Annotated in this window: 119 protein-coding genes and 3 pseudogenes; 56 read left to right on the top strand and 66 right to left on the bottom strand. The window is 57.6% G+C overall.

Annotated features, from left to right (window positions below; translation table 11 throughout):
- Position 1 precedes the first annotated feature (1 nt).
- The 7 genes from KGB18_RS13665 to KGB18_RS13635 all read right to left on the bottom strand — a co-directional run bounded on the left by KGB18_RS13665 (position 2) and on the right by KGB18_RS13635 (position 7,871).
- Positions 2–427, bottom strand: coding sequence for a GNAT family N-acetyltransferase (locus KGB18_RS13665; RefSeq protein WP_007905044.1), 426 nt, complete (start codon positions 425–427; stop codon positions 2–4).
- Positions 420–1,589: a cupin domain-containing protein gene (locus KGB18_RS13660; protein ID WP_201060926.1), complete on the bottom strand. Its 1,170-nt coding sequence runs from the start codon at positions 1,587–1,589 to the stop codon at positions 420–422. The genes KGB18_RS13665 and KGB18_RS13660 overlap by 8 nt, the downstream gene beginning before the upstream one ends.
- 86 nt (positions 1,590–1,675) lie before the next feature.
- Positions 1,676–3,046: an adenylosuccinate lyase gene (gene purB, locus KGB18_RS13655; protein ID WP_123358343.1), complete on the bottom strand. Its 1,371-nt coding sequence runs from the start codon at positions 3,044–3,046 to the stop codon at positions 1,676–1,678.
- Between the two features lie 127 nt (positions 3,047–3,173).
- On the bottom strand, positions 3,174–3,797 hold the full coding sequence (gene hflD, locus KGB18_RS13650) for a high frequency lysogenization protein HflD (protein ID WP_223570108.1): 624 nt from the start codon (positions 3,795–3,797) through the stop codon (positions 3,174–3,176).
- On the bottom strand, positions 3,794–4,927 hold the full coding sequence (gene mnmA / locus KGB18_RS13645) for a tRNA 2-thiouridine(34) synthase MnmA (RefSeq protein ID WP_201060924.1): 1,134 nt from the start codon (positions 4,925–4,927) through the stop codon (positions 3,794–3,796). The genes hflD and mnmA overlap by 4 nt, the downstream gene beginning before the upstream one ends.
- Positions 4,928–4,986: 59 nt before the next feature.
- Positions 4,987–5,433 (bottom strand): NUDIX hydrolase, encoded by a 447-nt coding sequence (locus tag KGB18_RS13640; RefSeq protein ID WP_223570107.1) that lies wholly within the window; start codon positions 5,431–5,433, stop codon positions 4,987–4,989.
- A 212-nt stretch (positions 5,434–5,645) separates the two neighbouring features.
- Positions 5,646–7,871 carry an NADP-dependent isocitrate dehydrogenase gene (locus tag KGB18_RS13635; protein ID WP_223570106.1) on the bottom strand — a complete coding sequence of 742 codons (2,226 nt, stop codon included), beginning with the start codon at positions 7,869–7,871 and terminating at the stop codon, positions 5,646–5,648.
- Positions 7,872–8,364: 493 nt separating this feature from the next.
- On the opposite strand from KGB18_RS13635, the gene icd reads away from it, so the two are divergent.
- On the top strand, positions 8,365–9,621 hold the full coding sequence (gene icd / locus KGB18_RS13630; protein WP_007905029.1) for an NADP-dependent isocitrate dehydrogenase: 1,257 nt from the start codon (positions 8,365–8,367) through the stop codon (positions 9,619–9,621).
- 59 nt (positions 9,622–9,680) lie between these two features.
- Here icd and KGB18_RS13625 read toward each other — a convergent pair whose 3' ends face one another.
- Positions 9,681–9,962, bottom strand: a complete 282-nt coding sequence (locus KGB18_RS13625) for a cold shock domain-containing protein (protein ID WP_123358425.1) — start codon at positions 9,960–9,962, stop codon at positions 9,681–9,683.
- Positions 9,963–10,186: 224 nt separating this feature from the next.
- Here KGB18_RS13625 and clpS point away from each other — a divergent pair, with 224 nt between their 5' ends.
- Both clpS and clpA read left to right on the top strand, forming a co-directional pair.
- Positions 10,187–10,549 carry an ATP-dependent Clp protease adapter ClpS gene (gene clpS, locus KGB18_RS13620; protein WP_015094394.1) on the top strand — a complete coding sequence of 121 codons (363 nt, stop codon included), beginning with the start codon at positions 10,187–10,189 and terminating at the stop codon, positions 10,547–10,549.
- Positions 10,550–10,579: 30 nt separating this feature from the next.
- Positions 10,580–12,850, top strand: a complete 2,271-nt coding sequence (gene clpA, locus KGB18_RS13615) for an ATP-dependent Clp protease ATP-binding subunit ClpA (protein WP_052967012.1) — start codon at positions 10,580–10,582, stop codon at positions 12,848–12,850.
- A 259-nt stretch (positions 12,851–13,109) separates the two neighbouring features.
- On the opposite strand, the gene infA is transcribed toward clpA, so the two are convergent.
- The 4 genes from infA to trxB all read right to left on the bottom strand — a co-directional run bounded on the left by infA (position 13,110) and on the right by trxB (position 15,933).
- On the bottom strand, positions 13,110–13,328 hold the full coding sequence (infA, locus tag KGB18_RS13610; protein WP_002553999.1) for a translation initiation factor IF-1: 219 nt from the start codon (positions 13,326–13,328) through the stop codon (positions 13,110–13,112).
- A 100-nt stretch (positions 13,329–13,428) separates the two neighbouring features.
- Complete coding sequence (locus KGB18_RS13605) at positions 13,429–14,136, bottom strand: arginyltransferase (protein ID WP_008068329.1); 708 nt, start codon at positions 14,134–14,136, stop codon at positions 13,429–13,431.
- An 88-nt stretch (positions 14,137–14,224) separates the two neighbouring features.
- Entirely contained in the window at positions 14,225–14,905 is a 681-nt protein-coding gene (gene aat / locus KGB18_RS13600) for a leucyl/phenylalanyl-tRNA--protein transferase (protein ID WP_048396933.1), read from the bottom strand.
- Between the two features lie 68 nt (positions 14,906–14,973).
- Complete coding sequence (gene trxB / locus KGB18_RS13595) at positions 14,974–15,933, bottom strand: thioredoxin-disulfide reductase (protein ID WP_123722030.1); 960 nt, start codon at positions 15,931–15,933, stop codon at positions 14,974–14,976.
- A 306-nt stretch (positions 15,934–16,239) separates the two neighbouring features.
- On the opposite strand from trxB, the gene KGB18_RS13590 reads away from it, so the two are divergent.
- From KGB18_RS13590 to cysG, 6 genes are all read left to right on the top strand, one after another.
- Positions 16,240–18,645 carry a DNA translocase FtsK gene (locus tag KGB18_RS13590; protein WP_223570105.1) on the top strand — a complete coding sequence of 802 codons (2,406 nt, stop codon included), beginning with the start codon at positions 16,240–16,242 and terminating at the stop codon, positions 18,643–18,645.
- 68 nt (positions 18,646–18,713) lie between these two features.
- Positions 18,714–19,337: an outer membrane lipoprotein chaperone LolA gene (gene lolA, locus KGB18_RS13585; RefSeq protein WP_007904916.1), complete on the top strand. Its 624-nt coding sequence runs from the start codon at positions 18,714–18,716 to the stop codon at positions 19,335–19,337.
- Positions 19,338–19,550: 213 nt separating this feature from the next.
- Entirely contained in the window at positions 19,551–20,873 is a 1,323-nt protein-coding gene (locus tag KGB18_RS13580; RefSeq protein WP_223570104.1) for a replication-associated recombination protein A, read from the top strand.
- The gene (crcB, locus tag KGB18_RS13575) at positions 20,873–21,247 is read left to right on the top strand and encodes a fluoride efflux transporter CrcB (protein WP_052967900.1); all 375 of its coding nucleotides are present in this window, start codon (positions 20,873–20,875) and stop codon (positions 21,245–21,247) included. The genes KGB18_RS13580 and crcB overlap by 1 nt, the downstream gene beginning before the upstream one ends.
- A gap of 15 nt (positions 21,248–21,262) precedes the next feature.
- Complete coding sequence (gene serS / locus KGB18_RS13570; protein ID WP_050682726.1) at positions 21,263–22,543, top strand: serine--tRNA ligase; 1,281 nt, start codon at positions 21,263–21,265, stop codon at positions 22,541–22,543.
- The gene (gene cysG, locus KGB18_RS13565; RefSeq protein ID WP_223570103.1) at positions 22,544–23,938 is read left to right on the top strand and encodes a siroheme synthase CysG; all 1,395 of its coding nucleotides are present in this window, start codon (positions 22,544–22,546) and stop codon (positions 23,936–23,938) included.
- 125 nt (positions 23,939–24,063) lie between these two features.
- On the opposite strand, the gene KGB18_RS13560 is transcribed toward cysG, so the two are convergent.
- The 9 genes from KGB18_RS13560 to KGB18_RS13520 form a co-directional block, all read right to left on the bottom strand.
- A complete protein-coding gene (locus tag KGB18_RS13560) occupies positions 24,064–25,071 on the bottom strand; it encodes a glutathione S-transferase family protein (protein WP_201060919.1) in 1,008 nt (335 codons plus the stop codon).
- 90 nt (positions 25,072–25,161) lie between these two features.
- Positions 25,162–26,163: a glycosyl transferase family protein gene (locus KGB18_RS13555; RefSeq protein WP_123722035.1), complete on the bottom strand. Its 1,002-nt coding sequence runs from the start codon at positions 26,161–26,163 to the stop codon at positions 25,162–25,164.
- The gene (locus KGB18_RS13550; protein ID WP_048396941.1) at positions 26,160–26,495 is read right to left on the bottom strand and encodes a TusE/DsrC/DsvC family sulfur relay protein; all 336 of its coding nucleotides are present in this window, start codon (positions 26,493–26,495) and stop codon (positions 26,160–26,162) included. The genes KGB18_RS13555 and KGB18_RS13550 overlap by 4 nt, the downstream gene beginning before the upstream one ends.
- Positions 26,492–26,785: a sulfurtransferase complex subunit TusB gene (tusB, locus tag KGB18_RS13545; RefSeq protein ID WP_123722036.1), complete on the bottom strand. Its 294-nt coding sequence runs from the start codon at positions 26,783–26,785 to the stop codon at positions 26,492–26,494. Before tusB ends, KGB18_RS13550 begins: the two co-directional genes overlap by 4 nt.
- Complete coding sequence (gene tusC, locus KGB18_RS13540) at positions 26,785–27,147, bottom strand: sulfurtransferase complex subunit TusC (RefSeq protein WP_123722037.1); 363 nt, start codon at positions 27,145–27,147, stop codon at positions 26,785–26,787. The genes tusB and tusC overlap by 1 nt, the downstream gene beginning before the upstream one ends.
- A 1-nt stretch (position 27,148) precedes the next feature.
- The gene (tusD, locus tag KGB18_RS13535; protein ID WP_048396957.1) at positions 27,149–27,541 is read right to left on the bottom strand and encodes a sulfurtransferase complex subunit TusD; all 393 of its coding nucleotides are present in this window, start codon (positions 27,539–27,541) and stop codon (positions 27,149–27,151) included.
- 196 nt (positions 27,542–27,737) lie between these two features.
- Positions 27,738–28,442 (bottom strand): YoaK family protein, encoded by a 705-nt coding sequence (locus KGB18_RS13530; protein WP_123722038.1) that lies wholly within the window; start codon positions 28,440–28,442, stop codon positions 27,738–27,740.
- 28 nt (positions 28,443–28,470) lie between these two features.
- Positions 28,471–28,800: a DUF6388 family protein gene (locus KGB18_RS13525; RefSeq protein WP_123722039.1), complete on the bottom strand. Its 330-nt coding sequence runs from the start codon at positions 28,798–28,800 to the stop codon at positions 28,471–28,473.
- A gap of 2 nt (positions 28,801–28,802) precedes the next feature.
- Positions 28,803–29,057, bottom strand: coding sequence for a hypothetical protein (locus tag KGB18_RS13520; RefSeq protein WP_008008546.1), 255 nt, complete (start codon positions 29,055–29,057; stop codon positions 28,803–28,805).
- 162 nt (positions 29,058–29,219) lie between these two features.
- On the opposite strand from KGB18_RS13520, the gene KGB18_RS13515 reads away from it, so the two are divergent.
- Entirely contained in the window at positions 29,220–29,570 is a 351-nt protein-coding gene (locus KGB18_RS13515; protein WP_007904889.1) for a hypothetical protein, read from the top strand.
- A 147-nt stretch (positions 29,571–29,717) separates the two neighbouring features.
- Here the strand turns inward: KGB18_RS13515 and KGB18_RS13510 are convergent, their stop codons facing one another.
- Complete coding sequence (locus KGB18_RS13510; RefSeq protein ID WP_123722040.1) at positions 29,718–30,140, bottom strand: GNAT family N-acetyltransferase; 423 nt, start codon at positions 30,138–30,140, stop codon at positions 29,718–29,720.
- A 148-nt stretch (positions 30,141–30,288) separates the two neighbouring features.
- On the opposite strand from KGB18_RS13510, the gene KGB18_RS13505 reads away from it, so the two are divergent.
- The 6 genes from KGB18_RS13505 (at position 30,289) to KGB18_RS13480 (ending at position 33,978) form a co-directional block, all read left to right on the top strand.
- Entirely contained in the window at positions 30,289–30,726 is a 438-nt protein-coding gene (locus KGB18_RS13505; RefSeq protein ID WP_123722041.1) for a hemerythrin domain-containing protein, read from the top strand.
- Positions 30,727–30,884: 158 nt separating this feature from the next.
- On the top strand, positions 30,885–31,385 hold the full coding sequence (locus KGB18_RS13500; protein ID WP_123722042.1) for a hypothetical protein: 501 nt from the start codon (positions 30,885–30,887) through the stop codon (positions 31,383–31,385).
- Between the two features lie 12 nt (positions 31,386–31,397).
- A complete protein-coding gene (locus KGB18_RS13495) occupies positions 31,398–31,640 on the top strand; it encodes a hypothetical protein (protein ID WP_019580101.1) in 243 nt (80 codons plus the stop codon).
- Between the two features lie 241 nt (positions 31,641–31,881).
- Complete coding sequence (locus KGB18_RS13490) at positions 31,882–32,475, top strand: NUDIX domain-containing protein (protein WP_123722043.1); 594 nt, start codon at positions 31,882–31,884, stop codon at positions 32,473–32,475.
- Positions 32,476–32,614: 139 nt separating this feature from the next.
- On the top strand, positions 32,615–33,154 hold the full coding sequence (locus tag KGB18_RS13485) for a kinase inhibitor (protein ID WP_123722044.1): 540 nt from the start codon (positions 32,615–32,617) through the stop codon (positions 33,152–33,154).
- A 5-nt stretch (positions 33,155–33,159) separates the two neighbouring features.
- The gene (locus KGB18_RS13480; protein WP_123722045.1) at positions 33,160–33,978 is read left to right on the top strand and encodes a helix-turn-helix transcriptional regulator; all 819 of its coding nucleotides are present in this window, start codon (positions 33,160–33,162) and stop codon (positions 33,976–33,978) included.
- A gap of 18 nt (positions 33,979–33,996) precedes the next feature.
- On the opposite strand, the gene KGB18_RS13475 is transcribed toward KGB18_RS13480, so the two are convergent.
- Positions 33,997–34,515, bottom strand: coding sequence for a methylated-DNA--[protein]-cysteine S-methyltransferase (locus KGB18_RS13475; protein ID WP_123722446.1), 519 nt, complete (start codon positions 34,513–34,515; stop codon positions 33,997–33,999).
- Positions 34,516–34,667: 152 nt separating this feature from the next.
- On the opposite strand from KGB18_RS13475, the gene ggt reads away from it, so the two are divergent.
- The 3 genes from ggt to KGB18_RS13460 all read left to right on the top strand — a co-directional run bounded on the left by ggt (position 34,668) and on the right by KGB18_RS13460 (position 38,303).
- Entirely contained in the window at positions 34,668–36,395 is a 1,728-nt protein-coding gene (ggt, locus tag KGB18_RS13470) for a gamma-glutamyltransferase (protein WP_123722046.1), read from the top strand.
- A gap of 245 nt (positions 36,396–36,640) precedes the next feature.
- On the top strand, positions 36,641–37,174 hold the full coding sequence (locus KGB18_RS13465; RefSeq protein ID WP_123722047.1) for a cysteine hydrolase family protein: 534 nt from the start codon (positions 36,641–36,643) through the stop codon (positions 37,172–37,174).
- Between the two features lie 106 nt (positions 37,175–37,280).
- Positions 37,281–38,303 carry a helix-turn-helix transcriptional regulator gene (locus KGB18_RS13460; protein WP_223570159.1) on the top strand — a complete coding sequence of 341 codons (1,023 nt, stop codon included), beginning with the start codon at positions 37,281–37,283 and terminating at the stop codon, positions 38,301–38,303.
- 172 nt (positions 38,304–38,475) lie between these two features.
- Here KGB18_RS13460 and KGB18_RS13455 read toward each other — a convergent pair whose 3' ends face one another.
- The gene (locus tag KGB18_RS13455; RefSeq protein ID WP_223570102.1) at positions 38,476–38,829 is read right to left on the bottom strand and encodes a DUF6124 family protein; all 354 of its coding nucleotides are present in this window, start codon (positions 38,827–38,829) and stop codon (positions 38,476–38,478) included.
- Between the two features lie 562 nt (positions 38,830–39,391).
- On the opposite strand from KGB18_RS13455, the gene KGB18_RS13450 reads away from it, so the two are divergent.
- The 5 genes from KGB18_RS13450 to KGB18_RS13430 all read left to right on the top strand — a co-directional run bounded on the left by KGB18_RS13450 (position 39,392) and on the right by KGB18_RS13430 (position 46,159).
- Complete coding sequence (locus KGB18_RS13450) at positions 39,392–41,260, top strand: amidohydrolase (RefSeq protein ID WP_223570101.1); 1,869 nt, start codon at positions 39,392–39,394, stop codon at positions 41,258–41,260.
- A gap of 18 nt (positions 41,261–41,278) precedes the next feature.
- Entirely contained in the window at positions 41,279–43,021 is a 1,743-nt protein-coding gene (locus KGB18_RS13445) for an amidohydrolase (RefSeq protein ID WP_223570100.1), read from the top strand.
- A 111-nt stretch (positions 43,022–43,132) separates the two neighbouring features.
- Complete coding sequence (locus tag KGB18_RS13440) at positions 43,133–43,873, top strand: TorF family putative porin (protein ID WP_223570099.1); 741 nt, start codon at positions 43,133–43,135, stop codon at positions 43,871–43,873.
- Positions 43,874–43,930: 57 nt separating this feature from the next.
- On the top strand, positions 43,931–45,343 hold the full coding sequence (locus KGB18_RS13435; protein ID WP_201060910.1) for a purine-cytosine permease family protein: 1,413 nt from the start codon (positions 43,931–43,933) through the stop codon (positions 45,341–45,343).
- 162 nt (positions 45,344–45,505) lie between these two features.
- Positions 45,506–46,159, top strand: a complete 654-nt coding sequence (locus KGB18_RS13430; RefSeq protein ID WP_038982589.1) for a peroxiredoxin — start codon at positions 45,506–45,508, stop codon at positions 46,157–46,159.
- Positions 46,160–46,233: 74 nt separating this feature from the next.
- On the opposite strand, the gene KGB18_RS13425 is transcribed toward KGB18_RS13430, so the two are convergent.
- Both KGB18_RS13425 and KGB18_RS13420 read right to left on the bottom strand, forming a co-directional pair.
- Complete coding sequence (locus KGB18_RS13425; protein ID WP_223570098.1) at positions 46,234–46,731, bottom strand: heme-degrading domain-containing protein; 498 nt, start codon at positions 46,729–46,731, stop codon at positions 46,234–46,236.
- A 10-nt stretch (positions 46,732–46,741) separates the two neighbouring features.
- Positions 46,742–47,743 (bottom strand): LacI family DNA-binding transcriptional regulator, encoded by a 1,002-nt coding sequence (locus tag KGB18_RS13420; protein ID WP_123722056.1) that lies wholly within the window; start codon positions 47,741–47,743, stop codon positions 46,742–46,744.
- Positions 47,744–47,943: 200 nt separating this feature from the next.
- Here KGB18_RS13420 and KGB18_RS13415 point away from each other — a divergent pair, with 200 nt between their 5' ends.
- The 3 genes from KGB18_RS13415 to KGB18_RS13405 are packed head-to-tail and all read left to right on the top strand — an operon-like array spanning position 47,944 to position 51,498.
- Complete coding sequence (locus KGB18_RS13415) at positions 47,944–49,110, top strand: Gfo/Idh/MocA family protein (protein WP_411736819.1); 1,167 nt, start codon at positions 47,944–47,946, stop codon at positions 49,108–49,110.
- Complete coding sequence (locus KGB18_RS13410; RefSeq protein WP_223570097.1) at positions 49,107–50,210, top strand: sugar phosphate isomerase/epimerase family protein; 1,104 nt, start codon at positions 49,107–49,109, stop codon at positions 50,208–50,210. Before KGB18_RS13415 ends, KGB18_RS13410 begins: the two co-directional genes overlap by 4 nt.
- A gap of 55 nt (positions 50,211–50,265) precedes the next feature.
- Positions 50,266–51,498 carry a nucleoside permease gene (locus tag KGB18_RS13405; protein ID WP_123722059.1) on the top strand — a complete coding sequence of 411 codons (1,233 nt, stop codon included), beginning with the start codon at positions 50,266–50,268 and terminating at the stop codon, positions 51,496–51,498.
- Positions 51,499–51,796: 298 nt separating this feature from the next.
- On the opposite strand, the gene KGB18_RS13400 is transcribed toward KGB18_RS13405, so the two are convergent.
- Positions 51,797–52,657: a CAP domain-containing protein gene (locus KGB18_RS13400; protein WP_223570096.1), complete on the bottom strand. Its 861-nt coding sequence runs from the start codon at positions 52,655–52,657 to the stop codon at positions 51,797–51,799.
- Positions 52,658–52,909: 252 nt separating this feature from the next.
- Between KGB18_RS13400 and KGB18_RS13395 the strand changes: the two genes are divergently transcribed.
- The 3 genes from KGB18_RS13395 to KGB18_RS13385 all read left to right on the top strand — a co-directional run bounded on the left by KGB18_RS13395 (position 52,910) and on the right by KGB18_RS13385 (position 55,281).
- Positions 52,910–53,722, top strand: a complete 813-nt coding sequence (locus KGB18_RS13395) for an AraC family transcriptional regulator (RefSeq protein ID WP_201060904.1) — start codon at positions 52,910–52,912, stop codon at positions 53,720–53,722.
- A gap of 90 nt (positions 53,723–53,812) precedes the next feature.
- Entirely contained in the window at positions 53,813–54,199 is a 387-nt protein-coding gene (locus tag KGB18_RS13390; RefSeq protein ID WP_123722063.1) for a cupin domain-containing protein, read from the top strand.
- A gap of 260 nt (positions 54,200–54,459) precedes the next feature.
- A complete protein-coding gene (locus KGB18_RS13385) occupies positions 54,460–55,281 on the top strand; it encodes a MinD/ParA family protein (RefSeq protein ID WP_123722064.1) in 822 nt (273 codons plus the stop codon).
- A gap of 48 nt (positions 55,282–55,329) precedes the next feature.
- Here KGB18_RS13385 and KGB18_RS13380 read toward each other — a convergent pair whose 3' ends face one another.
- Genes KGB18_RS13380 through KGB18_RS13370 form a run of 3 tightly spaced genes read right to left on the bottom strand, consistent with a single transcriptional unit; the run spans position 55,330 to position 56,997 of the window.
- Complete coding sequence (locus KGB18_RS13380) at positions 55,330–55,815, bottom strand: adenosine-specific kinase (protein WP_123722065.1); 486 nt, start codon at positions 55,813–55,815, stop codon at positions 55,330–55,332.
- 48 nt (positions 55,816–55,863) lie between these two features.
- The gene (locus KGB18_RS13375) at positions 55,864–56,367 is read right to left on the bottom strand and encodes an SLATT domain-containing protein (protein WP_123722066.1); all 504 of its coding nucleotides are present in this window, start codon (positions 56,365–56,367) and stop codon (positions 55,864–55,866) included.
- 57 nt (positions 56,368–56,424) lie between these two features.
- Positions 56,425–56,997: a thioesterase family protein gene (locus tag KGB18_RS13370; protein ID WP_223570095.1), complete on the bottom strand. Its 573-nt coding sequence runs from the start codon at positions 56,995–56,997 to the stop codon at positions 56,425–56,427.
- A gap of 111 nt (positions 56,998–57,108) precedes the next feature.
- On the opposite strand from KGB18_RS13370, the gene KGB18_RS13365 reads away from it, so the two are divergent.
- Both KGB18_RS13365 and yfcF read left to right on the top strand, forming a co-directional pair.
- Positions 57,109–58,074, top strand: coding sequence for a GlxA family transcriptional regulator (locus KGB18_RS13365; RefSeq protein WP_201060902.1), 966 nt, complete (start codon positions 57,109–57,111; stop codon positions 58,072–58,074).
- A 111-nt stretch (positions 58,075–58,185) separates the two neighbouring features.
- Positions 58,186–58,818, top strand: coding sequence for a glutathione transferase (yfcF, locus tag KGB18_RS13360; RefSeq protein ID WP_123722069.1), 633 nt, complete (start codon positions 58,186–58,188; stop codon positions 58,816–58,818).
- A 15-nt stretch (positions 58,819–58,833) separates the two neighbouring features.
- On the opposite strand, the gene KGB18_RS13355 is transcribed toward yfcF, so the two are convergent.
- Positions 58,834–59,631, bottom strand: coding sequence for an alpha/beta fold hydrolase (locus KGB18_RS13355; RefSeq protein WP_223570094.1), 798 nt, complete (start codon positions 59,629–59,631; stop codon positions 58,834–58,836).
- Between the two features lie 133 nt (positions 59,632–59,764).
- Here KGB18_RS13355 and KGB18_RS13350 point away from each other — a divergent pair, with 133 nt between their 5' ends.
- Both KGB18_RS13350 and KGB18_RS13345 read left to right on the top strand, forming a co-directional pair.
- Positions 59,765–60,154, top strand: coding sequence for a c-type cytochrome (locus KGB18_RS13350; protein ID WP_123722071.1), 390 nt, complete (start codon positions 59,765–59,767; stop codon positions 60,152–60,154).
- Positions 60,155–60,278: 124 nt separating this feature from the next.
- Entirely contained in the window at positions 60,279–60,614 is a 336-nt protein-coding gene (locus KGB18_RS13345) for a hypothetical protein (protein ID WP_123722072.1), read from the top strand.
- Between the two features lie 151 nt (positions 60,615–60,765).
- Here the strand turns inward: KGB18_RS13345 and KGB18_RS13340 are convergent, their stop codons facing one another.
- Positions 60,766–61,071: a hypothetical protein gene (locus KGB18_RS13340; protein WP_038982729.1), complete on the bottom strand. Its 306-nt coding sequence runs from the start codon at positions 61,069–61,071 to the stop codon at positions 60,766–60,768.
- A 305-nt stretch (positions 61,072–61,376) separates the two neighbouring features.
- Positions 61,377–61,769 carry a VOC family protein gene (locus KGB18_RS13335; RefSeq protein WP_123722073.1) on the bottom strand — a complete coding sequence of 131 codons (393 nt, stop codon included), beginning with the start codon at positions 61,767–61,769 and terminating at the stop codon, positions 61,377–61,379.
- Positions 61,770–61,968: 199 nt separating this feature from the next.
- Here KGB18_RS13335 and KGB18_RS13330 point away from each other — a divergent pair, with 199 nt between their 5' ends.
- Positions 61,969–62,904 (top strand): Ppx/GppA family phosphatase, encoded by a 936-nt coding sequence (locus KGB18_RS13330; protein ID WP_223570093.1) that lies wholly within the window; start codon positions 61,969–61,971, stop codon positions 62,902–62,904.
- A gap of 19 nt (positions 62,905–62,923) precedes the next feature.
- On the opposite strand, the gene KGB18_RS13325 is transcribed toward KGB18_RS13330, so the two are convergent.
- The 5 genes from KGB18_RS13325 to KGB18_RS13305 all read right to left on the bottom strand — a co-directional run bounded on the left by KGB18_RS13325 (position 62,924) and on the right by KGB18_RS13305 (position 66,090).
- On the bottom strand, positions 62,924–63,097 hold the full coding sequence (locus KGB18_RS13325; protein WP_187326467.1) for a hypothetical protein: 174 nt from the start codon (positions 63,095–63,097) through the stop codon (positions 62,924–62,926).
- Complete coding sequence (locus tag KGB18_RS13320) at positions 63,094–63,534, bottom strand: phage infection protein (protein WP_223570092.1); 441 nt, start codon at positions 63,532–63,534, stop codon at positions 63,094–63,096. The genes KGB18_RS13325 and KGB18_RS13320 overlap by 4 nt, the downstream gene beginning before the upstream one ends.
- A 209-nt stretch (positions 63,535–63,743) precedes the next feature.
- On the bottom strand, positions 63,744–64,223 hold the full coding sequence (locus KGB18_RS13315) for a YbaK/prolyl-tRNA synthetase associated domain-containing protein (RefSeq protein WP_123722076.1): 480 nt from the start codon (positions 64,221–64,223) through the stop codon (positions 63,744–63,746).
- Positions 64,224–64,241: 18 nt separating this feature from the next.
- The gene (locus KGB18_RS13310) at positions 64,242–65,000 is read right to left on the bottom strand and encodes a sulfite exporter TauE/SafE family protein (protein ID WP_123722077.1); all 759 of its coding nucleotides are present in this window, start codon (positions 64,998–65,000) and stop codon (positions 64,242–64,244) included.
- Between the two features lie 4 nt (positions 65,001–65,004).
- Positions 65,005–66,090, bottom strand: a complete 1,086-nt coding sequence (locus KGB18_RS13305) for a TauD/TfdA family dioxygenase (protein ID WP_223570091.1) — start codon at positions 66,088–66,090, stop codon at positions 65,005–65,007.
- Positions 66,091–66,199: 109 nt separating this feature from the next.
- Between KGB18_RS13305 and KGB18_RS13300 the strand changes: the two genes are divergently transcribed.
- Positions 66,200–67,129 (top strand): LysR family transcriptional regulator, encoded by a 930-nt coding sequence (locus KGB18_RS13300; RefSeq protein ID WP_223570090.1) that lies wholly within the window; start codon positions 66,200–66,202, stop codon positions 67,127–67,129.
- 113 nt (positions 67,130–67,242) lie between these two features.
- Here KGB18_RS13300 and KGB18_RS13295 read toward each other — a convergent pair whose 3' ends face one another.
- Positions 67,243–67,911 carry a TetR/AcrR family transcriptional regulator gene (locus KGB18_RS13295; RefSeq protein ID WP_223570089.1) on the bottom strand — a complete coding sequence of 223 codons (669 nt, stop codon included), beginning with the start codon at positions 67,909–67,911 and terminating at the stop codon, positions 67,243–67,245.
- A 129-nt stretch (positions 67,912–68,040) separates the two neighbouring features.
- Between KGB18_RS13295 and KGB18_RS13290 the strand changes: the two genes are divergently transcribed.
- On the top strand, positions 68,041–69,258 hold the full coding sequence (locus KGB18_RS13290; RefSeq protein ID WP_123722081.1) for an MFS transporter: 1,218 nt from the start codon (positions 68,041–68,043) through the stop codon (positions 69,256–69,258).
- Between the two features lie 68 nt (positions 69,259–69,326).
- Here KGB18_RS13290 and KGB18_RS13285 read toward each other — a convergent pair whose 3' ends face one another.
- Complete coding sequence (locus KGB18_RS13285; RefSeq protein ID WP_223570088.1) at positions 69,327–69,779, bottom strand: thiol-disulfide oxidoreductase DCC family protein; 453 nt, start codon at positions 69,777–69,779, stop codon at positions 69,327–69,329.
- 114 nt (positions 69,780–69,893) lie between these two features.
- Here KGB18_RS13285 and KGB18_RS13280 point away from each other — a divergent pair, with 114 nt between their 5' ends.
- Positions 69,894–70,121: a hypothetical protein gene (locus KGB18_RS13280; protein WP_123722083.1), complete on the top strand. Its 228-nt coding sequence runs from the start codon at positions 69,894–69,896 to the stop codon at positions 70,119–70,121.
- Positions 70,122–70,236: 115 nt separating this feature from the next.
- Here the strand turns inward: KGB18_RS13280 and KGB18_RS13275 are convergent, their stop codons facing one another.
- From KGB18_RS13275 to KGB18_RS13265, 3 genes are all read right to left on the bottom strand, one after another.
- A complete protein-coding gene (locus KGB18_RS13275; protein WP_123722084.1) occupies positions 70,237–70,851 on the bottom strand; it encodes a LysE family translocator in 615 nt (204 codons plus the stop codon).
- Between the two features lie 228 nt (positions 70,852–71,079).
- Positions 71,080–71,562 (bottom strand): GNAT family N-acetyltransferase, encoded by a 483-nt coding sequence (locus KGB18_RS13270; RefSeq protein WP_123722447.1) that lies wholly within the window; start codon positions 71,560–71,562, stop codon positions 71,080–71,082.
- A gap of 202 nt (positions 71,563–71,764) precedes the next feature.
- On the bottom strand, positions 71,765–72,154 hold the full coding sequence (locus KGB18_RS13265) for a MerR family transcriptional regulator (protein WP_056725146.1): 390 nt from the start codon (positions 72,152–72,154) through the stop codon (positions 71,765–71,767).
- Between the two features lie 74 nt (positions 72,155–72,228).
- Here KGB18_RS13265 and KGB18_RS13260 point away from each other — a divergent pair, with 74 nt between their 5' ends.
- The 3 genes and pseudogenes from KGB18_RS13260 to KGB18_RS13250 form a co-directional block, all read left to right on the top strand.
- Entirely contained in the window at positions 72,229–73,299 is a 1,071-nt protein-coding gene (locus KGB18_RS13260; protein ID WP_201060893.1) for an SDR family oxidoreductase, read from the top strand.
- 176 nt (positions 73,300–73,475) lie between these two features.
- Positions 73,476–74,375, top strand: coding sequence for a DMT family transporter (locus KGB18_RS13255; RefSeq protein WP_008075485.1), 900 nt, complete (start codon positions 73,476–73,478; stop codon positions 74,373–74,375).
- Between the two features lie 156 nt (positions 74,376–74,531).
- Positions 74,532–74,885, top strand: a pseudogene (locus KGB18_RS13250) (transposase); the annotation flags it as partial.
- 107 nt (positions 74,886–74,992) lie between these two features.
- On the opposite strand, the gene KGB18_RS13245 reads toward KGB18_RS13250, so the two are convergent.
- Complete coding sequence (locus tag KGB18_RS13245) at positions 74,993–76,045, bottom strand: alpha/beta hydrolase family protein (RefSeq protein WP_223570087.1); 1,053 nt, start codon at positions 76,043–76,045, stop codon at positions 74,993–74,995.
- Between the two features lie 293 nt (positions 76,046–76,338).
- Here KGB18_RS13245 and KGB18_RS13240 point away from each other — a divergent pair, with 293 nt between their 5' ends.
- Positions 76,339–77,712 (top strand): transposase, encoded by a 1,374-nt coding sequence (locus tag KGB18_RS13240; protein WP_223570086.1) that lies wholly within the window; start codon positions 76,339–76,341, stop codon positions 77,710–77,712.
- 298 nt (positions 77,713–78,010) lie between these two features.
- On the opposite strand, the gene KGB18_RS13235 is transcribed toward KGB18_RS13240, so the two are convergent.
- Entirely contained in the window at positions 78,011–78,454 is a 444-nt protein-coding gene (locus tag KGB18_RS13235; RefSeq protein ID WP_223570085.1) for a hypothetical protein, read from the bottom strand.
- 341 nt (positions 78,455–78,795) lie between these two features.
- On the opposite strand from KGB18_RS13235, the gene KGB18_RS13230 reads away from it, so the two are divergent.
- Entirely contained in the window at positions 78,796–79,392 is a 597-nt protein-coding gene (locus KGB18_RS13230) for a DUF4157 domain-containing protein (RefSeq protein ID WP_223570084.1), read from the top strand.
- 27 nt (positions 79,393–79,419) lie between these two features.
- On the opposite strand, the gene KGB18_RS13225 is transcribed toward KGB18_RS13230, so the two are convergent.
- Positions 79,420–80,322 carry a LysR family transcriptional regulator gene (locus KGB18_RS13225; RefSeq protein WP_123722088.1) on the bottom strand — a complete coding sequence of 301 codons (903 nt, stop codon included), beginning with the start codon at positions 80,320–80,322 and terminating at the stop codon, positions 79,420–79,422.
- A gap of 92 nt (positions 80,323–80,414) precedes the next feature.
- Between KGB18_RS13225 and KGB18_RS13220 the strand changes: the two genes are divergently transcribed.
- A complete protein-coding gene (locus tag KGB18_RS13220; RefSeq protein WP_223570083.1) occupies positions 80,415–81,422 on the top strand; it encodes an aldo/keto reductase in 1,008 nt (335 codons plus the stop codon).
- Between the two features lie 56 nt (positions 81,423–81,478).
- Here KGB18_RS13220 and KGB18_RS13215 read toward each other — a convergent pair whose 3' ends face one another.
- The 4 genes from KGB18_RS13215 to xylA all read right to left on the bottom strand — a co-directional run bounded on the left by KGB18_RS13215 (position 81,479) and on the right by xylA (position 86,772).
- Entirely contained in the window at positions 81,479–82,627 is a 1,149-nt protein-coding gene (locus KGB18_RS13215) for a sugar ABC transporter permease (RefSeq protein ID WP_201060888.1), read from the bottom strand.
- Positions 82,628–84,184: a D-xylose ABC transporter ATP-binding protein gene (xylG, locus tag KGB18_RS13210; protein WP_223570082.1), complete on the bottom strand. Its 1,557-nt coding sequence runs from the start codon at positions 84,182–84,184 to the stop codon at positions 82,628–82,630.
- Between the two features lie 125 nt (positions 84,185–84,309).
- Positions 84,310–85,311 (bottom strand): D-xylose ABC transporter substrate-binding protein, encoded by a 1,002-nt coding sequence (gene xylF, locus KGB18_RS13205; RefSeq protein ID WP_123722092.1) that lies wholly within the window; start codon positions 85,309–85,311, stop codon positions 84,310–84,312.
- A gap of 144 nt (positions 85,312–85,455) precedes the next feature.
- On the bottom strand, positions 85,456–86,772 hold the full coding sequence (gene xylA, locus KGB18_RS13200) for a xylose isomerase (protein WP_123722093.1): 1,317 nt from the start codon (positions 86,770–86,772) through the stop codon (positions 85,456–85,458).
- 169 nt (positions 86,773–86,941) lie between these two features.
- Here xylA and KGB18_RS13195 point away from each other — a divergent pair, with 169 nt between their 5' ends.
- The 3 genes from KGB18_RS13195 to KGB18_RS13185 all read left to right on the top strand — a co-directional run bounded on the left by KGB18_RS13195 (position 86,942) and on the right by KGB18_RS13185 (position 89,691).
- The gene (locus KGB18_RS13195) at positions 86,942–88,129 is read left to right on the top strand and encodes a XylR family transcriptional regulator (protein WP_223570081.1); all 1,188 of its coding nucleotides are present in this window, start codon (positions 86,942–86,944) and stop codon (positions 88,127–88,129) included.
- Positions 88,130–88,247: 118 nt separating this feature from the next.
- A complete protein-coding gene (locus tag KGB18_RS13190) occupies positions 88,248–88,943 on the top strand; it encodes a tRNA (adenine(22)-N(1))-methyltransferase (RefSeq protein WP_315972427.1) in 696 nt (231 codons plus the stop codon).
- Positions 88,944–89,184: 241 nt separating this feature from the next.
- A complete protein-coding gene (locus KGB18_RS13185) occupies positions 89,185–89,691 on the top strand; it encodes a hypothetical protein (RefSeq protein WP_123722096.1) in 507 nt (168 codons plus the stop codon).
- 97 nt (positions 89,692–89,788) lie between these two features.
- Here the strand turns inward: KGB18_RS13185 and KGB18_RS13180 are convergent, their stop codons facing one another.
- Both KGB18_RS13180 and KGB18_RS13175 read right to left on the bottom strand, forming a co-directional pair.
- Positions 89,789–90,214 (bottom strand): GNAT family N-acetyltransferase, encoded by a 426-nt coding sequence (locus KGB18_RS13180; RefSeq protein ID WP_223570080.1) that lies wholly within the window; start codon positions 90,212–90,214, stop codon positions 89,789–89,791.
- A 58-nt stretch (positions 90,215–90,272) separates the two neighbouring features.
- Positions 90,273–90,935: an SMI1/KNR4 family protein gene (locus KGB18_RS13175; RefSeq protein ID WP_223570079.1), complete on the bottom strand. Its 663-nt coding sequence runs from the start codon at positions 90,933–90,935 to the stop codon at positions 90,273–90,275.
- Between the two features lie 359 nt (positions 90,936–91,294).
- Between KGB18_RS13175 and KGB18_RS13170 the strand changes: the two are divergent.
- Both KGB18_RS13170 and fabV read left to right on the top strand, forming a co-directional pair.
- A pseudogene (locus tag KGB18_RS13170) lies at positions 91,295–91,474 on the top strand (integrase); the annotation flags it as partial.
- 212 nt (positions 91,475–91,686) lie between these two features.
- A complete protein-coding gene (gene fabV / locus KGB18_RS13165; RefSeq protein WP_223570078.1) occupies positions 91,687–92,883 on the top strand; it encodes an enoyl-ACP reductase FabV in 1,197 nt (398 codons plus the stop codon).
- Between the two features lie 130 nt (positions 92,884–93,013).
- Here fabV and KGB18_RS13160 read toward each other — a convergent pair whose 3' ends face one another.
- The 3 genes from KGB18_RS13160 to KGB18_RS13150 form a co-directional block, all read right to left on the bottom strand.
- Entirely contained in the window at positions 93,014–93,247 is a 234-nt protein-coding gene (locus KGB18_RS13160) for a hypothetical protein (RefSeq protein WP_080370383.1), read from the bottom strand.
- 12 nt (positions 93,248–93,259) lie between these two features.
- Positions 93,260–93,739: a hypothetical protein gene (locus KGB18_RS13155; protein ID WP_052963067.1), complete on the bottom strand. Its 480-nt coding sequence runs from the start codon at positions 93,737–93,739 to the stop codon at positions 93,260–93,262.
- A 437-nt stretch (positions 93,740–94,176) separates the two neighbouring features.
- Positions 94,177–94,473, bottom strand: a complete 297-nt coding sequence (locus tag KGB18_RS13150; protein ID WP_123722101.1) for a hypothetical protein — start codon at positions 94,471–94,473, stop codon at positions 94,177–94,179.
- A 325-nt stretch (positions 94,474–94,798) separates the two neighbouring features.
- Here KGB18_RS13150 and KGB18_RS13145 point away from each other — a divergent pair, with 325 nt between their 5' ends.
- The 3 genes from KGB18_RS13145 (at position 94,799) to KGB18_RS13135 (ending at position 96,834) form a co-directional block, all read left to right on the top strand.
- Positions 94,799–95,275 carry a VOC family protein gene (locus KGB18_RS13145; RefSeq protein WP_063343148.1) on the top strand — a complete coding sequence of 159 codons (477 nt, stop codon included), beginning with the start codon at positions 94,799–94,801 and terminating at the stop codon, positions 95,273–95,275.
- 74 nt (positions 95,276–95,349) lie between these two features.
- Positions 95,350–96,186 carry an AraC family transcriptional regulator gene (locus tag KGB18_RS13140; protein WP_201060882.1) on the top strand — a complete coding sequence of 279 codons (837 nt, stop codon included), beginning with the start codon at positions 95,350–95,352 and terminating at the stop codon, positions 96,184–96,186.
- A gap of 51 nt (positions 96,187–96,237) precedes the next feature.
- Positions 96,238–96,834: a LysE family translocator gene (locus KGB18_RS13135; protein ID WP_217857095.1), complete on the top strand. Its 597-nt coding sequence runs from the start codon at positions 96,238–96,240 to the stop codon at positions 96,832–96,834.
- A 52-nt stretch (positions 96,835–96,886) separates the two neighbouring features.
- Here KGB18_RS13135 and KGB18_RS13130 read toward each other — a convergent pair whose 3' ends face one another.
- From KGB18_RS13130 to KGB18_RS13110, 5 genes are all read right to left on the bottom strand, one after another.
- On the bottom strand, positions 96,887–97,399 hold the full coding sequence (locus KGB18_RS13130; RefSeq protein WP_223570077.1) for a GNAT family N-acetyltransferase: 513 nt from the start codon (positions 97,397–97,399) through the stop codon (positions 96,887–96,889).
- Positions 97,400–97,525: 126 nt separating this feature from the next.
- Complete coding sequence (locus KGB18_RS13125) at positions 97,526–97,846, bottom strand: isochorismate lyase (RefSeq protein ID WP_123722105.1); 321 nt, start codon at positions 97,844–97,846, stop codon at positions 97,526–97,528.
- 41 nt (positions 97,847–97,887) lie between these two features.
- On the bottom strand, positions 97,888–98,430 hold the full coding sequence (locus KGB18_RS13120; protein WP_123722106.1) for a histidine phosphatase family protein: 543 nt from the start codon (positions 98,428–98,430) through the stop codon (positions 97,888–97,890).
- Between the two features lie 147 nt (positions 98,431–98,577).
- A complete protein-coding gene (locus KGB18_RS13115; protein ID WP_123722107.1) occupies positions 98,578–99,588 on the bottom strand; it encodes an SDR family oxidoreductase in 1,011 nt (336 codons plus the stop codon).
- 10 nt (positions 99,589–99,598) lie between these two features.
- Entirely contained in the window at positions 99,599–100,015 is a 417-nt protein-coding gene (locus tag KGB18_RS13110) for an ester cyclase (RefSeq protein ID WP_123722108.1), read from the bottom strand.
- A 121-nt stretch (positions 100,016–100,136) separates the two neighbouring features.
- Here KGB18_RS13110 and KGB18_RS13105 point away from each other — a divergent pair, with 121 nt between their 5' ends.
- The gene (locus tag KGB18_RS13105; RefSeq protein ID WP_201060876.1) at positions 100,137–101,048 is read left to right on the top strand and encodes a LysR family transcriptional regulator; all 912 of its coding nucleotides are present in this window, start codon (positions 100,137–100,139) and stop codon (positions 101,046–101,048) included.
- Between the two features lie 80 nt (positions 101,049–101,128).
- Positions 101,129–101,788 (top strand): LysE family translocator, encoded by a 660-nt coding sequence (locus tag KGB18_RS13100; RefSeq protein ID WP_223570157.1) that lies wholly within the window; start codon positions 101,129–101,131, stop codon positions 101,786–101,788.
- Between the two features lie 635 nt (positions 101,789–102,423).
- Here the strand turns inward: KGB18_RS13100 and KGB18_RS13090 are convergent.
- From KGB18_RS13090 to KGB18_RS13080, 3 genes are all read right to left on the bottom strand, one after another.
- Complete coding sequence (locus KGB18_RS13090; protein WP_223570076.1) at positions 102,424–102,930, bottom strand: AAA family ATPase; 507 nt, start codon at positions 102,928–102,930, stop codon at positions 102,424–102,426.
- Positions 102,931–103,247: 317 nt separating this feature from the next.
- Positions 103,248–103,670 (bottom strand): MAPEG family protein, encoded by a 423-nt coding sequence (locus KGB18_RS13085; RefSeq protein ID WP_123722112.1) that lies wholly within the window; start codon positions 103,668–103,670, stop codon positions 103,248–103,250.
- A gap of 79 nt (positions 103,671–103,749) precedes the next feature.
- A complete protein-coding gene (locus tag KGB18_RS13080; RefSeq protein ID WP_223570075.1) occupies positions 103,750–104,703 on the bottom strand; it encodes a diiron oxygenase in 954 nt (317 codons plus the stop codon).
- A 199-nt stretch (positions 104,704–104,902) separates the two neighbouring features.
- On the opposite strand from KGB18_RS13080, the gene KGB18_RS13075 reads away from it, so the two are divergent.
- Both KGB18_RS13075 and yiaY read left to right on the top strand, forming a co-directional pair.
- Positions 104,903–105,859: an AraC family transcriptional regulator gene (locus KGB18_RS13075; RefSeq protein WP_223570074.1), complete on the top strand. Its 957-nt coding sequence runs from the start codon at positions 104,903–104,905 to the stop codon at positions 105,857–105,859.
- A 375-nt stretch (positions 105,860–106,234) separates the two neighbouring features.
- A complete protein-coding gene (gene yiaY, locus KGB18_RS13070; protein ID WP_123722115.1) occupies positions 106,235–107,383 on the top strand; it encodes an L-threonine dehydrogenase in 1,149 nt (382 codons plus the stop codon).
- Positions 107,384–107,479: 96 nt separating this feature from the next.
- Here yiaY and KGB18_RS13065 read toward each other — a convergent pair.
- The 3 genes and pseudogenes from KGB18_RS13065 to KGB18_RS13055 form a co-directional block, all read right to left on the bottom strand.
- Positions 107,480–107,566: pseudogene (locus KGB18_RS13065) on the bottom strand (isochorismate-pyruvate lyase); the annotation flags it as partial.
- Between the two features lie 985 nt (positions 107,567–108,551).
- A complete protein-coding gene (locus KGB18_RS13060; RefSeq protein WP_223570073.1) occupies positions 108,552–109,007 on the bottom strand; it encodes an SMI1/KNR4 family protein in 456 nt (151 codons plus the stop codon).
- A 24-nt stretch (positions 109,008–109,031) separates the two neighbouring features.
- Positions 109,032–109,261: hypothetical protein (locus KGB18_RS13055; protein WP_223570072.1), on the bottom strand; the 230-nt coding region annotated here is incomplete at its 5' end.

Here is a 109,261-nt window from a genome sequence, read left to right as displayed (position 1 = left end):
CTCAGGCGGAGTGCCGCACCATGTCCACATGCGGAATCCCGGCTTCCAGGAATTCCTCACTGACCATGCTGAAACCCAAGCGCTCATAGAACGCCGTGGCCTGCACTTGCGCGCTCAGCATCTGCTGCTTCAACCCGCGTTCCTCGGCTTCACCGATCACCGCTTGCATCAGCGCATCGCCGACTTTCAAGCCGCGCCAGTCCTTCAGTACCGACACCCGGCCGATGTGACCATCGGGCAGCAGTCGAGCGGTGCCGATCGGGAAGTCGCCTTCAAAGGCCAGAAAGTGGACTGCCGTTGCGTCATCAGCATCCCATTCCAGCTCAGGCGGAACGGATTGCTCGGCGATGAACACCGTCTCACGAATGCGCCGGATCTCAGCGTTGTCCTTTTGCCAGTCTGCGACACGTACGTGAATTTTATTCATCAGCAAACCCCAGGCTGCCTTGCTTGACCAGCTCGCACAGCAGACCGCGACCGTCTTCGTCGTTCAGCCACTCACCAAGGTTGTCGGTATGCAGGGCGTCGGCGGCGCAGATCATTTTCAGCAGCTCGCGCAGTTTGCCCGGCAGGTAACGGCTCTGGCCGCTGGCGAACAGCAGAAGATCGTCATCGACTTCAGACCAGGCCATGCGCGCGCTCGGGTTGCGGATCAGGATCGCGCCTTGCTCGAGGCTGGCGAGCAGGTCTTCTTCTTCGATCTCTTCCGGGCCAGCCACCAGCTCCGGGTAGCGCGGCTCGGTCATGAACTGGCCGAACCAGGTCAGCAGCAGGCGCTCGTCGCTCATGTGCTCAGCCAGCAAAGCTTTCAGGCGATCAAGGGCGTCGTGCTGAATCTGGTGTGGATCGACTGCCGGCAGAGCGTCGGCGTCGGTGTAGCGCTCTTCGTCAGTCAGGAACTGGCTGAGGAAGTCGGTGAAGTGAGTCAGCACTTCAGAGGCGCTCGGGGCGCGGAAACCAACCGAATAGGTCATGCAGTCATCGACAGCCACGCCGCAATGGGCCAGGCGCGGCGGCAGGTAGAGCATGTCGCCCGGTTCCAGAACCCACTCTTCGGTGGCTTCGAAGTCGGCGAGGATGCGCAGGTCTGCGTGGGGCAGCAGCTTGCTCTCGGAATCGCACATCTGGCCGATTTTCCAGTTGCGCTTGCCGTGACCTTGCAGCAGGAACACATCGTAGTTATCGAAGTGCGGGCCGACGCTGCCACCCGGAGCAGCGAAGCTGATCATCACGTCGTCGACGCGCCAGCTCGGCAGGAAGCGGAAGTTCTCCAGCAGTTCGCCGACTTCTGGCACGAACTGGTCGACTGCTTGAACCAGCAGGGTCCACTCGGTCTCCGGCAGTTTGCTGAACTCGTCTTCAGCGAACGGGCCGCGGCGCAATTCCCATGGGCGCTCGCCGTGCTCGATCACCAGGCGCGATTCAACTTCTTCTTCCAGCGCCAGTCCGGCCAGTTCGTCGGGATCGATCGGGCTTTCGAAATCAGGGATCGCCTGACGGATCAGCAGGGGTTTTTTCTGCCAGTAGTCACGCAGGAATTCGCGCGCCGTGATGCCGCCCAGAAGTTGAAGAGGAATGTCAGGATTCATGTGTAACCTATTGAAAAAAAGCACTTTTCAGACGGGAATAAAAACGCCCGGCGCTGCCGGGCGTCTCAAACGGGTAAAGCGGTCGATCAGATGCGTTTGGCTTGCTCTACAGCGTTACCGATATAGTTCGCCGGGGTGAGCAATTTCAGCTCGGCCTTGGCGGCGGCTGGCATGTCCAGGCCGTCGATGAAAGTTTGCAGTGCTTCAGGGCTGATGCCCTTGCCACGGGTCAACTCTTTCAGTTTTTCGTACGGGTTTTCGATGTTGTAGCGACGCATCACTGTCTGGATTGGCTCGGCCAATACTTCCCAGCACGCGTCCAGGTCAGCAGCGATTTTCTGAGCGTTGAGCTCCAGTTTGCTGATGCCTTTGAGGCTGGCTTCGTACGCGATCACGCTGTGGGCGAAGCCGACACCGAGGTTGCGCAGTACGGTTGAGTCGGTCAGGTCACGCTGCCAGCGGGAGATCGGCAGCTTGCTCGCCAGGTGCTGGAACAGTGCGTTGGCGATACCCAGGTTGCCTTCGGAGTTTTCGAAGTCGATCGGGTTGACCTTGTGCGGCATGGTCGACGAACCGATTTCGCCGGCGATGGTGCGCTGTTTGAAATAACCCAGGGAGATGTAGCCCCAGATGTCGCGGTCGAAGTCGATCAGGATGGTGTTGAAGCGCGCGATCGCGTCGAACAGCTCGGCGATGTAGTCGTGCGGTTCGATCTGCGTGGTGTACGGGTTGAAGCCCAGGCCCAGCTCGTCTTCGATGAAGGCGCGGGCGTTGGCTTCCCAGTCGATCTCAGGGTAGGCCGACAGGTGAGCGTTGTAGTTGCCGACAGCGCCGTTGATTTTGCCCAGCAGCGGAACGGCGGCGACTTGAGCGATCTGACGCTCCAGACGGTAAACCACGTTCGCCAGCTCTTTGCCCAGGGTGGTCGGCGAGGCCGGTTGACCGTGGGTACGCGACAGCATCGGCACGTCAGCGAAACGGATGGCCAGCTCGCGGATGGCGTCGCTAGTCTGGCGCATCAGCGGCAGCATCACATCATCACGGCCTTCGCGCAGCATCAAGGCGTGGGACAGGTTGTTGATGTCCTCGCTGGTGCAGGCAAAGTGGATGAATTCGCTGACGGCAGCCAGTTCTGGCAGCTTGGCCGCTTGCTCTTTGAGCAGGTACTCAATGGCTTTGACGTCGTGGTTGGTGGTGCGCTCGATCTCTTTGACACGCTCGGCGTGCTCCAGAGAGAAGTTTTCCGCCAGGGTGTTCAACACAGCGTTGGCTTCGGCGGAGAACGCCGGCACTTCGCTAATGGCAGGGTGAGCGGCCAGGCGCTGGAGCCAACGCACTTCAACCAGAACGCGAGCACGGATCAGACCGTATTCGCTGAAAATTGGGCGCAGGGCCTGGGTTTTGCCGGCGTAGCGGCCGTCAACAGGGGAAACCGCAGTGAGCGAAGAGAGCTGCATGGGGTGTTCTCGGACAGTCGGGCAACGAAATGGGGCGCGTATCATACATGAAAAAATCCGCCGGTCCGTTGCCAACTGACCGGCGTATTACGCGTTACTGACTACAAAGCGGTATTGCAGGCGCGGTTCAGCTGCTGCGCATCAGCGGGTAAAGCTCTTTAAGCAACTTGCGCCGGCTGATCACCAACTGCCAGCGATGACCGCCCAACTGCCGCCACAGGCGTGCTGAACGGATCCCGGCCAGCAGCAGCGCGCGAATTTTCGAAGCATTGCTCGGTTGTTGCAGGTTGCGCATGTCGCCATGCACCTGAATCCGTTGGCGCAGGGTGCTCAGGGTGTCCTGATACAGCGCACCGCAGGCGGCGATTACGTTTTCATGAGCCGGGCCGAAGTGTTCGACCTGCGACTGGATCTGTGGCAAACGCTTGCCGATCACTTCCAGCATGTCTTCGCGCTTGGCCAATTGACGCTCCAGCCCCAGCATTGACAGGGCATAGCGCAGCGGTTCGCGCTGAAGGGTGCTGGGGTCGCGCTCCAGGGCACCGATTAACGCGCGGTAGCCTTCACGCAAGTTGATGTCGTCACCGCCATAGACTTCCAGCGTGTCCTTGGGGTCGCGAATCAGCAGGCTGCCGAGCATGCAGGTCAGGCCGGCTTCGTTGGTCTGGCCGCTCTTGGCGATCTTGTCGACCAGTACGGCGGCGAGAAACACGCCGCCCAGGGCCGTCAGTTGCTCCTGAGTCGGGTTCATGAGCGCTGACCCTTGCTGGTCCAGGGTTCGGCCACTTCGATCACGCCGCCGCCGAGGCAGATTTCACCGTCGTAGAACACCACGGATTGGCCTGGGGTGACCGCGCGTTGCGGGTCATCGAAGGTCGCGCGGTAGCCGGTGGCGGTCTTTTCCAGCGTGCAAGGTTGGTCGCTTTGGCGATAACGCACTTTGGCGGTCAGCTTGCGCGGCTCGGTCAAATCGATCGGGTTGACCCAATAGATGTCCGAGGCGAGCAGGGCGCGGGAGAACAGATAAGGGTGATCATTGCCCTGGCCAACGATCAGCTCGTTGTGTTCCAGGTCCTTGATCAGCACGTACCACGGCTCGTCACCGGCGTCTTTCAAGCCGCCGATGCCCAGGCCCTGACGCTGGCCAATGGTGTGATACATCAAGCCGTGGTGACGGCCGATGACTTCGCCTTCGGTGGTCTTGATCTCGCCTGGCTGGGCCGGCAGGTACTGCTTGAGGAAGTCGCTGAAGCGGCGTTCGCCGATAAAGCAGATTCCTGTGGAATCCTTTTTCTTTGCGGTGGCCAGGTCGTGTTTCTCGGCAATCGCGCGCACTTCGGGTTTTTCCAGCTCGCCGACCGGGAACAGAGTCTTGGCGATCTGTTCACCGCCGACGGCGTGCAGGAAGTAGCTCTGGTCCTTGTTCGGGTCCAGGCCCTTGAGCAGTTCGGTGCGGCCATCGATGTCGCGGCGGCGCACGTAGTGGCCGGTGGCGATCAGGTCGGCGCCGAGCATCATGGCGTAGTCGAGGAACGCCTTGAACTTGATTTCGCGGTTGCAGAGGATGTCCGGGTTCGGCGTGCGACCGGCCTTGTATTCGGCCAGGAAGTGTTCGAACACGTTGTCCCAGTACTCGGCGGCGAAGTTGGCGGTGTGCAGCTTGATGCCAATCTTGTCGCACACGGCCTGAGCATCCGCCAGGTCATCCATGGCGGTGCAGTATTCCGTTCCATCGTCTTCTTCCCAGTTCTTCATGAACAGGCCTTCCACCTCATAGCCCTGCTCGATCAGCAGGAGAGCGGAAACGGAAGAGTCCACGCCGCCGGACATACCGACAATGACGCGCTTCTTTTGTGTGTCAGAAGGGGCTGGATCACGCATAGGGATTCAATGAGTGTCTTGAAAAAGGACGCGATTCTAGCAGGCTGGAGCCCGCAAGGCTAAAGAGAAGGGCGGATCAGCTCGAGGCTGAAGTGTTTGCCGTCCAGATAATCATCGATACAGCGGATGATCAGCTCACTGCGCCAGTTTGCGCGCAGTTGCAGCAGTTCGTCACGCGTCAGCCATTTTGCGCCGACGATACCGTCATCCAGCTGATAATCCGGGTGGTGTTTGAGCGGTTTTGCGGTGAAGCAGACCCGCTGGTAAGTCACGCCGTTGCTCGGGGCGGTGTAGAGATAAATGCCCACCACGCCCGTCGGCTCGACGTCCCAGCCGGTTTCCTCGAGGGTTTCGCGCACGGCGGCGTCGATCAGGGTTTCGTCCGGGTCCAGATGGCCGGCCGGTTGGTTGAGCACCGTTTTTCCGTGCTTGAGTTCTTCGACCATCAGAAAGCGACCATTGTCTTCGACGATGGTGGCGACGGTGATGTGGGGTAGCCAATCCATGAAGCTTCCTCGTTTTGAATGTTGAAGTCCGATCCTGTGGGAGCTGGCTTGCCTGCGATGGCGGTGGGTCAGTCGAAAGCAATGTTGAATGATAAACCGCCATCGCAGGCAAGCCAGCTCCCACAGGGTTTTGTTTCGGCAGATAGATATGTGTGAACGCCAGAAACAGAAACCCCGGCACTGGGCCGGGGCTTCTTTGCATCCTTACAACCTTAAACCAGCGCAGCGATCGCGGCGTTGAAGGTGTTGCTCGGGCGCATGGCCTTGCTGATCAGCTCGGCATTGGCGTGGTAGTAACCGCCGATGTCCACTGGCTTGCCCTGAACGGCGTTGAGCTCGGCAACGATGGTCGCTTCGTTCTCGGTCAGGGTTTTGGCCAGTTCGCCGAACTGCGCTTGCAGTGCAGCGTCTTCGGTCTGGGCGGCCAGGGCTTGAGCCCAGTACAGCGCCAGGTAGAAGTGGCTGCCGCGGTTGTCGATGTTGCCGACTTTGCGCGATGGCGACTTGTTGTTGTCCAGGAACTGGCCAGTGGCCTGATCCAGGGTCTTGGCCAGCACCAGTGCTTTAGGGTTGTTGTAGGTAACACCCAAGTGCTCAAGGGAAGCGGCCAGGGCCAGGAACTCGCCCAGGGAATCCCAGCGCAGGAAGTTCTCTTCCAGCAGTTGCTGAACGTGCTTCGGTGCCGAACCACCAGCGCCGGTTTCGAACAGGCCACCGCCGTTCATCAGCGGAACGATCGACAGCATCTTGGCGCTGGTGCCCAGCTCCATGATCGGGAACAGGTCGGTCAGGTAGTCGCGCAATACGTTGCCGGTCACCGAAATGGTGTCCTTGCCTTCGCGGGTGCGCTCCAGGGTGAACTTCATCGCGTCGACAGGCGACATGATGCGGATGTCCAGGCCGGAAGTATCGTGATCCTTCAGGTATGCCTGAACTTTCTCGATCACTACGCCATCGTGGGCGCGCATTGGGTCCAGCCAGAAAATGGCTGGAGTTGCGCTTGCACGGGCACGGTTGACGGCCAGTTTGACCCAGTCCTGGATCGGCGCGTCTTTGGTCTGGCACATGCGGAAGATGTCGCCGGCTTCAACCGACTGTTCCAGCAGAGTGCGGCCAGCGCCGTCGGAAACCCGAACCACGCCGTTTGCCTTGATCTGGAAGGTCTTGTCGTGCGAGCCGTACTCTTCGGCTTTCTTCGCCATCAGGCCAACGTTTGGCACGCTGCCCATGGTGGTTGGATCGAAAGCGCCGTGCAGCTTGCAGTCTTCGATCACCGCCTGGTAGATGGTGGCGTAGCAGCGATCCGGGATCACAGCCTTGGTGTCGTGCAGCTGGCCGTCAGTGCCCCACATTTTGCCGGAGTCACGGATCATCGCCGGCATCGAGGCGTCGACGATGACGTCGCTCGGCACGTGCAGGTTGGTGATGCCTTTGTCGGAGTTGACCATGGCCAACGATGGACGAACGGCGTAGACCGCCTGGATGTCCGCTTCGATCTGCGCTTGTTGCTCAGCCGGTAGGGCTTTGATGCGAGCGTACAGGTCGCCGATGCCGTTGTTCAGGTTGAAGCCGATCTGTGCCAGCACGTCAGCGTGCTTGGCCAGTGCGTCTTTATAGAACTCGGCAACGATCTGGCCGAACATGATCGGGTCGGAGACCTTCATCATGGTGGCTTTCAGGTGAACCGACAGCAGCACGCCTTTGGCTTTGGCGTCTTCGATCTCGGCCGCGATGAAGCTGCGCAGCGCTTTTTTGCTCAGAACGGCGCAATCGAGGATCTCACCGGCTTGCACGGTGGTTTTTTCTTTCAGGACGGTGGTGGTGCCGTCTTGAGCGATCAGTTCGATTTTGACGGCGTCAGCGGCGTCGATCAGGGCGGCTTTTTCGCTGCCGTAGAAATCGCCGGTGCTCATGTGAGCGACGTGGGACTTGGAGTCTTTGGCCCATGCGCCCATTTTGTGCGGGTGCTTGCGCGCGTAGTTCTTGACCGACAGCGGTGCGCGACGATCAGAGTTACCTTCGCGCAGAACCGGGTTCACGGCGCTGCCCTTGATCTTGTCGTAACGCGACTTGGCGAGCTTGTCGGCATCGCTGGTCACGGTTTCCGGGTAGTCCGGCAGTGCGAAGCCTTGGGCTTGCAGCTCTTTGATCGCGGCCTGCAGTTGTGGAACCGAAGCGCTGATGTTCGGCAGCTTGATGATGTTGGCTTCAGGCGTAACGGCCAGGTCGCCCAGTTCGGCGAGGTGGTCGGCTACGGCTTTGTCACCCAATTGCTCGGGGAAGCTGGCCAGAATGCGCCCTGCAAGAGAGATATCGCGGGTTTCAACGGCGATATCAGCCGAGGCGGTGAAAGCCTCTACGATAGGCAACAGTGAATAGGTGGCGAGGGCTGGGGCTTCGTCGGTGAAGGTATAGATGATCTTCGAGCGGGTGGGCATATTCGGATTAACTCTCTCTTCTTTGCTAAAGCGTGCGCAGAAACTCGAGGGGCGCCGGGTAAGCGCGTTCGTTCAAAGTCATCCATGAGCCGAATGTCGAGGTTTCTTCGCGGTGATGTTGGGTGCATCAGTCGAGCGTCAAGCGGGTGGACTGCGGTAGCAATCCGGCTTATTCGGGCCCAACGTCTTGTGATAGAGCGGTCGGCCGTCGTGACTCTGTGGTCAGCGGCGGCATTATACATAGGTAGCTGGCAATCTGCCGATGGTTCATATGCAACGTTTTTCGTCCATTGGTCTAAAGGTCGCAGGCCGGTGTGGGGCGTAGAGTCGTTCGCCGTGCTTGAGTTTGGCGCTTTTCCCTTTGCTTTCAGGCTTGTACGTCGCGAACTGCGCAGCTTTGCGGCAGATGGTCAGAACATAGGGTTTGCGCGCCGATTTAACTGGGGTACGCTCGAACGCAGCCAGATGTTCAATCCAAACAATGGAGTACAGCATGGGATACAAGAAGATTCAGGTTCCAGCCGTCGGCGACAAAATCACCGTCAACGCGGACCATTCTCTCAATGTTCCTAACAACCCGATCATCCCCTTCATTGAAGGCGATGGTATTGGCGTTGATATCAGCCCGGTCATGATCAAGGTTGTCGATGCTGCTGTTAAGAAGGCTTACGGCGGCGAGCGCAAAATTTCCTGGATGGAAGTCTACGCCGGGGAGAAAGCGACTCAGGTTTACGATCAGGACACCTGGCTGCCTCAGGAAACCCTGGACGCGGTCAAGGATTACGTGGTTTCCATCAAGGGCCCTCTGACCACGCCGGTCGGCGGCGGCATCCGTTCGCTGAACGTGGCCCTGCGTCAGCAACTCGACCTGTATGTCTGCCTGCGCCCGGTGCGCTGGTTCGAAGGCGTACCTAGCCCGGTCAAGAAGCCAGGCGATGTCGACATGACCATCTTCCGTGAAAACTCGGAAGACATTTATGCCGGTATCGAATGGAAAGCCGGTTCGCCGGAAGCGACCAAGGTCATCAAGTTCCTTAAAGAAGAAATGGGCGTCACCAAGATCCGTTTCGACGAAAACTGCGGTATCGGCGTCAAGCCGGTTTCCCTGGAAGGCACCAAGCGTCTGGCGCGCAAGGCTCTGCAGTATGTGGTCGACAACGACCGCGACTCGCTGACCATCGTGCACAAAGGCAACATCATGAAGTTCACCGAAGGTGCCTTCAAGGAATGGGCCTACGAAGTGGCCGCTGAAGAATTCGGCGCGACCCTGCTCGACGGCGGTCCGTGGATGCAGTTCAAGAACCCGAAAACCGGCAAGAACGTCATCGTCAAGGACGCCATCGCCGACGCCATGCTCCAGCAGATCCTGCTGCGCCCGGCCGAGTACGATGTAATTGCGACCCTGAACCTCAATGGCGACTACCTCTCCGATGCCCTGGCGGCCGAAGTGGGTGGTATCGGTATCGCGCCGGGTGCCAACCTGTCCGACACCGTGGCCATGTTCGAAGCGACCCACGGGACTGCGCCGAAATACGCCGGCAAGGACCAGGTCAACCCGGGTTCGTTGATCCTGTCCGCCGAAATGATGCTGCGTCACATGGGCTGGACCGAAGCGGCCGACCTGATCATCAAAGGCACCAACGGCGCGATCTCCGCGAAAACCGTGACCTATGACTTCGAACGTCTGATGGAGGGCGCGAAACTGCTGTCCTCTTCCGCGTTTGGTGATGCGCTGATCTCGCACATGTAAACCAGCTGATAAAAAAACCGCCTTCGGGCGGTTTTTTTATGACTGGATGACGAGCTGCGTCAGCTCGACACTGTTTCTTGCCGGGTGGCAGTGGCGCTCTGTTCGTTCGGGGAGGTGGCAGATGCGATCTTTACTGCATGCAGCCCTTTGGGGCCCTGGATGATCTCAAAGCTAACAATTTGCCCAGCCTTGAGGGTTTTGTATCCATCCATTTCAATAGCCGAATAGTGGGCAAAGAAATCGATATCCTTGCCATCCTCGTCACGACCTTCTCTGGCGTCGGTGTTAATGAAACCGAACCCCTTGGCATTGTTGAACCATTTCACCTTACCGACAGCCATACCCATATCCCTCTGCAACAGACTCCATCACTGGAGTATCATCCAGTTAATCCGCAGTCTAATCTGCAAATAAGATTGACTCCGCGGACCTTTTTTACCCACTGTGGGCTCTATTGGTTGTAACACCGATTTTCCGATAGTCAAGGTGACCGGGCAGTCGGAGTTGAAAACGTTCATAACCGCCCCCACCACTGTATTTGCACAACTGACGAACCTTTCTTTCCATGCATGCAATCAGCCAGATTCGACTAACATTCAATCAGGATCGCCCTGATTTACACGACGACGATTCCGCAGGCATTGCTGTTCAGGAGGCTAAGCCTGCTTTACAGGCGCCACCGATGTACAAGGTGGTTTTGTTCAACGATGACTACACACCGATGGATTTCGTCGTCGAAGTGCTCGAGGTGTTTTTTAACCTGAATCGCGAGCTGGCGACCAAGGTCATGCTGGCCGTCCACACAGAAGGACGGGCAGTATGTGGAGTGTTTACCCGCGACATCGCCGAGACCAAGGCCATGCAGGTCAACCAGTACGCCAGGGAAAGCCAGCATCCGCTACTCTGTGAAATCGAGAAGGACGGTTAATCGCCGACCACTTGGGTATGAGGTGAAGCTATGTTAAACCGCGAGCTCGAAGTCACCCTCAATCTTGCCTTCAAGGAGGCTCGTTCGAAGCGTCATGAATTCATGACCGTCGAGCACCTTCTGCTGGCCCTATTGGATAATGAGGCTGCCGCCACCGTTTTGCGTGCCTGCGGCGCAAACCTCGACAAACTCAAGCATGACCTGCAGGAGTTCATCGACTCCACCACGCCATTGATCCCTCTTCATGACGAGGATCGTGAAACCCAGCCAACCCTGGGCTTCCAGCGTGTACTGCAACGTGCTGTCTTTCACGTACAGAGCTCGGGCAAACGCGAAGTGACTGGCGCTAACGTGCTGGTCGCAATCTTCAGTGAGCAAGAGAGTCAGGCAGTGTTTCTGCTGAAACAGCAGAGCGTTGCGCGCATCGATGTCGTCAACTACATCGCCCATGGCATTTCCAAAGTGCCGGGGCATGGCGATCACTCTGAAGGTGAACAAGATATGCAGGACGACGAGGGCGGTGAGTCTTCCTCTTCAGGCAATCCTCTGGATGCTTATGCCAGCAACCTCAACGAACTCGCGCGCCAGGGTCGTATCGATCCGTTGGTAGGCCGTGAGCTGGAAGTCGAGCGCGTCGCGCAGATCCTCGCGCGTCGTCGCAAAAACAATCCGCTGCTGGTGGGCGAGGCGGGAGTGGGTAAAACCGCGATTGCCGAAGGCCTGGCCAAGCGCATTGTCGACAACCAGGTGCCGGATCTGCTGGCCAACAGCGTGGTGTATTCCCTCGATCTGGGGGCTTTGCTGGCCGGGACCAAATACCGCGGCGATTTCGAGAAGCGCTTCAAGGCGCTGCTCAATGAGCTGAAAAAACGTCCGCAGGCGATCCTGTTCATCGACGAAATCCACACCATCATTGGTGCGGGCGCTGCGTCCGGTGGCGTCATGGATGCTTCGAACCTGCTCAAGCCATTGCTGTCTTCGGGCGACATTCGCTGCATCGGTTCGACCACGTTCCAGGAATTCCGCGGGATCTTCGAGAAGGACCGTGCTCTGGCTCGGCGCTTCCAGAAGGTCGATGTGTCGGAACCTTCGGTGGAAGACACCATTGGCATCCTGCGTGGCCTGAAAGGGCGTTTCGAAGCGCACCACAACATCGAATACAGCGATGAAGCCCTGCGCGCCGCTGCTGAACTGGCCTCGCGTTACATCAATGACCGGCACATGCCGGACAAGGCCATCGACGTTATCGACGAGGCGGGCGCCTATCAGCGTCTGCAACCGATCGAGAAACGCGTGAAGCGCATCGAAGTGGCTCAGGTCGAGGACATCGTCGCGAAAATCGCGCGAATTCCGCCTAAGCACGTCACCAGTTCCGACAAAGAGCTGCTGCGTAACCTTGAGCGTGACCTGAAACTCACGGTATTTGGCCAGGATGCGGCGATCGACTCGCTGTCGACCGCGATCAAACTGTCCCGTGCCGGCCTCAAGTCGCCTGACAAGCCCGTCGGTTCGTTCCTGTTCGCAGGGCCGACCGGTGTTGGTAAAACCGAGGCCGCGCGGCAACTGGCCAAGGCGTTGGGGGTCGAGCTGGTTCGCTTCGACATGTCCGAGTACATGGAGCGCCACACCGTATCGCGTCTGATCGGTGCGCCTCCAGGCTATGTCGGGTTCGATCAGGGCGGTCTGCTGACCGAAGCCATCACCAAGCAGCCTCATTGCGTGCTGCTGCTCGATGAAATCGAGAAGGCGCATCCCGAAGTCTTCAACCTGCTGTTGCAGGTTATGGACCACGGTACGCTGACCGATAACAACGGGCGCAAGGCGGACTTCCGTAACGTGATCGTCATCATGACGACTAACGCCGGTGCCGAGACTGCAGCGCGGGCTTCGATCGGTTTCACCTATCAGGACCACTCGTCCGATGCGATGGAAGTGATCAAGAAGAGCTTCACGCCGGAATTCCGCAACCGTCTGGACACCATTATCCAGTTTGGTCGCCTCAGTCATGAGGTCATCAAAAGCGTGGTGGACAAGTTCCTCACCGAACTTCAGGCGCAGCTGGAAGACAAGCGTGTGCTGCTGGAAGTCACCGACGCTGCTCGCAGCTGGCTGGCGGCCGGTGGTTACGACTCGGCAATGGGCGCTCGTCCAATGGCGCGTTTGATCCAGGACAAGATCAAGCGTCCACTGGCCGAAGAGATCCTCTTTGGCGAACTGGCCGAACATGGCGGTGTGGTACACATCGACATCAAGGACGGCGAGCTGACCTTCGAGTTCGAGACCACGGCTGAAATGGCCTGACGTTAAACCGCAACAAAGTAAAAAGGCGCCGATTGGCGCCTTTTTGCTGTCTGGTCGATTTCAAGCGATAAACACAAAACCCTGTGGGAGCGGGCTTGCCCGCGAAGGCGGCGGCACATTCAGCATCCAGGCAAGCAGACCCACCGCTATCGCGGGCAAGCCCGCTCCCACAGGATCTGTGCAACGGTTCGAAATGTGGCAGCTAATTTCCACACAAACAAAAACGCCCGGCATAGCCGGGCGTTTTGTATTGACTTGATTAGCGAGCGCGGTAGGTGATGCGCCCTTTGCTCAAGTCATAGGGCGTCAGCTCGACGCGCACTTTGTCGCCGGTAAGAATACGGATGTAGTTCTTGCGCATCTTGCCGGAGATATGCGCGGTTACGACGTGCCCATTTTCCAACTCCACACGAAACATGGTGTTGGGCAGGGTGTCGACGACAGTGCCTTCCATTTCGAAGCTGTCTTCTTTCGACATGCAGTAAAGCCCTCGGTGTCCAATGAATGGCCCGGTGCAACTGCGCCAGGCAAAAGCGGCGTGCATTGTGCCCGAAAAATGGGGTTTAAGCCAAGGGGTTCTAGCTCAGGATGACCCAACGCTGATTAATCAGCAGTTCGATAGGGCGATATTGGGTCTTGTAGCTCATTTTTTTGCAGTTTTTGATCCAGTAGCCGAGATAGACCGCTTCCAGCCCCAGGCGCCGGGCTTCGCCGATCTGCCAGAGAATCGCGTAACGCCCCAGGCTGCGACGCTCCTCGCCGGGCTCGTAGAAGGTGTAGACAGCCGACAGACCGTTGGGCAGCAAGTCAGTGACGGCCACTGCCAGCAGTCGGCCTTCGAGACGGAATTCGTAGAAGCGGGAGAACGGCAGGTCACGCACCAGGAAGGTCGAAAACTGGTCGCGGCTCGGCGGATACATATCGCCATCGGCGTGACGTTGTTCGATGTAGCGCTGATAGAGGTCGAAATACTCTTCGCTGAACTTTGGTCTGGCCGGACGCACCTGCAAGTCGGCATTGCGTTTGACAATGCGTTTCTGCTGACGGTTGGGGGTAAATTGCGCCACAGGAATGCGCGCCGGTACGCACGCATTGCAATGCTGGCAATGGGGCCGGTAGAGATGATCGCCACTGCGACGAAAACCCATTTCCGACAGATCTGCATAGACATGCACATCCATGGGCTGGCTAGGGTCGAGGAACAGCGTGGTGGCCTGCTCCTCGGGCAGATAACTGCAAGAGTGGGGCTGAGTGGCATAGAACTTCAAACGCGCCAACTCGGTCATGATCAACCCTCGGGATAAGCTTTTGATTAGGGGGGCGCTCTCAATTCGTTTCCCCGCATTAAGTGTAAGCCACGCGCGCAAAAGTCGCTCAGCAAACCCAGTTGGAGCAGCCCGGTTGATCCAGGTGCCGCGCAAGGTAGCCGGCAAATTCGCGGCGGGGAATCGCTCGGGCGCCCAAACTGTGCAGATGATCGGTAGGCATCTGGCAGTCGATCAGCACAAAACCTGAGTCTTTCAGGTGTCGCACCAGTGTGGCGAAGCCATATTTGGAGGCGTTGTCGGCGCGGCTGAACATCGACTCGCCAAAAAACAACTGCCCCATAGCCAGGCCGTAGAGCCCGCCGACCAGCACGCCATCGTCCCAGACCTCCACCGAGTGGGCGTAACCACGCCTGTGCAGTTCGACATAGGCGTCCTGCATCGCTTGGGTGATCCAGGTGCCGTCAGCGTACTCGCGCGGTGCGGCGCAGGCGCGGATGACCGCGGCAAAATCCCGATCGAAGGTCACTTGATAGCGCTGTTGGCGCAGCAGTTTGTTCAAGCTGCGGGAGACATGCAGTTCGTCGGGAAACAGTACCGTGCGCGGATCCGGCGACCACCAGAGAATCGGCTGGCCCTCCGAAAACCACGGAAAGCAGCCGTGACGATAGGCCTGGATCAGACGATCGGCGGACAAATCGCCACCCGCGGCCAGCAGCCCGTTGGGGTCGCGCATGGCTTTTTCCAGCGGCGGGAAGGTCAGGGTGTTGCGTTGTAACCAAGTCAGCATGGCATCCGGGCTTGCAGAAGGGGAGGGCGGTAGCGGGCCGTTGAGCCCGCCTTGTAGGAGGTTAACCGTCAAACGGTGGGGATGTCATCGAGATACTTCTCGGCATCCAGCGCGGCCATGCAGCCGGCCCCGGCGGACGTCACCGCCTGGCGGTAAATATGATCGGCCACATCACCGGCGGCGAACACGCCTTCGATGTCGGTGGCGGTGGCGTCACCTTCGCTGCCGCCCTTGACCAACAGGTAGCCGTCACGCATTTTCAGCTGGCCCTGAAACAGATCGGTGTTGGGTTTGTGGCCGATGGCGATGAATACGCCGGCCAGCGGCAATTCATTGGTTTCGCCCGTATGGCTGTGCCGCAGGCGGGCACCGGTCACGCCGCTGGCATCGCCCAGTACTTCGTCCAGATTCTGGTTCCAGTGCAGGCGGATATTGCCGTTGGCGGCTTTTTCGAAGAGTTTGTCCTGGAGGATCTTCTCCGAGCGCAGTTTGTCGCGACGGTGAATCAGGTGGACTTCCTTGGCGATGTTCGACAGGTACAGTGCTTCTTCAACGGCCGTGTTACCTCCGCCGACCACCGCGACCACCTGGTTGCGGTAAAAGAAGCCATCGCAAGTGGCACAGGCCGAAACCCCTTTGCCGGCGAAGGCTTCTTCCGATGGCAGCCCCAGGTATTGGGCCGAAGCGCCGGTGGCGATAATCAGCGCATCGCAGGTGTAGGTGCCGCTGTCGCCGATGAGCTCGAACGGGTGCTGTTGCAACTTGGCCGTATGGATGTGGTCGTAAACGATCTCTGTGTCGAAGCGTTCGGCGTGTTTTTGCATGCGTTCCATCAGTACCGGGCCGGTCAGGCCTTCGACGTCGCCGGGCCAGTTGTCGACTTCGACGGTGGTGGTCAGCTGGCCACCTGCCTGTATGCCGGTGATGACCACGGGTTTGAGGTTGGCGCGAGCGGCATAAACGGCTGCGCTGTAACCGGCAGGGCCGGAACCCAGAATGATCAGGCGGGAATGCTTCGCTTCAGTCATAAAAACACCTCATAAGCCTTTGTCACAAAAGAGAATGCATGCTCAAATTGGACCGCGCGTACTGTGCTGTTGGCTATGCTGCACCCAAGGGTCTCAAGCATGGCATCGGGTGAACAAACCCGTACAATGCTCGCTTGTAACAGTGTTTGTATCAAAAAAGCGGTGCGTGCCGTATTTCGAAAAACCGGGGCGCAGTGTTAAAAGTAGTCCCAGTTGCGCCTGTTAACTTTTTTACCTGCCTGGATTGGGCAGTTTTTATAGTCATTCAACAGATGGACGCGCCATGGGCGCAGGAAAAGAAGCGTTTTGAAGAAATCCACCGCAGCACCTAAAACAGTCGTCCCGCTCTGGCGCCAGCAATTGCACTACCGGCTCAAGGAAGGTGCATTGATCGCCATCGGCGCCTTGTGCCTGTTCCTGATGATGGCTTTGTTGACCTACGGCAAAGACGATCCTGGCTGGAGCCATAACAGCAAGATCGACGATGTGCAGAACTTCGGCGGGCCTGCCGGCTCTTACAGCGCCGACATCCTGTTCATGGTCCTGGGTTACTTCGCCTACATTTTCCCGTTGCTGCTGGCGATCAAGGCGTATCAGATCTTCCGCCAGCGCCACGAGCCGTGGCAGTGGAGCGGCTGGTTGTTCTCCTGGCGCCTGATCGGCCTGGTATTTCTGGTCCTGTCGGGTGCAGCGCTGGCCCACATCCATTTCCATGCGGCGACCGGTCTGCCGGCTGGCGCGGGCGGCGCTTTGGGCGAAAGCCTCGGCGATCTGGCCCGGAACGCGCTGAACATCCAGGGCAGCACGTTGTTGTTCATCGCGCTGTTCCTGTTCGGCCTGACAGTGTTCACCGACCTGTCGTGGTTCAAGGTGATGGACGTCACCGGCAAGATCACCCTTGATCTGTTCGAACTGTTCCAGGGCGCGGCCAATCGCTGGTGGGTGGCCCGTATGGAGCGCAAGCAACTGGTCGCCCAACTGCGTGAAGTCGACGATCGCGTGCATGACGTGGTCGCGCCGACCGTCACCGACAAGCGCGAGCAGGCCAAGGTCAAGGAGCGCCTGATCGAGCGCGAGCAGGCCCTGAGCAAGCACATGTCCGAGCGCGAGAAACAGGTACCGCCGGTGATTGCCCCGGCTCCGCCCAAACCTGCCGCGCCCAGCAAGCGTGTGGAAAAAGAGAAACAGGCGCCGTTGTTCGTCGACAGCGCCGTGGAAGGCACCTTGCCGCCGATCTCGATTCTCGACCCTGCGGAAAAGAAACAACTCAATTATTCGCCTGAATCCCTGGCGGCCGTCGGCCACTTGCTGGAAATCAAGCTTAAGGAATTCGGCGTCGAAGTCTCGGTGGATTCGATTCACCCGGGCCCGGTAATTACCCGTTACGAAATCCAGCCTGCAGCCGGCGTCAAAGTCAGCCGCATCTCCAACCTGGCGAAAGACCTGGCCCGTTCCCTGGCCGTGACCAGTGTGCGTGTCGTGGAAGTGATTCCGGGCAAGACCACGGTCGGTATCGAGATCCCTAACGAAGACCGGCAGATCGTGCGGTTCTCCGAGGTCTTGTCGACCCCCGAGTACGATAACTTCAAGTCCCCGGTCACCTTGGCCCTGGGTCATGATATCGGCGGCAAGCCGGTCATCACCGACCTGGCGAAAATGCCGCACTTGCTGGTGGCCGGTACGACCGGTTCCGGTAAGTCGGTGGGTGTGAACGCGATGATCCTGTCGATTCTGTTCAAGTCTGGCCCGGAAGACGCCAAACTGATCATGATCGACCCGAAAATGCTTGAACTGTCGATCTACGAAGGCATTCCGCACCTGCTGTGCCCGGTGGTCACTGACATGAAGGACGCCGCCAACGCCTTGCGCTGGAGCGTCGCCGAGATGGAACGGCGCTACAAGCTGATGGCGAAGATGGGCGTGCGTAACCTGTCGGGCTTTAACGCCAAGGTCAAGGAAGCCCAGGACGCCGGCGAGCCGTTGAGCGATCCGCTGTACAAGCGCGAAAGCATCCACGACGAAGCGCCACTGCTGCAAAAACTGCCGACCATTGTCGTGGTCGTCGACGAATTCGCCGACATGATGATGATCGTCGGCAAGAAGGTTGAAGAGCTGATCGCCCGTATCGCCCAGAAGGCCCGTGCGGCCGGTATCCACTTGATCCTCGCGACCCAGCGTCCGTCGGTGGACGTGATCACCGGTCTGATCAAGGCGAACATTCCGACCCGTATGGCGTTCCAGGTATCGAGCAAGATCGATTCGCGGACCATCATCGACCAGGGCGGCGCCGAACAACTGCTGGGCCACGGTGATATGTTGTACATGCCACCGGGCACCAGTCTGCCGATTCGTGTTCACGGCGCGTTCGTGTCCGACGACGAGGTTCACCGGGTGGTTGAAGCCTGGAAACTGCGCGGCGCGCCGGAATACAACGATGACATCCTTGCTGGTGTCGAAGAGCCCGGTAGCGGCTTTGAAAACGGCGGCGGTGGCGGTGACGATGATGCTGAAACCGATGCGCTCTACGACGAAGCGGTGCAGTTCGTACTGGAAAGCCGTCGCGCGTCCATCTCCGCGGTTCAGCGCAAGCTGAAAATCGGCTACAACCGCGCGGCGCGCATGATCGAAGCCATGGAGATGGCTGGGGTCGTGACGTCCATGAACACCAACGGTTCGCGTGAAGTCCTGGCCCCTGGCCCGGTGCGCGACTGATCCGGTTTTGAAAGGGGCGGTGTCTTGAGACGCCGCCCGCACTCCCACGAATGTTTATGAGGACTCCCATGCGTCTTATCCGCATGCTGTTGCTGCCGGTACTGGCTTTGACCACGCTCTCGGCCCACGCCGATGACAAGGACGTGGCGCGCCTGACTCAACTGCTGGAAAAATCCCAGACCCTGACCGCGCGTTTCTCCCAGCTGACCCTCGATGGCAGTGGCACCCAGTTGCAGGAAACCGCCGGTCAAATGTCCTTGCAGCGCCCGGGCCTGTTCTACTGGCACACCGATGCGCCGCAAGAGCAGCTGATGGTGTCCGATGGCAAGAAGGTTTCCCTGTGGGACCCGGATCTGGAGCAGGTGACCATCAAGACCCTCGACCAGCGCCTGACCCAGACTCCTGCGCTGCTGTTGTCCGGTGACGTGTCCAAGATCAGCCAGAGCTTCGACATCAGCGCCAAGGAAGCCGGCGGCGTGATCGACTTCACTCTGAAGCCGAAAACCAAAGACACCCTGTTCGACAGCCTGCGTCTGTCGTTCCGCAACGGTCTGGTCAATGACATGCAGCTGATTGACAGCGTCGGTCAGCGCACCAATATCCTGTTTACTGGCGTGAAGGCCAATGAGCCGATTCCTGCGTCCAAGTTCAAGTTCGACATCCCTAAAGGGGCGGACGTGATTCAAGAGTAAGACGCATAACCTGTGGGAGCGGGCTTGTGTGGCGAGGGGGCTTGCCCCCGTTGGGTCGCGAAGCGGCCCCAAAACTGCAATCGCGGTGTATCAACTACTCCGCATGCGATGGTTTTACGACTGCTTCGCAGCCGAACGGGGGCAAGCCCCCTCGCCACAGGGTATTCACCAGACTTCAGCGTTAAGTAATAACCCGAGGTTTCATAAGTAGTGATGGACCTGTTTCGCAGCGCCCCGATTGCTCAGCCCTTGGCCGCCCGTTTGCGTGCGACCAATCTGGACGAGTACGTCGGTCAGGAACACGTGCTCGCTCGCGGCAAGCCTTTGCGCGAAGCGCTGGAGCAGGGTGCCCTGCATTCGATGATTTTCTGGGGGCCGCCGGGGGTGGGTAAAACCACGTTGGCGCGGCTGCTCGCGGAAGTCTCCGATGCGCACTTCGAAACGGTTTCGGCGGTACTGGCCGGCGTAAAGGAAATCCGCCAGGCGGTGGAAGTCGCCAAGCAACAGGCCGGGCAGTACGGTAAACGCACGATCCTGTTCGTCGATGAAGTGCATCGCTTCAACAAGTCCCAGCAGGATGCGTTCCTGCCGTACGTTGAAGACGGCACGCTGATTTTCATCGGCGCGACCACCGAAAACCCCTCGTTCGAACTCAATAACGCACTCCTGTCCCGGGCGCGCGTCTATGTGCTCAAAAGCCTCGACGAAGCAGCCCTGCGCAAGCTGGTGCATCGCGCGCTGACTGAAGAGCGTGGATTGGGCAAGCGGCAACTGACCCTCAGCGATGAGGGTTTCCAGATGCTGTTGTCCGCCGCCGATGGCGATGGCCGGCGTCTGCTCAATCTGCTGGAAAACGCCTCGGACCTGGCCGAAGACAACAGCGAAATCGGCGTCGATCTGCTGCAAAGTCTGCTCGGGGATACCCGTCGACGCTTCGACAAGGGCGGCGAAGCCTTCTTCGACCAGATCTCCGCGCTGCATAAATCGGTGCGCGGCTCCAATCCCGATGGCGCGCTGTATTGGTTTGCGCGGATGATCGACGGCGGTTGCGACCCGCTGTACCTGGCCCGGCGCGTGGTGCGCATGGCCAGCGAAGACATCGGCAACGCCGACCCTCGCGCTCTCAGCCTGTGCCTGGCGGCGTGGGAAGTGCAGGAGCGCCTCGGCAGCCCTGAAGGTGAATTGGCGGTGGCCCAGGCAATTACCTATCTGGCCTGCGCGCCGAAAAGCAATGCGGTGTACATGGGCTTCAAAGCCGCGATGCGCAGCGCCACCGAACACGGTTCGCTCGAAGTGCCGCTGCACTTGCGCAACGCGCCGACGAAGTTGATGAAGCAATTGGGCTATGGTGACGAGTACCGTTATGCCCACGATGAACCAGATGCCTATGCTGCGGGCGAAGACTACTTCCCGGACGAGCTCGAACCGCAACGGTTTTATCAACCAGTGCCCCGTGGCCTGGAGCTGAAGATCGGCGAAAAGCTTAACCACCTCGCGCAGCTTGATCGTCTAAGCCCACGGCAGCGGAGAAAATAGTGATTCCATTGATCGTTGCCGTTTCTGTCGGCGGTGTCGCCGGTACGTTATTGCGCTTCGCCACCGGTAACTGGATCAACGCGAATTGGCCGCGGCACTTCTATACCGCGACGCTGGCCGTTAATATCGTGGGCTGTTTGCTGATCGGCGTTCTATACGGTCTGTTTTTGACACGCCCGGAAGTACCGATAGAGGTGCGCGCCGGGTTGATGATCGGCTTCCTCGGGGGGCTGACGACTTTTTCATCCTTTTCACTGGATACGGTGCGCCTGCTGGAAACCGGGCAAGTGCCGCTGGCCCTGGGCTATGCGGCCATCAGCGTATTCGGCGGGCTGCTCGCCACCTGGGCTGGCCTGTCCTTGACCAAACTTTGATAACGAGAAACCGACATGCTCGATTCCAAACTGTTACGTAGCAACCTTCAGGACGTAGCGGACCGCCTGGCATCCCGTGGCTACACGCTGGATGTTGCGCGCATCGAAGCGCTGGAAGAACAGCGCAAGACCGTCCAGACCCGTACCGAGGCACTGCAGGCTGAACGTAACGCGCGCTCCAAGTCCATCGGTCAGGCCAAGCAGCGCGGCGAAGACATCGCGCCGTTGATGGCGGACGTCGAGCGCATGGCGGGTGAGTTGAGCGCCGGTAAAGTCGAGCTGGACGCGATCCAGACCGAGCTGGATTCGATCCTGCTGGGCATTCCAAACCTGCCGCACGAATCGGTGCCGGTCGGCGATGACGAAGAAGGCAACGTTGAAGTGCGCCGCTGGGGCACGCCTAAAGCCTTCGATTTCCCGGTTCAGGACCACGTGGCCCTGGGCGAGAAGTTCGGCTGGCTGGACTTCGAAACCGCCGCCAAGTTGTCCGGCGCCCGTTTCGCCCTGCTGCGCGGCCCGATCGCCCGTCTGCACCGTGCGCTGGCACAGTTCATGATCAACCTGCACATCAACGAACACGGTTACGAAGAGGCTTACACCCCGTACCTGGTGCAGGCGCCTGCGTTGCAGGGCACCGGTCAGTTGCCGAAGTTCGAAGAAGACCTGTTCAAGATCAGCCGCGAAGGCGAAGCCGATCTGTACCTGATCCCGACCGCTGAAGTGTCGCTGACCAACATCGTTGCTGGCGAGATCGTCGATTCGAAATTGCTGCCGATCAAGTTCGTGGCGCACACGCCGTGCTTCCGCAGCGAGGCCGGTGCATCGGGTCGCGACACTCGCGGCATGATCCGTCAGCACCAGTTCGACAAGGTCGAGATGGTCCAGATCGTTGAGCCATCGACCTCGATGGAAGCGCTGGAAGGCCTGACTGCCAACGCCGAAAAAGTCCTGCAACTGCTGGAGTTGCCGTATCGCACCCTGGCTCTGTGCACGGGCGACATGGGCTTCAGCGCGGTCAAGACCTACGACCTGGAAGTGTGGATTCCGAGCCAGGACAAATACCGCGAAATTTCGTCGTGCTCCAACTGTGGCGACTTCCAGGCCCGCCGCATGCAAGCGCGTTTCCGCAACCCGGAAACCGGCAAGCCTGAGCTGGTTCACACCCTGAACGGTTCCGGCCTGGCGGTCGGTCGTACCCTGGTGGCGGTGCTTGAGAACTACCAGCAGGCCGACGGTTCGATCCGTGTGCCTGAAGTGCTCAAGCCGTACATGGGTGGCCTTGAGGTCATCGGCTAAATGGACTATCTGCCGCTGTTTCATAACCTTCGCGGCAGTCGTGTATTGGTCGTCGGCGGAGGGGAGATTGCCTTGCGCAAATCCCGCCTGCTGGCCGAAGCCGGTGCGCTGCTGCGGGTGGTCGCACCTGAAATCGAACCGCAACTGCGCGAGCTTGTGGTTGGCAGCGGTGGCGAGTGCCTGTTGCGTGGCTACGCCGAAACGGATCTGGACGGTTGCGGGCTGATTATCGCCGCCACCGACGACGAACCGCTGAACGCGCAAGTCTCCGCCGATGCCCATTGGCGTTGCGTGCCGGTCAACGTGGTGGACGCGCCGGCCCTGTGTAGCGTGATCTTCCCGGCGATCGTCGACCGTTCCCCATTGATCATTGCGGTGTCCAGCGGCGGCGATGCGCCGGTGCTGGCGCGGTTGATTCGCGCCAAGCTGGAAACCTGGATTCCTTCCACCTACGGTCAACTGGCCGGTCTGGCAGCGCGTTTCCGCACTCAGGTCAAAGGCCTGTTTCCGGATGTGCAGCAGCGCCGGGCGTTCTGGGAGGATGTATTCCAGGGCCCGATTGCCGACCGGCAATTGGCCGGGCAGGGCGCTGAGGCCGAGCGCTTGATGCTGGCGAAAATCAATGGCGAAGCCCCTGTCGCTACCGGCGAGGTTTATCTGGTGGGCGCCGGGCCGGGTGACCCGGACCTGTTGACCTTCCGCGCCTTGCGCCTGATGCAGCAAGCCGACGTGGTGCTGTATGACCGTCTGGTGGCGCCGGCGATTCTGGATTTGTGCCGTCGCGATGCCGAGCGGGTCTACGTTGGCAAGCGTCGCGCCGATCACGCCGTGCCTCAGGAACAGATCAACCAGCATCTGGTGGATCTGGCCAAGGCCGGCAAGCGCGTGGTGCGTTTGAAGGGCGGCGATCCGTTTATCTTCGGGCGTGGCGGTGAAGAGATCGAAGAGCTGGCGGCCCATGGCATTCCGTTTCAGGTGGTGCCGGGCATTACTGCAGCCAGCGGTTGCGCGGCGTATGCCGGGATTCCGCTGACTCACCGTGATTACGCGCAGTCGGTGCGGTTCGTCACCGGGCATCTCAAGGACGGTTCCACCGATTTGCCGTGGGCCGACCTGGTCGCGCCGGCGCAAACCCTGGTGTTTTACATGGGGTTGGTGGGCCTGCCGATCATCTGCGAGCAGTTGATCAAGCACGGTCGCGCGGCCGATACCCCGGCGGCGTTGATCCAGCAGGGCACCACGGTCAATCAGCGGGTGTTTACCGGCACCCTGGCCGACCTTCCACGGCTGGTGGCGGAGCATGAAGTGCATGCGCCGACGCTGGTCATTGTTGGGGAAGTGGTGCAACTGCGCGAGAAATTGGCGTGGTTTGAGGGGGCTCAGGCGCAGGTCTAGAGACCGAGTCGCCTCCATCGCGGGCAAGCCCGCTCCCACAGGGATTTGTGTGATGCAAAAGATTGCAGCTTCACCATATAACCTGTGGGAGCGGGCTTGCCCGCGATGAGGCCCCTTGCTTCAGATCAGAGCTCGGCCTTGCGCCAAACCCCTTTCCCATTCAACCGCGCCCGATCATGAGCCGCAGTGAAATCCTGCGCAGGCCCTTTAGGCACGATCCCGGTCGGATTGATGGTCTTGTGGCTACCGTAGTAGTGATTCTTGATGTGCTCAAAACTCACCGTCTCCGCAATCCCCGGCCACTGATAAATCTCCCGTAGCCAGTTCGACAGATTCGGATAATCGGCAATCCGTCGCAGGTTGCACTTGAAGTGCCCGAAGTACACCGCATCGAAGCGAATCATCGTAGTGAACAGCCGAATATCCGCTTCCGTCAGGTATTCACCCGTCAGGTACCGATTCGCGCCCAGCAATTGCTCCAGCCGATCCAGCTCACCAAACAGTTCGTCGAACGCTTCTTCATAAGCCTGCTGCGACGTAGCAAACCCGGCGCGATAGACGCCGTTATTCACCGCTGGATAAATCCGCTCGTTCAGCGCATCGATCTCGGCCCGCAATGGCGCCGGGTAGAAGTCCAGGTCGTTGCCGGTCAATTCATCAAAAGCGCTGTTGAACATGCGGATGATCTCCGCCGACTCATTGTTGACGATGCGATTTGTCTGTTTGTCCCAGAGCACCGGCACAGTGACGCGGCCGGTGTAGTTAGCGGTATCGGCGGTGTAGCGCTGGTGCATGAAATTGAAGTGATCAAGCTTGTCGCCGGTCGAGCCCAGGCTCTTGTCAAAGGTCCAGCCGTTTTCCAGCATCAACCAGCTGACCACCGACACATCGATCAGGTTTTCCAACCCTTTGAGCTTACGCAGGATCAACGTGCGATGGGCCCACGGGCAGGCGAGGGATACGTAGAGGTGATAACGACCAGCGTCGGCGGCAAAACCACCGACACCGGTCGGGCCTGGCTTGCCGTCGGCGGTCAGCCAGTTGCGACGTTGTGCCTGTTCACGCTGGAACGTGCCGTCCTTGCTGCTTTCGTACCACTGATCCTGCCAGCGACCTTCGACTAACAAACCCATGTTCAAAACTCCTCAAGCGATAAGCGTTGGAGAGGAGTCTATGCGCATAGGTTCGAACAAAAAGCGCAAAGGTTGGGCGTTTATGATCGGTTAAATCGATCGGTCCCGGGCGTCCCAGTATTGCTGGGCGGTTTCGAACGCTTGCTCGCGGGTCTGGCCGAGGCCGCGCAACGCCAGGGCCATGGTCGAGATCAACGCCATTTGCGGGTAGCTGTCGACCACATCGCCACGCCACACGGCTTTCAAATGCTCGGGATCCAGGCTCGCCGGTTTGACGTGGCGTTGGGTCGACAGCTGTGGCCATTCTTCATCCCAGCTTTCGCCGCCGGTGGTGCCATACAGGTGACTGTCGGCATCCGGATTGATTTCAATCTCGCCGCCATCGCCCTTGATCACGATGGCGGTATCGCCCAGCAAACCGCTGGCATCGCGATGCACGGCCTGATAGCCGGGGTGGAAAATGCTTTGCAGACCGCAGCGAGCGCCCAACGGATTAAGAATCCGCGCCAGGGAATGGATCGGCGAGCGCAGGCCCAAGGTGTTGCGCAGGTCGATCATTCGCTGAAGTTGCGGGGCCCAGTCCACCAATGGCATGAACGCCAGGCCGCCCTGATCGAGCGCTGTGCCGACCTGCTGCCAGTTGCGGCACAGTGGAATGTTCAGCGTTTCGAGCAGTTGTTCGCTGTACAGCCGACCGGCCGTGTGCGCGCCGCCGCCATGCATGAAGATGCGCACGCCGTTCTGGGCCAGGCACTTGGCCGCCAGCAGATACCACGGCAGGTGACGCTTCTTGCCGGCATACGTCGGCCAGTCCAGATCGACCGCCAGCGCCGGTGGATTCAGGCGTTCACGCAAGGCTTCGGTGAACCCGGCCATTTCCTCGGCGCTTTCTTCCTTATGCCGCAATAGCATCAGGAACGCGCCGAGCTGGGTGTCCTCGACCTTGTCGTCGAACACCATGCCCATGGCCTCGCGGGCTTCCTCTCGGGTCAGGTCGCGGGCGCCGCGTTTGCCTTTGCCAAGGATCCGCACGAACTGGGCGAACGGGTGCTCGGCAGGCGTTTCGAGGGTCAATGCTGGATAGTCGGTCATAAGCAATTCGTCGGTTTGGGCAGGCCCGCCAGTTTCGCGGCGAGTTTGGCAGGGGTGCCTTTGAACAGTCGGTTCAGGTGCAGGCTGTTGCCCTTGTCGGGGCCGAGTTTCAATGCGGTGTACTTGATCAGCGGGCGAGTCGCCGGGGACAGCTGGAATTCGTCGTAGAAACTGCGCAGCAGTTCGAGGATCTCCCAGTGTTCCGGACTCAACTCGATGTCTTCGGCGGCGGCGAGGGCGGCGGCGACTTCGGCAGACCAGTCGCTCAGTTCGACCAGGAAACCGTCCTTGTCCAGTTCAATGGCGCGGGCGCCGACCGTCAGGGATTTCATAGCCAACTGTTGACCTTGTCGTAGTGAATCGAAAGTTCGACGAAGGCCGGGTAATCGATGGCCTTGGCCCAATCCGGGACTTCCAGAGCCCGTGCTTGAGCATCTTCGGCCAGCACGAACAGTTTCAGGCTGCGAGCATGCAGGGTGCTGAATGGTGCGGTGCCTGGCTGCAAGGCATAAGCCGCATCGCCACTCAGCAGCAACGCATCGTCCGCGCCGATCACGCGCAGGCAACTGCTCAGGCGATCGTCGCCGAAAGGGGAATGAGACAACACATGCAAAGTCGACATCAGAGGGTGATCACCTGGTCGTAACGGTCAATAAGGGCGGTGATTTCCTGGGCGTCCAGCACCTGGGCTTCTTCAAGCGACAGACCTTTAGGGGCCAGACCTCGGGCAGCAGCGCTTTCACCGCACACGAACAGGTCTTCGACACCAAACATCGGCAAGGCTTGCAGGTTGGCGCTCAGGTCTTTCTGTTGCAACGCCTTGGCGTCCTGTTTCGCGGCTAGCTGGAACACGCCGTCATCGAGGAACAGCAGGCCGATCGGCAGATCGAAGGCGCCGCCGGCCAGCACGATGTCCAACGCTTCCCGTGCATTCGGCCCGGACCACGGTGCCTGACGGCTGATAATCAGCAAGGATTTAGCCATTTCACGCGCCTCCGAAACAGATCAAGCGGTCAGCGTCCTGCACCGCGTCATGCAACTGGCCGAGGCCGGACAATTCCCATGGCGCGCCCACTGCTACCGCTTCACGCTGATAGCGCTGGGCTTCTTCCTCGTTCAACACCCCACGGCGCAGGGCGGCGGCGATGCAGACCACGCCATCGAGTTGATGCTCAGTGACAAAGTTGCGCCATTGCTTGGGTAAGTCCTGTTCATCCTGAGGCGTGACCACGCTGCCGGATGCGTTGTAGACGCCATCCTGATAGAAAAACAGCCGGACAATCTCATGCCCGCCAGCCAGCGCGGCCTGGGCGAACAGCAAGGCCCGGCGCGAGGAGGGCGCATGGGCGGCGGAAAACAGCGCAATGGCAAACTTCATGACGGACTCGATCAGCAAAACTGCGGCCATGATAAAGCTTTATCGGCGGGGCGGCGAAGGGCGTTTACTCGTAGACCGTCATCGCGGGCAAGCCCGCTCCCACAAGTTATGTAGCGAAGCTGCAATCTTTGGCATCACACAAGTCCTTATGGGAGCGTGCTTGCCCGCGATGAGGCCCGAACAGTCAATACAAGATTCAGCGCGGCATATAACCCAACTGCCAACGCCGCGGTATCTTCAACGACAGCAACCCCAGCACCCCCGCCAGCAGCCCGCTGACAAACAGGGCCTTGAGCCCAAGATGATGTTCCAGCAGCGCGCCAAGCACCGCACCGGCAAACATCCCGGCCCACGGTATCAATTGCACCCGCCAGCCATTGCGCCGCTCGCCAAGCATCCACCGCCCCAGCCCACGGCCAAACCGCGACAACGCGCCGGTGACGTAGGTCAGGCCGACCGGCAGGCCGTTCACTTCTTCCACGGCGGCATTGAGCATGCCCATGGCGATGATCGTCGCCAGCAGCGCCGGCAATTGCGTTTCGTAGGGCCAGGCTGCAGCGCCGCAGAGCAGGGTGGCGATGCACAGCAGCAACGGCAACGCCCGCCGGCCACCGAAACGGCTGACGACAATACCCAAGGCGTTGCCGGCGACAAATGTGGCCACGAGGATTACCAGGCGCAGGGTCAGCCCGAGATCGCCATCGCTGATCGCCACGGCCAGACGGGTGGTGTTGCCGCTCATGAAGGACACGAAGTCGCCGCTGGCCATGAAGCCGATGGCATCGGTCATGCCCGCGAGTACCGACAAACCGGCGACCAGCGACAGGCCGATGCGTCCGCGCCATTTATGAGTATGCAGATGCCCCGGCGTGGCCCGGGTGCCTGAAGGAGAAGGCAGCATTGAAGAGGACTTCCTTGAGCAGCGATGATTATTTGGTTAACCCATATAACTCGCAATACTCCAGCCAGTCCATGCCGGCCATCTCCGCGACTTCCTTGTGCACCTCCAGGCGTTGGGCCTGGTAATCCTCAGGCGTGGCGGCAGTCAGTTGCAGCGTCAGCTCCCAGGCAAAAAAACCGAGGCGCTCCGCCTCGGCTTCGAACGCTTCATGCAAGCGCTCGTCGCGGTACTGCGCCACTGTCACACCCTTGGCCTGGGCCAACAGTGGATTCAGGTTGTCCAGTTCGATGCGCAGCTCAGGACGCTCATCGAGAAACTTTTTCAGCGCCTGCTCGTGTTGCTGTTCGGTTGCCGCCATGGTCACTCCTTAGAAGACTGCTTTTTGCTCGCCTTGGCGGCCGCGGCCAGACACTCCAGAGCAAACTGCTCGGGGTAGGTCATCTGGATCGGCGTGGTTTCGCCTTTGACGGTTCTTTCGCCATCGAGAATGTAGCGAATCCGCTTGTCGGTGACGCCAATTCGCTTGGCGATCCAGGAAGGCGTCTGACCGATCTGGCTGATCAGCTTGTCGGCGTATTCAGCGGTCGGTTTGTAGTATTCGGCGTTGGGTGTCATGACCTTTCCAGAAAAATGCGCCCGGAAAAATGGGCGATGCGGCGTTAATGGCGCGACAGGGTGCGCGAATCGTTGCGCGGTGTCGCGGTATAAATGAAGTAAAGCAGAACGATACGCCGCGCCGCGGTGATACAGTCCGCTTTTTCTTGATGAGCGAACGCAATGCGAATTCTGATGGTGGCGCTGGCCGCAACCTTGCTGGCGGGCTGCGCCGGATCGGCGATGAATGACGCCCGCACCAAAACCCCGTACAAAACCCTGACCTCGGACAAACCGGAAAAAGTCGTCGCCCAGTGCGTGCAGTTTGCGTGGCAGGACGAAGCGGTATTTGGCGTCGATGCGGGCGCGTATTTGCAGCCGGGCAAGAAGGGTGGCTCGACGGTCTACACCCGTTCGGCCGAGTCCTTTGTGGACGTGACCACTGATGCCTCCGGTACAGCGTTGAGCTACTACGCGCAGCATGACGATTTTGTCGCCAAGCGCCGTTTGGCGGCGTTGGCGACCTGTTTGTAAGCAGGCACTTCGTGCACCGGTTGTTGGGCAGATGCGGTTCCTGTGGGAGCGAGCTTGCTCGCGATGGCGGTTTGTCATTCGACATTGATATCGACTGATCCGCCGCTATCGCGAGCAAGCTCGCTCCCACAAGGTTTTGCGTTTTAATCAGCCCAAACGCTTCTGAAAAAAGAAGCGCTTGTGGCCCGGCGGGTAGTCGGCAATGTGCCCCAACTCGCTGTAACCGTGCTTCTTGTAAAACTCCGGTGCCTGGAAGTCGAAGGTGTCCAGCCAGATCCCCACGCATTCCTTTTCCCGCGCCAGGTCTTCGGCCATCTGCATCAGCTTCGAGCCCATCCCTTGTCCCCGGGCCAGCTCCGGCACCGACAACAACTCAATGAAAAACCACTGGTAAAACACTCGGCCATAAAGCCCGCCGAGAATCTCGTCGCTGTCATTGCGTACCAGCAAAGCAATCTGCTCCGACACCGTGGCCCCGGCCTTTGAGGCGTTGTAGGCGCGCAGCGGTGTGAGGATCGCCTCGCGCTCCTCCGGAGTGGCATTTTTCGACAATTCGATTCGCAGAGTCATAGGCAACACATCCTTATGGCAGTGAACACGGAGCCTATCCCGGTTGCGGCGATTGTTCTATCCCCCCGAAGCCCAAGGAACCCCCGGGGCTCCGGGAATGTCTAGCGTGAACAGCATCGTTGTTGAAAGCAGTCATTGAGGGCAGCCCGTGAACATTTTTGAAGCCTTGCGCGAAAGTCACGACCGTCAGCGCCGCTATGCCGATGCACTGATTCAAACCAGTGGCGACACCCCGGAACGGGTCGAGGCTTACAAACGGCTCAAATCCGAGCTTCAGGCCCACGCAACCGCTGAAGAACGCCATTTCTACATGCCGCTGATGGAGTTCGACAACGGTGTGGATCTTAGCCGCCACGCTATCTCCGAACACCACGAAATGGACGAGATGATGGAAGCGCTGGATGCCACCGAAATGTCCAGTCCGTCCTGGTTGGCAACGGCGAAAAAACTCTCGGAGAAGGTCCATCACCACCTCAAAGAGGAGGAGCAGAAGTTCTTTCAGATGGCCGGCAAGTTACTCGACGACCAACAGAAAGAAACCCTCGCCGGGGAGTATCAGAAAGAATACAAGGCGCAACTTTCCTGAGGATGAAAGCGCCGCAATGCGGTTCACTCAAGAGAGTCTTGAGTCAGTAAGAACTTGTGGCGAGGGAGCCAACACACCTTGCCGGCAAGGTGAAATGATTTGAATCCAATGCGCTCCTTGTAGAGAATCGCCATCTTTGCCTCGAAGGGATGCGTGCGATGAAGTTCGAAGGGACTTTCCAATACATGGGCACTCACGGGATCGTCTTCAACGTCTCGCAGATCACCCTCACCGACAGCGAGCGCGGACGCCTGCGCGAGCTGCATTTTGGCGAGGCGAAAAGCGCCCACTATGAGGTCAACAGCAAGGTCGTCGAGGTGTACGACAAGATGCAGGCCAAGAGCCTGCCGTGCGTGATGATGATCGGCATCTCCAAGCCGCTGACCCGGCAACAGGGCGATGCCCTCAATGTCCAACGCACCAAGGTCGCCAACCTTGCCGCCTCCGCCTTCGGTGGCGCTGCCGGTACTGTGGGCGGTTTAGCCGGACCTGCAGGCAGTGTCGCCGCAGGTACTGTTGTAACGGCGGGTGTGCGCTCGTACGTCAATGACGCTCTGCCCACCTACCATGCTGGCGACGTAATCGTCAGCATCCAGGCGCAGGTCAATGGTGGGATTGGCCCACAGCGCTCTTCCGAATCCCTGATCATCAAGACCTGAGTGGGGCTGCACATGTCCGAAATTACCCAGACGGTCATCGTTGTGGCGCTGGCCTTTCTACTTGATCGGTTTCTTAAGCCGTACCCGCTGCGCAAGTGGCTAGGGGTGACGCTGGTGGTGGCAGGCGCAATCGGCTGCGTTGCAGTGAGCCAGACCCAGTTGCTGGGCTTTGACTTGGGATTGATGTCGGTCCTTGCCGTGCCGGTGGGCGCGGGGCTGTTCGTGACCAGGCGGCGGTTCGAGCAGATTGGCTGAAGGTCAGGAAGGTGTGTTGACCGGACGGATACCTTGCTCCCGCTTGAGTGCGTAGCGCTCACAAAAATCGCAATGGTTGTCAGATTTTTGGGGCCGCTACGCAGCCCAGCGGGAGCAAGCTCACTCGCCACAGGTTTCTCTGGCTCAAGATTCTCTTAATGAACAGCATTGCGGCAGTCGCAGGGCTTTTCTGTTTTCGCCTACCATGGACGCTTTCTGACGAACATAAGGATGGATTGTCATGTCGAACACAGCCGAGCGGGTCAACATCATCGAGTCCCGGGTGCTGTCCCACGACTGGTATCTGCTGAAAAAAATCACCTTCGATTACTTGCGCAACAACGGCGACTGGCAGCGTCAGACTCGCGAGGTCTATGACCGGGGCAATGGCGCGGCGATTCTGCTGTTCAATCGCGAGAAGAAAACCGTCGTATTGACCCGCCAGTTCAGGCTGCCGGTGTTCGTCAACGGCCATGATGGTTTGCTGATTGAAGTGGCGGCGGGGCTTCTGGAAGGCGCTGCGCCTGAAGAGCGCATTCGCGCTGAAGCCGAAGAAGAAACCGGCTATCGCGTCCACCATGTGCAGAAGGTTTTCGAGGCCTATATGAGCCCCGGTTCGGTGACTGAAAAGCTGCATTTCTTCATCGCCGAGTACGACGCCTCTTCGAAAGTCAGTGATGGCGGCGGGCTGGAGGAAGAAACCGAAGAACTGGAAGTGCTGGAGTGGAAGTTCGACGACGCGCTGGCGGCGTTCTATCGGGGGGAGATCTGCGATGCCAAGACCATCATGCTGCTGCAGTATGCAGCGATGAAGGATGTCTTCGGAGCGGTTTGAACAGGTGCGGTGGTTTTGCAGTTCCGGCTCGCCTGACGCGAAAGAGCGTTCAGGCACAATGGTCGAGCATTTCGGCACAGTAACCAGCCTTTGCTCTCTCTAAACTCGTGCCTCACGCCAACACTCAGATGAGGTCACGATGAACATCAGAATAATCCTATCGGCATTGTGCATGGGGGTCGTCCTCACGGGACACGCTGCCGACTTCTCGCTGACGAGCCAGGATATTGCCGAGAACCGCCCGCTGACCAGTCGCGAGGTGTTCCAGGGCTTTGGTTGCGAAGGGGGGAATACTTCCCCCGAACTTTCCTGGCACAACGCCCCGGCGGGCACCAAAAGTTACGCGATCACCGTCTACGATCCTGATGCGCCGACCGGCAGCGGCTGGTGGCATTGGACGGTGGTCAACTTACCCGCTTCAACCAGCAGTTTGCCAAGAGGGGTCGGTTCGAACCTGCCTGCTGGCGCAGTACAAGGGCGAACCGATTATGGCCAACCGGGGTTTGGCGGGGCTTGCCCTCCTGTAGGGGATAAGCCGCATCGCTATCAATTCACCGTATGGGCATTGAAAGTCGATAAGCTGCCACTCGACAATCAGGCCAGCGGAGCCTTGGTGGGCTATATGCTCAATGCCAACGCCTTGGCCAAAGCGACCATTACTTCAACTTACGGACGTTAAGAACGATGCGCCCTTGTTTCGGCATACAGCACCGGGAAAATATTATCGATGCGTGTGTCATACGGGCGCGACAGCCTCATACATTGCAACGGGTGCCGATATTCGCTACGGCCTTGTGTCGAGTGCGGCAGGGAGAAAAACTGCTGCAATGGGATGACCGGCAGATGCGTGCAGGGCCGCAACATCTGATTCTGATGCCGGCCGGGCGCGAGCTGGGCATCTCAAATTTTCCCGGCCTTCACGGTCACTACATCGCCGATGTGGTGACCTTTCCCGGTTCGACACTGCGTAATTTCAGCAGCCGATATGGCCAGCAGATCATGAGCCATCGCCGTGCCCCGCAGACAGATCTATGTGTCCCTCTGGACAGGCATACAACACAGGCATGGGATCAGTTATTGGCCTCCATCAATGCGAACGCGCCGGATGCATTACGCACCCACTATGGGGAAGCGGTTCTCCTCAGTTTGTGCCTCGGCGGCCAGGCCGGGCCGCTGCTGATGGACCGCAACGATCCACTGTGCGAACGGGTGCAGCAGTTGGTAATGGGCAGCCCGGAGAGAGACTGGACTGTTGCGCACGTTGCACAACACTTGAACCTTGGCGAGTCGACTTTGCGTCGCCAACTGGCCAAAGAAGGGGACAGTTTCAGGAATATTCTGGAAAGTGTTCGACTGGCTACGGCGCTGCAATGGTTGCAAACCACTTCTCGCCCCATCGGTGAAATTGCCGGTGCCAGCGGTTATGCCTCGGCCTCACGTTTTGCAGTGCGCTTTCGTTCACACTATGGCCTGTCGCCACGGGAATTGCGGGCGGCGATTTAGGCAGTTTGTGTGAGTCCGTTAGATAAACAAATCATCCATCCTGCCAGCCCCGTGGCACTCGTACCCTTCCAGTGTCAGTAGCCGTTCCTTAGCCTCAAGCCCACCGGCAAACCCCGTCAGTTTCCCTGACGCTCCGATCACCCGATGACACGGCGCGACAATCGAAATCGGATTCTTGCCATTAGCCGCACCTACCGCCCGAACCGCACTGGGATTGCCGATTTGCCGGGCAATCTCGCTGTAGCTGCGAGTCTCGCCAAACGGAATCGTCAGTAGCGCCTGCCACACCTTCTGCTGAAATTCCGTCCCGGCAAAATCCAGTTCCAGCTCGAAACGGTTACGCGTGCCGGCGAAGTATTCCTGCAGTTGCTGTGCGGTGCGCACCAGGATCGGGTTGTCCGCTGCTTCAGTCATCGGCCCAAGCCTTACCCGGCCCGGTTTGTCGTTTTCCCAGAGGATGGCTGCCAGTCGCGCACCTTTCGCCACCAGTTTCAATTCGCCGACCGGAGACGCCAGGGTGGTGAAGGTGTAGGACATGCCGGCGGACTCCGTAAAAGTGCTGAACAGGGGGCTCAGCATACTGCCTCGTCGGGGAGGCGCAATACGCAATCCCAGCCATACTTGCCTACTGCTCTTGAACCGTTCCCTCTGTTTTTGAACAGAACCTAAAAACAAAAAGAGACTGACTCATGAAGTTCGAACCTTTTACCAAATCGCTCGTGGCAACCGCATTGGCGCTGAGTTGCCTGACCGCCCATGCGGCCTCCGTCGCCCCGGTCGCGGCCGAAAACGGCATGGTCGTCACCGCCCAGCATCTGGCCAGCCACGTCGGCGTCGATGTGCTCAAGAATGGCGGCAACGCCGTCGATGCCGCCGTTGCGGTGGGTTATGCGCTGGCGGTGGTGTACCCCGCGGCGGGCAACCTGGGTGGCGGCGGTTTCATGACGATTCAATTGGCGGACGGGCGCAAGACCTTCCTCGACTTCCGTGAAAAAGCCCCGCTGGCCGCGACCCCCGACATGTACCTCGACAAAGCGGGCAACGTCATCCCGGACCTGAGCACCCGCGGTCATCTTGCCGTTGGCGTGCCGGGCACCGTTTCGGGCATGGAACTGGCCCTGAAGAAATACGGTACCAAACCCCGCAATGAAGTGATCGCCCCCGCGATCAAGCTTGCCGAAGACGGTTTTGTGCTGGAGCAGGGCGATGTCGACTTGCTGGAGTACGCCACCGACGTCTTCAAGAAAGACATGCGCGACTCGGGCTCGATCTTCCTGAGCAATGGCGAGCCGATGCAGGTTGGCCAGAAACTGGTACAAAAAGACTTGAGCAAAACCCTGCGGGAAATTTCCGAGAAGGGCGCCGACGGTTTCTATAAAGGCTGGGTGGCCGATGCCATCGTCACCTCCAGTCAGGCCAACAAGGGCATCATCACCCAGGCCGACCTCGACAAGTACCAGACCCGCGAACTGGCGCCGATCGAGTGCGATTACCGTGGCTATCATGTGGTCTCGGCGCCACCGCCAAGCTCCGGTGGCGTGGTGATCTGCGAGATCATGAACATCCTCGACGGCTACCCGATGAAAGACCTGGGCTTCCGCTCGGCTCAGGCGATGCACTACCAGATCGAAGCGATGCGCCACGCGTATGTGGACCGCAACAGCTACCTCGGCGACCCGGACTTCGTGAAAAATCCGATCGCTCATCTGCTGGATAAAAACTACGCGACCAAAATCCGCGAAGTCATCGACCCGCAGAAGGCCGGCGTGTCCCGCGAGATCAAACCCGGCGTAGCGCCCCACGAAGGCAGCAATACCACCCATTACTCGATCGTCGACAAATGGGGCAACGCGGTATCGGTGACCTACACCCTCAACGACTGGTTCGGCGCCGGCGTCATGGCGAGCAAAACCGGGGTCATCCTCAACGATGAAATGGATGACTTCACCTCGAAAATCGGCGTGCCGAACATGTACGGGCTGGTGCAGGGCGAAGCCAACGCCATCGCCCCCGGCAAGGCACCGCTGTCGTCCATGAGCCCGACCATCGTCACCAAGGACGGCAAAGTCGTCATGGTTGTCGGCACTCCCGGTGGCAGTCGCATCATCACTGCAACCCTGCTGACCATCCTCAACGTGATCGACTACGGCATGAACATCCAGGAAGCGGTGGATGCGCCGCGTTTCCACCAGCAATGGCTGCCGGAAGAAACCAACCTGGAGAACTTCGCCACCAGCCCGGACACCAAGAAGATGCTCGAAAGCTGGGGGCACAAATTTGCCGGGCCGCAGGACCCGAACCATATCGCAGCTATTCTGGTAGGTGCGCCTTCACTGGAAGGCAAGCCAGTGGGCAAGAACCGCTTCTATGGAGCGAACGATCCACGGCGTAATACCGGGTTGTCACTCGGTTACTAAAACAGGCGATCACCGGCCACCTGAACTCCCCGGGTGGCCCCGATCCCCGTAGCAGCTGCCGAGCCCGCGAGGCTGCGTTCGGCTGCGAAGCAGTCGTAAAATCGGCTAGCCGCGTTCAGTCAGGCAGCCGCATTCGCTGAAATCGCGACCGCTTCGCGCTCGAACGCAGCCTCGCAGGCTCGACAGCTGCTACAGAAAGGGAGTTGTAATCCATCGTTTTACCGACCTATCTAAGGAAGGAAGCCATGAGCACCGCACTCCTGATCATCGATGTCCAACGCGCGCTGTGCACCGGCGAGTATGAATGCTTCGACATCAAGCGCGTCATCGACACCATCAACGACCTCAGCACCAAAGCCCGGGCCGCCGACATCCCGGTCATCCTGATCCAGCACGAAGAAGAGGGCGACCTGCTGCAATACGGCAGCGAAGGCTGGCAACTGGCCGAGGGTCTGAAGACTTCACCCCAAGACCTGCGCGTGCGCAAAACCACCCCGGATTCGTTCTACCAGACCCACTTGCATGAACGGCTGCAAGAACTGGACGCTGACCGCCTGATCATCTGCGGTCTGCAAACCGACTACTGCATCAACGCCACCGTTCGACAGGCGCATCAATTGGGCTACGACGTCGTGCTGGTGGCCGACGCCCATTCCACCATCGACAACGGCACGATGAGCGCCGAAGACATCATCGCCGAACACAACAAGGATCTGGCTCATCTGACCGGCTCCGTGGCGCGGATCGATGTTACGCCGGCCAGTGAAATCAAAGTCTGAAAACACCGTCAGCGCCGTGGCGAGCGAGCCTGGTGCTGGACGCAATCGCTGCGCCTATGGCATGGTCAAAAAAATAATACGCCATGCAGCGAACGGGATCAGAACGATGGAGGAGGGTGATGAGGTCGGCGCCAGGGCGTCGATGGCAACGCTGCAAGCGTTCAATCTTTGCGTATTGCACTTGGGGCGTCTTGCCCGAGATCGCGGTGCATCCCGGTTCATCACCGACGGTCTGCAGGCATTCAGCCAACTGGTGCCCTTCGCTTCGGCCTGGTGGGGGGAGATGTCCGGGTCAGGTGTCGATGTTTCGCCCAGAAACTGGATGCATGGGCGAATCAATCTGCCCGAGTCGTTTGCCGCCGAGTGGCACACGTGTGCGCGCAACGACAAATTCTCCCATGACACCATGAGTCGACCCGGTGAGGTCGTGCGCGACAGCGGCTTCACCGACCCCAATGAAGAAGTGAACGCTTTCGCTCGGCGCCACGACCTCTACTACCTGATGTGCATAACCTTCGAGTTACCCGAAAGCGGTTTGATGTTCTTCGTCTGTCTCTACCGAGGCCTTGAGGCCTCGGCTTTCAACGACAGCGAGGCCGATCTGTTTTCGGCCTTCTGCGACCATCTGTTGCAGCTGTGGCGATTCCAGGTGCAGGACATGATCCGCTTTGACACGGGCAACGGGGCGTCGGACTTTGGCGTCGCGCGAATGGACGGCAGCTTGCTGTACGTGGGGGCAACGCTGTGTGCAGCCATTGAACGTGAGTTACCCGGCTGGAACGGTTCAACGCTTCCCGCGCAGGTGATCGCGCAACTGCAAAAGGCACCTTGCGTCATGCGCCTGGGCCGCTGCGCCCTGACACTGAGCCCAAACGCCGAGCACGTCATCCTGTCGCTCGAAGCCCAGTCGCGCGGGGCGATGCTTGCGCCACGCGAGCGGACGGCAGCCATGCTGTTCGCCGCCGGCCATTCCTACAAGGAGATTGCCAAAATACTTGAATTGAGTCCTGCGACAGTCCGCACCTATCTGCGCAACTGCTACCTGCAACTGGGTGTGAAGAGCAAGGTGGAACTGGGATCGGTGCTGCGTTCAGCGACCTCGCTCGCGGATGCGACGCGCCGCGATTAAATCCGCCTAAAACGCGCCCTCTGTAGAAGCGAGGCTTGCCCGCGAAGAATGCACCGCGGTTTTTCAGGTACTACGCGTCATCGTTCTTCGCGGGCAAGCCACGCTCCCACAGGTTCTGCGTCTTAACTTACCGGCATTAGGGCAAGCCTCGCTCCTACAAGGGGAATGGAGATCACACTTCTATTTTATCCAGCACCCGATTCGCGGTGATCTCCGCCACCATGATGCTGTTTGAAATGCCCAGCAGGGCGTAGCGCGACTCACCCTCCAGATGATCCACCAACTGATGGACCATCACATCGACCGAAGCCAGCGTCTCGACCAAAAAAACCGCCAGGGTTTCGGCTGTGGCTTCTGGGTTCACGGAAAGCATAGTGCTGGGTGTACGCGCGGTGGCTTTGATGTCGGCATTCGATGGGAAGTGGAAGTTGAGGGCGCGTTTGGCGGCCTCATTGAGCTTTTTTGAATCGGGTTCGTATGGGAATATCGGATCGGCGTCTGGTGGGTTTGGCGTTACCTTGAACATATTTACGTCTCCAACAATATGGAGCCATCACCGAATCGCTGCTAAACGAAGGTGGCAGCTGTGTGCAGGTTAGCAGACCGGCGGAGACGAATCCGGCGCGCCCGAGGGCGCCCTGCGCACAGCTACCATAAAGTGCAGGCATGAAATGACCTGACTGTGTGGATGCAAATGCGCTTCGTCACGACGGGCTGCTAAACCCGATCACTGATGGGCAGTGACACGAATCAAGTTACCGAGTGACCCCAAAGCGCACAAGCCGGCGGATTCTGGTGCAGCCGTAGGCAATGGCGCAAGGTTTTGTAGCTTTCAGGACGTAACTTTGAGGTCTTTTAAACAAGCCTCTTCGATCAATGTTGACTATGCCGCCGTCTTCGCGAGCAAGCCCGCTCCCACAGGTTCCGCCGCTACACCCGATCGGATCCCTGTCATTTAATTGCCTCACCCCTCCTCATTTGTAGAGGTCCATCCGACGCCTGCGCCCTATAGGGTATGCCTGCATATCAGAGGCTTGCGGCCGTCTGTTCGGGCCACTTCCAAAACTATAAAAATAGAGGTGAGGCAGTTGAAATTTTCCAGGCTGTTTATCGCCGTTGCGTCGACAACGGCATTTTCCTGCATGGCGCTGGTGGGGTGTCAGACACAGGGTTCGACACCTGCTGACATGGTGATGCGCAACGGCTATGTCTATACCGTCGATGGCAAGAACTCCGTGCAGCAGGCGATCGCCGTCACTGGCGGGAAGATTGTCTATGTCGGTAGCGATGAAGGCGTTGCCTCGTACATCGGCACGCAGACACAGCTGATCGATCTGGCGGGGCGCATGTTGATGCCCGGCTTCGTCGATGCGCACATGCATCCGGGGGACGGTGGTCGCGCCATGACGTTGTGCGACCTGAAATACCAGACGATGACTCGCAAGGTTTTCCAGGAAACCATTCAGGCGTGTCTGGATGCCGACAAGGGCAAGGGCCCGGATGTCTGGCTTGAAGTGGGCAGCTGGGACCGCATGGGCATGACCGGGCTCGACGGCGATCCCGACAAATCGACGCTGGATGCACTCAAGACCACTCGCCCGATTCAGGTCCGTTCCACCGACTTCCATACCGTGCTGACAAACTCTCGCGGTCTGTCGGTCGCGGGTATCAACAAGCACACGGCCAATCCGGGGGATGGCAAGTACGTGCGCGACAGTGCCGGCAACCCGACCGGTATCTGCGAAGACGGTGCCGCCGATGCCATGGCCGCCGTGGTGCCGCCAGCCAGCGATGCAGAAAAACTCACGCAGACCCGCGCGGCGCTCGACGCCATGCGCCAGCAAGGCATCACCAGTTTCTTCGATGCCTTGTCGGGGCCTGAAAATGGCAAAGCGTTTACCACCCTGCAACAGTCTGGCGAACTAACTGCACGGGCCTTGCTGGCGATCAAACTCGACCCTGCTGCCGCTGCTGTAGACCCGGCGAAAACCATTGCCGAGGCCAAGGCATTGGCCAACACCTATGACCAGGGCGAAGCCAAAGTCGAGCCGGGTGTGAGCATGCGTCACGTCAAATTGTTCATGGACGGCATCATCAACGCTCCAGCGGATACCGGGGCAATGTTGGCGCCGTACCTGCGCAATGCCGGCACCGATGCCGCGCCCAAGTGGACGCCTGGCAAGAATGCCGGTGAGCTGTACTTCCCGCCACAAGTGCTCAATCCGCTGCTGTTGCAAGCGGTGCAGGCCGGCCTCGATCCGCACCTTCACGCCACCGGAGACCGAGCGGTGCGTGACTCGTTGAACGGTATCGAATACGTGCGCCAGCAATTGCCGGGCAACGGTTTTCGTCCAGCCATTACTCACGCCGAGTCGGTGGACCCCGCCGACTATGCGCGCTTCAAGGCGCTCGACGTGACTGCCAACATGTCGTTCCAGTGGGCCCAGCAGGCACCGTCCACGGTTGACGGCACCAGCGATCATCTCGGGCCTGCGCGTTTTGCCCGCATGGAACCATCGGGCAGCATCAGCCGCGCTGGCGGTCGGGTTGCTTATGGCAGCGACTGGCCTGTCGACCCGCTCGATGAATTCCTGGCGTTGAAGATCGGTGTCACCCGCTCAGGCGATCCGCTGAACCCGCACAGCTATGGCCCCAAGTATGCGGGCAGGTTGAATGCCGACCCGGCGCTGTCGCGCACTGACGTGCTGCGCACCATCACCATGAACGCCGCCGAGCAACTGAAACTGGACGCTGTTGTCGGTTCGGTCGAAGTGGGCAAGTTCGCCGACTTGATCGTATTGGACAAGAATTTCATGCAGGTGCCGGAGGATGAGCTGGGCCGAAACGACGTGCTGCTGACGGTGGTCGGCGGCAAGGTCGTGTGGGCCAAGGCGCCGTTCGTTGGACTTGATCCGAAGGCGTTGTCACAAGCGTCCACATCCCGAATCGCCCAATAAAAACAAGAGAGTGTTCCGATGCAACTATTCATTCCCAACCTGTTGGCCGCAGCCCTGGCCCTTTCCTCGGTGCAGGCCATGGCCGCCGCTGATCTTGTGCTGTTCAACGGCAAGGTCTTTACCGCCGAACCCGGTCAAGCACTGGTTCAGGCAGTGGCGGTGCAAGACGGCAAGATTCTAAAAGTGGGCAGCAATGCCGAGATCAACGCCCTGGCCGATGCCCAGACGCAACGAATCGATCTGGCGGGCAAAGTTCTGATGCCTGGAATGATTGATACCCATAGTCACCCGGTCGTTGCGGCCTTCAACAGCCAAGGGGCCAACCTGCTGGATGAAGTAAAGCCGTTGCCGGAACTCGAACAATGGGTGATTGAGCAGGATGAAGCGGGGCGTGCACGGGCCGGTGACGTGATCAGCATTGCCGGGGTGAGTTCGGCCTATTGGGAGAAAAGTCGCGAGCTCGGTCAGCGTTTCAATCAGGGCCGCTGGGCCGACCAACCGGTAGTCCTCAGCGGGATTGACGGGCATACCGGCTGGGCCAACAACGCGATGCTCAAGCGTCTGAAAATCGACGCGGCATTGGTAAAAGGTCTGTCGGAACAGGACCGCAGCTTCGTGGGGCACGCAGCGGACTTCACTCCCAATGGTTTGTTCGCTGAGTCGCGCTGGGACAAGGTACGCAGTCAGATTCCCGCGCCCGGCAATGAGATCATGCTCAAGGCTGCCCGCGAGGCGGTGAAGGTCAATAATCAATATGGCGTTACCGCTTGGATGGACGCGGCAGCGAATGCCGGAAGTGGTGATTCGCTGTTCGATTTCCAGGCCACCGAGCAGAGTTACGGTGTTCTACCGCTTTACCGCGAACTGGCAGAGAAGGGCGAGCTCAACGCCCACGTCGCGGCGCTGCTGCTGGCCAACCCAAAAAGCCGGCCGGCCGATCTGGAAGTGCTGGCCAAGGTGATGAAGAAATTCGAGGGCGTGCCCAACCTGAGCTTCCCGGGTATCAAGGTCTTCGCTGACGGCGTTCTGGAGTTTCCGGGGCAGACGGCAGCGGTGATTGTTCCGTTCACCAACAGTCACAAAAACGGTCAGTTGCTGATCGACCCGGCACACTTTGGTGAATTGGTAGTCGCGGCGGAGAAGCGTGACTGGATTGTGCACATGCATGCGGTCGGCGACCGTGCCGTACGTGAGTCACTCAATGGCATTGAATACGCGCGCAAGCTCAACCCGACACCGATGGCCCACAGCATCACTCACTTGCAACTGGTCAATCCAAAGGAATTCCCGCGCTTCAAGCAGCTTGGCGTAATCGCTTCCATGCAGCTGCTGTGGGCTACCGGCGAGTCTTACACGGTGGAGTTGGTCAAACCGTATATCAGCGCGTTCGCTTACGGTTATCAGTATCCCGCCAGGTCCCTGCATAACGCCGGTGCGGTCATCGCCGGTGGCAGTGACTGGCCGGTGTCCAGCCCCAACCCGTGGAATGCCATCGCTCAGGCCAGCACTCGCAAAGGGCCGTTGGGGGTGTTGAATGCCAAAGAAAGCATTGATCGCCAGACCATGTTCTACGCCTACACGCTCAATGCCGCCAAAGTCCTGCGGCTGGAGCAACAGATTGGCTCGCTGGCGCCCGGCAAACAGGCTGATCTGATCATCCTCGACCGCGATGTGTTCAAGGTCAGCGACGACGAGCTGTTCGACACCAAGGTCCTGAAGACTTTCTTCGCAGGCAAGCAGGTTTACGCGCCCGCGTCCTGACGACTACCCGCCGACAGTACCGAAAAAAATGCTCCTGCTCCTCGTATTGCGAGGGGCAGGGCAACGCCGTGCCCGAAATCACCCGCTGATCCATAAAAATAAGAGACTTGTATGAACGTACGCTCAGCATTGACCCTTGCCAGCCTTGTATTGGCTCCGCTGACCAGCCAGGCACTGACACTTAACGACAACTTCAGCCTGGACATGACCTTGGGCGTTGTCAGTGACTACCGCACCCGTGGAATTTCGCAAACCCTGGGGGATCCGGCGGTTCAGGCCGGCGCCACGCTGGTGCACAGCAGCGGCTTGTACATTGGCGCCTGGACCTCGAATGTCGATTTCGGCGGCCCATACAAGACCCGGCAGGAACTCGAGTACTACGCGGGCTACTACTGGCAGGCGACCGAGGCAATCAGTCTGGATCTGGGGTACCTCAAGTACGACTATCCAAAGGAAGGCCAATTCAACATGAGTGAGGTCTACGCCATCCTTGACGTTTATGGCGTGAAGCTCGGCGCCAACTACTCAAACGATACGCCGAACTTCTTTGGCGAGGACCAGGACACCCTCTACACCTACCTCAGCTACAAAATCGAATTGCCAGCCGAGATCGGCCTGGACCTGCGCGTGGGTCGCAACGATGTCAAAGACCCGGCGTTCTGGTCCACCAGCGGCGAAAGCCGTGATGCCTACACCGAGTGGGAAGCCAAACTGACCCGTGATTTCGTGGGCGTGACCTGGGGCCTCAGCTACATCGATACCGACCTGTCGAAAAGCGAATGCGCGAGCTGGTACGGCTATGGCGATCTATGCACTGCCACCGTGGTAGCCAGTGCCAGCAAGGCCTTTTAAGCATTCAAGCCCACACGATAAAAACAACAAACTGTTCTTCACAGGAAAAACACCGCAATGACCAAGGTCAGCGATAGTCAGCAGCGAAGTCCCCTGATCGAGACACGTTCGATCGATTACATTCCCGAGGCCGAGCGTCATGGCAGCCTCTACAGCCAGTTCACCCTGTGGCTTGGCGCCAACCTGCAGATCACCGCGATCGTCACCGGCGCTCTGGCCGTGGTGCTGGGTGGCGATGTGTTCTGGTCGCTGATTGGCTTGCTGATCGGCCAATTGCTCGGCGGTGCGGTGGTTGCCCTGCATGCGGCACAAGGACCGAAGCTTGGATTGCCGCAGATGATCTCCAGTCGCGTGCAATTCGGCGTCTATGGGGCGGCGATCCCGATTGTGCTGGTGTGCCTGATGTACCTCGGCTTCAGCGCTACCGGCGCGGTACTGTCGGGGCAGGCCATTGCCCAGCTGATCGATGTCAGCGACAGCGCCGGCATCCTGATTTTCGCTTCCTGCATCGCGTTTCTGACGATCTTCGGTTATCGGGTCATCCACTTGGTTGGACGGGTGGCCAGCGTGCTGGGCATCATTGCTTTCGTCTATCTGTTTACCCGATTGATGACGCTCAACGACATCGGTCTGTTGCTGGAAAATCGGCATTTCGGCTGGAGTACTTTCCTGCTGGCGGTATCCCTTTCCGCGTCCTGGCAGATCGCGTTTGGCCCTTATGTGGCTGACTACTCACGCTACCTGCCGAGCAAGACTTCGTCCTGGAAGACGTTCACCGCCGTAGGCCTGGGGACCGTGCTGGGCGCTCAAGCGTCCATGGTGCTGGGAGTGTTCGCCGCTGCGTTGGCGGGCACGAGTTTTCGCGGGCATGAAGTCGCCACCATCGTTGGGTTGGGCAGCACCGGCGTGATCGCCTCCCTGCTGTATTTGAGCGTGGTGTTCGGCAAGGTCACGGTGTCGACCCTCAACGCTTATGGCAGCTTCATGTGCGTGGCCACCATTATCAGTGGCTTCCGTCGTGGCTTCGAGATATCCGCCAGCAAACGCATGCTGTTTGTGCTGGCGATTGTCGGGGCGTCCACCGCGCTTGCATTGCTGGGGCAGCACTCGTTTCTCACGACGTTCAAATACTTCATTCTGTTTTTGTTGACCTTCTTCACGCCGTGGAGCGCGATCAACCTGGTGGATTATTACTTCATCAACAAAGAGCGTTATGACATTCCCGCGTTGTCCGACCCGGCGGGGCGTTATGGCCGCTGGAATGTGTTGGGAATCAGCGTGTATGTCTTCGGTGTGCTGGTTCAGCTGCCTTTTGTCGACACTCACTTCTATTCCGGACCGATGGTCGTGCAGCTTGGCGGTGTCGATATTTCCTGGATCGTCGGGCTGGTGGTGCCGGGCATTCTCTACTACTGGGTGGCCAGGACATCCGGGCTTACCGTGTCGGTCGAAGGTAGCTCGAAGGCTTGAAGGCCCCGTCGATCAAGGGCTGCAGAGTGGGCGCGGCGATAACTGCCTTGTGTTCAAGCGTCTCCTATACTGATCCGCGTTGACAGGTTCAACGCAGATCCTGAATGCCGCTGGAGCAGCAGCCAGCGGCTTCTCTACGACTCAACAGTAAGGAGAACGAACATGGCAATCCGTATTGGCGACGAAGCACCGGACTTTACCGTCGAAAGCACCGAAGGCCCGCTGCATTTCCACGAGTGGATCGGCGACAAGTGGGCGATCCTGTTTTCGCACCCCAAGGACTTCACCCCGGTGTGCACCACTGAGCTCGGCTACATGGCGGGGCTCAAGCCAGAGTTCGATAAGCGCAACACCAAGATCGTCGGGCTCAGCGTCGACCCTGTCAGTAACCATCAGACCTGGGCTAAAGACATCGAAGAGACCCAGGGGCATGCGGTCAACTATCCGATGATCGGGGACGAGAACCTGGTGGTGGCGAAGCTCTACGACATGATCCATCCGAATGCCAGTGGCGGCGCGCGGACTGCCGTGGACAACGCTACGGTGCGTTCAGTGTTTATCATCGGCCCGGACAAAAAGGTCAAGGCGATGCTGATCTACCCGATGAGTGCGGGGCGCAACTTCGATGAAGTGCTGCGTCTGCTCGATTCTTTGCAGTTGAATGCCAAGCACACAGTCGCCACCCCGGTGAACTGGCGTCCGGGCGAGGATGTGATCATTCCCACTTCCGTCTCGGATGAGGACGCCAGAAAGAAATATCCGGATGGCTTCAAAACGGTGAAACCTTATTTGCGCACGGTGGCGCAACCGAAGTAATCCATTCGTTGGGAGACCCCAATGCCCGCCTGCGGCGCGGGCATTGATGGGCAAGACTCGGTGGCGACTGCAGGCTACTCGCCCTCAAGCGCGAGTTCGCTCGGGTCGACCCCACACATCTGTGCCAACACCTGAACCACCAGGGCATGATCCTCACGCTGGGGCAGCCCTGAAACGGTGACGGCGCCAATGCACCCCACGCCCTTGACCGACACCGGGAAGCTGCCGCCATGATCGGCGTAATCACGCAACGGCAACCCCATCAAACCTTCGAGTGAATCGCCCTGAAGCTTAAAGGACAGGCCTACGCGGTATGAGCTGAGCTCCATCAGTTCCACGACATTTCGCTTGCGTCGTGCCCAGTCGGCATTGCTGGCGGAGGTTCCCGGCATCGAGTAGAAAAACACGGTGTCCCGCGCCAGCCTGACCTCAATCGTGGCAGACACGCCTTGCTCTTCGCAGGCGGTTTTCAAACGGGTGCCCAAGTCCCAGGCCGTCGCTTTGTCGAAGCGCTCAAACTTCAGGGTTTCTTCCTGGAACGCGATGCGTTGCAGGTCGGTTTTGATGTCCATGATTTCTCCCTCATCCCTTTCGGGTGGTCGTACTGTTACGCACGGTTAATGTGAATGGCAGCACCACATGGCGCTCCGGGATGGGCCTTTTCTCAATGAGGGCGATCAGCATTTCAACAGCCTTTTGGCCGAAGGTTTCGGCGGGTTGCGCAATGGTCGTCAACGCTGGATCACAGTAGGCCGCGAACGGAATGTCATCGAAACCGACCAACGAAATATCGTCGGGTACCCGCAAACCCTGTTGTTTGATGCGCTTCAATGCACCGATTGCCATTTCATCGTTTTCGCAAAAGAACGCGGTCGGACGGTCGGCCAAATCCAGAAGTATTCCCGCGCCATCAAAACCGGCCTGCAACGTGAAGTCTCCGTGGCAGACCAATTGCGGATCCGACTCGATACCGGCCTGATGCAATGCATCTTGATAACCGGCCACACGGTCGCGTGTGAGCGGGCTGCTTTTCGGGCCTTTGATCAGGCCGATCCGGCGATGGCCCAGATCGATCAGATGCTCCGTCATGGCCTTGGCCGCTGCCCGATTGTCGAGGCTGATCGTCGGATGCCGCCCACCTTGAATCACCTCGCAGGCGTTGACCAAGGGCAGTGACTCACCGTGGGGGGAGGGCGATTCAAAAGGGTCGTAGGCGCGCAACTGAATCACGCCGTCGGCCTGGTGGGCGTATACCAGCGCGGCAAATTCCCGTTCGATTTCCTCGCGGCCCTGGGTGTCGCACAGCAGCAGTCGATATCCGGCCGCCTGCGCGGCCTGTTGGGCACCGCTGATCACCCGGGCGAAAAACGTGTTGGCGATGGCCGGGACCAGAATCACCAGGTTGCCGGTTCTGCGCGAACGAAACTGCACGGCCATGAGGTTCGGCCGGTAGCCGGCCTGTTCCACGGCTGCGTTGACCTTGTCCCGGGTGTCGGGGAGTACGCGCTCGGGCGACTTCAGCGTTCTGGACACGGTGGCCACCGAGACGCCGGCCAGCCGGGCTACTTCACGGATATTGGACAAGACGACCTCGTTATCGAACCGGCAGATGTAAACATGGCCGGCGAGCTTACCGCAGTCCGGCCGTGCGCTGAAATGACCTTCATTTTTAATCCAAGGTTTGACACCTGAAGTAACTGAGCCTAAATTTCCGGCATGATGTAACCGGTTACATCATAGTCAAACCTGAGCGCTAATCCGCCCCGAACAAGAGAAAATTCGCGATGAATGTTGCAACGGCAAAAATAAGAATGGGGTTTGTCGGGGGCGGCGAGGGCGCCTTCATCGGCAAAGCCCACCGCCAGGCCGCCGGCCTCGATGGTCGTTTTGAACTGGTGTGCGGTGCATTCAGCCGAGACGCCCGCAACAATCAAGACACCGGCGCCGCGCTGGGATTGTCCGCCTCACGCTGCTACAGCGACTGGCAGCAGATGCTGGACAGCGAGCACGCACTGCCTGCCGACCAGCGCATGGAGCTGTTGGTCATCGTCACTCCCAATCACTTGCACGCGCCGATCGCTAGCCAGGCACTGAGCGCGGGTTTTCATGTGTTCAGCGAAAAGCCTGCGGCACTGAATCTTTCCGAACTGCTGGCGCTCAAGGCAGTGGTGAAAAGCAGCGACCGCCTCTATGGACTGGCCCACACGTATCTGGGTTATCCGATGGTCTGGCAGGCGCGCAAGATGGTGCGTGCCGGCGTGATCGGCGCTGTGCGCAAGGTCATCGTCGAATACCCGCAAGGCTGGCTGAGCCGGGATGTGGCCGGGCAGGGCAACAAGCAGGCGAGTTGGCGCGATCAGCCCGAGCAGTCCGGGCTGGGCGGCTGCATCGGCGACATCGGCACCCATGCCTTTTCACTGGCCGAATTCGTCGCGGACCAACCCATCGAACAGGTGTGCGCAACCTTGGGTTCGCACATTGCAGGGCGGCAACTGGACGATGACGCGGCGATGCTGTTCAAGATGGCCGCCGGGGCCAGCGGGGTGTTGATCGCCAGCCAGGTCTGCGCCGGCGAAGAGAACCCGTTGAAGATTCGCGTCTATGGCGACAAGGGCGGGCTGGAGTGGCGTCAGGAAGAGCCCGCGAGCCTGATCCATCGTTCCCTCGATCAACCGTTGAGCATCCTTCGTTCCGGTGTCGGTCAGCCCTGGTTATGCGAGGCCGCCAGCCAGCGCATGCGTTTGCCTGCCGGGCATCCCGAAGGTTATCTCGAGGCCATGGCCAATCTCTATGGTGATTTTGCCACCGCGATCCGCAGCAACGTCGAAGGCAACGATGCCCCCGGCGTGCCGGGCATCGACGTCGGGTTGCGTGGCATGGCGTTCATCGAAGCGGTGGTCGCCAATCATCGCGGCGACGCGAAGTGGACCGAACTGGTCTGCAACCCATGAATCCGGAGAACCCTCCCGTGAACCACACCTCCCCAACACCGACAGACCTGCGCGGCCCGGGTATTTTTCTCGCGCAGTTCATGTCCGGCGAAGCGCCCTTCGACACGCTCGCCAACATTGCTCATTGGGCCGCAGCGCAGGGTTACAAAGCCATTCAATTGCCGACCTTGGGCACGCAGTACATCGACCTGGCGCGCGCCGCCGACAGTCAGGATTACTGTGACGAGTTGAAAGCCGTTTGCGCCCAGGCAGGTGTCGAAATCAGCGAGCTGTCGACGCATCTGCAGGGCCAACTGGTGGCGGTGCATCCGGCGTTCGATACGTTGTTCGATGACTTTGCCCCCGCGCATTTGCGCGGTCAGCCTCAGGCTCGAACCGAGTGGGCCATCGATCAGTTGAAGCTCGCCGCGCGCGCCAGCCAACGCTTGGGGCTGAAGGCGCACGCGACGTTTTCCGGTGCGCTGCTGTGGCCGTATGTTTACCCATGGCCGCAACGCCCGAGCGGTCTGGTCGAGCAGGGGTTTGCCGAACTGGCCAGGCGCTGGTTGCCGATCCTTGATTGTTTCGAGCAAGCCGGTGTGGACCTCTGCTACGAGATCCATCCCGGCGAAGACTTGCACGACGGCGCCTCGTTCGAGCGTTTCCTTGAGGCCGTCGATCACCATCCGCGCGCCGCGATTCTCTACGACCCGAGTCATCTGCTGCTTCAGCAAATGGACTATCTGGGCTTCATCGATCGCTACCACGAGCGCATCCGCATGTTCCACGTCAAGGACGCCGAGTTCCGGCCCGATGCTCGCTCGGGTGTCTACGGCGGTTATCAAGGTTGGGTCGATCGGCCTGGCCGCTTCCGTTCTTTGGGTGATGGGCAGATCGATTTCAAATCGATTTTCAGCAAATTGACGCAGTACGACTTTGCCGGCTGGGCGGTTCTGGAATGGGAGTGTTGTCTGAAGGATTCGGAGCAGGGCGCCGCAGAAGGAGCGGCCTTCATCCAGCAGCACATGATCAGCAAAACCCGAAAGGCATTTGACGATTTCGCCAGCGTGACCTCCGACGAGCGTTTCAATCGACGGCTCTTGGGGTTGCCCGACGCCTGAAAAACCTGTTTGCCCCTTTCTCCCAAAAAAGAAAAACAATAAGACGGTGACTGATATGACCACGATGACTGCGCGATTAAGCGTAATGATGTTTTTGCAGTTCTTTATCTGGGGCGGATGGTTCGTGACCCTCGGCACCTTCCTCTCCAGTAATCTGGGGGCCAGTGGCGGGCAGATCGGCATGGCGTTCTCGACGCAGTCCTGGGGCGCGATCATCGCGCCCTTTGTGATTGGTTTGATTGCCGACCGCTACTTCAATGCCGAACGCATCCTCGCGGTGTTGCATCTGATCGGCGCGGTGCTGCTGTTGCAACTCTATCGAGCGCCTGACTTCAGTGCGTTTTACCCGTTTGTGCTGGCCTACATGATGATCTACATGCCGACGCTGGCATTGGTGAATTCGGTGGCGTTCCGGCAGATGCGCGACCCGGCCCTGGAGTTCTCGCGGATCAGAGTGTGGGGCACCATCGGCTGGATCGTGGCGGGCGTGGTGATCAGCTTTGTGTTTGCCTGGGATTCGCAACAAGCGATCTCATCCGGTGGCTTGCGCAACACGTTTCTGATGTCGGCCATTGCCTCCCTCGTGCTCGGGATCTACAGCTTCAGCCTGCCGCGCACCGCGCCGCTCAAACCTGAGCCGGGCAGTGTTGGCTTAAAGCAAATGCTGGGGCTGGACGCCTTGGGTTTGTTGAAGGACCGCAGTTACCTAGTGTTCTTCATTGCCTCTATTTTGATCTGCATTCCATTGGCGTTTTATTACCAGAATGCCAACCCGTTTCTGGCGGAAATCGGCGTGACCAATCCAACCGCCAAGATGGCGATCGGGCAAGTCTCGGAAGTGCTGTTTATGTTGCTCCTGCCGCTGTTTATTCAGCGTTTTGGCATCAAGATCGCGTTGTTGGTGGGGATGCTGGCGTGGGCGTTGCGCTACCTGTTGTTCGCCTACGGCAACAACGGAGATCTCGCCTTCATGTTGTTCACCGGCATCGCCTTACACGGCATCTGCTACGACTTCTTCTTTGTTTCGGGGCAGATCTACACCGATGCCAAAGCGTCGGAGCGTTTCAGGAGCTCCGCGCAAGGGTTGATCACGCTCGCGACGTACGGTTTGGGCATGCTGATTGGCTTTTGGGTGGCCGGGCAGGTAACCGATCACTATGCGTCGGCTGAGAGCCATGACTGGAAAAACATCTGGCTGTTCCCGGCAGGGTTTGCGTTGGCGATATTTTTCTGTTTTTCGCTGGCCTTCAAAGGGCGGCAACGCGTGGCAGCGCCGTCGAGTATTTGAATCATGACCCGAGTCTGAAAAACACCCGTCAGTTAAGGTGCACAACCTGTGGGAGCGGGCTTGCTCGCGAAAGCGGTGTGTCAGGCGACATCAATGTCGACTGTGCCGCCGCCATCGCGGGCAAGCCCGCTCCCACAGTGGTCGGTGTTGTTTGCAAAATTGGTGTACGTCGCCAATCCCTTTGTGGAAGTCGGCTTGCCTGCGATGGCGGCTGATATGGCCTCATCGCGGGCAAGCCCGCTCCCACAGAGTTTGCGATTAATTGACTGGGATTTTGGGGTTATGGAGTGCGCTTCACTCAAGGCGCGCCAAACAGCATCGTCCAATAAACACCCTCATCGCTGCGCGAATCGGCGGCATAGGCTGCGCCGACCTGGGTAAACATCGGGTTCATCAAGTTGGCGCAATGCCCGGGGCTGGCCAGCCAGCCGGCCATTGCTTTGTTCGGTGAGCTTTGCCCGGCGGCGATGTTCTCGCCGATCTGACGGCCTCGATAGCCGGCGGCTTTGGCCCGATCCAATGGCATATCACCGTCGGGATCGCGGTGGGCGAAGTAATTGCCGTAGGCCATTGCCTTGCTGTGCCCTTGCGCCGCGGCCCCCAGGGCGGCATTCCAGGTCAATGGTCGTGCGGCGGCAAAGCGTTGGCGCCCGCACAGGCGGGGCCTGGCCCGTGCCGCATTGACCTGTGCCAGCAACGCCTTGCCCGCTTCTCGCGAATCGCCGACACGTCCGTCGAGCACCGGTTGCGCCAGCACCACCTGCCATTCGCTACGGGAGCGAGTGACGCCGATGTCGGCGAACTGAGTATCGAGCAGCGCCCCGCAGTAATCGCTCTCAAGCATGTCAAACGCCTCATCGGCATCTTGCGCGCCGACCACGCGAATGGTCCGCACCGTCACCGCTTGATAACCCTTAGCTTTCAAGGCACTCCGCAAACCGCCGCCATAGCCGACCGGCAACGCCAGGTTCGATTTCAGCGACAGCGGCCGCAACGGCTTGACCGTACGCCCCGCACAGCGATCGGGATCGGCGCGATAGTCGTTGATGACCTCCACCAGCTGCCGCTCTCCACCGGCATGGGCGGGGCTGGCGAGTAGCGGGAGCAAAGGCATCAGGCACAGAGAGATAAAGCGACAGCGGCGGACGGTTGGGCGCATGAACGGACAGCTCTGATGAGATGACGACGAAAGGGGGACAGGAACGAGCAATGACCGTAGGAGCGCTTCGTTGGGTGAGCTTCTTTTACGGCACGGCTAAGACTGCGGGTCTGAAGACTGGTTCACGAGGGGAAGAGACAAATTTAGCGGCGCCGCCGTGGGGGCCGATTCAGGCATGCACTGGTCAGTCCGCCGGGGACATCGGACACGCTGACTGGTACCGTACTGACATCATTCAGGTGGTACAGGGACATGACGAAAGCCAGGGGTGACAAGGACTGGGTAAAGCGCTCGGCTCAGCCGTTGAAGATGGAGCGCATCGAAGCTTTTTTTGGCGGCCACGGGTTTACACCGCATCGCCACGACACGTACGCCATCGGGCGAACGCTGTCGGGTGTACAAAGCTTCCAGTACCGCAACACCAAGCGTCACAGCCTGCCCGGGAAAACCATCGTTTTGCATCCGGACGAGGTACATGACGGTGAAGCCGGTACCGAAGCGGGTTTTCATTATCGGATGATCTACATCGAGCCCGCTTTGATTCAGCAAGTATTAGGCGGCAAACCCTTGCCCTTCATCGAGGGTGGTATATCCAGCGACCCACGGCTTTATGCCGCGACCCAGGTGCTGCTGCAAAACCTCGACGCTTGCATCGAGCCCCTGGAAGAAGACGATGCCATTTACGATCTCGCGCAGGCGCTGGATGTGAGTTCGGGGCAACGCGGGCGGCGCAAGTCGTTTGACTTTGTAGCGGCCGAACGCGCGCGTGCGCTGATTCATGAGTCGCTGGATCGAGTCATTACCCTGGAGGAGTTAGCTCAGGCGAGTGGTCGAGACCGCTGGAGCCTGAGCCGTGATTTTCGTGCGCTGTACGGCACGAGCCCCTATCGATACATGACTCAACGACGCCTCGATCTGGCAAGAGCGTTGATGTTCGGGGGCTACTCGATGGCGGAGGCGGCCGTCTCCGCAGGCTTTTTCGATCAAAGCCACATGACGCGTCAATTCGTCCAGACCTACGGCGTCTCACCCGGTCGATGGATGAAAAGGCTGGGCCTTGTTTAAGGGCGTTCGACTTGCACAATCATGCAATACGCAGTGCTGATCCTCTCCTAAAGTCAGACCTCGATAACTTGGCTAGTGAGGGCGACTCAAATGAATTCCCAACCCGGCGTGACGACCTGCACCGCGATTAACTTTGCCGAAAAGTTTGCTTTGTTCAGCGAGCAATGGGCGCCCAAGGTCGTTGCCGAAATGAACGACTACCAGTTCAAGGTGGTGAAAATCGAAGGCGACTTTGTCTGGCATTCCCACGCCGACACCGATGAAACCTTCATCGTCCTCGAAGGCGAGCTTCGCATTGATCTTCGAGAGGGCGCCGTCGTGGTCAGGCAGGGAGAAATGTACGTCGTCCCCAAGGGCGTCGAACACAAGCCTTACGCTGAGCGAGAGGTGAAGATGTTACTGATCGAGCCGCGTGGCGTGCTGAATACCGGCGATCAGGAGGGGGAAAGAACCGCAATCAATGACGTCTGGATTTAGACGCTTCAGTGTTTTCTCCATTTTTGTATGAGGGCTTTGAGACTCTATCGGTACATCTGCCAGCAAGCATTCAGGAACGCAGTGTCATTCTCTGAATCAACGAATCAGCAGCGTTTTCGTTGAAAAAGGTCGATGACAGGTGGCGAAGTGCCTCTCGTCGGAAGACAACGCGGCTATTTCGCGCTTTTCAGCTATTCTTGCGGCATCTGGACGGTGGCCATGACGTACTGGCACACGATGCGCAAGGAAGGGAAAACAAAATGGATGATGTGCATTGCGTGCAAGTTATCGCTGTAACTGGCGGTAAAGGTGGCGTGGGCAAGACAACGGTGGCGGTTAACCTTTCGTTGGCGCTGGCAAAAATGGGGCGGCGCGTCGTATTGCTGGACGCCGATCTGGGCCTGGCGAATATCGATATTCTCTTGGGGCTGACGCCGCGCTACACACTGGCCGATGTCATCGAAGGGCGCTGCGAGCTGTCTGACGCGCTATTGCCTGGGCCTGGAGGCATTCGTGTTGTCCCGGCCTCTTCGGGCTTGCAGAGCATGATTCATCTGGAGCCGGCGCAATACCGTGCGCTGATCCAGTCCTTTAGCGATATTGGCGATAAGCTGGATGTGCTGGTAATCGATACGGCCGCCGGTATCGGTGGCTCAGTGGTCAACTTCATCCGCGCGGCGCAGGAAGTGATGGTGGTCGTGTGCGATGAACCCACCTCAATCAGCGGCGCCTACGGGCTGATCAAACTGCTCAACCTGAACTACGGTCTGCATCGTTTTCGCATATTGGTCAACATGACGGGAAGTCCGGCAGAAGGCCGCAATCTCTTTGCCAAGCTGGAAAAGATTACCGACATGTTCCTGGATGTCTCGCTGCAATACGTCGGCGCGATACCCAACGACGAATGTGCGCACAAAGCCGTGCAGAAGGGGCGTGCGGTGTTTGAAGCCTTTCCCCGCTCCAAATGCGCTCAAGCCTTCCAGGCCCTGGCTCACAACGTGGACTCCTGGCCATTGCCGACTCATCCGAGAGGGCATGTGGAGTTTTTTGTTGAGCAACTTGTGCAGAATTCGGGCAGGTGAGGCGCAAAGTCTGCCTTGTGCGGGCTTTTCCGTTTACACAGACTCAAATCACAACTTGTAGCCGATCTGCCGCAACAGGTTCTTGCGCCACAAAATATCTTCATCACCTTCTATGTCTTTGGCACAGAAGCCATCCACCACGCCCAGAATCCCGCGCCCCTGTTCCGTCTCAGCAACAATCACCTCAGTTGGATTGGCCGTTGCACAAAAAATACGGCACACCTCTGGAACCGTTTTGACGGCGTTCAACACGTTCAGCGGATAGAAACCGTCGCCCAGGAAAATGATGAAGCTATGGCCCGCGGCAATGGTTTGCGCATTTTTCTGTGCAAGTTCGATCATGGCGGTATCGGTGCCGGACCATCGCACCAGGCATTTGCCGGAGGCTTCACAAAAGGCCACGCCAAACTGGATGCCTGGCACGGCGTTGACCAACGCTTCGTGGATGTCCTCGACGGACTTGATGAAGTGCGTCTGGCCCAAAATGAAATTCGTTGCTTCCGGCTTGTCGATTTTCAACGTGATGAGTTGCATTTCAAACGCCTCCTTTCACGATGCTGCGAACCAGAGTCTGGCCTCTAATCAAGCCGGGACGGTGTCTTGCTCTGCTGGCGGTGTCTCTGTGTAGACGCGAACTTCACCCAGTTTTCTTATCGTCGACTTAGGCAAGGTCGGCGCATCAAGAAGAATCGAATCAATGCGCTTGCGGATGTCAAAAACGATTGGGCCCAGGATAGCCTCGTCCTTGCCGCTGGCGATTTCGTCCTGAATCTCACGAGATATCGCCCCGAGTTTCTCGGCGGTGTCTTTGTGCCCGGCAGCCCGGGTGTCAAAGTTCAGGAAGGTCTGAACCGAACTCAACACCAGGGTCAGGAGTGACAGCACGCCGGCTACGTATTGGAGCCATACGGGTGAGGAGTCACTGATTGAGCCAAAGACGCTGGCGCTGACGATCGCCGACAGAACAACGCAGGGGATACCCAGTTTCCAGCTGAACTTCTCGAAATCCCGGGCACTGATTTCGTGTTCAATCTGCAACCGAACGATCATGCGATTCCATTTGGTCAGTAGCTCGAGCCGGCTCATGGTTGCAGTCCTTGGCAGGGGGATTCAGAGGAATATTAGCTTCTATTTGGCCGCCTGTTAGGGTTCGCAGACAGTATGACGCTGAGGCACCAGGCCTTCTTCCTCTCGGAGCTGGCGGCTCATGTCGTCGCAGCTCTGCGACCAGGTTGTCAGCCACGGCGACATCTCGGGTGACTGTTCCGCCAATCCCAGTTCCCGGACAAATTCGGCAGGTGAGACCGTACCTTTGGCCGCACGGAACAGGCCCCGCATGATGACGACGCCAATTACCCGTCCTTTGCTCACGAAGCGGTGTTCCATAAAGCTCCACTTATCGTCCCAGCCGAGTATGCGGGTATGAATCTCGAACGATTCGAACAACTTCAGCTCCCGCCGAAACTTGCCCCAGGTATCCCCAACAATCGGCACGGCTCTATGGCGCAGGGCCACTCGATAGGCACCGCTGCGCAGGACGAAGTCCATGCGGCCTATGTCGGCCATAGTGAAATAACGGCCATTGGTGACGTGCCGGTTGAGGTCAAGATCGAGCGGCCAGACGCGCATGCGGATGACGGTAGTGGCCAGCCCATCAACCGGCTTGCGCCATGGGCGACGAAACAGCATGAGGAACAGTCGAAACCAGAGATTCATAGGGATGCCGAGGGTTGAGTAGATCGGTGCACTTTAGGGCGGAGAAATCGGATAAGGTAGGTGCACAAATGACTTTTTTCATGCGAAAAGCGCAATCTGGATCATTCATTCATGCACGTTACTCTGCTACTGGCTGATCAATGTTCCGCCGCCAGCGCCACCTTGGCGCTGGAGGTGCTCAGTGCCGCCAACTTGTTCGCCGATACTGCCAGCGCGCCGTTTGATGTGGTCGTCGCCTCATTGGATGGCGGTGACGTCGCCGGGTGGGGCGGGCAGACGCTACGCGTGGACCGATCCATCGACGAAGTCTGCCGAACCGATCTGGTGGTGATCCCGGGATTCCTCTTCACGCTGAAGGACGCCTTGCCTGCATTTGCGGGTTATGGGCCGTGGTTGCGTCAACAGCATGCGCAAGGTGCTGTTGTGGCTTCAATGTGTACAGCGACGTTCATGCTGGCCGAAGCGAGAATGCTGGACGGTATTCGTGCCACCACGCACTGGGCCTTTGCCGACCTCTTTCGCCGTCGGTATTCCGCGGTCTGTCTGGAGGAGGAACAAATCCTTTGCGAGGACAATCGCGTTATCACCTGCGGGGGGGCGAGTGCTGCTATGGATCTTTTGCTGCACCTCATCCGCCGGTTCGCTTCACTGGAGCTGGCGCAGAAGTGTGGTAAATATTTGTTGGTCGACAACGTGCGCAGCGAGCAATCGGTCTATGTCATGTGGTCATTGCCGAAGAACCATGGGGATGGCGATATCCTGCGTGTTCAAGATTGGCTGGAGGATCACTTTCATCAGCCGCTGTTGATCAATGACGTGGCCCAGCGATTCGGGTTCGGCGTCAGGAACTTCAAAAGGCGTTTCAAGGAAGCCACTGGTTATACGCCGCTGACCTATCTGCAAGCGCTACGCGTGGAGAGGGCAAAGCAGCTTCTTGAATCGACACGAATGACGCTGGACAGCATCACCTACAAAGTCGGGTACGAGGATGGCAACTCCTTTCGCAGGCTTTTTCGGCAGCGAGTGGGCCTGCTTCCAGCGGCCTACCGGAAGAAGTTTCAACCGAGTGCGAGCTGAGCGGCTGTCAATCGCAGGTATTCCGCAGAGGAATGCCCCCATAAAAATCATGAATTTTCTTTATGGCATTGGATCTCGTAGCGTGTCTGCTCACCATATGGAGATGACCCCGTGAATGATTCCCGCCTGCGCCTGTACGTTGATGCTCAATTCACCAGCCCCTATGCCATGTCGGCTTTCGTGGTCCTTCGCGAAAAGGGCATCGAATTCGAACTGAGCCCGCTGGACCTCGACGCATTCGAAAACCAGTCAGAAGACTATGCCAGCCTCTCGCTGACCCAGCGCGTACCGACGCTCGTGCATGGCGACTTTGCCTTGTCTGAATCCTCGGCGATCACTGAATACCTGGAAGATGTGTTCCCCCAAACGCCGGTCTACCCGCAAGAGCTGATGCAACGCGCGAAGGCACGACAAGTCCAGGCGTGGCTGCGCAGTGATCTGCTGCCCATTCGGCAGGAGCGATCCACACTGGTGGTGTTTTATGGCCTCAAATCAGCGCCCTTGTCGCCCGCTGCCGAGTCGGCCGCGCGCAAGCTGATCGGTGCCGCACAAGCGCTGCTGGCTGACGGCCGCGAGAACTTGTTCGGGCAATGGTCGATCGCCGATGTGGATTTGGCCTTGATGCTCAACCGGCTGATACTCAACGGTGACGCCGTGCCACTTGCACTGGTGAAGTATGCGCAGCGTCAATGGCAGCGGCCAACGGTGCAGGAGTGGGTCAAATTGCAGCGTCCTGCGCTGTAGCGGTGTGAAGTCAGGTCAACTGCGCTCAATAAATTGCACGATGACCTGATTGACGACCTCAGGATGCGTAATCGGCCCCATATGACCGAGCCCCTCGAGTTCCACCACTTCAACGTTCGGCAGTGCGCCGGTTAGCAGCCGCGCCACTGCCCGTGACGATGCCGGTGAGTCCTTGCCGACCATGAAAAGTACCGGCAGGTTGAGCGAGCGGAACGCCTGTAATGGCGTCGGCTCGTTCAACAACGCGTGAGCCCAGCCCTGCACATTGGCCACCGCGGCGGCGATGGAGGGCTTGCGTTGTTCCGGGGTTTGCTCCCAGGCCCCGGCACCCATCCAGTAGTCAATGAAATGCTGGGCCGCTGCGTCGAGGTTGCCCGCCTCAAGCGCGAGCCAGGCGTTTGCGACGACTTCACGGATGGCATCCGCCTCATTGGGTGGAGGCGATTCAGCGTCGAGCAGGGCAAATAATGTTGGCTCATACAAAACCATGGCGCGCACCCGGCCGGGGTTCTGCAGCGCCGCGATCAACGCCACTGCCCCGCCATAAGAGTGACCGACCAGAATGAGTGGTTCGCCGGCGCGGGCGAGCACCGGTTCGGCGAAGCGCGCCTCTTCACTGAGGGTGACGATTCGATCGGTGGGCCATGCCGGGCTCTTGCCGGCGCCAAACGAGTCGAGCGCCAGAACCCGAAACTTTGCGGCCAGGTGATCTTGCAGTCCGCGCCACTGCACCGAGTGACTCGCATTGGCATGAAAGCAGACAACGCCCGGTCCCACGCCTGAGTCCCGGTAAAAGGGTTCGACGGGTTTCATTCTGGCTCTCCTGCAACGACGTTAAAGAGACGAAGAGAGTTATAGATTAACTTCAAGGCTTCGGTGTAGCAGCCAGTCATGATGAAATAGCCGCCCGTTTTTGCTGTCAGCAACACCTGATTTGGAGCACCGCATGAAAAACGCCGCCATCCTTACCTTCGCCTTGATGCTCAATACCGGGTTATTCAGCCTGCAAGCCGAAGCGGCGGGGGATGCTGAAGCCGGTCAGAAACTATTTAACCGTATCTGCGGCGGCTGTCATCAAGTAGGGACTTCGGCGCGGGGTTCTTTTGGTCCGCAACTCAATGCGATCTTCGGGCGCCCTGCGGGAAGCACGACGGACTATCAGTACTCAAGCGCGATGAAATCATCAGGCCTCATCTGGACTCGCGAAACACTTACCGCCTACATCGAAGCGCCAAAAGAAGTGGTTCCCGGAACCCGGATGATTTTCTGGGGCCTTAGCGACCCGGAGAAGGTCGAAAACCTGCTGGCCTACCTTCAGACCTTTCAGCCGCAATAATCTTTGCCTCATCAAAATGTTTGCCGCGTAAAGGCTGTACAAGTGATATCAATGAGCCACTTCATCCGTTAAAGTATGCGCCGCCCGAGAGACGGATCCCGGGTATTTCTAATGGAGTGACTCAGTGAATTATCTCAGCAAAGTTGTTGCCGTAGCCCTGTTCGGTCTGGTTCTGGCGGGTTGCACCGGCACCCCGATGAAGACTCAGCAGTACGACAGCAACCAGTACACCGTTGTCGGCCACAGTGAAGCGACTGCCACTGGCCTCCTGCTGTTTGGCCTCATCCCGATCCAGCAGAACAACCGTTTCATCCGCGCTCAGAACGCCGCGATCAAGGCCCGCGGCGGCGACGCGATGATCAATACCCAGGTGCAGGAAAACTGGTTCTGGGCTTGGGCTCTGACCGGTTACACCACCACAATCTCCGGTGATGTGATCAAGCTGAAAACCGTTCAGTAAGCGACAGGCTCTGCCTGTGTGGCGAGCGAGCTTGCTCGCGCTGGGCTGCGTAGCGGCCCCAAAAATCCGACAGCAATTGCCGATTTTGTGAGTGCTACGCATTCAAGCGGGAGCAAGCTCCCTCGCCACAGGTTCACTCATTGATCGCACCTCACCCCCAGGCTTTTCCGAGCTCCTCCAGACCCGCGTCTTGCAGGTTCTGCGCACTCATGACCACTCGGAATTTGCAGTTGGCCTGGAAGTTGAGAAAGAAGGGTTCCGCATATCCGGGAATTTCGGAAGGGTCCTCAATATCGATCAGAAAAATCCCACTTCGCATTCCATCCTGCTCAGTGAAATAAGTCGCCTCTGGCTTAATGGTTTCCAGCACGCGGTTCATGATTTCGCCGATTTTCCCGGACCTGACATGCGCGTTGAAAGGCTCATGGGGAAACTCGACCATCAGTAGCATTTTCATTATTCGATACTCTGTTGAGGTGGCGTGCTCCTTACCCGGATCCTTACTCCTGACGATGATGCCGCAAGCCGTGCGTTCAGCCGTGCCAGCGGTGGTGTGTGGTTAAGAATAGCGAAGGGTGAGAGGCTGCCGGGGCAGAGTTACGGACGGTCATTCTTGATGAATCGGCGGCGAGGCGAAGGGCTTGTTGGCTGAAGTTATGCAGTTCTGTGATGAAAGCAGTTTTATGCAACGTGGCTTTGAGCGTTCGAAGAGAGACATGCCAGCATCGCCTATACAGGCGATGCCGACTCACCGATCCCCGATTACTGCTGTACCGGCGTGCAGAGTTCTACCAACGTTCCGTCAGGGCATCGAACGTAAGAGACGATTTGTCCCCAGGGCTTGGCGCTTGGTGCGGAAATTTCGGTGGCTCCCGCCTTCAACGCTCTGGCGTGCGCCGCCGGAACGTCCTCGGTCACCAGGCCTACTTCGATTCCGAGTGGTTTGGAGGAGGAATGTGCCGAGACATGGCCCGTGCTGAAGTTCATCGCGGCCAGTTCATCGGCGGCGAATGCCAGCGCGGTTTCCCCGGTTTCGAGTTCGCCGTAGGTGTTGGACTCATGGAGGAAGCGAACGCTAAACCCGAAGGCTGACGAAAAGAACTGGAGTGAGGCAACGACGTCCGGGACGTAGATGATCATGTAGCCAAATTTCATGAACGGGCATTCCTTGTCGTGTTAATTGAGTGGCAAATCACGGTTACCCAGGCAGGTTTACCCTGTGCCTGTTCTTTTGAAAAGGCTAGAGGGTGTCATCACGGTGTCATCGAACGAATGGCAAGCTCCTCGCAAACCGTCTTGAGCGCTCAGACGGAACTCCGTCTGCGGGCTGATGAATTTGCCAGGAATCCCCCTTATGAAAGGAGACGCCTCCCTGTTTGCGGCCATTGACTTGGGGTCCAATGCGTTTCGCATGATGATCGGCCAGTCAGTCAGGCGCAATCAGGGGTTCATGATCCAGGAAGTGAAAACCTTGCGAGAGCCTGTCCGTCTGGCGGAGGGGTTTCAGGGAGGGGCGCTGGACGAGTTGGCGCTGGATCGGGGGTGGCAAGCGCTCGCGCGATTTGGCAAAAAACTGCGCGGCTTTGAGGCCGGTCGCGTGCGGGCAGTGGCGACCAGTGCCGTCCGCGAAGCCGATAATGCCCAACTGTTTCTGGCCAGCGCGGAGCGGCACCTGGGCTTTCGTATAGACGTCATCTCTGGGCATGAAGAGGCCCGACTGGTGTACGCCGGTGTTGCCCATACGATACCCAGTTCAGAAAGCATGCGCCTGGTCGTGGATATCGGCGGCGGCTCTACTGAATTGATTCTGGGGCAGGGCACTCAGCCTCTCTTGACCGAGAGCATTGCCATTGGCAGCGGCACTTTTGGCGCGCGTTACTTTCAGGGCGGCTGTATATCGGCGAAGGCGCTCCTGGAGGCCGAGCGCGTGGCCACTCTGCAGTTTGAAAAAGTTACCCGCCGTTATCGCGCGCTGGGTTGGCAGCAAACTATTGGCTCTTCAGGTACTGCACGGATGCTGGCCAAAGTGCTCAAGGCCAATGGTTTGAATGACGATGGTCAAAGCGGTATCACCTACGGCGGTCTGTTGCGCTTGTCGTTGCGTCTGCTGGAAGTGGGGCATGTTAAACAACTCAAATTGGCGGGCTTACCACCCCATCGCCTGAATATCTTGCCCGGTGGCCTGGTGCTCATGCTGGCGGCGTTCAAGGTATTCGGCATCTCGCACATGAGTCCTTCCGAGCCGGGTTTAAGGTTGGGCGTTCTTCATGGTTTGATGTCCAAACACTAAATGACGCCGCGGCTGTCAATCACGTTATTGGCAAAACGTTGTTGTAATCATCACTGTGAAGATCTGGCAGTGACGCTTGAGTATCACCGCTGATCCCTTTGACGATCCAGTCGGGCACTAAAAACGCATGAAAAAACCCGGCTGATGAGGCCGGGTTTTTTGGTTGAGTATTGCGGTAAAGCCACTCATTCATGCTGCACGATTCTGAATCAGACGATCCGAACCACCTTCAGCGACGCGATTCTCGATCAGACGATCCGAACCACCTTCAGCGACGCGATTCTCGATCAAACGATCCGAACCACCTTCAGCGACGCGGTTCTCGATCAGACGATCCGAACCACCTTCAGCAACGCGATTCTCGATCAGACGATCCGAACCACCTTCAGCGACGCGGTTCTCGATCAGACGATCCGAACCACCTTCAGCGACGCGGTTTTCGATCAGACGATCCGAACCACCTTCAGCGACGCGGTTTTCGATCAGACGATCCGAACCACCTTCAGCAACGCGGTTTTCGATCAGACGATCCGAGCCGCCTTCAGCGACGACCGGGTGAGTAGAGGAAGCGGCGAAAGCGTTAACTGCAAAAACCGAGAAAGCGATGCTGAGGAGGATTTGGCGTTTCATGATGGTGTGCTCCGGGGTGTTATTGGTTGGGTATGGAGCGGATGTTACGCCGAGGATTTTTTATGAGAACTTCATTGACGTGATGGTGACTATCGATGCCAGCAATGGTTGAAAGGTAGTGAGCAAGTGCCGCGTTCTCGCCGAGACCGGCCGGCGCCATGAGCGCCCCCTTGCTTGAGCGGCATTCTCCCCACGCAGTAGCGGTGTACTCAGGTCTGGCTGATATCCAGCAACCGAGGCTTTGCAATCGCCAGATAATCCTGCGTATCGAGCACCATCGACGCATCCAGCCGGCCAGCGTTGAAGGCTATTTCGCTATAGCCGGTGGTCAGGGCCGGGTCAACGATCAATTGAATCCGTTCATCGAAGACGAAAGGAGGGATGGCGCCGATCCGGCACCCGGTCAATTCCATGGCGGTTTCGGCCTTCACCAGTTCGGCTTTTTTCCCGCCCAGGGCCGCTCCGACCTTCTTCATGTCGAGCTTCTGGTCTCCCGGCAGTATCACCAGGGCATACGGTTCGGCCTGACCCTTGAGCGAGCAGAGCATGGCCTTCGCGCCCTGGCCGGGTTCGGTGCCACGGATTTCGGCGACCCGCGCCGACTGACCCTCGGCATCGTGCATCAATACCCGGTAAGAGGCTGCGCGGGCATCGAGTAGCGCCACCAGACGATCGAACATGGGATGCATGTAGTTTTCCTCAGGTTTTTACAGGAACAGGTCGTAAGACAGTTTGCTGATCAGGATTACCAGCAACACCAGGAACAGAGCCCGGACAAAGGGCACGCCTTTATGAACCGCCAGCCAGGTGCCGGTCAGCGCACCCAGGATGTTGAATGCCGCCATGGGGATTGCGATCAGGTAGAGCACGTTACCCGTCGGAATGAAGAATATCAGCGCCGCCACATTGGTCGCGATGTTCACCAGCTTGGCCGACGCCGAGGCATGAAGGAAGTCGAAGGCGAAGCAGCGGATAAACAGGAAGATCAGAAAGCTGCCAGTACCGGGACCGAACAGTCCGTCGTAGAAGCCGATGGCACCGCCGATGACGATCGCCAGCAGTTTTTCCTTGGTACCGATGTGCATGGGTTTGTGCAGGGCGCCGAAGTCCTTTTTCCAGAAGGTGTAGATCGCCATCAGCACGATCAACACCAGCACCGCCGGCCGGATCATCGACTGGGGTACGAACGACACCGTGGCTGCTCCGAAGAAGGCCATGACAAAGGCCGCACAGGCGGCGGGGATGACCAGACCCCAGTCGATCACCACCTTGCGCACGAAGGACCGGGCCGCGAATGCGGTACCGCAGGCCGCTGCGACTTTGTTGGTACCCAGCAGCGCCGCCGGTTGTGCCGTGGGCAGTACGTTGAATAGCGCGGGTATCTGGATCAGTCCGCCGCCGCCCACCGCCGCATCGATCAGGCCGGCGGCGAAGGCGAACACGCAAAGGATGACAATATCGACCATGAAATCAGGCTCTGACGATGAAGGGTTGGTGAGGGTTCAGCGGCACCATACGTGCCGGGTCATTGACCCCGAAGACGCGCAGCATCCAGCGGTCCCGGCCGTCGTAGCGGGGGGTAAAACCGTCCCGGGCATGCAGGGTTTGCTGGTTCTTGAAAATCAGCATGTCCCCCGGTTGTAGCAGTATGTGGTGCACGACATCGGGATGATTGGCGGCGGCGGAGAACAGTTGCAGGGCAAACTTCGCGTTGGCACAGGTCGCTTCGACACTCGCCTTGTTGTAGCGGCAATACAGACCACCGGTTGCGTTTCTGTACAGTAGGGGGGCGTTTTCCAACACATTACCCTGCTTGCCGAAGGAGGCTGGTCGGCGAATAGCGAAGTTCGGTTGTGACAATTCTTCTTCGACGGAGGCCGGCAGCATGGCCAGCACCTCTTCAATGGCGACGATGCGCGTCGGCACGTCGAGCTCGCAGCGCAGGCCAGTCAGGGACAGGTACTCCGGACAGGCCGACAACTGCGAGACGGGTTCGCAGGTCAAGGGCAGGTGAGGGTTGTCGACATGCATGTCCAAGTCCGCGCGCGAGCCATAGGAGCTCTTTTCGGTCTCTCGCTTGCGCTTGGGCGATACGTGGCGGAACACCGTGTTGTCGCTTTCACCCTCGTACGCCAGCGGACGGGTTTGCAGGGTTTGCAGCACGGACAGGATAGCCCCGGCCAGAACCGACAGATTCTCGATACCCGGCTCCCTGTCGTAGGGCGTGGCGGGCAGTTGCGGGTCCAGCGGCAGCCCCCTGACGATCATCGCCACTTCACGGGCCTTGGGAAAGTTACGCAACTGCTGGATTTTCTCGGTGCACAGGACACTCTCCAGCAACTGCCCCAAGGCCGGCATGTGGCGGATACCCGAGGCGCTGTCGGTCACGGCCAGGGATGCCAGGCTGGCTTGAAGCGTGCGCTGTTCTTCGAACGACAGATGAATTTGCGGTATCTCCTGTCGGGTCGAAGTCGCTGATCTTTTTTCCAGCCATTCAGGAATTTCTTCACCGATACGGGCTGCGGATTTCCCGACTATTTCATCCAGCTTCGACACGTCCTTCTGCTCCTGTTGCCTACATCCTTGTGAGTTGAGCGGGAAGGTTAACGGAAGGGTCTTTTTTGTGTTGCAATGTTACGTTGTGAAAAGTGCAATGAGGTGGCCAGTGGCATTGAATATGTTGGGGGAACTTGAAGCCTTCGCGACGGTGGCTCGCAAGCGCAGTTTCGTCGCGGCGGCACGTACTCTGGGGCGCTCCCCCAGCGCGCTGACCCGTGCCGTTCAAGCCCTGGAGGAAAGTGTCGGGGTCAAGTTGTTCAATCGCTCGTCCAATGCCGTGAGTTTGACCGAGGCGGGCGAGCGCTTGATGCCTCACGCTTGCAAAATGCTGGATCTGCAACGTGAGGCGGATGAAGACTTGGCCGGCCTCAGCGGCCTGGCCTACGGCTGGATCCGCTTTTCCGCCCCCGAGTTTCTCGGACATGGGGTATTGCCCCGGTTGATCGCGCAGTACAGCGAGCGTTATCCAGACGTGAATGTCGATGTGATTTTCACCGATGAGACCATCGACCCGGCCAAGAGCAAGCTGGACTTCTCGATTCGCGGCGCGTTTGCGCAATCCAGTGACCTGATCGGCTATCCGCTCTGGAATTATTCACGTTACCTGTATGCCAGCCCCGGGTATCTGGAGCGGCGCGGGATGCCCGACTCCATTGAGGCGCTGGAATCGCACTCGCTGATCCTGCATACGGCGCCGCGGATTCTCAAGGAGTGGAATTTTCGCAGTGAAGAGCAGGCCATCAGCTTTCGGGTTCATCCAAAGTTTCGTTTCAGCTCCGGTTTAGCGGTATTCCACGCGGCCCTGGCGGGCGTCGGGATTGCCCGCCTGGCGGACTGGATGGCGGAGCCCGAAGTGGAAGCGGGGCGCCTGCTGCGTGTCTGTCCCGAGTACAAGCTCACCTCCAGCAGCGGTGAAAGCCCACAGATGCACGCGGTGTACCCTGCCGGGAATCTGCCGCTGCGGGTGAAGTCGTTGTTGGAAGTGATCCGTGGCTTTGGCGACAGCCTTGGGCGAAGGTATGCGGTGACGCTTTAGGCGGCTGGACGTTGATCCTCAATCAGTGTGAGGCGACCTTAGGCTGAGTCACCAATGAGCGTTTTTAGCAGTTTCGCAATCGCCTCGCGGCACAAGCCTGGGCTTTAGGCGCATCACTCACTGGTTGAATCAATCAGTCCCTTTTCGTCATTGCGATCTGTGGGCAGCACGGTAGTGGCCGCATTGTCCCACGTCAGCAGTATCTGGGTGATGGCCGCATCAATGACCTCATGCGGCGTGTTATCCCGAGCGAGGATGGAAATGCCCTGCAGGAAACTGTCGAACATCGTAGCCATCGCGGGCGCGTGAATATTGCCCGGCAACTGACCGGCACTGACACCTCGCTCAACACACGCAAAAATCCCCGCGCGAGTGTGGGTGCGAGATTGGGTCAGGGCATCGACTACCCGCGCATTCTCCGGGCTGGGCGCGCTCATTACGCTGAGGGACACCATGCAGCCCTTGGGATGGCCATCTTCACACTGCATGCGCGCTGACTGGCGCAGCGCGGTCTCTATGGCTTGGCGGGGCGGCAGGCTCTCGTCCCACAGGCATTCGGTGACTTGGGCGAACGTCGCCAGGTAACGTTGCACACACTCATCAAACAACGCTTCCTTGGAACCGAACGCCGCGTAAAAACTCGGTGCGGAAATTCCGCCACCCAGTCTGGCTTTCAACTGAGCGAGGGAGGTCGCGTCGTAGCCGTGTTGCCAGAACAGGTGCAAGGCCTGCTCCACCGCGTGGTCGCGGTCGAAAGTGCGAGGGCGGCCCATTTGCGCCATTTCAAAACTCCTCTGGATGACGATATAGATACTAGTCGATACATAAGTCGTTGACAACGAGCGCCGGCAGCCCTCAACATTTATATCGATCGGTATTTAAGTCTGAAATCCTCACTCAAGGAGTTTCCCGTGACACCCTCAATCACCTTATCGGCAGCGGCGGACCGCCTTCCCATCGGAGCCTTGCTCGCCTTGGCCATGACCGGTTTTATCTGCATCGTCACCGAAACCCTGCCCGCCGGCCTGTTGCCGCTGATCAGCGAAGGGCTGAAGATTTCCCCCTCCATGGCTGGCCAGATGGTCACCGCCTACGCCCTGGGTTCGGTGCTGGCGGTCATCCCCATGACCATCGCCACCCGCGGCTGGCGCCGTCGTAACGTGCTGCTACTGACCATCGTCGGTTTCCTGCTGTTCAACTCCATTACCGCGCTGTCATCCCACTACGGCGTGATCCTGGTGGCGCGCTTCTTCGCCGGCGTCGCGGCGGGGTTGGCCTGGAGCCTGCTGGCCGGCTACGCCCGACGCATGGTCGCCCCCCATCAACAGGGCAAGGCGCTGGCGCTGGCCATGGTCGGCACACCGATTGCCCTGTCTCTGGGCGTGCCTCTTGGCACTTGGTTGGGCGGCCTGGTGGGTTGGCGCACCACCTTCGGCATCATGTCGGCCCTGACCCTGGTGCTGATCGCCTGGGTATTGGTGAAAGTCCCTGACTACCCCCCCCAAGCCGCGCACCAGCGCAAGTCGCTGCGCACAGTGCTGACCACGCCGGGCGTGCGCCCTGTGCTGGCGGTGGTGATCAGCTGGATGCTTGCACACAACGTTCTCTACACCTACATCGCACCGTTCGTGGCACCGGCGGGGTTGGGGGATCGGGTGGATTTGGTGTTGTTGGTGTTTGGCATTGCGGCGTTGGTGGGGATTTGGGTGACTGCCAAACTGGTTGAGCCGTTGTTGCGCAAGACTGTGTTGGTGAGCTTGGCGGCGTTTGCGGCGGTTTCCGTGGTGTTTGGCTTTTTGAGTAGCGTGCCTGAGGTGATCTACATCGGCATGCTGGTTTGGGGGTTGAGCTTCGGCGGGGCTGCGACGTTGCTGCAAACGGCGCTGGCGGATGCGGCGGGAGATGGGGCGGACGTGGCGTTGTCGTTGAATGTGGTGGCTTGGAATAGTGCGATTGCGGGGAGTGGAGTGGTGGGTGGGGTGTTGTTGGACAGGTGGGGCGTCGCCTCTTTTCCGTGGGCAATGGTGGTGTTGGTGGCGGTGGGGTTTGTGATTGTCTGGGGCGCTCAGGCCCACGGCTTCAAATCGGGCCCGCGTGCGGCTGGCAGGCCTGCGGTGGCGGGGCACTGAACCACAAAAAAGTCAAAAAATGGTTCTGGATGGGGCTCGGGCGATCCAGTTGATGCGTACCAAGGCGTTCACAGTGGCGCTTTCAAAAAACGTTGCTCATGATCAGGATCAGGCAAAAGGCACGTGTCGTATTTTCCGAAGAGCCAATAGCGATTCAACGCAATGCGATCGTATGCCCAATCTCGAAACTTGCGTGGGAGGCTGCGCAAAAGGTTCACTGGACGCCAAGGGGCGGGCAACTGGGTGATGACTTCGAAAAATGCATCCGAACGCACCCAGTAGTGTCGGTCGCGGATCACGGCCATGGTGTCGAATTGATGCAAGGGCAAACCTGCCCAAGCAAGCAGCGCCTGCCCCTCGGGCGACTGTACTGCCGCCAACCGGACGCGCCGGTGGCGGTCATGGCGGATCAAGAACCTCGCCCAGCCATTGCACAGCTTACATACGCCGTCGAACAAGAGCACCGTCTCGCCTTGCTTGAGCAACGGCGCGGGTGAGGGTCGAATTTGGGATGCTGGCATAAACATGGGTCCAATGGGCCTCGTTATCCGGATCATAGCCGTGCGGTAGAGTTGAAGTCTGCTTTTGGCCCAGAGTGTGTAAAAACGGCCACCACCTTCTACGAGGATCCCACCATGCGCAACTACACCCTGGAATACCTGTTCAACGGCGAACCTCGCACACACATGTTCGAATTCGAGCAGCTTCAACTGCCTGTCCATGAGGCGGCGATGCACCTGCTACAGCTGCACTATGGGGATGGTGAGAACAGCCTGATCATGCCCACTGCGGACGCGACGCCGGCGGAGATTTTAGAGCAGGCTGAGCGGGTAGGGCTGACGCAGATAAAAGTCGTCGATTAACCCGGTTGATGCGAGGTGCCGCGGTCAGCAACGCGCGCCTCGGCATATTTGAAGGACTGCTGTTGGCCGATTGCTCCCTGTCCATAAGGGCAGTTCTTGTATCACAGAACAAGTTCTAAACCAGCTGGCGGATCCCCAGAGACAAAATCAAACCACCGCACAGTCGATCGATTGCTTTTTTCCGACCTTGATACGCGGAAGCAATCTTAGGCTGCGATAGAGCGATTGCGACCATTCCATACCAGGTCATTGAAACCACCACTACAACTGCCAGCATCGATGAAAACGTGCCTAATGAAACGTGGGAGGGGGCTGCGGCTGAAAAAACAGCGGCATAGAAGGCCATGGACTTGGGGTTGCCAATGTTGGTAATCACCCCCTGAATAAAAGACTGCCTGCAACTACCGGCGACGGCATCATTTAGCGGCCCAAGCGCATTCTTCCCCGCATTGATCAACAGTCGGAATCCGAACCACATCAGGTAGGCGGCCCCTAGGACCTTTACAGCAAGCGCAGCCCAAGGGAGCGCAGCAAATACAAACCCGAGACCTGCAATTGCACAGGTGGACCAGAACAAGTTGACCAGTACGATACCCGCTACCAAGGCCAGAGCTTCTGACCGTGTAGCAGCCACCGCTTTATGGACCACTGCGACGAAATTTGGTCCAGGGATAACGACACCGGCCAAGTAGACCAAAAAAACTGTCAAAACGGCGGAACCATCGATCATGTGCTTCCTCGCGAGTCCTGTGGACGGAACCATCCCTTAGTATTGCTGATCGCCATTGGGCGCTGAGTGCCCGGCTCATTCTCGACGATGAGTGTGCGGCTGTCGATCGACCGATTCTGGCCGTTTTCTGCCTGTTGCGACTGGCCGAAAACCCAAAGCAGACATCATGTGTCTAGCAAATCCGGAGCAATTCACTGATGTGAAAATCAAATCTGTATCAAGATTTGCCTAGTCGCCCAAATTAACGGCATTACCGTTAATCCGGACATAATAATTATCGAATTCACCGCTTTCGACGAACACAAAGCCATGGCGAGTGTAAAAACGATTTGAAGCGCTTTCCTTGAGAGCACCAACCTTGATGGGACGCCCGATCTCATCAGCCTCTCTGAAAATCTGAGTAAGAACTTCAGAACCGATTCCTGCTCCTTGAGCACTGGGTATCACATACAAGTGGTCAAGCAGAAGCTCGCTCTGATGGTCTTTGATAACGACAAAACCGACCAGAACACCTGATACTTCTATGCGGCGTGTGCTGTTAGCGTCGAACCCACCAAGAAATCGTTCGCGCGCACGATCCGGGTTAAATCGTCCAAGCCGTTCAAGGCTCTCGCGCATGGCCTCAATCCTGATGGCTACCAGATCTTCCAGGTCGTTATTGGAAGCTGCGCATAAAACGACAGCGGAGTTTTGATCAGCGGAGGCTGGCATAACAAGCACCCTAAACATGGCCGGTCAATCATTATAGAAAACAGAATCCGCATCACCACTACTGCCGCCCGTTTAACCACGCAAGGTCTTTTGGGCGGACGCTTACCGTCCAGGGCCTGGCTACAAGGTTTTAGAAAATGCGTAAGCGATGGGCTTGAAACTGGAGGCAGGCTGCAGCTTCCATTTCCCAGATGCTGACAGTTCAGTTAGAAGAGTTGCTCAACTGCTGAAGCTCAAGTTGCTTGGCAGCACTGGCTTCGAGGGTTGCACGCTCTTCATCCAGATACCGATAAATGCTTTGGAGGTTGGCGATTTTCTGTTTGATTTCTGCCATCTTCTTTTCAATTAGCTTCGCGCCGTCAGCGCAATCGATCAGCTTGTTCCGCTGCGCATCCAGAATCTCGCCTATTTCCCCCAGGGAAAACCCCATGCTTTGCGCGCGCTGGATAAAGTCCAGATCCTGCAGAGTTTGCACTGTGTAAACGCGATAGTTGTTAGTTTGCCGCAGCGGTGAGATCAGGCCGATTTGCTCGTAGTAACGCAGCGTATGGCGGCTGGCGCCGCTGCGGGCCTCGAGTTCGCCGATTTTCATGAAAACACCGCTTGACTATAGAGCTGGGTCGATAGTTTACGCTTGATTTCTCACCTTAAACAAGGAGCAGGGAAATGAGCGTGGAGTGCTTTGTCACGGGGGGTACCGGCTTCGTCGGTCAACATTTGGTGGCGTACCTGAGTGCAAAAGGTCACACCATTCGGGTGTTAATGCGTCGCCCAGAGCGACTAGCTGTACTGCGGGAGCAAGTCGATAATTTGGGAGGGTGCGCAACCCGGGTATTTGCCGTAGCTGGCGATCTGGAACGGGACAACCTCGGGCTGAGTCTTGCTGACCGAGAAGTGCTAAGGCACGCCAGAGTCATATTCCACCTAGGCGCCCACTTCGCATGGGGACTTTCAGTGGAGCATTCTCGTGCGGTGAATGTGGAAGGGGCAAAGCGCGTGGCGCTGTTGGCGGCTGAGCAAAAAAGCCGTTTAGTGATGATCGGCGGCTACATGCTGAAAAATCATGAACATCTGCAACGCATCGGAATTGATCCTCGTCATCCGGAGTTGACGAATTGGCCTGCCGTCTACCGACATGTCGGTGGTTACGAGGGAAGTAAGCTGGAGGCGCATTTTGCGACCCTGGAGGTCATGTCCGCCAAGGGCGGGGAGATTACCGTTGTCCACCCTGCGACTGTCTGTGGTCACAGCCGCACGGGGCATATCCTTGACGGTCAGCCGCTGGTGGAGCTGATACGCAACCTTGTGCAGGGAAAGTTGACTGCAGTGCCCGGTACCGCCGAGCACTGGCTGCCACTGGTCACCGTGGATTACCTGGTTGAGTTGGTGGCAGTTTGTGCTTTTGATCCTGCCATGGTGGGCCAGGAACTGCTGGCGCTTGATGACCAAACTCCAAACTTGCGAGAACTCCTGATGCAGGTGGCACAACCTTTGGGCTTAAAGTCTCCCAAGCATCACATTTCACTCCGATTGCTGAAGTTGCTACTGAGTATTCCTCCCGTCGCGTGGTTTTTGAATACAAAACCCGAAGCCTTGGACTTTATCCAGACCACTCGTTTTGATACAGCGGCGGTCGAGCAATTTGCCAACAGGCATGGAATAGCCAAACCGGATATACGTCAGTCTTTGCAGCACACTGCAACGTTCGTCAACTCATATTGCATAGCCAAGGGCTAGGCCCTCTGACTTCTCCCTTGGCGGCGACAAGAAGGCGAATAGCATCCTACTGGGCGATCCAGCTTATGCCACAATAAATACTGGGGTTGGTGGGATCTTCGTATCCTCAAACTTTGCGCCGTCGATATAGGGCGGCATTCTATCGAACGACAATTCAGCGACAGGGATCGTCATCAATGCAATCTACTTTCAGCAAAGGCGTCATATTTGCACTCTCCGCTGCGGCACTGAACGCAACGATCGGTGTACTCAGCAAAATACTCATGAGTAATGGTTTCACCGCTAGCAGTGTCGCTGTCATCAAGACCGTACTTGGTTGCGTGCTTCTCTCGATCTTATTGTTTTTCCTCAAGCGCCCGGCGGCGTCGACCAAATGGACTCAGGCGGCTATCTGCGCATTCCTTGGCATCTTTGTGCTGTTCCATTTCGAAACGTCCGCCTATCGACACTACGCTGCGGCAGGTGTGGTGGTGGTGCTGATGGCCAGTGCCTCAATTTCCTCGATCATTCTGGGGCGCATTTTCCTCAAGGATGCCATCACCGCGAACGCTACCGTTGGTGCCGCACTGGCTATCGCTGGGATCTCGGTGATCTTCGGCGGCGACCTGCAGCAGGGCTTTACCCTGCAAGGTGCTGCGCTCGCCTCCATGGCCGGCTCCGGCTATGGGGCCTTTTCGGTTGCCATGAAGCGTATGGGGGTGTCGGGGGGGCTGCACTTCACCCGACAATTGTTGTTCTTTGGCAGCCTGTACTTGCTGATGCCGGCTGCGGCCGATGGTTTCGCGATGGGCGAGCTGTCGCCGCTGGCGATCGCCGCGCTGCTGGCGCTGGCCACGCTGCCGACAATCCTGGGCTTCTTTTGCACCACCAAGGCCATCGAGTATCTCAAGCCATCCCAAGTGCAAGCGCTGGAGCTGACCGAACCACTGTTCGCCGCGCTGTTGGCGTTTGTGGCGCTCAACGAAGTACCGCGTGAAAGCCTGTACGCGGGAGCGGCACTGATCATCGTCGGCCTGTGTTTCTCCAATGAACTAATCCGCTTGGGCAGCAAAGCATCCGTCCCTTCGACCGAGTGAGCTATTTTCGGATTCTGATTACTTTAGCAATCAGTGGTTTTTAAGTGTTTTGAGCGACCGACCGCTTCTGGCCCAGAGTGTGTAAAAACGCCTTCGCGAACACTTGCTATGATTTCTGAGAATTTCATCGCAGGGATCGCCGATGAAACGCTTTAGTCACCGGATAAACAGGTCTCACTGACCGATCCAGACGCCCGCTCCATGATGACGCGCGGTACGGGAATCGTCGGCTATAACGTGCAGACGGCGGTCGATACTCAACATCATTTGATCGTTGCGCATGAGGTCACCAACGTCGGTTCCGACCGCGATCAACTCGTCTCGATGGCCAAGTAGGCCCGCGAGGCGATGGCGTCAGAAACACTATCGGTAGTGGCTGACCGAGGTTACTTCAAAAGCGAACAAATCTTGGCTTGTCACGATGCCGGCATCACTGCCTATGTGCCCAAGCCAATGACCTCGGGAGCAAAGGCTGACGGGCGTTTCAATAACGATGCGTTCATCTATGACAAGGCTGTGTAAAAACGTTTTTGATCGTAATAGGTGGCTGGATTCGACACAAAAATTGCGGTCCTACGCAAATTTCAGGTCTGCTGAGTTGCCGAGTGCCAGCAATCCTAGAGCTCCACTTTGTTGTTCGCGGACTGCGTCAAAAACTCGGTGATCAGTGACGTAACCTGCTGTTGGATTACCTCGCGCGGGCGAGCATTGTCGCCATCCCCGCAAATGATGCCATCGCCAGGAATGTCCTCTTCGAGCAATGCCACTGCACCTGGTTTGCAAATCGACAAGAAGCTGAAATGGCTGGCGTCACTTATCTCGACATAGCGGCTGGACGCTTGGGGCAGGCGTGTGGCCAGGTTAGCGGACTCCAACTGAGCAGGCAGTTCCACCGATGGTGCGCCGGCAGCGATAACTAGCACCGGCACCGGCAGTGCCGCAAGGCTCTCATCTGTCATCCCGCGCGAGAGTCCCAGGTCCAAAGAAACCACAGCGGTGACGCGTTGATCGCGCAAATCGCCGGCCAGACCAGCCTTTAATGCCGGAGTACTCTCAGGGTTGATCTTTTGATAATTGGTGCAACTGGATAACTGCGGATGGAGTTTGCAGTCACGGGCAAACAGGGCCGGGTCGAAACGAGCGCCGGCGATCTCCATTGCAGTCCAGCCGCCGAGTGAATGGCCTACTACAGCAATTTGACGCTTTGTGACCACGCCAAATTTTTCAGGTTGAGTGATGACCGCCTCAATGGCCCGATGCAGGTCAATGGGCCGCTGCCATAACTGCGCCGCCGCTTGCGGGCTTCGATCATGGGTCGTGGTGCCGGGGTGGTTGACCGCTGCGACAATGTAACCCTTATGGGCCAATGCACTCGCCAACCAGTTCTGATTGTTCCAATTGCCTCTGAATCCATGGGAGAGCACCACCAATGGGTGCTCGCCAGCAGAGGGTGGCGCGTTGCGAACCGCAGAAGCACCGACAAACACCACATCGTCGCCGATCAACTGTGGGGTGACGGTCGTTGTACTGGGATACCAGACGACCATCTCCAGCGGACGCTCATTGTGTGGGTCCGGCAGGGTGTCGGATTGGAAGCCGACAGAGTTGACGTCAGCGAGAGCGCTGGTCGTCAGACAGGTTAAAAGCAGGGCGCCGAGAGCTGTTTTCAATGGGTTGTCTTCCTTGATTTAGATAGGGGTTCAGAACCTGGAACCCACCGATAGCGTGCATCACATCTCGCAAATTATAGAAATCCTGCGCCGTGAGCAGGTGAATCTGCACCGACATTAAAGCCGATACTCCGACTGACATGCATAGTTTCCGTTATCTGCATTGACCGGTCAGCCGCCGGGCTTTCGGGGCAAGTCCGAAGGGCCGCTATTGGCCGATCCTGTTGAAAAAGTAGCTCCCCTGGCTGGCCTCCGGCAAAATCTCCGCATTGACCAGCAGGGAAGCACGCAACATGATGGGACAGTTATCGAGTGGGCAGGAGCGGCTGTTTTACTCGTTCAACCTTGAAGATCACATCCCAGCCACTCACCTTCTACGCAGCATTGATCGGTGTCTTGATCTGAGCGACCTGCGCCATTACCTCGCCGATTTCTATAGCCCGATTGGGCGTCCGTCGATTGATCCTGAACTGATGATCCGCATGCTGATCGTCGGCTACTGCTATGGCATCCGCTCCGAACGGCGGTTGTGCGAAGAGGCCCATTTGAACCTGGCGTATCGCTGGTTCTGCCGGTTGAGCCTTGAAGATGAAGTCCCCAACCACTCGACCTTTTCCAAAAATCGACACGGCCGTTTTCGGGACAGTGATCTGTTTCGCTGGTTGTTCAATGAAGTGCTGCGTCGCTGCATGGACGCCGGTCTGGTCAAGGGCGAAGTCTTTGCCGTGGACGCCAGCATTATCAAAGCGGATTCGAGTCGGCAGCGCGGCGTACCGGGTGGTGAACCGGTCAACTGGAGCGATCCGGTTCTGAGCACCCGCGCCGTGCGTGAGTACCTTGAGGCACTTGATGAAGAGGCTTTGGCCGAAACGCTGCCGAAGCGCCTGTCGCTGACGGATCCTCAAGCCCGCTGGACCGCTGCTCCAGGAGGCCCAGCTTTCTACGCTTACTCCACGAATTATCTGATCGATACCGAGCACGGCGTGATCATGGATGTGGAACCCACACCGGCTCATCGAACCGCAGAAGTCGAGAGCACCAAGACGATGATCGAACGGGTCGAAGCGCAGTTCGACATCAAGCCGGAGCGCCTCATTGGCGATACTGCTTACGGTACAGCGCCGATGCTGGCCTGGATGGTGGAGGAAAAAGACATCGAGCCGCATGTGCCGGTGTGGGACAAAACCGAGCGCAAGAACGACAGTTTTTCGAGCAACGATTTCCACTGGAATGAAGAGGCTGAGGAATACCGCTGCCCGGCCGGCAACCCATTGCGCAGCGAATGGCGAGCCTTCAAGAATGAGCGTTCACACGTCACCAAAGCCAACACCATTATCTTCCGATCCCGGCAGACCGACTGCGCTACGTGTCCGATGAAAGCCAAGTGCTGCCCGAACACAGCGTTCCGTAAGATCGCTCGCAGCGTCCATGAAGCCGCTCGCGATGTGGCTCGGCGCATTGCAGCAACGCCGGTATATCAGCGCTCTCGCCACGAACGTAAAAAGGTCGAAATGTTGTTTGCCCACCTCAAGCGCATCCTGAAATTGGATCGCCTGCGGCTACGTGGCATGAGTGGCGCGACGGATGAATTCACGCTGGCCGCTGCGGTGCAGAACCTGCGACGGCTGGCCAAATTTTCATCTCAAGGGCCACCAGTCACGGGATAGGTGCGCCTGCACCAAGCAAAAAACCTCAAATTAACCCAATAACAGAGCAGCAAAGGTCACCGAAGGGCCGAAAAACCACTCGATGTGGTGAGTAGGTTCTCCGGTGGTGGTCGTGCCTGAGTTCAGGCGATCTGAAAATTCGACTTTTTCAACAGAATCGGCCAAAAGGAGACAGTCGGACCCTTCTAGCAAATCAGGGGCAATTCGGTTTTCCTATAACCTTTTAGGATATCTAGAGCTTGTATTGTCAAGAGGTTCAATGATGAAAAAACTGCAGAAAAAATCAGACGACAATAAATCACATAAAATCATCTTCAAGTTCAGATATGTTGAAGTCTGTTAGTTTGGCATCAGAGATTTCTAAAATTACTTTTCTAGCGAAAACTTGGCAATCAGCTTGATCGTAACGAGGGTGCAGGCTGTGGATTTTTTTAAAAGCTTTTATTACATCCTTGCACATGAGCCCGCCCTTGCTACTAAAAGATTTTAGGGTGTTTACGGTATAGCCATTGCCATCGGTTTCGTAAGCTCCGATTTGGAATGTATCCTCACCATTCGTCCTGGATACTCTGATGTTCACTCCATTCACTAGTTTTATCAGAACCTCGTGATGGGTGCCATCGATAAAAGAATCTCCCCTTAGAAGAATGCCGTCCAGTTTTATTAGTTCAAAATTCTTGTAAAATTGTGGCTTAAGCCACTCTCTGTTTGTGTTGGATCTTTTTATTGTATTGGGAAGCATGAAATTCTCACTTGGCGTGGCGTGGCGTGGCGTTGAAGTGGAAGGATTAAGAGAATGCGTGAGCTATTCATTTCTTAAAGACGCAGTTACGGATTCTGTCAAGCCAGCTGCTTTGATCAGCGACCGCAATTGGCCGATTTCTGCCTGTCACGACGAGCTGGTACCAGCCAACAGCTGTCGCAGACGCGTGTCTACTAAAGTGGGAGATTCGCAGAAAAGATGGTCTGTCACTTCCTGCGATTATCCTGGGAGCGCTTGGTTCGGGACTACGCTAAAGCTATGCCGGGTCGTCGATCAATTGTGACTCACTGTTCGCGCTGCGTCCGTCCCTGGAGCGCCCAATGCCGCCCATCACCACGCGCCTGGTGGCGCTGTTTGTTCTTTGCCTGACGCTTGAAGTGCCAGCCCAGACCAACGCCTGCCCAGCGGGTGAGAAACAAGTGTGCCTGGATGGCTGCATCTGCCTGCCAGACGTGGGACAGGTGCTCGGTCCCCTGCCTGATGGCATCTACCAGATCGCGGCACCTGCCTTGGTGCTGTGGCTGACCCAAGCCCGCGCTGAAGCAACCAACGCCGGCATCCAACCCATTCCACCGCACATCCGCGAGCAACTGCTGCGCTGGTACGCCCCCAGCGTTCTCGATACCGCACGCTACAGAGTTAGCGACAACGGCCAATTCAACGCCGCCACTGCCATGCTGCAAAACCCCGATGTCGGTGCCGTGACGCTGATCGACATCATCCTCTTCCGGGACGCTCAAACCGCAGAACAGAACATCGCGCTCTGGGCTCACGAACTGAAGCATGTGCAGCAGTATCAGGAATGGGGGGTAGAAGGATTTGCCCAGCGGTATACGCAAGATTTCAATGCTGTGGAGGCGCCGGCTTATGCCATACAGGCTGAGGTCAGACGGTGGGTGCGGGAAGGGACTTACTGAAAAGCTGCCGGTCGGGATGGTTCTGAATCAGTTTCGCAAGTCACCCGCTTTGATGAAGTCGATGAGCGCTTTCAAGGCCGGTGGCAGATGGCGCCGGCTGGAGTAATAAAGAAAGAATCGGCTTGGCGGTGCTTTCCATTCCTGGAGTATTTCTCTGAGATGCCCTTTGCGGATTTCGTCGCGCGCCAGCTCCTCGTAGACATAGGCAATACCAGCGCCATCTTTCGCCGCCTGGATCATCAGCGCATCGTCTTCCAGAATGAGCGGGCCTGTGACGGACAACCGTATCGGTTGACCGTCTGCTTGATACTCCCAGGCGTAAAGCTTGCCACTGGGAAAACGCCTGGCAATGCACGAATGCTCGAGCAAGTTGCGGGGGGCTTGGGCGATCCCCTTTGCGGCCAGATAGGTATCCGAAGCAACCGTCACGAACGATTGAGGTGCGCCGACAGGGACTGCGATCATGTCACCGGCCAGGCTTTCACCAAAACGGACTCCAGCGTCAAATCCGCCGTTCACGATATCGGTCAATCCATCGTCGGTGATCAGGTCCAACTGAATACGTGGATACCGGGCCACGAAGGGCGCAAGTACTTTCGCAAACACGATACGAGCCGCCGGGCGCGCCACGTTGAGGCGAAGTTTGCCAGCGGGCACTTCCTGCATCGAGGTCAATTGCGCCAATACATCGGCAACCTGGTGCAGGGTCGGGACCAGCGTCGCCAATAGCTGCTGGCCGGCCTCGGTCGGGGTCACGCTACGAGTGGTTCGGTTCAGCAGCCTGATGCCCAGGCGTGTCTCCAACGCTCGCATCGCGTGACTCAACGCGGAAGCCGACACGCCACGCTCGTCGGCTGCCTTGCGAAAGCTGCGATGGCGAGCGACGGCGGCAAAGGCATCGAGTTCAGAGAGATCGGGGTGATTACTCATGAATGTCGTTCAGTAGTTCAAATACGATTACCTATCTTATCGTCATCAGATCTCTCCCGGATACTTCTCACATCATTTGTGGAGAGGTCGCTATGCAAAAGAATCGTCTTGGATCATCGGAATTCCTGATTTCGCCTATTGGCTTGGGGACATGGGCAATCGCCGGCGCCGGCTGGGAATACAGTTGGGGAGCGCAGGATGACAAGGACAGCCTGAGTGCACTTGAATATGCCGTCGAACGCGGCGTGAACTGGATTGACACCGCTGCGGTTTATGGCTTGGGCCATGCGGAGCAACTGGTGGGGCAATTGCTGCGTCGGGTGCCGGTCTCGCGGCGTCCTTTGGTGTTCACCAAAGGCAGCCTGGTCTGGGACCCGGTCACGAAGCAGATTTCGCACTCCCTGGTCCCCCAATCCTTGCTCGCCGAGATCGACGCAAGCTTGCGCAGGCTCCAAGTCGAGACTATCGATCTGTATCAGATCCACTGGCCTGCCTTTCCTGCCGACGCAAGCAGTGAAGGTATTGAAATGGCGCTTTCGGCTTTGGCAGCCGCGCGCGATCAAGGAAAAATTCGCGCTATCGGCGTATCGAATTTCGATGTCGCTCAACTCAAGCGGGCGCAGGCGGTGACAGAGATCGTTTCGCTCCAGCCGCCGTACTCCGCCTTGATGCGGGACATCGAGAAAGACGTCCTGCCATTCTGTGAACAGGCCGGGTTGGGTGTCCTTGCCTATTCCACACTTCAATCGGGGCTACTGTCCGGCAGCATGACGCGTGAACGCATCTCGCAATTGCCCGAAGACGATTGGCGCAAGGCCCGAAGTGCTGATTTTCAGGAGCCCCGTTTGAGTGCGAACCTGGCATTGGTTGACGTCATGGCGCGTATTGGAGAAAGGCACGGGGTGAGCGCTGCGGCGGTCGCCATCTCTTGGGTACTTCGCCAACCTGTAGTGACGGGCGCCATTGTCGGAGCCCGCCGTCCCGCACAAGTAGACGGGCTGATTGCAGCCTCGGAGCTGCGCCTTAGCGCCGCGGAAATCGACGAAATTCGACCGTTCCTACCCTCAGGCATGGGAACAAATGTCCCCGGCGCCGCCTGACTCTGTTGAACAGAGGGTGAGCGTTCGCCGGTCAATCTTGTCGTTCATGAGCTCGATCATCGGCTGGCCGAATAGCGCCCGGTCCGGGTGCTCACATCGACCCATACGGCTAACACCAGAATGCTGCCTTTGACAATCATCTGCCAGTAGCTGTCTACGTCGAGCATGGACATGCCGTTATCCAGACTGGTGATGACCAACGCGCCGAGAAGGGCGCCGTAGACTGTGCCGGAGCCACCGCGCATGGAGGTGCCGCCGATGAAGCAGGCGGCGATGGCGTCGAGTTCGCCCATGCTGCCGGCCGAGGGTGAGCCGGCGGCCAGGCGGGCAGTATTGACCACGCCGGCGAGGGCACACATCACGCCCATGATCCCGAAAATCCACAGCTTCACGGCCTGCACGTTGATACCCGACAGGCGCGTGGCTTCCATGTTGCTGCCCACTGAATAGACGCGTCTTCCGAAGACGGTCTGGCTGGTCACGTAGCTGAACACGCCCAGTAGAATCAGCAGAAGCAGCACCGGAACCGGAATCCCGTCGTAGCTGTTGAGGGTATAGACGAACCCGGCCAGTACCGCGCCGATCAACACCACGCGCAATACGTCACGCATCATCGAGTGTGCCGCCAGGCCGTGGAGAGCACGATTGCGGCGTTGTTTCCAGGTCAGCAAAAGTGTCAGCGCGAACAGCAGCACGCCCAAGCCGGTGCCTACCGCGTGCGGCAGATAACCCTGGCCAACGTAGACCAGCTCCGGCGATACCGGGGCGATGGTGGTGCCGCCGGTAATTCCCAGCAGGATGCCGCGAAAGGCCAACATGCCACCCAGCCCGACGATGAAAGAAGGGATCCGCAGGTAGGCAGTCATGTAGCCGTTAGCCAAACCGATCATCAATCCGCACAGGGCGACCAGGCTCAGGTTCGCCAATAGCGGTATGTGATAGACCACGTCGAGAATCGCCGCCAGTCCACCCAGCAGACCCAGCAATGAGCCGACCGATAAATCGATCTCGCCGCTGATGATGACCAGCACCATGCCGCAGGCGAGAATCCCGGTGATGGACATCTGCCGCAGCAGATTGGAGAGGTTGCGCGGGGTCAGAAATCCGCCCTCGGTCTGCCAACTGAAGAACAGCCAGATAATCGCCACAGCAATCACTAGCGCGAGCATTTTGTAGCGGGTGAAGAGCTGTTTGATCTGATTCATCTACACGGATTTCCGATCATTAGGGTGATGGCCAGCGGGTTGGCTGAGCGCGGCGGCGAGCACCTGTTTCTGGGTGAGTTCGTGGTTGATGAAGTCGCCGCGCAACTGGCCTTCGCCGATCACCAGGACGCGGTCGGAGACGCCGAGCACTTCGGCCAGCTCTGAGGACACCATGATGATCGACACGCCGTCGGCCGCCAGCGCCCCCATCAACTTGTAGATTTCGTACTTAGCGCCGACGTCCACACCTCGGGTAGGCTCATCGAGAATCAGTACCCGGGGTTTGGTCAAAAGCATTTTCGCCAACACGGCTTTTTGTTGATTGCCGCCAGAGAGGCTGGTGATTGGCAGGAACGGGCTCGCGGTTTTAAGGTGCATGCGCGAGATTTCGCGGTCGATGCTACCCAGTTCGGCTTCGGCGTCGATGCGGGTCAGTTTCGAGTAATTGTCCAGCACGGCCAGGGTGATGTTCTGGCCGACTCCCAGATCCGGAATGATGCCCTGGCGCTTGCGGTCCTCGGGCACCATGCCCAGGCCGGCGCGGATTGATTTGCGCGGCGTGCGCGTGTCGATCGGTTTGCCGTCCAGCCAGACCTCACCTTCGTGGCGACCGGGGTAAGCGCCGAACAGCGCCGACACCAGCTCCGTGCGTCCGGCGCCGACCAGGCCGGCGATGCCGAGGATTTCACCGCGTTTGAGGACGAACGAAATGTCGTCGACCCGTTTGCGTTTCGGGGTGTCGACGTCGTAGCAGGTGACGTGGCGCGCCTCGAAAATCACTTCGCCAATGTCGTGGGGCTCGGTGGGGTAGAGGTTGCTCATTTCCCGTCCGACCATTTGAGTGATGATCTTTGGAATGTCCATGTCCGCCATGGCGGTCGTGGCGATGTGTTGGCCGTCACGGATCACCGAAATGGTGTCGCATACGGCGGCCACTTCATCAAGCTTGTGAGAGATGTAAACGCAGGCAACGCCCTTGGACTTAAGGTCGCGGATGATATCCAGCAGCACCTCGATTTCCGAACGGGTCAGGGCCGATGAGGGCTCATCGAGGATCAGCAGACGCGCTTGCTTGTTCAGTGCCTTGGCGATTTCCACCAGTTGCTGGTAGCCACCGCCGTACTGCGAAACCGGTAGCGATACGTTCATGTCCGGCACTTTCAGTTCACGCATCAGGGCTTCGGCGCGGTGGATCATCGCCGGGTAATTCATGCGCCCGCCGGGCAGCGTCAGCTCATGGCCCATGAAAATGTTTTCGGCCACCGACAGGTCGGGAACCAGCGTCAATTCCTGATGAATGATGACGATACCGGCGGCCTCGGTTTCGCTGATCGATTGCGCCTTGAGCGGCTGGCCGTCCCAGAGGATTTCACCATCCCACGTACCGTAGGGGTAGACCGCCGACAGAATTTTCATCAGCGTGGATTTACCGGCGCCGTTCTCGCCGCACAGTCCCACGCATTCACCGGGCTTGACCCTGATGTCGATGCCATTGAGGGCTTTGACACCGCCGAAGGTTTTGACGATGCCGTTCATTTGCAGCAGGTAGTCGGACATGGCGAGGGCTCACACAAAGGGCTCACACATAAGCAACAGACGGGAGGTCAACCCTGCGGGAACGAATTGGCTCGCCCCGCAGGATTGCACTCAAGCTTGCTCTCGAGTCTGTATTGCTCGATGGATCACTGTCCGGCAATCTGCGCCTTGGTGTAGAACCCGTCCTGTTCCAGCAGGTCGATGTTGTCCTTGGTCAATGGGGTCGGGGTGAGCAAGATGGTGTCGACTTTTTTACTGCCATTGTCGTACTGCGAGCTGTAGGTGGGTTTCTCGTTACGCGCCAGTTGCACTGACAGCTTGGCGGCTTCAGAGGCGATGAGTTTCAGCGGCTTGTAGACGGTCATGGTCTGAGTGCCATTGATCACTCGCTTGACCGCTGCCAGGTCCGCGTCCTGACCCGAGATCGGCACCTTGCCGGCCAATTTCTGCGCGGCCAGTGCCTGGATGGCACCGCCGGCAGTGGCGTCGTTGGAGGCGACGATGCCATCAATCTTGTTGTCGTTGCGGGTCAGGGCATTTTCGACAATGCTCAGCGCTTCGGTGGGGTTCCATTCCTTCACCCACTGTTGGCCGACGATTTTGATATCACCCTTGTCGATGGCCGGTTGCAGCACTTTCATCTGACCTTCGCGCAGGACCTTCGCGTTGTTGTCGGTCGGCGCGCCACCAAGCAAAAAGTAGTTGCCCTTGGGCGCTGCTTGCAGCACGCCGCTGGCCTGCATCTCGCCGACCTTTTCGTTATCGAAGGAAATGTAGGCGTCGATATCGGCGTTGAGGATCAGGCGGTCATAGGACACAACCTTGATTCCGGCCTTCTTGGCTTCGGCGACGGCATTGGTCAGTACGGTGGCGTTGAATGGCACGATGACGATCACATCGACGCCACGGGAGATGAGGTTTTCGATTTGCGAAATCTGCTTTTGCTCGTTGGCATCGGCCGATTGCACGAAGACCTTGGCGTCCATTTTTTCCGCCGCCGCGACGAAGTAGTCCCGGTCACGTGACCAACGTTCCAGCCGCAGGTCATCAATGGAGAAACCGATTTTCGGGTGGGCAGAATCGGCCATGACCGAAAGTGATAGCAAAGACAGGGCGCCGGCGAGTAGCGTGCGTTTTAGTTTCTTCATGATGGTGCGTCCTTTTATTGTTGTTTGAAAGACACTGCCTGACGATGAGTATCGTGCCGGTAGAACTGTAGAGAGTCGCCAAGTGCCGCGGGCATAGATTTGTCGCGCGAATGTCACAGCGCCGCCAGCGGACTTTGTTGACCGTCAGTTGTAGATAAACCGGTTCACGACGTTTTCGAGCATCTCCTGCCTGCCGCTGACGGCCTGCGGATTCAGTTCGTTGGCGAAGGCGTGTTCGGCCAGTGATTGGAGGCTGAACTCACCCGCCAGTACCGCCAACCCCAATGGCTGCTGCCAGCCGGCATAGCGTTGATCCTTGAATTGCTGGAGTCGGTCGTTCTGCACCATGGCCGCTGCACGCTCCAGGGACAGGGCGAGGACGTCCATCGCGGCGACGTGGCCATGGAACAGATCGATCTCGTCGAGGCTTTGGCGGCGAACCTTGGAGTCGAAGTTGAACCCGCCATTCTTGAAACCACCGACTTTGAGAATTTCGTAGGTGGCCAGGGTCATCTCTTCGACGCTATTGGGAAACTGGTCAGTATCCCAGCCGTTCTGCGGATCACCACGGTTGGCGTCGATGCTGCCGAAGATCCCCAACGAGGCTGCCGTTGCGATTTCGTGATGGAAGCTATGACCCGCCAGGGTCGCATGGTTGGCCTCGATGTTGACCTTGATTTCGTTTTCCAGGCCGAACTGATGCAGAAAGCCAAAGACGGTGGCGCTGTCGTAATCGTATTGGTGCTTGGTCGGCTCCTGCGGCTTGGGTTCGATCAGCAAGTCACCTTTGAAACCGATCTTGTGCTTATGCTCGACTACCATGCGCATGAAGCGACCCAGTTGTTCGCGTTCGCGTTTCAAGTCGGTGTTGAGCAGGGTTTCGTAGCCCTCGCGACCGCCCCACAACACGTAGTTGGATCCTTTGAGGCGCTGGGTAGCGTTCAAGGCGCTGAATACCTGAGCGGCGGCACAGGCGAACACTTGCGGGTCCGGGTTGCTGGCGGCTCCTGCGGCGAAGCGCGGGTTGCTGAAGCAGTTGGCAGTTCCCCACAGCAGCTTGATCCCGCTCTGTTCCTGATGGCGCTCCAGGTGGTCGATCATCTGCGCGAAGTGGTTGCGGTAATCCTTTAGCGAACTGCCTTCCGGGGCGACATCCGTATCGTGGAAGCAGTAGTAGTCGATACCAAGTTTGGAGAAGAACTCGAATGCAGCATCCGCCTTGCCGATCGCCATCTCCATCGGATCTGCAGCTTGCTGCCACGGGCGCTTGAAGGTACCTGCACCGAACACATCGGAGCCCGGCCAGACGAAGGTGTGCCAATAGCAGACAGCCATGCGCAGGTGCTCGCGCATCGGTTTGCCGAGGATAAGCTTGTTGGCATCGTAGTGGCGGAAGGCGAGGGGAGAGTCGCTGGCGGGGCCTTCGTAGAGAATCTTGTCGACATCGGGAAAGTACGGCATTGGCAATGTCCTTGTTGTTCTTGGCGGTGTCTCGATACTAGCAACGGCCTTGTGGCTGCTGATTATGAAAGTCACCAACACAGGGTGCGATTTTGAGTATTGAGATTCGTCGTATGCACGCCTAGTCTGTGCCGACCGCCTCGGTGTTGACCGGCCCAGGACAAGAACAATGAAAACCGTACCGCCCGTTCACCGCATCGCACTGCTGTTCAATGGCAGCAAGATCTACGACCGCGGCATCATCAGTGGCATCGGCAACTACCTGAGCAGCACCCGCGCATCCTGGGACTTGTTTCTTGAGGAGGATTTCCTCTGCCGGTTGAAAGGGATCGAGCGCTGGCAGGGTGACGGGATCATTGCCGACTTCGACGACCCGTTGATTGGCGAGGCGCTGTACGCAATCAAGTTGCCCGTGGTGGCGGTGGGCGGTTCTTATCAGGATGTGCGAGCCTATCCGAAAGGTATTCCGTACGTCGCCACCGACAATACCGCGCTGATGACGCTGGCGTATGAGCACCTGATCGAAGCCGGGCTGACGCGTTTTGCCTGCTTCAGCCTGCCTGAAGCACAAGCCAATCGTTGGGCTCAGGAACGGGAAAAAGCCTTTCGCCAGCTGATGCAACGCGATGGCCTGCACGCGGAGGTCTATCGCGGCATGGGCACCAGCGCGCCGCTCTGGGACAGCGCCGTCGAACAGCAGATCGCCTGGCTGCAGAGCCTGCCCAAACCCATCGGCATCATCGCCGTCAGTGACGCGCGCGCCCGACAGCTACTGCAAGCCTGCCTGACCGCGGGGATCGCCGTGCCGGAGCAGGTGGCGTTGATCGGCATCGACAACGATCCGCTGACCCGCAGCCTGACCCGGGTGCCACTGAGCTCGGTCATCCAGGGCACCGAAACCATGGGGCGAACCGCCGCGCATCTGCTCCATCAGATGCTGCACGGCATGCCGTCCACGGGCACGCAAATACTGATACCCCCTGATTCGATCAACGTGCAGGTATCAAGTCTGCATCAACCATTAGGTGACCCCTACGTCATGCAGGCGCTGCTGTTCATTCGTCAATATGCCTGCCAGGGCATCAAGACGGCGCAGGTGGCGGCTTATGTCGGCGTGTCGCGCTCATCGCTGGAGTCGCACTTTCGCAAAGTGCGAGGCTGCAGCGTGCATGACGAGATCCTGCGCTTCAAACTGGCGGCAGCGACCAGCGGGCTGGAGAACAGCGATTCAGCGATTGCAGACATCGCGCACAACTGCGGCTTCAAATCTGCGCAGTATCTGCACACAGTGTTCCGTCGCGAGTTTGGCTGTACGCCCCGTGAATACCAGCAGGGCGCCAGCGTTGCGATGCAGTGATCGTTGGGGTGAGTCATCGCCCTGGTCGCATAAATTTGAAATGTACGGCGTTGCTCTACAGAATCTCCCCCCGATCCGGCCAAAGGTGCCGGACACTCGTGGTGAAAAGGAACTGCAGTTGAACGAACAGACATTGTCCATGCGCCTGGAACGCGTGGCAGCGCATGTGCCAGCAGGTGCGCGCCTGGCCGATATCGGCTCGGATCACGGCTACCTGCCGGTGGCGTTGATGCGCCGTGGTGCCATCGCGACGGCGGTGGCCGGCGAGGTGGCATTGACGCCGTTCTGCTCGGCCGAACGCACCGTGCGTGAGAACGGCCTGGACCAGCGGATCACCGTGCGCCTGGCCAATGGCCTGGCGGCGATCGAGCCGGGTGACGGGATCACGGCGATCAGCATCTGCGGCATGGGCGGCGAGACGATCCGCGACATCCTCGACAGCGGCAAGGCACGCCTGAACGGCCAGGAGCGCCTGATCCTGCAGCCCAACGGCGGCGAGCAGCCACTGCGCCAATGGCTGATGGAAAATGGCTACCGCATCCTCTGCGAGGACGTGCTGCGGGAAAATCGCTTCTACTACGAGATCATCGTCGCCGAGCGCGACGGGCCGGTGATGTACACCGCCGAGGAGCTGTACTTCGGCCCGCTGCAGATGCAGGCACGCAGCCCGGCGTTCCTGTCCAAGTGGCAGCGCATGTTGCGCCAGAAGCAGAAGACGCTGACCAACTTCGCCCAGGCGCGACAGGCCGTGCCCGAGGAGAAGGTGCAAGACATCGCCCGGCAGGCCCGGTGGATCAGCGAACTGCTGGCTTGAACTCACGGTGTGCTTGCGATCAAATGGCTGGACGAAGGATTTCCTGTTGACCACAACCTATCCGAGCTGTTGCTTCAATGCTCATCTCGGAAAGTGCTTTCGCAGTCCATTCGACACAAAGCTTTCAGTCTTGCTTGACGCTGGCAAAAAACTGAATAAGCAAGCCTGACACCTCGTTAAGCAACCGGCTGCAAGCCACTGTCCGGCTAGTACCAAATGGTAAGTAAAACCGGAGGGCTGCATGACAGAATCCGCATATAACCCCAGCATGAGCATTCAGGTCGCGTACTTAAAAGAGGCGTTAGAGCTCCATGTCCTTGAAGTTCCTGACATCGTTCGCTGGGCGGATGAAGAGATAAATGGCCAAGCTAGTCCTCCTTATGAGCTGATAGAGCTTGCTCTGATGGGTAAATCAAACCGGTTCGACACGGCAAGCCAATTACTGCGAGTCGTAACACCGTCCATGAGCAGTGCAGAGATACTGCCCTACGTATTAGCTGCAGCACATAAAAAACTTCTCGATGCCCCTGACTTCGGAAAGGTTTTAGCCGAGGGAATGTATCGGTCTTGGATTAAGGCGAACTGTAATTTTCCCGACGCTCTTAGCCCGTGCGGATACTTCGACGACGCCTACAGTCTGGCTGAAAGCGGGACATTTGGAACAATCGACCAGATCAACCGAGAGCTGCTTGAGTTTACAGCCGGGTTCCTGAGTTGGATTTGGCCCGCAAGGGTGGCTGTGCGATAGGCTGTTAGTTTTTTTCGCTTGCAGGATTGTGAACGTGCGCTTCTGGCCGTTTGCTGCCCGCTACGACGCAGCTATCGGGCCAAGATCCAAAATGCTGTCAGCACAACGACTTCTGGTAATAGAGCCGGGTATGTCCCGGTGGATAGTCTCCCAGGCGTCCGAATTCGGAATAGCCAAGTTTTTGATAAAAGCCGGGTGCCTGAAAGCTGAAGGTTTCCAGCCAGATACCAGTGCAGTTCTTTTTCTGCGCGACCTCTTCGGCCATGCGCATTAGTCGCTCTCCGATACCTTGGCCACGCATCGACTCGGGAACGCTGACAAGATCGATGAGCAGCCATCGATATGAGACCTTGCCGTACAGCCCGCCAATAACTTCATTACTGTCAGGGTCTCGTAGCAACAGAGCAAATGTTTCATGGGCGTCGTCCCCACCGTTGGCCAGATTATGGGCCAGCAAAGGGGTCAAAATTCCTAACCGCTCTGCTTCAGTCGCGTTTTCCGAAAGCTGGATCTCTACAGACATGACGCTCTCCCTGAGCTATGAGTAACTGGGTCCATCTCGGTTCCTGGTGGAACCACATTCAGCGCATCCAAGCACGAAGAGCTTCGAACTCGATTGGGTTCGGATGGCGTAGTCGGGCGGTTAGCGATTCCTCTTCTTCTTGAGAGATGAAGGCTTTGACAATTTTCGAGATGCCTCGAGGGCCAGCCTGGTAATTCATGGCGACACACTGTCGACTAAACAGGGCTTCAAGAAGCGCATAGTCTGCGGGTAGTAAAGCCGTTTTGATCAATGCCACTTCACTTTTCAGTGCGACACTGAAGTCTATTTGAGGCGGTAGCCAAGATAAGTCTGTAGCGACGCGCACGTATTCCCTTGTCACGAACGACGAGATATCGGCATGGGCAAGTGGAGATGGCTGAGCAAAATGAAGTACCTGAGCAATCCCCGAAGTCCCGTTTTCCAATCGAACCAGGCAGTAAGGCTCACCGCCGCCTGTAGCCGCAAAGGGAAGAAAGGTTAGACCTTGCTGGTCATCAGGGTTAAGCCACTCATTGATTTCTCGTTCTGCTTCTTCGGCATCGAGCCAGTGAAAATCTTCAAGGCTACTCAGTGCAGCCTTTGATGGGGGGGTATGTGCTATTCCCATGAGTGCTGCGAGGCGTTCTGGAAATTCAATGTCAATTCTGTGTGCAAGATTTTGAAAGGCTTCGACGACTGCAACAGCTTGTCCATAATTCAAAGTAGAAGAATCTCCATATCTGATAGCAGCGCAATCGAAGTCTCGGAATCTAAATCAACGCCCTCGATTTCCAGGCTTGATCTGCAGTTCATGTGAACCGCTATTGTCGGTTCGCTCGCGGGATCCTACAAAGCTACAACTAGAGGCGCAAGCATCCTAAATCCAATGACCGCTTTTGGCCGTTTTCTGCCTGTGGCGACCGGCTGAAAACGACCCATCTGCCGGTGGCGATAGATAGTCAAAAACGGCCAAGTGCGGACTGACACACGGATTCCGTCCATTTGCGCGAACCAATGGGCACTCCGTAACAACCGCTGAACCTAACGACTTTCGTAGAGAGGTTGCCGATGCAGGACACACCAACCATGTACGGTACCCACACGCTATGGAGAACCAAGGTATCGCTAATCTATCGCAGGACGAAGAACCTGAGAGTAGTGCAACTCCTGCTTGGCCGTACGAAGCTTGAATGTACCGGCAGATACCTGGGGATCGAGGTCGATGACGCCCTGGAAATGGCAGAACAGACGGACGTCTGACCACCCACTGCAACGGTCGAGGCTAGACCGTCGCAGTCTCTTGCCAGGCTCGAGGTCGGCCAATGCCATATGACCAGAAGGAAGGATTTGTTCAAGCATTGCTTGGCGAGGCATCAATCGCTGCAGATCTTTCATCGTGACGCTCCAGCTTTCCAGGCGTCTATAACTTTGTAGCCAAGGTTGGCTCTCATCCTGGAAGAGGGAGAACTTTTATGATCATTAAACCGCGCGTTCGCGGCTTTGTCTGTGTGACTACCCACCCCACTGGCTGCGAAGCCAACGTCAGGAATCAGATCGATTACGTTACTACGAAAGGATTGATCACCGGAGGGCCAAAGAGCGTACTCGTGATCGGTGCATCGACCGGATACGGACTTGCTGCGCGGATAACGGCAGCTTTTGGTTGTGGCGCCAGCACTCTCGGTGTGTTTTTCGAACGTGAAGGCGATGAGGGCAAGCTCGGCACCGCCGGCTGGTACAACACAGCGGCCTTTCACACGTTTGCCGAGTCCGACGGCCTCTACGCCAAGAGCATCAACGGCGATGCTTTTTCCGATGAGATCAAACAGAAGACTATCGACGTTATCAAGCGCGACCTCGGGAAGGTCGACCTGGTTGTTTACAGTCTTGCCGCACCGCGCCGGACACACCCCAAGACGGGTGAAGTATTCAGTTCTACCCTCAAGCCGCTCGACAAGGCCGTGACCCTGCGGGGTCTGGATACTGATAAGGAAGTGGTCAAGGACACCACGCTACAACCCGCGACCCAACACGAAATCGATGGCACGGTGGCCGTGATGGGGGGCGAAGACTGGCAGATGTGGATCGATGCCCTGCACGAAGCAGGTGTTCTGGCTGAAGGGGCGAAAACGACCGCGTTCACTTACCTGGGCGAAAAGCTGACTCATGACATCTATTGGAATGGCTCCATTGGTGCGGCCAAGAAGGACCTGGATCAGAAAGTCCTTGGTATCCGTGAACGGTTGGCTGTTCTGGGGGGCGATGCGCGGGTCTCGGTATTGAAAGCGGTGGTTACCCAGGCAAGTTCAGCTATCCCGATCATGCCGCTGTATCTGTCATTGTTGTTTAAAGTCATGAAGGCGCAAGGCACACACGAGGGGTGTATCGAGCAGGTCTATGCGCTCTACAAAGACAGCTTGTACGGCCATTCTCCAGTGATGGATGAAGAGGGCCGCCTGCGTGCGGACTACAAGGAGCTGGCTCCCGAAGTCCAGGACCGCGTCAAGCAACTCTGGGATCAGGTCAGCAGCGATAACCTCTATGAATTAACTGACTTTGCCGGTTACAAAGCGGAGTTTCTGCGTCTCTTCGGTTTCGGGATCGAAGGGGTTGACTACGAGGCTGAGGTAGATCCGGACGTCAAGATTTCCAACCTGTTCCAGGCTTAGGTCGTAAGTACGGATAGCTGCCTCGATGCCTCATGCAGAGGCAGCTGCTGCTCAAGAGGGGTTGTAACGGAAGGAAAAAGGGGACTGATTTATTTTTCAGAAATCCGTCCGCCTTTCTCGCTCAGCCAACCTACTCAAACCGCCGCCGCTTCATGAACAATCCCATCCCCATCGCCACGGCAAAAACCGACAGCAACCCCAGATCAAACCCCAACAAGCGGATCTGACCTGCCACAACGCAGCCAACCGCACCCGCCGCCACCAACACCACTCCTAGCCACTTGCGTAGCAGATACGGTTTGAGGAATTGATCGAGCAGAAAGGACAACACCAAGGCAATGACCAATTGAGTAATTACGGACATGTACGTCTCCAGTCAGGTCTTGATGATCAATGTCGAGAGGGTGCGTTGCGGGCCGATACCGCCGTTGACCTGCGCCTCGATGCTGACCAGTACGTCGCCAGCATGGTAGGTGGGTAGGATTTCATTGGCATACGTGCGCACACCGGCCCCTACAGATATCGCCACGTAAGAGGGGGCCACGGCCTTGGCGGCGGCAGTGAAGGCCGTGGCTGCAAGGTTGGCGATTGTGGTGCGCTGGGCGTTGAGGGCATCGCCCTGTTGCCGGGTCAACGGCTTGGAGATGCCGATCATCATCAAGCATGGCAGGTTTTTGGCCAGCATCTTGTCGTACACCTCGACGACCTTGCTGTTGACCTCATAGTGGGCGTTTTTTGCCTCGCCAAAATGCAGCTCGCGCAGGCGCCCACGTTCGCTGTCGGTGAGGGTGATCTGCGAGATGTTGAAGACGATCCCGTGATTGCCCATGTATTGGAAAGTCCCTTCGAACTTCATCCCTCGTTTCCTTTTGAGGTGAAGGTAGCGATTCTCTACAACGAGCGTATTGGATTCAAATCATTTCATCTGGCTGGAGCGGGGAGCGGTGAATGCCGGTCAGTTAAGCAGGCACCCTTGGCGAGCATTTTTTCCAGGGAGTCGAGCATAGCGGCGTCCTTATCAGTTTTGGCAGTGATTGACCGGTTGGGAGTTGGACCGCTATCGCGAGCAAGCCCCAGCTCCAGAGCAGAGCAAGCCGCCCGCATCACCAAAAAACCTCCCTCCTACAGCTTCCACCTTTGAGATCGGCGCAATGTGTAGCGAGGATCATAAAGGCTGCTTTTGGCCGATGCCTGCCTGTCATGACTGGCAGGAATCGACCCTAACGGCCGGTCGTGTTTGACAGACATTGACCAAGTGACCGATGTGAGCAATTTTGGCGCATCGTTAGGCTATTAACTGCCATCTTCGCAAATTGCTTTTAGTCCAAGGACTGTGGTTGGAGTACTGCCAATCTGAGTTGGAGTGGCGATGACCATATTAGCGCCTGAGTCACCTTCCAGATGGTAAGACTTCCCATTACAAACTTTTGCGGCTTTCTGGTTTATGTTTTCTAACAAGCCTTCTCTAGAGTTGAAGATACTGCCATGGCTTGTGATCATGTATTGACCAGGAGCAATTTCATTGGCGCCCGTAAAGGTGCAGCCAGTTAAGACCAAGGTAATACATCCGGTTAATATTATTTTTTTCAAGTGCGAGATCTCATATAAGGCTAATAACTATTGTTGGGTGGCATGACATGCCGCGTTCGAACGCGACAGGCTTTCGCATAAACGATCTTGTTAATTATCACGGCGTTCGCGATAAACACGACATGCCTAAAGGGAAACGAGACAAAGGTGACAAGATCCATTGTCGAGCATTCATGTCGAATGCTATTGTTTTGCCAGTAAGGCGTCCATCGGATTTCTGGCCGATAGCTGCCTGTCACGAGGGCCTGCAATCGACTGTGGACTAGCGAATCAGAATACCCGGACTGACAGCAAACCAATCGTATGTCTGAAAAAGGTGAGGCAATTGGAATTAAAGTTCAGCCATGTGGATGTCCTCGTCGAAGACCTCGAGGAAGCGTGCAGGTATTACGCCCGAGTCTTCAGTGCCAGGATTTCCAAGACACTTGATTGGCAGCGCGATGGCTTGCATGTGCGCTATGCGATCGTCATGTTTGGAACGGAGCGCCTTATGTTAGTGCAACCGTTTACCGGAAATCTCAAGGCGCTAATGGACTCCAACGGCGAAGGCACGATCTACCGTCACTGCTATTCCACACCAGACATTGAGGCCGCGTACGACGAATTGATCGATGCAGGAGTCCAGCCGGAAAATGAGAACGGAAAACCACTGTCTCGCGATAATCTGCAATCGCCCAGTGGGACACGCATCATCTGGTTACCGAAACGCTTTGGGCATTTTTCTATTGAGCTGCTTGAAGAGAAAGAGCTGGAGGCATTTATCAAGGATGCATTTGCCGAGGAACCTGCACAAATCTTCTAAACGTCCTTTTCCATTGCGCGGTAATTTAGTCATCCGCACAGATCAACGCTGAGCCATGACCTAGGGAGCCTTCCGTGGATAGACGCAACTGGATTGAGCTGTCCCAGGACGCCGATACCGGGATTGAATCGATTCGTGCCCATTTTCAGGGGCATGCCTACGATCCGCATTGGCATGACAGTTTTCTGGTCGGGGTCACTGAGCAGGGGGTGCAGCAGTTCAATTGCCGGCGCGTTCGCCACCTCAGTACGCCGGGCAAGGTATTCATGCTGGAGCCGGGGGAAATCCACGATGGGCATGCGCCGACCGAGGAGGGGTTTACCTATTCGATGCTCTACCTCGATCCGCACTGGCTGGAGCGGGAGTTGCACGCGTTGTTCGAGCACGCGCCGGCCAACAGTCAGCCGGGTTTTGCCGACACCCTGAGCCAGGATCCGCGCCTGGCCACTGCCATTTTTCAAGCCTTCCACGCGCTCCATGAGGGCGACTTGCGCATTGTGCGCCAGAGCGCCATCGACACCTTGTTGGGTTCGCTCACTTGCCACCTTGATTGGCGCAAGCGTCAGGCCTTTGATCCGCGCCTGCCGTTGGTGGCCCAGGTTGCGCGAGACTATTTGCATGCCCATGTCTACGAAGACATCGGGCTGGATGATCTGGCCCATGCCTGTGGTGTTGATCGCTTTCGTCTGACGCGGGCCTTCAAGGCAGCCTTTGGGTTGGCGCCTCATGCTTATTTGATCCAGCTGCGCCTGGCCAAGGCGCGACAACTGCTGGCGCGGGGCGAGTCGCCGGCGCAGGTGGCCAGTGCGCTTGGGTTCGCCGATCAAAGCCATATGGGGCGCTGGTTCCGCCGTGCCTACCAGCTCACACCCGCGGATTACCGCAAGCGCTGCTCAAACCTTCCAGACTGAATCCCGCTGACCCGCGACCATGGTTTCCCAATTTATAAAGGAGTCCATGCCATGGAATCGTTGCTGCCTTTCCTGTTGTTTGCGTTCGTTGCCTCGATTACCCCGGGGCCGACCAATATTCTGGTGTTGAGCCACAGTTCGCGGCGGGGGCTGGGTGCCACGCTGCCGATCATTTTTGGCGCATGCGTGGCGGCGGCGCTGATTGTGTTTGCAGTCGGGCTCGGCGTGGGTGAGACGCTGCTGCGGTTTCCCCGTGTGCAGCAGGCGATGGCTTGGGCCGGGGTGCTTTGGTTGAGTTGGCTGGCCTGGCAGATCTTTCAAAGCGCGCCGCCGTCCCTGGACCCGACCACCCCGCGCGATGAGGGGCTCAGCGTGTTCGGCGCCGCCACCCTGCAATTGGTCAACCCCAAGGTCTGGATGATGGCGATGGCGGTGGTCAGCGTATTTGTCGGTGGCGGCGACAAGACCCTGCGGCTGGTGGTGTTGTCGCTGATGTTTCTGTTGGTCTCTTTGCCGTGCATGACCCTGTGGGCGTTGCTCGGCGTGGGTAGTGCCCGGGCTTTTGGTTCGCCACAGGCGTTCAAACGCATGAACACTGCACTGGCTTTTTTGCTGCTGGTGTCGGCCTGGTTGACCGTGCTGGTGTAGGTCGAACATTGCCTGGGCAGGGCGAAGCAAGTCACAGCTTGCTGTCACTCATCTATATCAAAAGGCCAAACCGATATTCGTGCTCTGACCCTTCTTGCCACCCTTCTTGCCCAGATATAGGTTCGATCAAGAAGCCACACCGGTTGAGCACTTTTGCCGAGCCGATATTTGCAGCGTATACGTTGGCAACCAGTTGTTTAAGATTCCAATGCAACTGCGCCTCCTGGATCAGATACCTCACCGCCAGCGTTGCCAGTCCCTGTCCGCAAGCGCTTTGAGCAATCCGATAGCCGACTTCAGCCGACCCCTCGGAGATGTCGATGCCTTTCAGGTTCGCCCGACCCACTATTTTTCCGTCAGCATCTTCGATGACAAATGGGTGCCAGGTTCCGGCGGCAAAGTCAGATAAATAAGCCGCAATGTGCTCGGCGACGCCCTGCACCGAGTAAAAAGCAGCGTCGCGCGCGTCAATGAAACGCTCGAACCACTCGCGATTGTCCATTTCAAATGTCAGCAACGCCTCAGCATCAGTACTTTGTAGGGTACGAATTCTGACGGGTTTCATAAGATCGCTTCCTTGGTAGAACCACTTGGTAATTGTGCAGTGGAACAACTGCCCGCTTTCGGCCGATTCTTACCTGCATCGGTCGGTTGAATCCACAACCCAAAGCGGACCGCCCGGACACCAGAATCAGGTTTCGGTTTGATGAGCCGTCCAGTGTTTCATCTCTTCGGCAATGAAGTGGTTCACCAGATCGCTGTACATCTTCTCGATTGCATCCGGGCTCAGGCCCTCGGCCTCAGCCCACTCGCGACGTGTCGCCAGCATCGCCTTGAAACGCTCCGGTGCACGCACCGAAGTCGCTGAGGTCTTGAACTTCGAGGCCGCCAGCACGTAATGAAAACGCTTGCCCAACAGCTTGATAACGGCCTGATCAAGGGCATCGATTTCGCGTCGGATGTCCTCCATGCCTGCACACTCTGCGGGCTGCAACTGATTGATGACTTCCATGTAAGTGACTCCGTTTGTTGAAAAAGATCGTGAGGTACCTCTTAAACACCGCCATATTGATACACCGTCGCACTCCAATACTGGCTGCCATTGCGTTTCTGCCGCGTCCATCCATCTGCCACCAGTTGTTTGGCGATCATTCGATTCATAAAGCCATGACCGAGCAGCAGAACCGGTCCTTCGCTGGCAAGGGACTGAAGTCGTTGAGCTGCCGTGTTGGCGCGCATCTTCGCAGTGCCGACGGATTCGACTCTGCGTGAGTAACCGCACAACCATAAGATTCGAAGAATAAATGCCCAGGTAAACGGTGATAGCCGTGGCCGTTTCCAGTGACCATAAGGCAGTTGCGCTTCACAGAAAAGCGCATCGACGAGGGCGGGTTTCAGGCCAAGAGCCTGGACGGAAGTCAGCGCACGAGGCGCGTTGCTTGAGACAATCACCGTGGCGGTTGCGGCGAGCTGCATGCTGGCATCCGGGACAGGGTGGTTGGTGATTTCGGACCGGTTGTATTGTTCGATCCAGTCTTTCATATCAAGCGCTGACATCTTGTCGGTTGCGACCAATTTTGGCTGGCCGTGACGCATCAGGATTATTTTCCTACTCACAGTATGTTTACGTCCTTGTCCTGGTATGCGGTGAATGTGGGACTTGACGGTAATCTTATCTGCGAAAGTCAGTCGTCGGCCATGACGGATGAGCGTTTTTCCGGCAATAGAGGCGCACTGTGGTTTTCAAAACCAATCGTGATCGCGGTACCACGCCACAGTGTCAGTGAGTGTCAGCTCCAGCGCCCGGAAACTCAGGCCAAGCTCTTGTTCACTCTTGCTGTGGTTGAAACAGGTGCGGTCCTTCTCTCGTACCAACAGGCGCAACGTGGCCATGCTCAGCAGAATGGGCTTGCCGGTAATACGCGCATAGATCTCCTGCACCGTCGCCAAGGTGTATAGAAAGGGCAGTGGTAGTTGTCGAGCGGGTGTCTTGACGCCCGCTATACGCCCCAGAACAGGCACCAGCTCACGCATGGTCATATGCCGGCCCGCCGCGAGATAGCGCTCACCGCGCCGTCCATGTCTGGCTGCGGCAATCTGCGCCAATGCCACATCACGGGCATCGACAACGGAGAAACTACCGGGGATCAGTCCGGGTAATTTTCCGCGCACGACATCGTTGACCAACTGTCCGGAGGAGGTTGGGCCAATGTCGGCAGGGCCCCACATCCAGCCAGGCAGGACCATGCAGGCATGCATCTCGGGATGGCGTTCCAGGAACGACAAGACGACACGGTCGGCGAGGATCTTGCTACGGTAGTAGTCATCCGCATCGGCGTCTGCCCGAAGGCAAGTTTCATCGATTGACGTGCCGGGTGCGCCGTCGAGCACGGCAATGGAAGACGTATGGATGAAACGTCGGATACCGGCGTTGTAGGCCTGGGCAAGCAGGCGCCGCGTACCCTCCACGTTAATCTTTTCGAGTTCCTTCCAGTGACTGCCACCCTTGTAGTTGTCGCGAAAGAATGCGGCGGTGTGAAACACCGTATCGCAGCCTTGCAGCGACGTTGCGAACGCGTCGACATCGGCCATGTCACCAACGACCAATTCCACACCCTGCAAATGCTTGAACTGTTGTTCACCTTTGGCTCTTGAACGAACCAGGGCTTTGACCGCGCAGCCTCGAGCGACCAGTTCACGCACCAGGTTGTTGCCCAACAAGCCGGTCGCGCCAGTAACGAATACACTGTGCATCGCTCAACCCTCAGCTTGATCGGCTAAAAAATGACATCAACACCGCACTGTCGAAGAAGGCCTCTTCACGGATGGCCAGCCCGTCTTTGAAGGTGAAGTGTGCGGCGTAGTACACGGCAATGTGACGGCCATGGGGTGGAATCACCCGGTCCGGCATCACTAATGGTGCGGTGAAGGTGCCGGTCAGGAAGGCGGTCAGTGCCAAACGATCGTCATCGACGGCAAATGGGCTGAAGGTCAACTGGGCATCGGGGAAGGCTTCGAGTAATGCGGTTTCTCGTTGGCGCATGGATTCGCGCCCGGTTTGCATCCCCATCCCATCGAAGTAGATGAAGTCTTCAGAAACCAGCGTAAGCATGGCTTCCACATCACGGCGATTGAAGGCACTGGCGGCGCGCTCCGCAAAGTCGTTGGGGTCAGTCGTCATACAGTCCGTTCCATTCCATTCGTTACGAGGGTCTGTAGATATACCTTTGACGCCTCTGCCGAAAAACAGCGACTGCTGCATAATGGCTTTGCAAATTTGCAGATCAGGGAAGATATGAAGCATGGCTTTGCAAGCAAACTGGGACGATCTTCGCCTGCTGTTGGCAGTCTCGCGACGTGGCAGCTTTCTTCAGGCCGGCCAATTGCTGGGGATCGCGGCGTCTACTGTGTCGCGACGGCTGACCCAACTTGAAAGTGCACTTGGCGAACCACTCGTCGAGCGGGGAGTTGAAGGATGCTGGTTGACCCCGCGAGGCCAATCCCTCGTGGACGTTGCCCTGGCTGCGGAAGCGGGCTTGAGGCGTCAAACCGTTATGGGCATGTCCGAGCTACACACTGAGCTATCTGGCACTGTCGTGGTCAGTGCAGGGGAGGGGTTCTCGTCTTGCGTGCTCGAGGCCGCGAGTCGCTTCACCTCTGTGCACCCGCGATGCTCGGTGGAGTTGCTGATAACAGCCGACTTTCACAAGATTGTCCGCGGCGTCGCAGACATCGCTGTACGCACAGCTCATCTGGGTGAGCCGTCGCTGATTTATCGCCGCGTAGGCAGGCTCGCTTATGGTGTCTTCACCGATGCAAGTTATCTGAAGCGGTTTCCAGGGGTGACTCCGGCCACTGCGGTCAATATTGCCTTGCTTCCTCCGCTGGATATGTTGCCGCAAATGTGTGTGGCAAAGGCCGCGGGTCTGGAACGCACGCAGATCAGCGTGAACTCGTTCGCGGCTCAGCACGAATCGGTAAGGCGAGGTATGGGCGTGGCAGTGCTGCCCCGTATTCTGGCGAAGGACCTGATCGAGCTATTCCCGGATCTCCAGCTTCCAGATATGGAGGTCTATCTGGTGACCCGGCCGCAGGCGTTGAAACAGGCTCACATCAAATGTTTTTTTGTCATCCTGGAGCAGGTGCTGCTTGAAGCCATTTCCATAGAAAGTGTCGAAGATTACCCTTTGGGGGAGGTGCCCCGAAATGGGTGAATAAGGGCAAATACATCTTCTCAAATTCAGTGGTTTTGACATTGCAACCTGGTACGGGCACAGTCTGGCGCTACGTGAGGATGGATGCCTCGGTGAAGCTTAAGGAGAATGCCGTGTTTCCGATCAATATTTGGTTTGCCTATACTGCCGCGTGCTTGCTATTGGTACTCGCACCAGGCCCGGACAATCTGCTGGCCGTCGGCCGAGGACTCAGTCAGGGCAGGATTGCCGCTATCGTATCGGGCATGGCATCCGGGGCGGGAATTCTCTTTCATGTGGCAACCGCATCACTCGGACTGACTTTGCTTATGCAGACGTCTGCAGTTGCCTTCTGGGTCGTCAAGCTCATTGGCGCCGGTTATCTACTTTGGCTTGGCATAAAAGTCCTACGCTCTCGTAGCCTGATTAGCTTCCAGCCAGCGACACGGCAATCACTGCCGAGCATTTTCCTCACGGGATTACTCTCGGCAGCACTCAATCCGAAGCCTGGGTTTTTCGTACTTGCATTCATCCCGCAATTCGTCGACCCACAACGCGGCTCATTGAGCGTGCAGATGCTGGTGTACGGCATATGGTTCGCCGCACTGACGGCAGTGGGATTCGCACTTATGGGCGTATTTGCCACTGCACTGTCCCGATTTTTGCGTCAGAGGCCACGACTGGTCAATGGCCTGAACGTAGGGGCAGGACTCACCTTCGTTGCTTCGGGAGTATCGATAGCGGCACTCAGTCAAAAATAGGATCAGTATATTGGCGTCGCGGGGCTAAGATTTCAGCCTCGCTGAGCCCCGGTGATTATGAAAGCTGACGACTTTAAGACTTATCTTTCAGGGCTGAGATCATGGCTCTGTATAGCCGCGAAATTGTCATTCGCCGTCAGAATTTTGTTCGCATGCTGCCTTTTGATTGCAACCGCTAATCACATCCGTGCAGACGTTTCGCATGGACTGTTCTGGGACTACGGATACGGGCCTGGCACTTACTTGGGCAGCCGTATTTTCTGGGGGGCGCTTACGTTTTTTGACCCGCTTGCAGCATTGCTACTATTCATCAAGCCAAGAACCGGAATCGTGCTTACGGCAGCGATTATTTTGGTCGACGTAATCCATAACACTTTTTACGTCGCGTTGAAGCAACAGTGGCTGGAGCCGTTCTACCTGTCCCAGGTAGCTTTCCTTATCGTAGTATTCCTACTCTCACCCGTCGCTTGGAATGACCCTATTCGGGACGTAGCGCTCACCAATTCAGTCCGGCGGTGATTCGCTCCACACGCCTGCCGACACAGCGAGCGAGTGAGATAAGGCAACTGCTGCCGCATCAGTGGGTGGCGGCGCGTCGGTTGATCACACCTTGCTACGTTGGGCTTTAGCGGGCGCTACTCCCCGGATAAAAATCGTTTGGTGATCATTGCCACTGCCTCCGCTGGAGAAGTCAGGGCGGTGTCTATATTAAACGGGGCGTTATCCCACGCCTCATATTCATGATCCAATACAGACTGCCAGGTTGGTGGCGTCAGCCCGGGAATATCAATCTTCCTGGTTTCTACCCGTCTCCGGTGTTCATGTTTATCAGAGCAAACCACCTGGATATTCACTAATGGAGCACCAGAGCGTGTGGCGATTTCGCTCCACGCCTTTCGGCTTTCGATTACTGGGTTCACGCAGTCGACTATGACCGTGCTGCCAAAACGAAGATTGCTCAGAGCAAGCTCATTAGCGACCATGTAACCGCTCCGCCCCACGTCTTGTGCCAGAGCACCGGAATTTCGGATAGCCTGCTCAATCGTATCGATCCGCAGATACACGGCACTTGTTCTGGTGGCAAGGTCACCTGCGATAGTCGTCTTTCCGGTACCCGGAAGGCCGCTGAAGACAATGAGCATGTTATGTCCTTCGGTTAGTGAGTTAACCCAGTCTAGGCGGTTGCCAGTTATGCGGCAGCAATAGCGGCCAGCGACGGGCGAACACATCTCCCTCCTACAAGGCTAAGGGAGGCGAAATCATGCTTTCCTGCCTGACCATCACTCTGGTGGCCTACAGCAATGTGCGATCAAATTTCCGAACACCAGCATGGAGCATGTTTATGTCTGGTGAAGTGAAGCTGGTAATTTTGAAATCTAACCATTGAATCGCCAGAGCGCGCGTCTAAACGCAATGTTGATTTGCAGGACCAAGCCAGGAATCCCTTGATTCAAGAGATTCATACGCCATAACAAGCGGCTATAACAATGAGCGCGAGAAAACAGACCAACTGAACTAAAAAGAAGGCAAACCGAACCGCCACGAACGTATTGGTTTGCACATGGGATACATGAACCAGAGACTGGCACACGCGGGCAATCAGGACGATTACGGACAAGTAGCTCACTGCAGGGTCGTCGACACCAAGGGTTGAAATCACCAACACGATGGCGCCAAAGACAGGCAGATTTTCCACACAGTTCGCGTGTGCTCTTATCCCACGCCGATACCAATCCTCGCCTTCGAGCTGATCGCATCGGAAAGAGGCAATCGGAACATTCGAGAACAAGATTCTGACCCAGCGATACACCCCGACGGTTGCCATCAACAGCAGCAAAGTCCAGGTCGCAAATCCAAGCAACATCCACATCGGTATTGTCATGGCTGCCAGCCTCGATAAATCATTTCAGCACGTCATCCCACAGCCGCGCGGCCGACGCACGGTCGGCCGCCCCAGTCGATCAATTGCTCATGATGGGCGCCAGTGCGGCCTGGATCGTGGACATCTGTGCGGGTGTTGTCATGTGCGTAAGCAGCCGGCCAAAGTGTGGATGCTCCACCCCCGAGATTATGTATTGCCAGCGGTAGGCGCTCAGCACGGAAGCTTTGATTTGCGCTGTCTCATCGACACTGAATGATCGTGAAACATTGCGAATAAAGTAGTCGGCATCGGATGCCGATTGTGCCTGCAGTATTCCATCGACGGCCGCCACCAGAGCAATCAGATCGTGCACCGCCTGTTCGCGCTCGGCTGGCGAGAGTTTCGCGTGCTCCGCCTTCCACTCCAGTTCATCGAGTACGACGTGCCGGCTTTCATCCTTCCAGTGAAACTTGAAAACATCCTTGAATAGCGGGCACAACTCCTCGCGCGGGGCGATGCTTTGCACGTAGTGCGCCTGAACAAACAGCTCGATATGACAGGTCAGCGCGAGCACCGACCAGGTGCTGGCCGCAAGCACCGAGCGCGCCACATCGTTTGGATTGGCAACTTGACGATATCCCGCTGGCAATTGCGAACCAATCATCGTCTCCATGCGCCGGAACAGCTCCTGGTGCTTGATCTCGTCGTTAGAAAAGCGCACCAGAGCTTCGAGTGCGAGCTGATCGTCAAAGACATGGGCCCGACCTTGATCGAGCATTTTGGCGCTGATAAAACGCTCGACCAAGCCAAAGATATACGCATAGGTTCGGCCCTGAATCTGACTGAGCAGGCGCGCCTCGTCCGCGGCGAGAAAGGTCAGGCGGTCGATCCGCGACAGTCCGTCGGGCAAGAATTTGCGCGAGAAGTCGAAACTCCGGTCCTGTAGCAAATCACGATCGATCTGCCATTCCGCTTTCTTCGATGATCTGACAAGTTGAGCATAACGGTCGGCGTTGTCCGAATCTGAGCTGGGCATGGTAGCAACGGTGTTCATATCGATCTCCTGCTTGCCTGGTCGAGTTGGAATTGGGTAATTACGGTTAACGTCGGAGCCCATGACCAGCGGTGAAGCACCTGGGGATAGTCTCGATCACTGAGTCCGAGTTGGTGCTAATCTAGGCCTCGCAGTTCAGGCGATGAATGACCAGTCCGCCTGATTACATGCTCAGGACTCCGGAAAGGAGGGCTGGCAATTGTTGGATGCGTTTTCTGATGTGTTGCGTGTGATTCGGCTGTCTGGAGGGGTCTTCCTCGAGTCGGAATTCACTGCGCCCTGGTGCATCAAGGGAAGAATCTCTGCGGACGATTGCAAACCGTTCCTGGAGGCGCCTCGACACATCATTGCTTCGCATTTTGTCGCCGCGGGGCATATGCAATTACAAGTCGACGGTGGTGCCGCCATTGACGTGCGGGCAGGCGAACTCGTTCTGCTTCCTCACAATGACGCTCATTCTTTTGGCAGCGACCTGAGCATTGCGCCCATGCAGGCGGGCGAAGTTATTCAGCCGCCAGAAGTCGGCGCTATTTCACGAATCAAGTACGGCGGGGGCGGCGAGGTCACGCAACTACTGTGCGGATTCCTCGGCTCTGAAACACCCTTCAGTCCGTTGCTTTCGTCGCTGCCTTCCCTATTGAAATTAGACTTGCGCGCGACGGCTTCGGGAGCCTGGATTGAAAGCTCATTCCGTTTCGCTGTCAGCGAGATTGCGGCGGGACGCCTCGGCTCGACAACGGTCATCGCCAAGCTCTCCGAATTGCTATTCGTCGAAGCCGTCAGCCAGTATGTCGCGAGCCTCCCCGCTGAGCGGCGCGGGTGGCTGGCGGGTTTGCGAGATCCGCATATCGGGCGCGCACTGGCGCTGCTCCATGCTCGTCCAACCGAGGGCTGGACGGCAGAAGCCCTGGCGCTTGAAGTGGGCATGTCGCGCTCGGTTTTCGCGGAGCGATTCACGGCATTGGTCGGACAGCCACCGATGCAATACCTGACGCTCTGGCGTATGCACGTGGCGGCTCAACAGCTGCGCGAAGGTCGCGGTAATGTGGCGCAAATCGGCTTTGCAGTTGGCTACGAATCCGAAGCCGCGTTCAGTCGCGCATTCAAGCGCCAGTTCGGCACATCACCTGGCACTTGGCGTAGACAATCAGCGTGAGAAGGTTCGGTGCTGCTGGATACTCTGATCAAGCCTGGCAGCAAAAGTCTCATCACGGCCAATTCATCTACCCAGTCTCGCGCCGGCCTTGTCGGGGCGCATTACCTCCCAGTACTAAAGGAGGTGCTAATGAAAGCTAAAGGACCATTCCAGTCTGGCGTCATGGGTTTAGGCTCAATTCCACGATCAAAAGATACCGGCTGCAATGGCCCATTCATCACTGCATCTTAAAACACTGTTCGCCTGAACACTTGATGCAGCACCGTCTCCCGCTGAACGTTGTCAATAATGACAAACAGACGAGCCTCACAGCCTGCGATATGAGTAGAAAACCTCACCTGATTTTCGGGTTTCCAGAATAAAAGAGGATTTATCATGAGCAGCACCTTCTTCATTCCATCCGTGAACATGATGGGCATTGGCAGTCTCGACGAAGCGATGCTCGCAATCCGCAAATATGGTTTCCGTAAAGCCTTGATCGTCACTGATGCAGGCCTGGCCAAAGCCGGCGTGGCCGCCAAGGTAGCCGGCCTTCTGGCCCAGCAGGACATCAACTCCACCCTGTTTGATGGCGCCAAACCAAATCCGACGGTCAGCAATGTCGAGAAAGGCCTCGAACTGCTTGGCCGTAGCGATTGTGATTTCATTATTTCCCTGGGCGGCGGTTCACCCCATGACTGCGCCAAGGGCATTGCCCTGTGCGCCACCAACGGCGGGCACATCAGTGATTACGAAGGCGTGGATCAATCCGCCAAGCCACAGATGCCGTTGATTGCGATCAATACCACCGCCGGCACGGCGAGTGAAATGACCCGTTTCTGCATCATTACCGACGAAGTCCGGCACGTTAAAATGGCCATCGTCGACCGTAACGTCACCCCACTGTTGTCGGTCAACGATCCTTCGCTGATGGCAGGCATGCCCAAAGGCCTGACCGCCGCCACCGGCATGGACGCGCTGACCCACGCTATCGAAGCCTACGTGTCGACTGCGGCAACGCCGATCACCGATGCCTGTGCACTCAAGGCAGTGGAATTGATCTCGGCCAACCTGCGCACTGCCGTTGCCCAGGGTGACGACATGACCGCCCGGGAAAATATGGCCTGCGCGCAATTTCTTGCCGGCATGGCCTTCAACAATGCTTCGCTGGGCTATGTCCACGCCATGGCGCACCAACTGGGTGGGTTCTACGACCTGCCTCACGGCGTCTGTAATGCGATCCTGCTGCCCCATGTCGCCAGCTTCAACGCCAGCGTATGCCCGGCCCGGTTTAAAGACATCGCCAACGCAATGGGTGTCGACACCCAGCATCTGGATGCGGAAAAAGGCGCCGCCGCGGCCATCACCGCCATCCGTAAACTGTCTTCGGATGTCGGTATTCCGAGCGGCCTCGCCGAACTGGGCGCCAAGGCCGACGATATCCCGATCCTGGCAGCCAATGCCATGAAGGATGCCTGCGGCTTTACCAACCCGCGTCCTGCCAATCAGGACGAGATCGAGCAGATTTTCCATACCGCGATGTAACCGATGTGAAGTGACGCCAGCCAGCTCAAAAGCCCCGCCTTCGGTTGAAGTGCGGGGCTTTTTTGCAGCCAGCACGTAGTGAAAACGCTTGCCCTACAGCTTGATAACGATCTGATCAAGTGCATCGATTTCGCGTCGGATGTCCTCCATGTCCGCACACTCTGCGGGCTGCAACTGATTGATGAGGACAGGGGTCTTGTTGCGTCAGATCAACCGCCGCAGCCCTGACGCCCAGCGGGCGCAACACTGGACGGCACATTGTTACCAAAACAGCAGTAGACTATTACAAAATATGAGCTGGTTATCTATTGGCATACTTGGTATTTTTAAAAATTATTCATCAGCTTTGAATCTGGATAGTTAAGAATTTTAACAAGCTAATTATGCTGTAAGCGCTTAATGTCTAGCTTGCAAGTATATTACTATAAATCAATAACCTGCTGTGCAGTAGCTCTAATAAAGCTTGCGTGTGCACTCCTAAAGCTACATTGCGGAAGACAAAAAAGTAATATTTTTTACGATTTGTTTTTTGTTGCATTCATGAATTCTACAATCAAAAAAACATGACAAACTTTACAGAGATATCACTTCAATACCCTCAATGCTGGAAGCTCGATATAAATAATCGAATCCTATTCGACGGCGCCAATCAAATACATTTAACAAATATTGAGAACATAATTTTAAAGAACATGCTCCTCAAGGAGGAGCGCGTAATCAGTAGAGCAGAGCTAGTTAGTAGTATCGGGAGAGAGCCTGGCCTCTATCGTGGCTTGGAGATGAGTTTGAGTAGACTGCAAATAAAGTTCAAGAAAAGCGCCGGAGGAAGGTATCTCTTTCGCGCAGTCAGAAATCGTGGCTACTGCCTCACTCAAACCATACATATTAATGAAGAGTCGTCTCGGGAATTTACGTGAGGTAAGCGGCAATACACCCCTCGCATGGTCATATGGCTGATGATGACTAACGACTTTATGAATTTAGGGGTGGTTTAGTCTGTCGCAACTGACCGAAAATGGCCGCTTCTGGCCGTTTTCTGTCTGTCGCAACCGGTTGGTTTGGGTCGGCTGCTGCCTTTCATCACAGCGACTATAAGCAGCCGAATACTGCATCATCTGAATGGATCTCGGTGCGAATCAGAGGAGTCATCTTTTCATTGGTTATTCTTTTAGGTTTCTTCCTTCAACATAGAAAGCAAGTCTGAAAATGAGTCGGCCACATAAAATATTCCCTCTTGCACTTCTAACTCATGAAAATAGAAAGCTACTTTGGGGGATAGAGGGTTTTCAGAGTAATCAAAACACAGGTAATCGCCGCCGCCGCCCACGACAATAGGAAGATAGTAATTTGGTAGCTGATGGTGATTTCGCAATGAAAATAGAGCTGTAACGATATTCTCAGCGCTGTGTAAAGGGTCAAGAGTCAAAAGCATGCCGAAGCCGATACCCCATGTTTTTCCACCAACCTCAATAGACAGGCTTCGGTCTTTCGGCTGTCCACCATGAAAGTGTTTTACGCACTCAACGTAATCTTTAGGTAGCGTGAAACGGATAACTTTTTCGATGCCAGCAATCAAATCATCGGGCAACGGTTCATGAACATCTGAATAAACATCCCACTCCATCAGCGAACCTTCCTTTAGCTATTATCAGGCGACATTGCCAGTGCGGCATATTGCTAATACTTTCATATTAAGCATACCTTTTGTCGCATAACATCCAGAGCGATGTTCAATCATTTCTGAATGACCGCTTTTGGGCTCGAAAGCAGACATTACTTCTGCTCCCCAAATCCGCAAAAATAGGAGCGCGTTATTCCCAGTTTCGTAGCGTAGAATTTCCCAAACGCCAACCCCCACGCGAGACGGAACCTCAATGC

Origin of the sequence: Pseudomonas sp. BF-R-26, from assembly GCF_019947395.1 — a bacterium.
GTDB lineage: Bacteria > Pseudomonadota > Gammaproteobacteria > Pseudomonadales > Pseudomonadaceae > Aquipseudomonas > Aquipseudomonas farris.
The sequence above is the reverse complement of the archived record's forward strand: the minus strand, read 5'-3'. Positions and strand labels throughout refer to the sequence as shown.

What these genes read in the sequence shown, in the direction of transcription:
- KGB18_RS13665 (WP_007905044.1), bottom strand. Translation starts at nt 427, where the DNA reads ATGAATAAAATTCACGTACGTGTCGCAGACTGGCAAAAGGACAACGCT.
- KGB18_RS13660 (WP_201060926.1), bottom strand. Translation starts at nt 1,589, where the DNA reads ATGAATCCTGACATTCCTCTTCAACTTCTGGGCGGCATCACGGCGCGC.
- purB (WP_123358343.1), bottom strand. Translation starts at nt 3,046, where the DNA reads ATGCAGCTCTCTTCGCTCACTGCGGTTTCCCCTGTTGACGGCCGCTAC.
- hflD (WP_223570108.1), bottom strand. Translation starts at nt 3,797, where the DNA reads ATGAACCCGACTCAGGAGCAACTGACGGCCCTGGGCGGCGTGTTTCTC.
- mnmA (WP_201060924.1), bottom strand. Translation starts at nt 4,927, where the DNA reads ATGCGTGATCCAGCCCCTTCTGACACACAAAAGAAGCGCGTCATTGTC.
- KGB18_RS13640 (WP_223570107.1), bottom strand. Translation starts at nt 5,433, where the DNA reads ATGGATTGGCTACCCCACATCACCGTCGCCACCATCGTCGAAGACAAT.
- KGB18_RS13635 (WP_223570106.1), bottom strand. Translation starts at nt 7,871, where the DNA reads ATGCCCACCCGCTCGAAGATCATCTATACCTTCACCGACGAAGCCCCA.
- icd (WP_007905029.1), top strand. Translation starts at nt 8,365, where the DNA reads ATGGGATACAAGAAGATTCAGGTTCCAGCCGTCGGCGACAAAATCACC.
- KGB18_RS13625 (WP_123358425.1), bottom strand. Translation starts at nt 9,962, where the DNA reads ATGGCTGTCGGTAAGGTGAAATGGTTCAACAATGCCAAGGGGTTCGGT.
- clpS (WP_015094394.1), top strand. Translation starts at nt 10,187, where the DNA reads ATGCATGCAATCAGCCAGATTCGACTAACATTCAATCAGGATCGCCCT.
- clpA (WP_052967012.1), top strand. Translation starts at nt 10,580, where the DNA reads ATGTTAAACCGCGAGCTCGAAGTCACCCTCAATCTTGCCTTCAAGGAG.
- infA (WP_002553999.1), bottom strand. Translation starts at nt 13,328, where the DNA reads ATGTCGAAAGAAGACAGCTTCGAAATGGAAGGCACTGTCGTCGACACC.
- KGB18_RS13605 (WP_008068329.1), bottom strand. Translation starts at nt 14,136, where the DNA reads ATGACCGAGTTGGCGCGTTTGAAGTTCTATGCCACTCAGCCCCACTCT.
- aat (WP_048396933.1), bottom strand. Translation starts at nt 14,905, where the DNA reads ATGCTGACTTGGTTACAACGCAACACCCTGACCTTCCCGCCGCTGGAA.
- trxB (WP_123722030.1), bottom strand. Translation starts at nt 15,933, where the DNA reads ATGACTGAAGCGAAGCATTCCCGCCTGATCATTCTGGGTTCCGGCCCT.
- lolA (WP_007904916.1), top strand. Translation starts at nt 18,714, where the DNA reads ATGCGTCTTATCCGCATGCTGTTGCTGCCGGTACTGGCTTTGACCACG.
- KGB18_RS13580 (WP_223570104.1), top strand. Translation starts at nt 19,551, where the DNA reads ATGGACCTGTTTCGCAGCGCCCCGATTGCTCAGCCCTTGGCCGCCCGT.
- serS (WP_050682726.1), top strand. Translation starts at nt 21,263, where the DNA reads ATGCTCGATTCCAAACTGTTACGTAGCAACCTTCAGGACGTAGCGGAC.
- cysG (WP_223570103.1), top strand. Translation starts at nt 22,544, where the DNA reads ATGGACTATCTGCCGCTGTTTCATAACCTTCGCGGCAGTCGTGTATTG.
- KGB18_RS13560 (WP_201060919.1), bottom strand. Translation starts at nt 25,071, where the DNA reads ATGGGTTTGTTAGTCGAAGGTCGCTGGCAGGATCAGTGGTACGAAAGC.
- KGB18_RS13555 (WP_123722035.1), bottom strand. Translation starts at nt 26,163, where the DNA reads ATGACCGACTATCCAGCATTGACCCTCGAAACGCCTGCCGAGCACCCG.
- KGB18_RS13550 (WP_048396941.1), bottom strand. Translation starts at nt 26,495, where the DNA reads ATGAAATCCCTGACGGTCGGCGCCCGCGCCATTGAACTGGACAAGGAC.
- tusB (WP_123722036.1), bottom strand. Translation starts at nt 26,785, where the DNA reads ATGTCGACTTTGCATGTGTTGTCTCATTCCCCTTTCGGCGACGATCGC.
- tusC (WP_123722037.1), bottom strand. Translation starts at nt 27,147, where the DNA reads ATGGCTAAATCCTTGCTGATTATCAGCCGTCAGGCACCGTGGTCCGGG.
- tusD (WP_048396957.1), bottom strand. Translation starts at nt 27,541, where the DNA reads ATGAAGTTTGCCATTGCGCTGTTTTCCGCCGCCCATGCGCCCTCCTCG.
- KGB18_RS13530 (WP_123722038.1), bottom strand. Translation starts at nt 28,442, where the DNA reads ATGCTGCCTTCTCCTTCAGGCACCCGGGCCACGCCGGGGCATCTGCAT.
- KGB18_RS13525 (WP_123722039.1), bottom strand. Translation starts at nt 28,800, where the DNA reads ATGGCGGCAACCGAACAGCAACACGAGCAGGCGCTGAAAAAGTTTCTC.
- KGB18_RS13520 (WP_008008546.1), bottom strand. Translation starts at nt 29,057, where the DNA reads ATGACACCCAACGCCGAATACTACAAACCGACCGCTGAATACGCCGAC.
- KGB18_RS13515 (WP_007904889.1), top strand. Translation starts at nt 29,220, where the DNA reads ATGCGAATTCTGATGGTGGCGCTGGCCGCAACCTTGCTGGCGGGCTGC.
- KGB18_RS13510 (WP_123722040.1), bottom strand. Translation starts at nt 30,140, where the DNA reads ATGACTCTGCGAATCGAATTGTCGAAAAATGCCACTCCGGAGGAGCGC.
- KGB18_RS13500 (WP_123722042.1), top strand. Translation starts at nt 30,885, where the DNA reads ATGAAGTTCGAAGGGACTTTCCAATACATGGGCACTCACGGGATCGTC.
- KGB18_RS13495 (WP_019580101.1), top strand. Translation starts at nt 31,398, where the DNA reads ATGTCCGAAATTACCCAGACGGTCATCGTTGTGGCGCTGGCCTTTCTA.
- KGB18_RS13490 (WP_123722043.1), top strand. Translation starts at nt 31,882, where the DNA reads ATGTCGAACACAGCCGAGCGGGTCAACATCATCGAGTCCCGGGTGCTG.
- KGB18_RS13485 (WP_123722044.1), top strand. Translation starts at nt 32,615, where the DNA reads ATGAACATCAGAATAATCCTATCGGCATTGTGCATGGGGGTCGTCCTC.
- KGB18_RS13480 (WP_123722045.1), top strand. Translation starts at nt 33,160, where the DNA reads ATGCGCCCTTGTTTCGGCATACAGCACCGGGAAAATATTATCGATGCG.
- KGB18_RS13475 (WP_123722446.1), bottom strand. Translation starts at nt 34,515, where the DNA reads ATGTCCTACACCTTCACCACCCTGGCGTCTCCGGTCGGCGAATTGAAA.
- ggt (WP_123722046.1), top strand. Translation starts at nt 34,668, where the DNA reads ATGAAGTTCGAACCTTTTACCAAATCGCTCGTGGCAACCGCATTGGCG.
- KGB18_RS13465 (WP_123722047.1), top strand. Translation starts at nt 36,641, where the DNA reads ATGAGCACCGCACTCCTGATCATCGATGTCCAACGCGCGCTGTGCACC.
- KGB18_RS13460 (WP_223570159.1), top strand. Translation starts at nt 37,281, where the DNA reads ATGGAGGAGGGTGATGAGGTCGGCGCCAGGGCGTCGATGGCAACGCTG.
- KGB18_RS13455 (WP_223570102.1), bottom strand. Translation starts at nt 38,829, where the DNA reads ATGTTCAAGGTAACGCCAAACCCACCAGACGCCGATCCGATATTCCCA.
- KGB18_RS13445 (WP_223570100.1), top strand. Translation starts at nt 41,279, where the DNA reads ATGCAACTATTCATTCCCAACCTGTTGGCCGCAGCCCTGGCCCTTTCC.
- KGB18_RS13440 (WP_223570099.1), top strand. Translation starts at nt 43,133, where the DNA reads ATGAACGTACGCTCAGCATTGACCCTTGCCAGCCTTGTATTGGCTCCG.
- KGB18_RS13435 (WP_201060910.1), top strand. Translation starts at nt 43,931, where the DNA reads ATGACCAAGGTCAGCGATAGTCAGCAGCGAAGTCCCCTGATCGAGACA.
- KGB18_RS13430 (WP_038982589.1), top strand. Translation starts at nt 45,506, where the DNA reads ATGGCAATCCGTATTGGCGACGAAGCACCGGACTTTACCGTCGAAAGC.
- KGB18_RS13425 (WP_223570098.1), bottom strand. Translation starts at nt 46,731, where the DNA reads ATGGACATCAAAACCGACCTGCAACGCATCGCGTTCCAGGAAGAAACC.
- KGB18_RS13415 (WP_411736819.1), top strand. Translation starts at nt 47,944, where the DNA reads ATGAATGTTGCAACGGCAAAAATAAGAATGGGGTTTGTCGGGGGCGGC.
- KGB18_RS13410 (WP_223570097.1), top strand. Translation starts at nt 49,107, where the DNA reads ATGAATCCGGAGAACCCTCCCGTGAACCACACCTCCCCAACACCGACA.
- KGB18_RS13405 (WP_123722059.1), top strand. Translation starts at nt 50,266, where the DNA reads ATGACCACGATGACTGCGCGATTAAGCGTAATGATGTTTTTGCAGTTC.
- KGB18_RS13400 (WP_223570096.1), bottom strand. Translation starts at nt 52,657, where the DNA reads ATGCGCCCAACCGTCCGCCGCTGTCGCTTTATCTCTCTGTGCCTGATG.
- KGB18_RS13395 (WP_201060904.1), top strand. Translation starts at nt 52,910, where the DNA reads ATGACGAAAGCCAGGGGTGACAAGGACTGGGTAAAGCGCTCGGCTCAG.
- KGB18_RS13390 (WP_123722063.1), top strand. Translation starts at nt 53,813, where the DNA reads ATGAATTCCCAACCCGGCGTGACGACCTGCACCGCGATTAACTTTGCC.
- KGB18_RS13385 (WP_123722064.1), top strand. Translation starts at nt 54,460, where the DNA reads ATGGATGATGTGCATTGCGTGCAAGTTATCGCTGTAACTGGCGGTAAA.
- KGB18_RS13380 (WP_123722065.1), bottom strand. Translation starts at nt 55,815, where the DNA reads ATGCAACTCATCACGTTGAAAATCGACAAGCCGGAAGCAACGAATTTC.
- KGB18_RS13375 (WP_123722066.1), bottom strand. Translation starts at nt 56,367, where the DNA reads ATGAGCCGGCTCGAGCTACTGACCAAATGGAATCGCATGATCGTTCGG.
- KGB18_RS13370 (WP_223570095.1), bottom strand. Translation starts at nt 56,997, where the DNA reads ATGAATCTCTGGTTTCGACTGTTCCTCATGCTGTTTCGTCGCCCATGG.
- KGB18_RS13365 (WP_201060902.1), top strand. Translation starts at nt 57,109, where the DNA reads ATGCACGTTACTCTGCTACTGGCTGATCAATGTTCCGCCGCCAGCGCC.
- KGB18_RS13355 (WP_223570094.1), bottom strand. Translation starts at nt 59,631, where the DNA reads ATGAAACCCGTCGAACCCTTTTACCGGGACTCAGGCGTGGGACCGGGC.
- KGB18_RS13350 (WP_123722071.1), top strand. Translation starts at nt 59,765, where the DNA reads ATGAAAAACGCCGCCATCCTTACCTTCGCCTTGATGCTCAATACCGGG.
- KGB18_RS13340 (WP_038982729.1), bottom strand. Translation starts at nt 61,071, where the DNA reads ATGAAAATGCTACTGATGGTCGAGTTTCCCCATGAGCCTTTCAACGCG.
- KGB18_RS13335 (WP_123722073.1), bottom strand. Translation starts at nt 61,769, where the DNA reads ATGAAATTTGGCTACATGATCATCTACGTCCCGGACGTCGTTGCCTCA.
- KGB18_RS13330 (WP_223570093.1), top strand. Translation starts at nt 61,969, where the DNA reads ATGAAAGGAGACGCCTCCCTGTTTGCGGCCATTGACTTGGGGTCCAAT.
- KGB18_RS13325 (WP_187326467.1), bottom strand. Translation starts at nt 63,097, where the DNA reads ATGAATGAGTGGCTTTACCGCAATACTCAACCAAAAAACCCGGCCTCA.
- KGB18_RS13320 (WP_223570092.1), bottom strand. Translation starts at nt 63,534, where the DNA reads ATGAAACGCCAAATCCTCCTCAGCATCGCTTTCTCGGTTTTTGCAGTT.
- KGB18_RS13315 (WP_123722076.1), bottom strand. Translation starts at nt 64,223, where the DNA reads ATGCATCCCATGTTCGATCGTCTGGTGGCGCTACTCGATGCCCGCGCA.
- KGB18_RS13310 (WP_123722077.1), bottom strand. Translation starts at nt 65,000, where the DNA reads ATGGTCGATATTGTCATCCTTTGCGTGTTCGCCTTCGCCGCCGGCCTG.
- KGB18_RS13295 (WP_223570089.1), bottom strand. Translation starts at nt 67,911, where the DNA reads ATGGCGCAAATGGGCCGCCCTCGCACTTTCGACCGCGACCACGCGGTG.
- KGB18_RS13285 (WP_223570088.1), bottom strand. Translation starts at nt 69,779, where the DNA reads ATGCCAGCATCCCAAATTCGACCCTCACCCGCGCCGTTGCTCAAGCAA.
- KGB18_RS13280 (WP_123722083.1), top strand. Translation starts at nt 69,894, where the DNA reads ATGCGCAACTACACCCTGGAATACCTGTTCAACGGCGAACCTCGCACA.
- KGB18_RS13275 (WP_123722084.1), bottom strand. Translation starts at nt 70,851, where the DNA reads ATGATCGATGGTTCCGCCGTTTTGACAGTTTTTTTGGTCTACTTGGCC.
- KGB18_RS13270 (WP_123722447.1), bottom strand. Translation starts at nt 71,562, where the DNA reads ATGCCAGCCTCCGCTGATCAAAACTCCGCTGTCGTTTTATGCGCAGCT.
- KGB18_RS13265 (WP_056725146.1), bottom strand. Translation starts at nt 72,154, where the DNA reads ATGAAAATCGGCGAACTCGAGGCCCGCAGCGGCGCCAGCCGCCATACG.
- KGB18_RS13260 (WP_201060893.1), top strand. Translation starts at nt 72,229, where the DNA reads ATGAGCGTGGAGTGCTTTGTCACGGGGGGTACCGGCTTCGTCGGTCAA.
- KGB18_RS13255 (WP_008075485.1), top strand. Translation starts at nt 73,476, where the DNA reads ATGCAATCTACTTTCAGCAAAGGCGTCATATTTGCACTCTCCGCTGCG.
- KGB18_RS13240 (WP_223570086.1), top strand. Translation starts at nt 76,339, where the DNA reads ATGATGGGACAGTTATCGAGTGGGCAGGAGCGGCTGTTTTACTCGTTC.
- KGB18_RS13235 (WP_223570085.1), bottom strand. Translation starts at nt 78,454, where the DNA reads ATGCTTCCCAATACAATAAAAAGATCCAACACAAACAGAGAGTGGCTT.
- KGB18_RS13230 (WP_223570084.1), top strand. Translation starts at nt 78,796, where the DNA reads ATGCCGCCCATCACCACGCGCCTGGTGGCGCTGTTTGTTCTTTGCCTG.
- KGB18_RS13225 (WP_123722088.1), bottom strand. Translation starts at nt 80,322, where the DNA reads ATGAGTAATCACCCCGATCTCTCTGAACTCGATGCCTTTGCCGCCGTC.
- KGB18_RS13220 (WP_223570083.1), top strand. Translation starts at nt 80,415, where the DNA reads ATGCAAAAGAATCGTCTTGGATCATCGGAATTCCTGATTTCGCCTATT.
- KGB18_RS13215 (WP_201060888.1), bottom strand. Translation starts at nt 82,627, where the DNA reads ATGAATCAGATCAAACAGCTCTTCACCCGCTACAAAATGCTCGCGCTA.
- xylG (WP_223570082.1), bottom strand. Translation starts at nt 84,184, where the DNA reads ATGTCCGACTACCTGCTGCAAATGAACGGCATCGTCAAAACCTTCGGC.
- xylF (WP_123722092.1), bottom strand. Translation starts at nt 85,311, where the DNA reads ATGAAGAAACTAAAACGCACGCTACTCGCCGGCGCCCTGTCTTTGCTA.
- xylA (WP_123722093.1), bottom strand. Translation starts at nt 86,772, where the DNA reads ATGCCGTACTTTCCCGATGTCGACAAGATTCTCTACGAAGGCCCCGCC.
- KGB18_RS13195 (WP_223570081.1), top strand. Translation starts at nt 86,942, where the DNA reads ATGAAAACCGTACCGCCCGTTCACCGCATCGCACTGCTGTTCAATGGC.
- KGB18_RS13185 (WP_123722096.1), top strand. Translation starts at nt 89,185, where the DNA reads ATGACAGAATCCGCATATAACCCCAGCATGAGCATTCAGGTCGCGTAC.
- KGB18_RS13180 (WP_223570080.1), bottom strand. Translation starts at nt 90,214, where the DNA reads ATGTCTGTAGAGATCCAGCTTTCGGAAAACGCGACTGAAGCAGAGCGG.
- fabV (WP_223570078.1), top strand. Translation starts at nt 91,687, where the DNA reads ATGATCATTAAACCGCGCGTTCGCGGCTTTGTCTGTGTGACTACCCAC.
- KGB18_RS13160 (WP_080370383.1), bottom strand. Translation starts at nt 93,247, where the DNA reads ATGTCCGTAATTACTCAATTGGTCATTGCCTTGGTGTTGTCCTTTCTG.
- KGB18_RS13155 (WP_052963067.1), bottom strand. Translation starts at nt 93,739, where the DNA reads ATGAAGTTCGAAGGGACTTTCCAATACATGGGCAATCACGGGATCGTC.
- KGB18_RS13135 (WP_217857095.1), top strand. Translation starts at nt 96,238, where the DNA reads ATGGAATCGTTGCTGCCTTTCCTGTTGTTTGCGTTCGTTGCCTCGATT.
- KGB18_RS13130 (WP_223570077.1), bottom strand. Translation starts at nt 97,399, where the DNA reads ATGAAACCCGTCAGAATTCGTACCCTACAAAGTACTGATGCTGAGGCG.
- KGB18_RS13125 (WP_123722105.1), bottom strand. Translation starts at nt 97,846, where the DNA reads ATGGAAGTCATCAATCAGTTGCAGCCCGCAGAGTGTGCAGGCATGGAG.
- KGB18_RS13120 (WP_123722106.1), bottom strand. Translation starts at nt 98,430, where the DNA reads ATGCGTCACGGCCAGCCAAAATTGGTCGCAACCGACAAGATGTCAGCG.
- KGB18_RS13115 (WP_123722107.1), bottom strand. Translation starts at nt 99,588, where the DNA reads ATGCACAGTGTATTCGTTACTGGCGCGACCGGCTTGTTGGGCAACAAC.
- KGB18_RS13110 (WP_123722108.1), bottom strand. Translation starts at nt 100,015, where the DNA reads ATGACGACTGACCCCAACGACTTTGCGGAGCGCGCCGCCAGTGCCTTC.
- KGB18_RS13105 (WP_201060876.1), top strand. Translation starts at nt 100,137, where the DNA reads ATGGCTTTGCAAGCAAACTGGGACGATCTTCGCCTGCTGTTGGCAGTC.
- KGB18_RS13100 (WP_223570157.1), top strand. Translation starts at nt 101,129, where the DNA reads ATGGATGCCTCGGTGAAGCTTAAGGAGAATGCCGTGTTTCCGATCAAT.
- KGB18_RS13090 (WP_223570076.1), bottom strand. Translation starts at nt 102,930, where the DNA reads ATGCTCATTGTCTTCAGCGGCCTTCCGGGTACCGGAAAGACGACTATC.
- KGB18_RS13085 (WP_123722112.1), bottom strand. Translation starts at nt 103,670, where the DNA reads ATGACAATACCGATGTGGATGTTGCTTGGATTTGCGACCTGGACTTTG.
- KGB18_RS13080 (WP_223570075.1), bottom strand. Translation starts at nt 104,703, where the DNA reads ATGAACACCGTTGCTACCATGCCCAGCTCAGATTCGGACAACGCCGAC.
- yiaY (WP_123722115.1), top strand. Translation starts at nt 106,235, where the DNA reads ATGAGCAGCACCTTCTTCATTCCATCCGTGAACATGATGGGCATTGGC.
- KGB18_RS13060 (WP_223570073.1), bottom strand. Translation starts at nt 109,007, where the DNA reads ATGGAGTGGGATGTTTATTCAGATGTTCATGAACCGTTGCCCGATGAT.